The sequence below is a fragment of the Armatimonas rosea genome (assembly GCF_014202505.1).
Lineage (GTDB): Bacteria > Armatimonadota > Armatimonadia > Armatimonadales > Armatimonadaceae > Armatimonas > Armatimonas rosea.
Map to the genome: position 1 here is coordinate 1,455,536 of NZ_JACHGW010000002.1, position 82,415 is coordinate 1,537,950.

General features: G+C 64.4%; 70 protein-coding genes (1 of these 70 cut by a window edge). 37 read left to right on the forward strand and 33 right to left on the reverse strand.

Features of this window, described 5'->3' with window-relative positions; genetic code table 11:
• From HNQ39_RS14685 to HNQ39_RS14715, 7 genes are all read left to right on the forward strand, one after another.
• On the forward strand, window positions 1-198 hold the end of the coding sequence (locus tag HNQ39_RS14685) for a response regulator transcription factor (protein WP_184197460.1). It extends 498 nt beyond the left edge of the window; only the last 198 of its 696 coding nucleotides appear in the window; its start codon lies beyond the left edge, outside the window; it ends in the stop codon at window positions 196-198.
• On the forward strand, window positions 195-1,658 hold the full coding sequence (locus HNQ39_RS14690) for a sensor histidine kinase (protein ID WP_184197463.1): 1,464 nt from the start codon (window positions 195-197) through the stop codon (window positions 1,656-1,658). The genes HNQ39_RS14685 and HNQ39_RS14690 overlap by 4 nt, the downstream gene beginning before the upstream one ends.
• 157 nt (window positions 1,659-1,815) lie before the next feature.
• On the forward strand, window positions 1,816-2,151 hold the full coding sequence (locus HNQ39_RS14695; RefSeq protein ID WP_184197466.1) for a c-type cytochrome: 336 nt from the start codon (window positions 1,816-1,818) through the stop codon (window positions 2,149-2,151).
• Between the two features lie 14 nt (window positions 2,152-2,165).
• Window positions 2,166-2,777, forward strand: a complete 612-nt coding sequence (locus HNQ39_RS14700) for an EF-hand domain-containing protein (protein ID WP_184197469.1) — start codon at window positions 2,166-2,168, stop codon at window positions 2,775-2,777.
• Window positions 2,689-3,597, forward strand: a complete 909-nt coding sequence (locus HNQ39_RS14705) for an FAD:protein FMN transferase (RefSeq protein ID WP_221290013.1) — start codon at window positions 2,689-2,691, stop codon at window positions 3,595-3,597. The genes HNQ39_RS14700 and HNQ39_RS14705 overlap by 89 nt, the downstream gene beginning before the upstream one ends.
• 5 nt (window positions 3,598-3,602) lie before the next feature.
• Window positions 3,603-4,088: a DUF2271 domain-containing protein gene (locus tag HNQ39_RS14710; protein ID WP_184197472.1), complete on the forward strand. Its 486-nt coding sequence runs from the start codon at window positions 3,603-3,605 to the stop codon at window positions 4,086-4,088.
• Window positions 4,066-4,680, forward strand: a complete 615-nt coding sequence (locus tag HNQ39_RS14715; protein ID WP_221290014.1) for a PepSY-associated TM helix domain-containing protein — start codon at window positions 4,066-4,068, stop codon at window positions 4,678-4,680. The genes HNQ39_RS14710 and HNQ39_RS14715 overlap by 23 nt, the downstream gene beginning before the upstream one ends.
• On the opposite strand, the gene HNQ39_RS14720 is transcribed toward HNQ39_RS14715, so the two are convergent.
• On the reverse strand, window positions 4,677-7,133 hold the full coding sequence (locus tag HNQ39_RS14720) for a glycoside hydrolase family 3 protein (protein ID WP_184197475.1): 2,457 nt from the start codon (window positions 7,131-7,133) through the stop codon (window positions 4,677-4,679). The genes HNQ39_RS14715 and HNQ39_RS14720 overlap by 4 nt on opposite strands.
• A gap of 37 nt (window positions 7,134-7,170) precedes the next feature.
• Between HNQ39_RS14720 and HNQ39_RS14725 the strand changes: the two genes are divergently transcribed.
• Together HNQ39_RS14725 and HNQ39_RS14730 are read left to right on the forward strand one after the other, a co-directional pair.
• Entirely contained in the window at window positions 7,171-7,623 is a 453-nt protein-coding gene (locus HNQ39_RS14725) for a MarR family winged helix-turn-helix transcriptional regulator (RefSeq protein WP_184197478.1), read from the forward strand.
• A 13-nt stretch (window positions 7,624-7,636) separates the two neighbouring features.
• On the forward strand, window positions 7,637-8,815 hold the full coding sequence (locus tag HNQ39_RS14730) for an esterase (RefSeq protein WP_184197481.1): 1,179 nt from the start codon (window positions 7,637-7,639) through the stop codon (window positions 8,813-8,815).
• Here the strand turns inward: HNQ39_RS14730 and HNQ39_RS14735 are convergent.
• On the reverse strand, window positions 8,812-9,411 hold the full coding sequence (locus HNQ39_RS14735) for a hypothetical protein (protein WP_184197484.1): 600 nt from the start codon (window positions 9,409-9,411) through the stop codon (window positions 8,812-8,814). The two genes, HNQ39_RS14730 and HNQ39_RS14735, sit on opposite strands and share 4 nt — an antisense overlap.
• Window positions 9,412-9,561: 150 nt before the next feature.
• On the reverse strand, window positions 9,562-10,029 hold the full coding sequence (locus HNQ39_RS14740) for a HEAT repeat domain-containing protein (protein WP_184197487.1): 468 nt from the start codon (window positions 10,027-10,029) through the stop codon (window positions 9,562-9,564).
• Window positions 10,030-10,114: 85 nt separating this feature from the next.
• Between HNQ39_RS14740 and HNQ39_RS14745 the strand changes: the two genes are divergently transcribed.
• The gene (locus HNQ39_RS14745; protein ID WP_184197489.1) at window positions 10,115-10,723 is read left to right on the forward strand and encodes a hypothetical protein; all 609 of its coding nucleotides are present in this window, start codon (window positions 10,115-10,117) and stop codon (window positions 10,721-10,723) included.
• Here the strand turns inward: HNQ39_RS14745 and HNQ39_RS14750 are convergent.
• From HNQ39_RS14750 to HNQ39_RS14775, 6 genes are read right to left on the reverse strand one after another with little or no spacing between them, the layout of a single operon-like run.
• A complete protein-coding gene (locus HNQ39_RS14750) occupies window positions 10,647-12,383 on the reverse strand; it encodes an ABC transporter ATP-binding protein (protein ID WP_184197492.1) in 1,737 nt (578 codons plus the stop codon). The two genes, HNQ39_RS14745 and HNQ39_RS14750, sit on opposite strands and share 77 nt — an antisense overlap.
• 1 nt (window position 12,384) lies before the next feature.
• The gene (locus HNQ39_RS14755; protein WP_184197495.1) at window positions 12,385-13,065 is read right to left on the reverse strand and encodes a polyphosphate polymerase domain-containing protein; all 681 of its coding nucleotides are present in this window, start codon (window positions 13,063-13,065) and stop codon (window positions 12,385-12,387) included.
• Window positions 13,066-13,067: 2 nt separating this feature from the next.
• A complete protein-coding gene (locus HNQ39_RS30290; protein ID WP_184197498.1) occupies window positions 13,068-15,098 on the reverse strand; it encodes a CotH kinase family protein in 2,031 nt (676 codons plus the stop codon).
• A gap of 43 nt (window positions 15,099-15,141) precedes the next feature.
• Complete coding sequence (locus HNQ39_RS14765; RefSeq protein ID WP_184197501.1) at window positions 15,142-15,423, reverse strand: hypothetical protein; 282 nt, start codon at window positions 15,421-15,423, stop codon at window positions 15,142-15,144.
• Window positions 15,416-15,988: an RNA polymerase sigma factor gene (locus HNQ39_RS14770; RefSeq protein ID WP_184197504.1), complete on the reverse strand. Its 573-nt coding sequence runs from the start codon at window positions 15,986-15,988 to the stop codon at window positions 15,416-15,418. Before HNQ39_RS14770 ends, HNQ39_RS14765 begins: the two co-directional genes overlap by 8 nt.
• Complete coding sequence (locus HNQ39_RS14775; RefSeq protein WP_184197507.1) at window positions 15,978-16,364, reverse strand: hypothetical protein; 387 nt, start codon at window positions 16,362-16,364, stop codon at window positions 15,978-15,980. Before HNQ39_RS14775 ends, HNQ39_RS14770 begins: the two co-directional genes overlap by 11 nt.
• A gap of 121 nt (window positions 16,365-16,485) precedes the next feature.
• On the opposite strand from HNQ39_RS14775, the gene HNQ39_RS14780 reads away from it, so the two are divergent.
• The 5 genes from HNQ39_RS14780 (at window position 16,486) to HNQ39_RS14800 (ending at window position 24,165) form a co-directional block, all read left to right on the forward strand.
• Complete coding sequence (locus HNQ39_RS14780) at window positions 16,486-19,197, forward strand: DUF1553 domain-containing protein (RefSeq protein ID WP_221290015.1); 2,712 nt, start codon at window positions 16,486-16,488, stop codon at window positions 19,195-19,197.
• Between the two features lie 188 nt (window positions 19,198-19,385).
• On the forward strand, window positions 19,386-20,279 hold the full coding sequence (locus tag HNQ39_RS14785) for an NHL repeat-containing protein (RefSeq protein WP_184197510.1): 894 nt from the start codon (window positions 19,386-19,388) through the stop codon (window positions 20,277-20,279).
• A gap of 150 nt (window positions 20,280-20,429) precedes the next feature.
• Window positions 20,430-21,911 (forward strand): DUF1501 domain-containing protein, encoded by a 1,482-nt coding sequence (locus tag HNQ39_RS14790; protein ID WP_184197513.1) that lies wholly within the window; start codon window positions 20,430-20,432, stop codon window positions 21,909-21,911.
• 159 nt (window positions 21,912-22,070) lie between these two features.
• Window positions 22,071-23,690, forward strand: a complete 1,620-nt coding sequence (locus HNQ39_RS14795) for a M28 family peptidase (RefSeq protein ID WP_184197516.1) — start codon at window positions 22,071-22,073, stop codon at window positions 23,688-23,690.
• A 10-nt stretch (window positions 23,691-23,700) separates the two neighbouring features.
• The gene (locus HNQ39_RS14800) at window positions 23,701-24,165 is read left to right on the forward strand and encodes a dual specificity protein phosphatase family protein (protein ID WP_184197519.1); all 465 of its coding nucleotides are present in this window, start codon (window positions 23,701-23,703) and stop codon (window positions 24,163-24,165) included.
• A 23-nt stretch (window positions 24,166-24,188) separates the two neighbouring features.
• On the opposite strand, the gene HNQ39_RS14805 is transcribed toward HNQ39_RS14800, so the two are convergent.
• From HNQ39_RS14805 to HNQ39_RS14815, 3 genes are read right to left on the reverse strand one after another with little or no spacing between them, the layout of a single operon-like run.
• Window positions 24,189-24,632, reverse strand: coding sequence for an acyl-CoA carboxylase biotin carboxyl carrier protein subunit (locus HNQ39_RS14805; RefSeq protein WP_184197522.1), 444 nt, complete (start codon window positions 24,630-24,632; stop codon window positions 24,189-24,191).
• Entirely contained in the window at window positions 24,629-25,180 is a 552-nt protein-coding gene (locus HNQ39_RS14810) for an acyl-CoA thioesterase (protein ID WP_184197525.1), read from the reverse strand. The genes HNQ39_RS14805 and HNQ39_RS14810 overlap by 4 nt, the downstream gene beginning before the upstream one ends.
• Entirely contained in the window at window positions 25,181-26,653 is a 1,473-nt protein-coding gene (locus HNQ39_RS14815; RefSeq protein ID WP_184197528.1) for an acetyl-CoA carboxylase biotin carboxylase subunit, read from the reverse strand.
• 57 nt (window positions 26,654-26,710) lie between these two features.
• On the opposite strand from HNQ39_RS14815, the gene HNQ39_RS14820 reads away from it, so the two are divergent.
• Both HNQ39_RS14820 and HNQ39_RS14825 read left to right on the forward strand, forming a co-directional pair.
• A complete protein-coding gene (locus HNQ39_RS14820) occupies window positions 26,711-27,559 on the forward strand; it encodes a ChaN family lipoprotein (protein WP_184197531.1) in 849 nt (282 codons plus the stop codon).
• A gap of 69 nt (window positions 27,560-27,628) precedes the next feature.
• Window positions 27,629-28,816: an HD-GYP domain-containing protein gene (locus HNQ39_RS14825; RefSeq protein ID WP_184197534.1), complete on the forward strand. Its 1,188-nt coding sequence runs from the start codon at window positions 27,629-27,631 to the stop codon at window positions 28,814-28,816.
• Window positions 28,817-28,819: 3 nt separating this feature from the next.
• On the opposite strand, the gene HNQ39_RS14830 is transcribed toward HNQ39_RS14825, so the two are convergent.
• From HNQ39_RS14830 to HNQ39_RS14855, 6 genes are all read right to left on the reverse strand, one after another.
• Window positions 28,820-30,118, reverse strand: a complete 1,299-nt coding sequence (locus HNQ39_RS14830) for a carbohydrate ABC transporter permease (protein WP_184197537.1) — start codon at window positions 30,116-30,118, stop codon at window positions 28,820-28,822.
• Between the two features lie 139 nt (window positions 30,119-30,257).
• Window positions 30,258-32,675, reverse strand: a complete 2,418-nt coding sequence (locus tag HNQ39_RS14835; RefSeq protein WP_184197540.1) for an extracellular solute-binding protein — start codon at window positions 32,673-32,675, stop codon at window positions 30,258-30,260.
• 21 nt (window positions 32,676-32,696) lie between these two features.
• Window positions 32,697-33,251 carry an arsinothricin resistance N-acetyltransferase ArsN1 family B gene (locus HNQ39_RS14840; protein ID WP_184197543.1) on the reverse strand — a complete coding sequence of 185 codons (555 nt, stop codon included), beginning with the start codon at window positions 33,249-33,251 and terminating at the stop codon, window positions 32,697-32,699.
• Between the two features lies 1 nt (window position 33,252).
• On the reverse strand, window positions 33,253-34,128 hold the full coding sequence (locus HNQ39_RS14845; RefSeq protein ID WP_184197546.1) for an alpha/beta hydrolase family protein: 876 nt from the start codon (window positions 34,126-34,128) through the stop codon (window positions 33,253-33,255).
• Between the two features lie 8 nt (window positions 34,129-34,136).
• Window positions 34,137-34,634 carry an O-acetyl-ADP-ribose deacetylase gene (locus HNQ39_RS14850; RefSeq protein ID WP_184197549.1) on the reverse strand — a complete coding sequence of 166 codons (498 nt, stop codon included), beginning with the start codon at window positions 34,632-34,634 and terminating at the stop codon, window positions 34,137-34,139.
• 13 nt (window positions 34,635-34,647) lie between these two features.
• Window positions 34,648-36,228 carry a GH39 family glycosyl hydrolase gene (locus tag HNQ39_RS14855; RefSeq protein ID WP_184197551.1) on the reverse strand — a complete coding sequence of 527 codons (1,581 nt, stop codon included), beginning with the start codon at window positions 36,226-36,228 and terminating at the stop codon, window positions 34,648-34,650.
• A 118-nt stretch (window positions 36,229-36,346) separates the two neighbouring features.
• Here HNQ39_RS14855 and HNQ39_RS14860 point away from each other — a divergent pair, with 118 nt between their 5' ends.
• From HNQ39_RS14860 to HNQ39_RS29635, 3 genes are all read left to right on the forward strand, one after another.
• Window positions 36,347-37,555, forward strand: coding sequence for an MFS transporter (locus HNQ39_RS14860; protein WP_184197554.1), 1,209 nt, complete (start codon window positions 36,347-36,349; stop codon window positions 37,553-37,555).
• A gap of 121 nt (window positions 37,556-37,676) precedes the next feature.
• A complete protein-coding gene (locus tag HNQ39_RS14865) occupies window positions 37,677-38,378 on the forward strand; it encodes an Ig-like domain-containing protein (protein WP_184197557.1) in 702 nt (233 codons plus the stop codon).
• A gap of 1 nt (window position 38,379) precedes the next feature.
• Window positions 38,380-39,243, forward strand: coding sequence for a hypothetical protein (locus HNQ39_RS29635; RefSeq protein WP_221290016.1), 864 nt, complete (start codon window positions 38,380-38,382; stop codon window positions 39,241-39,243).
• Here HNQ39_RS29635 and HNQ39_RS14875 read toward each other — a convergent pair.
• A complete protein-coding gene (locus HNQ39_RS14875) occupies window positions 39,240-44,189 on the reverse strand; it encodes a DUF4132 domain-containing protein (protein ID WP_184197560.1) in 4,950 nt (1,649 codons plus the stop codon). The genes HNQ39_RS29635 and HNQ39_RS14875 overlap by 4 nt on opposite strands.
• Before the next feature lie 4 nt (window positions 44,190-44,193).
• Window positions 44,194-44,613 carry a hypothetical protein gene (locus HNQ39_RS14880; RefSeq protein ID WP_184197567.1) on the reverse strand — a complete coding sequence of 140 codons (420 nt, stop codon included), beginning with the start codon at window positions 44,611-44,613 and terminating at the stop codon, window positions 44,194-44,196.
• Between the two features lie 152 nt (window positions 44,614-44,765).
• Here HNQ39_RS14880 and HNQ39_RS14885 point away from each other — a divergent pair, with 152 nt between their 5' ends.
• The 5 genes from HNQ39_RS14885 to HNQ39_RS14905 are packed head-to-tail and all read left to right on the forward strand — an operon-like array spanning window position 44,766 to window position 51,473.
• Window positions 44,766-45,653: an RsmB/NOP family class I SAM-dependent RNA methyltransferase gene (locus HNQ39_RS14885; protein WP_184197570.1), complete on the forward strand. Its 888-nt coding sequence runs from the start codon at window positions 44,766-44,768 to the stop codon at window positions 45,651-45,653.
• A 38-nt stretch (window positions 45,654-45,691) separates the two neighbouring features.
• Window positions 45,692-48,244, forward strand: a complete 2,553-nt coding sequence (locus HNQ39_RS14890) for a diguanylate cyclase (RefSeq protein ID WP_184197582.1) — start codon at window positions 45,692-45,694, stop codon at window positions 48,242-48,244.
• A 16-nt stretch (window positions 48,245-48,260) separates the two neighbouring features.
• Window positions 48,261-49,100: a metallophosphoesterase family protein gene (locus HNQ39_RS14895; RefSeq protein ID WP_184197585.1), complete on the forward strand. Its 840-nt coding sequence runs from the start codon at window positions 48,261-48,263 to the stop codon at window positions 49,098-49,100.
• Window positions 49,101-49,104: 4 nt separating this feature from the next.
• A complete protein-coding gene (locus HNQ39_RS14900) occupies window positions 49,105-49,866 on the forward strand; it encodes an ABC transporter ATP-binding protein (RefSeq protein ID WP_184197588.1) in 762 nt (253 codons plus the stop codon).
• Window positions 49,857-51,473, forward strand: coding sequence for a hypothetical protein (locus tag HNQ39_RS14905; RefSeq protein ID WP_184197590.1), 1,617 nt, complete (start codon window positions 49,857-49,859; stop codon window positions 51,471-51,473). Before HNQ39_RS14900 ends, HNQ39_RS14905 begins: the two co-directional genes overlap by 10 nt.
• Here HNQ39_RS14905 and HNQ39_RS14910 read toward each other — a convergent pair.
• Window positions 51,470-54,109: an ATP-binding protein gene (locus HNQ39_RS14910; protein ID WP_184197593.1), complete on the reverse strand. Its 2,640-nt coding sequence runs from the start codon at window positions 54,107-54,109 to the stop codon at window positions 51,470-51,472. The genes HNQ39_RS14905 and HNQ39_RS14910 overlap by 4 nt on opposite strands.
• Here HNQ39_RS14910 and HNQ39_RS14915 point away from each other — a divergent pair.
• From HNQ39_RS14915 to HNQ39_RS14930, 4 genes are read left to right on the forward strand one after another with little or no spacing between them, the layout of a single operon-like run.
• Complete coding sequence (locus HNQ39_RS14915; RefSeq protein WP_184197597.1) at window positions 54,108-55,073, forward strand: C1 family peptidase; 966 nt, start codon at window positions 54,108-54,110, stop codon at window positions 55,071-55,073. The two genes, HNQ39_RS14910 and HNQ39_RS14915, sit on opposite strands and share 2 nt — an antisense overlap.
• A 17-nt stretch (window positions 55,074-55,090) precedes the next feature.
• Window positions 55,091-56,275: a PEP-CTERM sorting domain-containing protein gene (locus HNQ39_RS14920; RefSeq protein ID WP_221290017.1), complete on the forward strand. Its 1,185-nt coding sequence runs from the start codon at window positions 55,091-55,093 to the stop codon at window positions 56,273-56,275.
• A complete protein-coding gene (locus HNQ39_RS14925) occupies window positions 56,272-56,742 on the forward strand; it encodes a hypothetical protein (protein WP_184197600.1) in 471 nt (156 codons plus the stop codon). The genes HNQ39_RS14920 and HNQ39_RS14925 overlap by 4 nt, the downstream gene beginning before the upstream one ends.
• A 27-nt stretch (window positions 56,743-56,769) precedes the next feature.
• A complete protein-coding gene (locus HNQ39_RS14930) occupies window positions 56,770-58,215 on the forward strand; it encodes an MBL fold metallo-hydrolase RNA specificity domain-containing protein (RefSeq protein WP_184197603.1) in 1,446 nt (481 codons plus the stop codon).
• Window positions 58,216-58,218: 3 nt separating this feature from the next.
• On the opposite strand, the gene HNQ39_RS14935 is transcribed toward HNQ39_RS14930, so the two are convergent.
• Window positions 58,219-58,872: a DUF899 domain-containing protein gene (locus tag HNQ39_RS14935; RefSeq protein ID WP_184197605.1), complete on the reverse strand. Its 654-nt coding sequence runs from the start codon at window positions 58,870-58,872 to the stop codon at window positions 58,219-58,221.
• Window positions 58,873-58,962: 90 nt separating this feature from the next.
• Between HNQ39_RS14935 and hflX the strand changes: the two genes are divergently transcribed.
• Both hflX and HNQ39_RS14945 read left to right on the forward strand, forming a co-directional pair.
• Window positions 58,963-60,237, forward strand: a complete 1,275-nt coding sequence (hflX, locus tag HNQ39_RS14940) for a GTPase HflX (RefSeq protein ID WP_184197607.1) — start codon at window positions 58,963-58,965, stop codon at window positions 60,235-60,237.
• Between the two features lie 328 nt (window positions 60,238-60,565).
• Window positions 60,566-60,982 carry an RrF2 family transcriptional regulator gene (locus HNQ39_RS14945; protein WP_184197610.1) on the forward strand — a complete coding sequence of 139 codons (417 nt, stop codon included), beginning with the start codon at window positions 60,566-60,568 and terminating at the stop codon, window positions 60,980-60,982.
• 174 nt (window positions 60,983-61,156) lie between these two features.
• On the opposite strand, the gene HNQ39_RS14950 is transcribed toward HNQ39_RS14945, so the two are convergent.
• The gene (locus HNQ39_RS14950; protein WP_184197613.1) at window positions 61,157-62,437 is read right to left on the reverse strand and encodes a PQQ-binding-like beta-propeller repeat protein; all 1,281 of its coding nucleotides are present in this window, start codon (window positions 62,435-62,437) and stop codon (window positions 61,157-61,159) included.
• A 30-nt stretch (window positions 62,438-62,467) separates the two neighbouring features.
• On the opposite strand from HNQ39_RS14950, the gene HNQ39_RS14955 reads away from it, so the two are divergent.
• Window positions 62,468-63,352, forward strand: coding sequence for a dienelactone hydrolase family protein (locus HNQ39_RS14955; protein ID WP_184197616.1), 885 nt, complete (start codon window positions 62,468-62,470; stop codon window positions 63,350-63,352).
• A 168-nt stretch (window positions 63,353-63,520) separates the two neighbouring features.
• Here the strand turns inward: HNQ39_RS14955 and HNQ39_RS14960 are convergent, their stop codons facing one another.
• From HNQ39_RS14960 to HNQ39_RS14970, 3 genes are read right to left on the reverse strand one after another with little or no spacing between them, the layout of a single operon-like run.
• Window positions 63,521-64,186: a class I SAM-dependent methyltransferase gene (locus HNQ39_RS14960; protein ID WP_184197619.1), complete on the reverse strand. Its 666-nt coding sequence runs from the start codon at window positions 64,184-64,186 to the stop codon at window positions 63,521-63,523.
• A gap of 15 nt (window positions 64,187-64,201) precedes the next feature.
• Window positions 64,202-64,519 (reverse strand): antibiotic biosynthesis monooxygenase, encoded by a 318-nt coding sequence (locus HNQ39_RS14965; RefSeq protein WP_184197622.1) that lies wholly within the window; start codon window positions 64,517-64,519, stop codon window positions 64,202-64,204.
• Window positions 64,520-64,526: 7 nt separating this feature from the next.
• Window positions 64,527-65,489: a glycoside hydrolase family 43 protein gene (locus HNQ39_RS14970; protein WP_221290019.1), complete on the reverse strand. Its 963-nt coding sequence runs from the start codon at window positions 65,487-65,489 to the stop codon at window positions 64,527-64,529.
• 260 nt (window positions 65,490-65,749) lie between these two features.
• Between HNQ39_RS14970 and HNQ39_RS14975 the strand changes: the two genes are divergently transcribed.
• The 4 genes from HNQ39_RS14975 to HNQ39_RS14990 are packed head-to-tail and all read left to right on the forward strand — an operon-like array spanning window position 65,750 to window position 70,157.
• Window positions 65,750-67,690, forward strand: a complete 1,941-nt coding sequence (locus HNQ39_RS14975; RefSeq protein WP_184197628.1) for a discoidin domain-containing protein — start codon at window positions 65,750-65,752, stop codon at window positions 67,688-67,690.
• Window positions 67,668-69,425 carry an adenylate/guanylate cyclase domain-containing protein gene (locus tag HNQ39_RS14980; RefSeq protein ID WP_184197631.1) on the forward strand — a complete coding sequence of 586 codons (1,758 nt, stop codon included), beginning with the start codon at window positions 67,668-67,670 and terminating at the stop codon, window positions 69,423-69,425. The genes HNQ39_RS14975 and HNQ39_RS14980 overlap by 23 nt, the downstream gene beginning before the upstream one ends.
• Before the next feature lies 1 nt (window position 69,426).
• Entirely contained in the window at window positions 69,427-69,843 is a 417-nt protein-coding gene (locus HNQ39_RS14985) for a XisH family protein (protein WP_184197635.1), read from the forward strand.
• Window positions 69,831-70,157: a XisI protein gene (locus tag HNQ39_RS14990; RefSeq protein WP_184197638.1), complete on the forward strand. Its 327-nt coding sequence runs from the start codon at window positions 69,831-69,833 to the stop codon at window positions 70,155-70,157. Before HNQ39_RS14985 ends, HNQ39_RS14990 begins: the two co-directional genes overlap by 13 nt.
• Before the next feature lie 10 nt (window positions 70,158-70,167).
• Here HNQ39_RS14990 and HNQ39_RS14995 read toward each other — a convergent pair whose 3' ends face one another.
• Window positions 70,168-71,001 carry an SMP-30/gluconolactonase/LRE family protein gene (locus tag HNQ39_RS14995; protein WP_184197641.1) on the reverse strand — a complete coding sequence of 278 codons (834 nt, stop codon included), beginning with the start codon at window positions 70,999-71,001 and terminating at the stop codon, window positions 70,168-70,170.
• 48 nt (window positions 71,002-71,049) lie between these two features.
• On the opposite strand from HNQ39_RS14995, the gene HNQ39_RS15000 reads away from it, so the two are divergent.
• Window positions 71,050-74,199 carry a ligand-binding sensor domain-containing protein gene (locus HNQ39_RS15000; RefSeq protein WP_184197644.1) on the forward strand — a complete coding sequence of 1,050 codons (3,150 nt, stop codon included), beginning with the start codon at window positions 71,050-71,052 and terminating at the stop codon, window positions 74,197-74,199.
• A gap of 8 nt (window positions 74,200-74,207) precedes the next feature.
• Here HNQ39_RS15000 and HNQ39_RS15005 read toward each other — a convergent pair whose 3' ends face one another.
• From HNQ39_RS15005 to HNQ39_RS15030, 6 genes are all read right to left on the reverse strand, one after another.
• Window positions 74,208-75,644, reverse strand: a complete 1,437-nt coding sequence (locus HNQ39_RS15005) for a DUF1501 domain-containing protein (protein ID WP_184197647.1) — start codon at window positions 75,642-75,644, stop codon at window positions 74,208-74,210.
• The gene (locus tag HNQ39_RS15010) at window positions 75,641-77,761 is read right to left on the reverse strand and encodes a PSD1 and planctomycete cytochrome C domain-containing protein (protein ID WP_184197650.1); all 2,121 of its coding nucleotides are present in this window, start codon (window positions 77,759-77,761) and stop codon (window positions 75,641-75,643) included. The genes HNQ39_RS15005 and HNQ39_RS15010 overlap by 4 nt, the downstream gene beginning before the upstream one ends.
• 188 nt (window positions 77,762-77,949) lie before the next feature.
• Entirely contained in the window at window positions 77,950-79,410 is a 1,461-nt protein-coding gene (locus HNQ39_RS15015; RefSeq protein ID WP_184197653.1) for an outer membrane protein assembly factor BamB family protein, read from the reverse strand.
• A 122-nt stretch (window positions 79,411-79,532) separates the two neighbouring features.
• Entirely contained in the window at window positions 79,533-79,901 is a 369-nt protein-coding gene (locus HNQ39_RS15020) for a hypothetical protein (protein ID WP_184197656.1), read from the reverse strand.
• 3 nt (window positions 79,902-79,904) lie between these two features.
• Entirely contained in the window at window positions 79,905-81,434 is a 1,530-nt protein-coding gene (locus tag HNQ39_RS15025) for a bifunctional metallophosphatase/5'-nucleotidase (RefSeq protein WP_184197659.1), read from the reverse strand.
• 157 nt (window positions 81,435-81,591) lie between these two features.
• Complete coding sequence (locus HNQ39_RS15030) at window positions 81,592-82,194, reverse strand: GNAT family N-acetyltransferase (RefSeq protein ID WP_184197662.1); 603 nt, start codon at window positions 82,192-82,194, stop codon at window positions 81,592-81,594.
• Window positions 82,195-82,415 lie beyond the last annotated feature (221 nt).

Below are 82,415 nucleotides of genomic sequence, written 5' to 3' on the forward strand. Positions count from 1 at the left end.
GGACATGTGGTGAGTAAAGAGACCCTGCGTGGGATCTGGGGCGGCGACTCGGAGGTGGGCTCCAATACGATCGATGTCCACATGGTCTCGCTGCGCCGCAAGCTCGATAGCGACCGCTCGGAGAGTGAGCGGCTCTTTCACACGGTCTATGGGGTGGGCTATATCCTGCGCGAGCCCGCAGAGAGCGCTCCCAAATGAAGCTCTCTCTCACCTGGCGTGCGCGCCTGCTCAACGGAGCCCTGAGTGGGCTAGCGCTCGTCGCGCTGGTGGCGCTGGCCCAGAGCCGCATCCGCACGGTGCTCTACCATGCAGTCGATGAGGCGGTGACCTCGCAGGCCCAGACCATGCTGGAGATGCACCGGCGCGAGCCCGACCAAGGCCCCCCGGAGTTTCGGCGTCCTGGTGGGTTTGGCAACGGCCCCGAGGAGCACCGAGGGCCAGACGGACAGGGGCGACCGGAGGGGCACAACGGCCCGCGCCGGCGTGGGCCGGGTGGCCCGGGGTTTGTGATCCGCTTTGGGAGCACGGCGCTCCTGCCCCCGCGCTTCATTCCCCTGCAGCCCCGGACGGGAGAGCACCACGAGGCTCCCTGGGCACCGGAGGGAGTGGCCGCCGCGACCCGCCAAGGCACCGATCTGCGGGAGGTCCGTGGCCCCAATAACAAGATTCTTCATGTCTACTCCGTGCGCTCCGAGGGGATCGTCCTCCAGACCGCCGCCGACCTCGACCAGACCAACCTCGCCTTGGCGGAGATTGGCAACGCGCTCTATGGGCTGATCCTGCCGGTGGGGCTGCTCATGGCGCTTCTGGGGGCCCTGCTCACCGATATCGCCTTCTCCCCGATCCGCAAGCTCACCCGTGTCGCTGCCTCGCTCCAGCCCACCAACCTGGCAGAGCGCCTGCCTGCACCGGGAGGGGGCGACACGTTCGACCAGCTGGTGACCGTCCTCAACGCGATGCTCGGGCGGCTGGAGGGGGCGTTCGTGCGCCAGAAGCGCTTCACCGCTGATGCGAGCCACGAGCTTCGGACACCTCTGGCCGTGATCAAGGCCGCGACCAGCTTCTTGTTGGAGGGCGACGATCCCCTCACGGAGCGCCAGCGCCGCACCCTCTCCCGCGCGGACCGGACCGTGGACCGTGCCAACACGCTGGTCTCGGATCTGCTACTCCTGGCGCGCTCGGAGAACGGGACTCTGACAACCCAGCTGGAGACGGTCGAGCTCCCGGAGCTGCTCTCGGAGGCCATTCGTGCCGCGGAGGCGGGGCAGCCCTCGCCCCATGCGCCTGTCTTGCTGGATGCCGAGCCGCAGCCCATCACAACCGACCCCAAGCTGGTCCACCGCCTGATTGTGAACCTTGTCAGCAACGCGCTCCGCCACACCGGTGCCGAGGGCAGGGTAACAGTCCATGCCTCTCTCACCGACAAGCTGGTCTTAACCATCGCGGACACCGGCGAGGGAATCGCGGCGGAGCACCTAGAGCGCCTTGGGGAGCCTTTCTACCGCCCCGATGCCTCGCGTGCCCGTGAGCAAGGCGGTGTCGGCTTGGGGCTGGCGCTGTGCAAGGAGATCGCCTCCACACTGGGCGGCGAGCTGGTGATCGAGAGCACGCTGGGCGAGGGCACCATGGTCCGGGTGAGCCTGCCCGCCGGGCATTGAAATACCCGTTTATTGTTGGGAGCGTCCCGGGGACGCGGGAGACGCTTGGACTCCGCGCGTCCCCGGGACGCCCTCTCTCCCTGCCGGGTATTTCAATGCCCGGACCGATAATTTTTTCTTCATGATTGTGTGGCACACTAAGCAAGAAGGGAGAGCCATGATGAAAACATTCTTTGGGACTGTGTCCGCTCTTTTTCTCCTCACCATTGCACTCTTTGGCTGTAGTAAACCCGGCGAGGGGGGCTCTGCTGCGGCGCAGACCGCCTCTGGGAAGGCGATTTTTGAGTCGAAAGACTGTGGTAACTGTCATGGACCCGGCAAGCGGGCTCCAGAGCTCACGCATCTCGGTGCGGAGCACGATGCCGCATGGATCGTGGCGCATATAAAGAATCCAAAGACACACAATCCGGGCTCACGGATGCCTGCCTACGAAGGCAAGATGAGCGAGAGTGATCTCCAGGCGATAGGTAGCTACCTGGCAAGCCTGAAATAGAAAGGGACGGAAAGATGAAACGACAGATTTTAGCACTGACTGCCCTCGCGCTCTGTGGCGCGGTGGCATTTGCCCAGGGCGGCTTTGGGGGCCAGGGCGGTGGCCGAGGTGGGCGCGAGGGCCGCGAGGGCGGCGAGCACCGTGAAGGCGGCGAGCGCGGCGGCTTTGGCGGCCGAGGTATGATGCGGATGAACCCGCTGATGAAGGCCCTCGATAAAGACGGCAATGGCGAGCTCTCCGCGGCGGAGATCGCGGGGGCTGCGGCGGCGCTGAAGGCTCTCGATAAGAACAAAGACGGCAAGCTGACCGAAGACGAGCTACGCCCGCCGATGCCTCCGGGGGGCTTTGGCGGCGGGCCTGGCGGGATGATGGGTGGCCCCCCCGACCCAGCCCAGATGGTCAATATGATCCTGGCCAACGACAAGAACAAGGATGGCAAGCTCGCCAAGGCGGAGCTCCCCGAGCGCATGCAGGGGATGTTTAGCAAGGCCGATACCAACAAAGACGGCTTCCTCTCCAAGGACGAGCTAACCAAGTTTGTCTCCAGCATGGGGCCTGGCCCTGGTGGTCCGGGTGGCCCCGGCGGCCCTGGCGGTGGCTTCCCTGGTGGTCAGCGTCCTCGCTAGTCTGGCTTGGGCCCGCGCACGTCCCTGGAGCTTTCACTACGAGCAGGTTCTGGGGACCTCGCTGGCCCTGCGGGTTCGTGCGACCTCGCGGCAGGCGGCGGAGCGAGCGGAGCAGGCTGTCCTGGCGGAGCTCACCCGGCTCGAGAGGCTCTTCAGTAGCTTCAACCCGGAGAGTGAGCTGCGCCAGTGGCAGGGCACGCAGCGGCTCTCCCCCGAGCTGACCGAGCTCTTGGAGGCCGCGGAGTACTGGAGAGAGAAGACCGGCAGCGCGTTCCATCCCGGTGTCACGGCGGGGACTGCCCCGCTCTGGCGGCGGGAGAGTGACGGCCGTATGACGCGGCTCTCGGCGGTGCCCTTGACTCTCAATGCCATTGCGAAGGGGGAGATCGTGGACCGGGCATGTGCCGCAGCCCTTCAGCCAGAGGCCGGGGTGCGGGAGGTCGTGGTCAATATCGGAGGCGATCTGTGCGTCCGTGGGCCGCGCCTGGTGCAAGCGACCGTGAGCGCCGACTCCGAGAACGCGCCTCCGCTCTCTAAAGTGTGGCTGTGCAACCAGGCCCTGGCGACCAGCGGGACGGCGCGCCGTGGCCTGCACCTCTACGACCCGCGCACGGGCCAGCCGGTCACGCACCTGGAGAGCGCCTCGGTGATCGCCCCGAGTGCACGCCTTGCGGATGTGCTGGCGACGGTGTTTTGTGTGCTGCCTGTGGAGGAGAGTCTTACTCTGGCGGAGAACGAAGAGGGCGTCGCCTGTTTCCTCGTGACCGCAGACGGCCAGCGCATCTCCAGCCCCCGCTGGGCAACGTTTGAGAGACGATAATAGCTATGCAAAAGAAACCATGGGATAGCAGCCTGGAGCTGCTGATTAACTTTGAGCTCAGTGCTCCCACGCAGGGGTTCTACCGCCGCCCGTATGTTGCGGTGTGGATCGAGGATAAAGAGGGGAGCCCCGTACGGACCTTAGAGCTCTGGTACCAGCAGGGCCGTGGGGTGCGCTGGCTGCGGCACCTGAGCGCCTGGCTCCGCGGCGAGCAGCTGCGCAAGCTGGCCGACGGCGGCGACCTCACCGCGACCGCGTCCAGCCCGACCCGTCAGCCCGGAAAGTACAGTGTCGCCTGGGACGGCAAGGACGACATGAAGAAGCTGGCAAGCCAGGGAGAGTACTTTATCGCGATCGAGGTCGCGCAAGAGCACGGCCCCTATGAGCTCCTCCGCAAGGGCTTCCCGCTGACCAACAAGCCCCTCAAGGCCGACCTCGGGGGCAACTCCCAGATCAAGAGCGCCAGTATTGAGCTCCGAAAGAAAAGATAAGGCCGCCCGGCCCCTGAAGCTCCGCATACACTCGGGGATCCGCTGGCTCCACACCTATCTCTCACTCCTGAGCCTACTGGTGGTGCTGTTTTTCAGTGTCACGGGGCTGACCCTCAACCACCCCAGCTGGATCACGAGCGGCCTGCACCAGAGCGCGAAGACCGGCCAGCTCCCGGTGGAGTGGCTCAAGGGGGCGGAGCCCAAGAAGCTAGAGATTGTCGAGAAGCTTCGGAGTGAGTTCGGGGTGCGCGGCGCTCTGGACGAGTTTCGGGTGGACGAGCGGGAGTGTGCGATTAGCTTCAAGGCACCCGGCTACTCCGCCGACACCTTTGTGACCCGCGAGACCGGAGCGCTCACCCTGACGATCGCGGAGGAGGGGACGCTGGCGGCGCTCAACGACCTGCACAAGGGGCGCTACTCCGGCGGACTCTGGGCCAAGCTGATCGACCTCTCCGCGATCTTCTTGACCCTGATCTCCCTCACGGGCCTCGGGCTGCTCTTCTACCTCAAGCGCATCCGCACGGTCGGCCTGATCGTGGTGGCGGGCGGTGCTGTTCTCTTCTTTATCCTGGCCCGGCTCGCACTGGGCTAGGGAGTCTTGGCCTCTAGCTTTAGGTCGCGCGACGAGAACCCCACCCAGACCGAGCGTGGGCCGGTGGGAACGACCCAGGCATGCTTCTCCACCGACCAGTAGGCCAGCTCCCGTGGCCGGACACGAAAGACCAGGTTGAGCGTGTCTCCCGGCGTTATGGTGGCGTGCTGGAAGGCGATGAGCTTTCGGATGGCCTGAGGCGCGGGGCAGCTCGCGGCAGGGCCAAGATAGATCTGCGGCACCGCCACGCCCGTGCGCTTCCCCGTGTTCTTGACCCGAACGGAGATCAGTAAATCGTCTTTGACCGGTGTCACGTTCAGGTCGGAGAGCTGGAACTGGGTGTAGGAGAGGCCGTGCCCAAAGGGAAAGAGCGGGGTCAGCTTCTGGGCATCGTAGTGGCGGTAGCCCACAAAGATCCCCTCGGAGTAGGTAGCCTTTCCCTCGACCCCCGGATAGCGGTCCGCACGTGCGGTTGGGGCATCGTCGGCGCGCTGGGGAAAGGTGATCGGGAGCCGCCCACCCGGCTCGGCCTCCCCACAGAGCAGGGCGGCAGTCGCCTCCGCGCCGGCCTGGCCGGGGTACCACGTCTCTAAAACGGCGGCGGTCTTGGCGAGCCAGGGCATGGTCACACAGGAGCCCGTGCTCAGCACGACAATCGTCCGTGGGTTGGCCGCGGCGACGGCAGCGATCAGGGCGTCTTGGTCGCCCGGCAGGGCCAGAGACTCGCGATCCTTCCCCTCTGTCCCTTCATCGTAGGCGCAGACCACCGCGGTCTTGGCGCGCTTGGCAGCTGCGACCGCCTCGGCGAGGCGCTGGGCGCGGAGCTGGGGAGTCACCCAAGCGAGGCGCAGCTCTAGGTTCTCCTTGGGAGCGGGTATGCCGGGAGGGCCACCGCCTGCCTCGGCCGTGACCGAGAGCTTGTGCGCCACACCCGCGCTCAGTGTCACCACCACCGTGCCGTTTTTTAGCCCCTCGCGGGTGGGAAGCAGGCTATCGTTGCCGCCAAAGAAGCGCCCGACACTGAGCAAGGGCTTGCCGTCCAAGACAAGCTGCGCCGTGCCGCGGCGTGCCTGGAGCTTCAGTGCATAGCTCCCACTGGTTGGGGCGGTCAGGGTTCCTTCCCAGGTGTACTTCCCGGGCTTCAGGCCCTGCTTGCCCACAAAGTTTAGCGTCGTCGCGCCCTTGAGCCGTAGTGCTGTGGCCGGGACGGGGACACCGTCGAGGTCGATTCCGGGGACAAAGCGTGGCGCGGTGCCGGTGCGGCGTGCGAGCGCGGTGAGCAGGCTCTCTTTTTGGAGCGGAGCCACAGCGGCGCTTCCGCCCCCTCCGATAATCGGCACCTGGGCCGGCGGCCCGATGAGCACCAGCGAGCCCAGCTCCGACTTGCTCAGGGGGAGGGTCTGCCGCTCGTTTCGTAGCAGTACCGAGCCCGCGATCGCGATATCCTGCGCGATCCGGGCATCTTCGGGGGCGATACTCTCCAGGCTCGAGCGGCGCTTGGTGGCCCCGAGGAGCCCGACTTTATCCAGCGAGGTCAGGATGCGGCGGACGGCGCGGTCCACGCTGGCCTGTGGGACGGTGCCGTCGGTGAGGGCTTTCTTGAGCGCGGCACCGTAGAAGCTAGGCGGACCAAAGCTGCCCATCCCACTCCCCGGCATCTCCAGGTCGAGTCCCGCGGCGAGGGCGGGCGCGGTGCTGTGGGTCGCAAACCAGTCCGACATCACAAACCCCGAGAAGCCCCACTCATCGCGTAGGACCGTGGTGAGCAAGAACGGATTCTCGCAGGCAAAGGTCCCATTGAGCTTGTTGTAGGAGCCCATCACGCTCCCGGCTCCGGCCTGGACCGCCGCCTCAAAGGCAGGAAGATAGAGCTCCCGGAGCGCCTGCTCCTCGACTTGGACATCGACCGACATCCGGTCCCGCTCGAAGTTATTGGCCGCGAAGTGCTTGACGGTCGCGATCAGCCCCTCCCGCTGGATGGCGCGGATCTCGGCGGCGACCAGCTGCGCGGCCAGAAGGGGGTCCTCCCCCAGGGTCTCGAAGTTGCGGCCGCCACCGGGGACACGGACGATATTGGTCATGGGAGAGAGGAGAATATCTTGCTCTAAGGCGCGTCCCTCCTGCCCAAGGATGGTGCCGTAGCGCTGGGCATAGAGCGGGGAGAAGGTCGCGGCCAGGGCGACCGGGGCGGGGAGGGCGGTCGCGGGGCGCGCGACTCGAATCCCCGCGGGGCCATCGGTGAGGCGCAGCTCCGGGATGCCGAGGCGGGGGACACCCGGAAGGTAGCCCGCCTGTCCTAGGTTGCGCGGGTCCCGGCTCCCCGAGAGAAACGAGAGCTTCTCGTCTAGGGTGAGCTGCCCAAGGAGCTGCTCGACACGGCTCGACTGGGCACGGACACCCGAGGCACACAGCAGGAGGGTAGCGGCGAGGGAGAGGGAGAGCGCTTTCTTCATTGGCGAAACCTTCGTGGTTGGGACATAATGAGAGGGTATGTTACGTGTACGTAGTATATCACAGGGCCATGAGCTGGCACTGGCGCTCCGCTCCGCGTATCTTGAGATGCACCGGTGTGTCGATACCCAGTTTCGCCAGACAGGGGTCACGGCGGATCAGTTTGTCGTGCTGAGTGCGCTTGCGGAGGCCGGCTGCCTCACCCAGCGTCGGCTTGCGGACCAGATCACCTGTGACCAGAACACGCTCCGTGCCATGCTCCTGCTCCTGGAGAAGAAAGGCCTCGTGCTGCGCCAGCCTCATCCTACCGATGGCCGAGCCCGCCTCGTCTCGCTGACATCGGAGGGCGAGGTGCTCCAGAAGGCACTCTCGGAGCAGCTCAACCCGCTCCGCCAGAGTCTGGGGGAGAGCCTCCGTCCCGAGGAGACCGAGCTGCTCCTGGAGCTCCTGCGCCGGGTTGCTGCGACGATCTCCGCACCCGCTTCCACTTGAAAGGTTAACCACGATGAAGACACCTAAGACCCTGCTGGTCTCTCTTGCTGCTCTGGCACTGGCCAGCTCCTTTGCCTCGCCGGTGGGCGCTCAGCCACCGCAGTTTCAGCGCCCGCCGCAGTTTGAGTCGGTGGAGTACTCGCCTGAGCGCAAGCTGACGTTCCGTCTCCTCGCGCCCAAGGCCACCGACGTCCGCCTCGGCACGAGCGATCTCCCGGTCACGGGCTTTGGGGGTGTCCGGATGAAGAAGGGCGAGAGTGGGATCTGGGAGGTGACGATCGGTCCCGTCCCTGCGGGGGCGTATCGCTACAACTTCAGTGTCGATGGCATCACGGCGCTCGACCCGAAGAACCCGGCGACAAGTGAGTCCATGGGCAATAGCTGGAGCCTTGCGGTGGTTCCTGGCGCGGAGTGGATGGATACGAAGAACGTTCCCCATGGGGCGGTGGCGAGCATCACCTACCACTCGACCGCGCTGGGCAAGGCGCGCCGGATGCATGTCTACACCCCACCCGGCTACGAGAAAGGCAGCGCCAGCTACCCGGTCTTCTACCTGCTCCACGGCGCGGGCGATAGCGACGACTCCTGGACATCGGTGGGGCGTGCGGGCTTTATCCTCGACAACCTGATCGCGGCGGGGAAGGCCAAGCCCATGATCGTGGTCATGCCGGCGGGGCATACGGGGCCATTTGGCTCGGGGGGGATCACCAACCAGGATGCGTTTGTGAGTGACTTCAACAAGGACATCCAGCCCTATATCGAGAAGACCTACCGCACCAAGAACGACCGCGCCAGCCGTGCGATTGCCGGGCTCTCCATGGGCGGCTTCCAGACCCTCGCGGTCGCGATCCCGCGCCTCGCCGACTTTGGCTACATCGGGGTCTATAGCTCCGGGCTCTTTGGGATCGTCCCGATGGGGGCCCCCGGCCAGACCGCGCCCCCCGCTCCGGCCCGCTTTCCGTGGGAGGAGCAGAACAAGGCGATCTTAGACAACGCGGCGCTCAAGAAGGGGCTCAAGCTGGTCTGGTTTGGGATCGGCAAGGACGATTTTCTCCTTACCACCAGCAATGCGACGGTCGCGCTCCTCACAAAGCACGGCTTCACGGTCACCAACCACGAGACCGGCGGCGGCCATACCTGGCTCAACTGGCGCGACTATCTCATCGAGTTCGCCCCCAAGCTCTTTCGCTAGCGCCGTCGGCGCTTGAGCGCGACAATCCCCACGGGGAGCAGCGCAGGCAGGAGCTGCAGAGCGCCCGGTAGCTCCGGGGTCACGGTAGCTCCTGCCGTCACTGAGACATCGTCGATCCCCCAGAAGTCGGGTTCGTTCAGGAACGAGAACGATAGAGGAGTGCTCGCACTGCTGGCGACGACGGTAAACGAGAACTGTGTGTAGTTAAACCAGGTGGCATCGGTCAGAGCATGGACCGGAGCACCGTCCCAGCTCGCCTGGAAGGCATTGGGAGTCTTGACACTCGCCTCACGGATCAGGCCGTTCTTGAGCCAGTACGAGAAGGTGTAGCTCTGTCCGGCTGTGGTACTCACGTTCTGGGAGAGTATAAACGGGGGGCCTGCCTCTCCCGACGAGAACCCATAGAACCCCGAGTGCTGCGCGGTGCCCGAGACACTCGAATAGAACGTGAAGCCACTCCCCATCCATCCCGTGAGGTCACCGGTCTCAAAGCCGGGGTTGGTGACCAGGTTTTGTGCCTGCGCGGCGTGGGGCAGGGCGAGCACGGTGAGCATCCCGAGGGCAGCGATGCTGGTAAGAGAGAATAAACGGGTCATAGGCTCCACTATGAGCGGTCTGACTTAAATCTCCCTTAAATGGAAGGCGGGCTTGCCTTAAATTTTCCGTGCTCTGCTGGGTATGACTGCCCTCGACGGTAAACCTCGGGGCTTTGGGGCGTCGTCCCTCCGCCGTTCGCTTCGCTCAGCTTAATCTTGTACCGACGAGGCACGAGGAGGCGGCGCGAAGCGCTCTAGAGCCGGACGATCTCCGTCCTGGCGGTTGAGAGCAAACGCGGCGCGGGAGCGCAGCTTCTCATCGCTCTCGCGCTCTAGAATCCGCTCCAGCGCCGCCACCGCGCGGGGATCGTGGGGCTGAAGCCCGAGCTGGTGCACGGTGACCCGCCGCACGCGGATGCTGGAGTCGTGGAGGGCTCGGTCTACCAAGAGCCCGACGATGTCCACCTCCAGCGGTGCTACTTTGCAGTCCTGGCAGCCCAGCGAGTGCACTGCCAGCCGCCGGACGTGCGCCGACGGATCAGAGAGGGCTTGGGTAAGCGGGCCGACGCAGGCCTCCGTGGCGAGGTGGTCCAGGAGCCCAGTGGCCTGCGCTCGCACTTTTGGATCGGGATCGGCCATATCCCTTAGCGCCGCCGCAAGCGTTTCTTCGTTCGACATAGCCCATTGTGCGTGGCGGGCAGAAACACTGTCAAGGTGGGGGAGGGGGCTGAACCCTTTTGCCGTCCGTACGAACTAATCCAGCATGCAACAAGTACACGCGAGTGGTGCGAGCCCTTTGCCTGGCTCTGTTAAGCCACGGCTTGTCCAGGGGATGGTACGCTTTGTCACCCCTGTAGGGACGCCGATTCCCCAGCTGGAGGTGTTCTTGGACGGAAAACGGACCCGTACCAATGCGCAGGGGGAGGCTTTCTGGAGGGGCATCCGTAGCAACTATCTCTACGAAGGCCCTGAGATCGCGATTCGGGATCGAAACTGGGTCTGGTCGCACCAGCGAGAGCCCCTGTCCGGCGATCTGGAGCGGCGGTTTGTGGAGCAAGGGAGGATGTACCACCGAGCGATTGTGGCGCGTCGGCGCGAGGTTGCTTTTTTCTACTACACGGTGAGTGGACCAACCCGTCCCAACTTCGCCTGCTACCTGCTGGAGCTTCATCCCGTCGATCCGTCGGTTCCCAAGCCCACTCCCTATGGCAATGTCTACCTGACGATCCGACCGGGGCGCTACCGGGTACGGCTGGGAGTGGAGCGGCGGGTGGTGGCTCCGGGCGAGAGGCACGTCATCTGGAGCTGGCTCCCGGAGACACTGACATTTCGGGGGGGCGAGACACGCTCTCGGCGGTTTGTTGTTCCCTAAGTGTTTTGTTTGTTAGCGCGAAGACACGGTGCATGCCGCGCAGGGCGCTCTCGCGGTGGGTGACCAGCAAGACCGTGCGGCCCTCCATCAGGCGCTCCATCGCGCCGAGAACCTCCAGCTCGGTGGTGGCATCGAGGGCGCTGGTGGGCTCGTCGAGGAGCAGGATCGGGGCATCGCGCAGGAAGGCGCGGGCGAGACCGACCCGCTGACGCTCCCCGCCGGAGAGGGCCGCGCCGCGCTCCCCGACCTTGGTCTGGTAGCCCTCGGGGAAGCGCTGGATGGCATCGTGGAGCTGTGCGGCCTTGGCGGCGGCCTCGATCTGCGCCTGGGTCGCGCCCGGCTTTCCCACCGCGATATTTTCTGCGAGGGTTCCGGGGAGGAGCACGGTCTCTTGAAAGACCACCGCGAGCTGTGCGCGGAGCTCGGGGAGTCTGAGCTGGGTGATCGGGATGCCGTCGAGGGAGATCGTCCCTGCCGTGGGGGAGTAGAGCCGCAGGAGCAGGGAGAGGAGGGTCGATTTCCCGCTGCCCGTCTCTCCCACGATCCCGATCCGCTCACCCGGCGCGACCCGTAGCGAGACCCCTTCGACGATCGGGCGGCGGGGGTCGTAGCCAAAGGAGATGCCCTCAAAGCACAGAGCACCGCGCACGGGCTGGGGGAGCGCCGTGGGGGCAGTGGTCTCGGGGACCTCGGCGGGCTCGCTCAGAAGGGTCGTGGCGCGCTCCAGACCGACAAGCTGGTTTTGCAGGCTCGCCCACTTCTTCCCGAGGGTCCTGAGCGGGCTGTAGACCTGGTTGAGGTAGTGCAGGCCAAGCAGCACCTGGCCCACGGTAAGCGTCCCGCGCTGCGCCGCCGCCACCCCGAGATAGAGCGCCGCCGAGGTCCCGAGCGCGGTCAGGGTCTGGACTCCCATCCCAAAGAGGCCATCGAGGAGCGCGATCCGCAGGCGTGTCTTCACCGCCTTTTCCGATGCCTCCGCAAAGCGCTGTGTCTGTGCGTCCTCGATCCCAAAGGCCTTGACACTGGTGAGCGCTCCCAGGGTTGCTTGGACGATCCCCAGCGCCTCGCTCTCTTGCTGCTTGGCGGTGCGCGAGGCCGCTTTGAGGCCGGGACGGGTCGTGCGGGCGGCGAGCAGGAGGGGGGGAGCGAGCGCCACCCCGACCCAGCCGAGGCTCGTGTCTAGCCGAAAGAGCGCGGTGAGCATCAGCGCCAGGGTCGTGAGTGCCGTGAGGACCGGCAGGGCACCATCGAGCAAGAACCACTCGATCGACTGGGCATCGGATTGGATGCGGTAGAGCGCGTCGGTGGTGCCACGCTCGATATGCCGCGCCAGCGAGAGCCGCTGCGCCGCCGCAAAGAGCCGGGCACGCAGGTCACGGATCAGCCGCTGGCCGAGGCCTGTGGAGAGGAGCGTACTGGCGAGGCTCTGGCCCTGCGCCAGCAGGGTCACCAGCAAGCTTCCTGCACAGAGCGCGGGTAGGGCATTGCCCGAAAACGGGGCGAGCCACGTGGGCAGGGCTCGTTTTTGGAGCACGACATCCAGCGCGGTCTGGAGCGGAATCGGGGCGAGCACCGCCAGCCCCGCCCCGAGCAGCTCCAGCAAGAGTAGGAGTACGAGCTGCGGCCAGAACCGCCGCGCCAGCCGCAGAACCTCAGACAACCTACCCCCTAGCCCCCGTCGGGTACCCTCTGGGTGGGGGGATTTTTTCAATGGCTGTCCGGTACTTTGAGAACGACTCCGGGAGCAGGCCGAGCTCCGCCGTGAGCTGTGCCAGTGCGGCGGGGAGGGTGTGCTCGAACTTGATCTCCAGGATGCGGCCTGCGGTGAGCGGAACCCCTGTAGGCACCATGCCAGGCAGAATAAAGTCCTGGCAGGCGCTTGCCTGGATATCGTGGTCGAGGGTCAGCCGCACCTCCGCTCCCCCGAGCTCCCCGACAAAGGCATCGCGGGTGTAGGAGACCAGGCGGGTGGGCGCAAGGCTCTGCTTGTGGATGGCGCGCTGGAACCAGCTCGGCTTGCCCGCCGGGAGCGCCAGGCACGCCTCGGGCGCGAGGGCTGTGCGTCGCTTGTGGACCTTCCCCGGCTCGGGCTTGGCCTTGAACTCCGCAAAGACCGTCTCTGTCGTGCTGTAGCGCCGCAGGCGCCACTTGCCCTGCACCTCGCGCCGGTAGGAGGCCAGGTCGGGGGTGTCGAGGTAGAGGCTCGCCACGGTGTAGCGTCCCCCGTAGGGATCGGGGGGGAGTAGCGTGCGAACCACGCTGAGCAGTGTCTCCGCCGCGCCTTCTGGCACCAGATACTTGCGCTCAAATCCCGCGCGGACAATCTCACCGTCGGTGCTCATCGCTAGAATCCTCCTCCAAAGTCGGGGGGCGGCAGGACCTGCAGCAGGCCCGCTCCCACCTCCGCGACTGTCAGCTTACCGTCCTTGTTGGTGTCCCAGCTCACGCCCCACTTTGCCATCGTCGCCGTAAAGGTCGCCACAGGAACACTGTCTTTCGCCTTGAGCGCGCTCCAGAGCTGCGGCCCAAGAAACTGCGCTGGCCCAAAGCCGCCCCCGAGCACACCGCTGATCCCTGCCTGGAGCTCGTCGCGGGTGAGGGTGCTGTCGTGGTTCTTGTCGCAGAACTCCGCGCCTTTTTTCCAGGCCGCGTTGAAGGCCGTGAGGGTTGGTGCCTCGCCCGCTCCGGTGAGCTGGAGGAAGCTGGTCCCTAGCATCTGGGCCGGATCGAACCCACCGGGCCCGCCGGGGCCACCCGGGCCGCCCCCACCGGGGCCAAAGCCCCCCTGCGGGATAACGCCCTCTTCCTTGCCGTCGAGCTGTGCGAGCACCGATGCGGAGCGCTGGGCGAAGAAGGTCTTGAGGTCGTTGGTCCCGCCCATCCCGCCAGGGCCCCCCGGCCCGCCGCCGCCGCGCCGTCCACCACCCTGACCGCCCCCGTTAGGGCCGCTGCCACGGCTGGCGACAAACGCTTCCAGCTCCGCGCGGGTGACTTGCTTATCGTGGTTGCTGTCTGCTTGGTCAAACAAGGGCTGGAGGCGCTCGGGGAGCTCGGCCTTGAAGAGCTTGCCATCGCCATTCTTATCGAAGGAGAGAAGCTGATTGACTTGCTCGGCGGGATCGGGCGCGCCGCCACCAAACTCACCAGGGGGCGGGCCAAATCCACCTTCTCCGCCACGCTCGCCGCGTCCGCCACCGGGGAAGCCTCCGCCTGGCCCACCCGGTCCGCCGGGGCCGAAGCCGCCGCCAGCGTCCTTGGGATCGAAGGCCATGATGGGCTTTGCCGCCGCCGCCACGGAGTCGTGGAGGGCGTTAAGCTCGGTCATGAGCTTGGCACCCTCGCGGCAGGACTTCTCATAGGCCGCCCGAAACGCTGGGATCGCCAGAAGACGATCCGTGAGCTTGCTCTCGCCGCTGTAGGGCTTCTTGATCGAGAGGTGCACCGCATCGCCGATCGGGAAGCCGCCAAAGGCCATGTTCAGGTCCCAGGGCAGGTAGACAAACTTATTGGTCTTGGGGTTGAGCCAGATGTAGAAGTTGTGGCCCATCCCAAGGAAGTTGTCCCCGTTGCTGGTGACCGCGGTGGCGGCGAGGAACTTGGCAAAGCCCTCGGTATCCAAGAAGCTGCCGATCTCTTTCTGAAACGTGGCTTCGTCGGCTTGGTGCACGAGCTTGGCGAAGGCGATCAGGCGGGCCTGCTCGGTGGCGCTGGGCTTGCCCTTGGGGTCGTAGCCTTTTTCGTAGCGGGACCAGTCGTCGCCCAGGTAGGTGATCCCACCCCGTGCGCCCTCGGGCTTGAGGAGCATCCCCTCGCCGGTGCCGTAGTGCTCCTTGAGGAAGTTGGAGTCCACTTGCTGCACCAGGGTGTAGAGCCCCAGCGACTTCTCCTCTCCGCCGAGCGTGATCCCGACCTTTGCGAGGGTGGTGCGCGGCGACGGTAGCCCCATGCGGCGGAAGATCTCGTAGGCGAGGGTCTCGCGGATCTGGGTACGGTCGGAGAAGTTGTTGTTGAGGTTGAGCTTGGTGATTCCCTCGTGGCTCTGGCCCTTGACCTGCTTGTTGAAGTCGATCTTGAAGGGGCGCTTGAGGCCGCGGGAGCTGCTCATGTAGCTGGAGTTGCCCTTGAAGCGCAGCCCGACCACGTAGTCCTTGCCATCGACCGTGACCGTGGACTTGACCTCCGGGAACTCCAGGTCCATCGGGCCGAAGCCCTGGGGCCGCGACGGGCTCATGCTATCCCACTGCTCTTGTGTCAGGCTCAGGTGGAGCGTGTGCACCGTCGTCGGGGCAAAGAAGGTCGCCCCGGTCTGCCCCTGCGCCAGAGCAGGGGCCGCGACCAGCGCGATCAGCGAGGTAAGAGGATACAGAGTGTTCATGCCCGGCAGTCTAGCCCTGTATCCTGAAGAGATTATTAACAGATCAAGAGAAGTAGGGACGGAGCAGCGGGACAACAAGCACAAGGGGGCCAATTGTCAGGGCACAGCATAGCCGCAAATCCATGCCCGCTTCGTGCATCGCCCCGACGGAGACGGCGATCCCCAAGAGGAAGTATCCCAGGAGAATGGAGCGTGAGCGGGCGCTTAGACGCCGGGGAGCGAGCTGGCGAGCCAGTCGCTGATCGAACTCGGGCGAGAGAGTAGGGGCCACGGGTGTGGCCAGGGACTGGCGCAGGCGCTGGTCTAATTTCTCGGAGTCAGGCATCCTCATAACCTTTCTTTTCAAGGAGGGCACGCAGGGTGTGGCGTGCCCGGTGGAGATACGACTTGACGGTGTTCTGCGGGACGCCCAGAAACGTGGCGATCTCTGCGGTGCTATAGTCCATCCAGTAGTGCAGACGTAGAGCTGACTGGTAGACCTCAGGGAGGTGGACCATACACTCCGAGAGCACCTGATCCCGACCTAGGTCCTGCACCGTCTCAAGGGGGTCCCCGTCGGGTGCCGATACCTCGGTGAGGGTCTGGTAGCTAACATGCGGGGCACGGTACCGCACTCGGGCTTTGACATTGAGTGCTTGGTTGAAGGTAATCCGGTAGATCCAGGAGCTGAACTTCGCCTCGCGACGAAACGTGGGCAAGGAGTAGTGGACTCGCAAGAACACCTCTTGAGCTACCTCCTCGGCCTCTCCGATAAAGTTTGGCCCCAGGATCGAGACTGCCAGCTGAAAGACCCGTTCTCGGTAACGGTGGACGAGCTCCTGAAAGGCACGCGCGTCTTTCTGTTGACAGTAGCGGACAACAAGCTCTTCATCCGTACTATCAGTATCCATTATTGACACGAGAGCCGGCGGAGAAGGCGTAGAGAAGCCCGCCCCCGATAAAGGCCACGGGCAGGGGCGCGGGCCAGTAGGATCGCATCGAGGGGAGCAGCCAGAGGGTCAGCATCGCGCCGAGGCCGAAGCACAGAAGAACTACCCCGATGAGCAGGCCGGTGCGGTAGTCGGGTGGCCGGGCTGTCTTGACAAAGAGAGGCTCAATCGGTAGCTCAGGAAGGGGAATATCCTTCGCAATTGCGGCAAGACGCTCCTCATGCAAGATATCGATATAGCGCTGCCTCTCGCGGAACTTCAGGTAGTAGTAGCCCAGAAAAGCGGCGGCAAGTGCCAGGACGATAATACCGTCCCCGATGCTGTGAGTTTGATCCATGGTTTTTGTTTCCTTATTTTTAAGACAAGGTGTCTGGTCAAACCGGTTGCAGGCTCAGATTCTCCCCCGTCGTTTTTTGTGAGGAGAAGGAAAAAGAGCGTTCCACGCGCAAACAAGCTCTATGCGTTCACGACTCTGGATGTGGGTTGCACCGCCGTTGGTGGCGGGCTCGCTCGCGCTGGCACAGAAGCCCCAGCCTGCACCAACCCCCACGACGATCTTCAAGGCCGACTGCCTTCCCTGCCATAGCGCTGCGGAGCGTGAGGGCGGGCTGAACCTAGAGGGGACTCTCACCCCGGCGCAGGCGAAGCGTATCCTGGAGCGGGTGCGCGGCGAGGGCGGAAAGCCGCAGATGCCGCCGACGGGAAAGCCGCTTCCCGCGCAGAAGCAAGCCGCGCTGGCCCGCTGGGAGAAGGGCCTGGCAGAGACCCGGCACTGGGCCTACGAGCCGGTCAAGCGCCCGCTGGAGCCGCCGGTCGAGGTGAGCGGGATCGATAGCTTTGTGAAGGCGCGGCTGGTCAATGAGAAGCTCGGCTTTGCGCCCCAGGCCGATAAAACAACCCTGATTCGGCGCGTGACACTGGACTTGACGGGGTTGCCGCCGACGCCTGCCGAGGTCGATGCCTTTCTCGCCGACACGCGCCAGGATGCCTACGCACGGCTCGTGGACCGCTTGCTGGCCAATCCCCACTACGGCGAGCGCATGGCCCTGCCCTGGCTAGATGCCGCGCGCTACGCCGACTCCAACGGCTTCCAGCAAGACGGCGACACGTTCCAGTATGTCTGGCGGGACTGGGTGGTGAAGGCCTTTAACAAGAACATGCCCTTTGACCAGTTCACCATTGAGCAGCTCGCGGGGGACCTGCTGCCGAGGGCGACTCAGGACCAGCAGATCGCAACGGGCTTCAACCGCTGTCACCTGCTCAACGGCGAGGGCGGCGCGATCCCCGAGGAGCAACGCAATGTGATTGTCTTCGACCGGGTGGATGTGACGGCGACGACATTTCTGGGGCTGACGATGGCCTGTGCCCAGTGCCACGACCACAAGTACGATCCCCTCAGCCAGAAAGACTACTACCGGTTCTTTGCCTACTTCAACAATGTCCCCGAGAGCGGGGTGCCGTCGGGGGGCGGCCAGTACCGGATCGCCGAGCCGTTTGTCACCGTGCCGGAGAGCGACGAGCAACGTAAGAAGCTCGACCAGCTCAACAAGATGCTCGACATCAGCAAGATGGAGCTCAAGGGGCTGGAGGCGGAGGCGAAACCAACCGCGGTCCCGGTGACTCTCTCGCCCTGGAAGCTGGCCGCCAGCCTCCCCGCCGCGAGCTTCGATGCGGCGTTTGACACTCTCAAGCCGCTCGGGGAGCTCACGGGGGGCGCAGAGCATCCCGAGTGGGCCGACGGCGCAGTGCAGTCCCTCCCCGACGGCGATAACACGGCGCACTATCTGGTACGCACGGTCACGGTGCCGCAGGCGACCACGCTCTTGCTCAGCCTGGGTAGCGACGATGCCATTAAGCTCTGGGTGAACGGGAGACAGGTGCTCTCGAAGAAGATCACGCGCGGGGCGCTGCCCGATCAGGAGCAGGTGGCGGTCACGCTATTGCCCGGAGCCAACATCCTGGTGCTCAAGATTGTCAATGGTGGGGGCGCATCGGGGTTCTACTTCAAGCCCGGCGCTCCGGTCTCTCCGGCACTGGCCGCGACCCGCGAGCGTGTGGCGTCGCTGACCAAGGAGCGCGATGCCCTCCAAGCGAGCCTCCCGCGGGTGATGGTGATGTCCGATGCCCGTCCGCGCAAGACCACCGTCCTGATCCGCGGCCAGTACCTCTCGCCAGGTGAGGAGGTCACCTGCGGCACACCTACCTACTTCCCCCAGCCGGTGGGCGGCAATCGCTTGGAGCTGGCCCGCTGGCTGGTGCGTCGTGAGAACCCGCTCACGGCGCGGGTCTTTGTCAACCGGCTCTGGCAGCAGTTCTTTGGGATTGGCTTGGTCAAGACCAGCGAGAACTTCGGCCTGCTCGGGGAGAAGCCCAGCCACCCGGAGCTCCTCGACTGGCTGGCGGCGGAGTTCATGGACTCGGGCTGGGATATCAAGCACCTCGTGCGGCTGATCGTCACCAGCCAGACCTATAAACAGTCGTCCAAAGTCTCTGCCGAGCTACGCAAGCGCGACCCGGAAAACCGCCTGCTCGCCCGTGGTGCCCGTTTTCGGCTACCATCGCTGATCCTGCGCGATCTGGCCCTGGCAAGCTCTGGCCTCCTCAACGATAAGATCGGGGGCAAGCCGGTCTACCCGTACCAGCCCAAGGGCATCTGGGACAGCCTCTCGATCACCAAGGAGCGCGACTTCTCCTATCCCCAGTCCACGGGGCGCGATCTCTACCGCCGCAGCCTCTACACCTTCTGGCGGCGCACGGTGGGGCCGGGCAATATGTTCGATGCCTCTTCGCGCCAGGCCTGTAAAGTGCGCGCCTCGCTCACCAGCACCCCGCTTCACGCCCTCACCACCCTCAACGACATCACCTGGGTCGAGGCCAGCCGCGTGCTTGCGGAGAAGCTGATGCTGGAGTCGGCCAACCCCAACCAGCGCCTCACGTCCGCCTTCCGCCGCATCTGCGCCCGGCGGCCGTCGGCGCGGGAGCTGGACATCCTGCGCAGCAGCTACGAGCGCACCCGAGTCGCCTACGAGCTAGACCCCGAGCAAGCGACTGCCTTTCTGTCGATGGGGGAGAGCAAGCGCAATCCCAACCTCGCTCTCGCCGAGCACGCGGCGCTCTCTCAAGTCTGTCTGTCGATCTTTAATCTGGATGAGGCACTGACGAAAGAATGACCTCCCCCGCCTTCGCACCACTCAGGCACCCCCTCCGGCTCCGCGAAGGGGGGCGTTTTGGTGACGAAACTCACGGCGCGTTTTACCCTCTTCGCGAAGCCGGAGAGGGTCGCGCTCTAAGGCGCGGGGAGAGGCAAGCCGGAGAGGGTCGCCGTCTCAGCGGCGGGGAGAGGTTTGCTTGGCGTCTCGTGTCGGGCTGGGCCAAGCCCGCGAGCCTGCCGATCAAGAACGGGCACGGGCTGGTCTTTGATAAGAGCGGCTATCTCTACCTGCTCACGGACCATGCCGATGCCAACCTACTGGTCTTCGACCCGGCGACGGGCCGCGTGGTGCACCAGAAGAATCTCGGGCTCACCGGCGGACACGGGCTCTCGATTGTTGAGGAGAGCCAGCGCCAGGTGCTCTATTTGACCTGCCTCAACACACACCGGGTGCTCAAGACCACGCTTCAAGGCGAGGTGCTCGCCGAGTGGGGCTGGCCCAAGGAGACGGGCAAGTACAAGAGCGCCGACGAGTACAAGCCGTCGTGGACGCTTCATCTACCGGATGGCTCGTTCTGCGTCTTGGATGGCTATGGCAAGGACTACATCATCCGCTACGACGCCAATGGAAACTACGCCGGCTACTTCGGTGGCAACGAGGGCGGGATTCCACACTGGGGGCCGCACGGTGGCTATGTCGATAAAGGCACGCTTCTGATCGCCATGAGCGACCAGCGCTCCATCGCCCGCTGGAGCCGCGACGGCAAGAAGCTGGCGGAGTGGTCCCTCCCCGGCTCCGACCCGCGCATGCTGCGTCCCTGGGGGAAATTGTGGATTGTCGGGCACCTGGGCGGCAAGTGGCCGCAGGACCGCAACGTCCCCGGCTACGTCTCCGTGCTGGATAGCAACTTCAAAGTCGTCGCCAATATCGGCGGCACCAAGCCCGAGTACGATAGAAGCGGCAAGCTCACGCCCATGGAGACCCTCCCCGACACCCCGTTCCGCCGCCCCCACGATGCCATTGTCGGCCCCGACGGCAGCCTCTATGTCGGGCAGTTCGACTCTGGCGATCAGCCACTTTTGAAGTTGGAGAGGATATAGCCGCCCAATGGAATTAGGCGTCGACAGTGGCTTCGTTCCTCAGCCGCAAAGCCCGTGCCGGGCTGGGGATAATTTTGTTAGCCCGGCACGGGCTTTGCGGCACTTCGTGCCACTGCAGACGCCGGTTTTCAACCGGCGGGAGCGAACGATATGAACCCGGAATTTGAACGCGATCTCGGCATCACCCGCCGACAGTTTTTTGGTAAGAGCGCCACCGGAATCGGCATGGCCGCGCTCGCAAGCCTGCTCGGCGAAGAAACCGTCCACGCCCACTCCCCCTTCGCGAAGCCGGAGGGGGTCGGCGGTGGTGCCGCCGGGGGGAGGCTAGACGCGGGGGGCAACGCCAAAGCCAAGCGTGTGGTCGTCCTCTGGCAGGGCGGTGCACCCTCGCACGTCGATCTTTTCGACTACAAGCCAGGGCTGGAGAAGCTGCGCGGCACCGATGTGCCGGACTCGGTGCGCAAGGGGACACGCCTCTCGACCATGACCAGCGGGCTCAAGAAGTTCCCCGTCCTGCCGTCGATCAAGCCCTTCAAGGCCTACGGCAAGTCCGGGATGATGCTCTCGGAGCTGCTGCCGCATATCGGGTCGCTCGCCGACGATATCTGCCTGATCCACTCCATGCACACCGAGGCGGTGAACCATGCGCCCGGCGTGACCTTCCTGCTCACCGGCTCTCAGATTCCCGGGCGGCCCAGCATGGGCGCGTGGGCGACCTACGGCCTAGGGAGCATGAGCAAGGACCTGCCCGCCTTTGTGGTCATGACCTCCACCGACACCGGGCGCACCTGCGGCCAGCTCTTCTACGACTACTACTGGGGCAGCGGTTTTCTGCCGTCCAAGTTCCAGGGCGTCCGCTTCCGGAGCGAGGGCGAGCCGGTGCTCTACCTCAAAAACCCCGACGGCCTCCCCGACGGGCTGCGGCGCAAGCAGCTCGACGATATCGGGGCGCTCAATGCCCAGCATTTAAGCGAGTACGGCGACCCAGAGATCGAGACCCGCATCTCCCAGTACGAGCTTGCCTACAAGATGCAGGCATCGGTGCCGGACTTGCTGGCGATCGAGAAGGAGCCCGCCCATATCCTGGAGCGCTACGGGAAAGATGTCCACCGACCCGGCAGCTACGCGAGAAACTGCCTGCTGGCGCGTCGGCTCTTGGAGCGCGGGGTTCGCTTTGTCCAGCTCATGCACTCGGGCTGGGACCAGCACGGCAACCTCCCCACCCAGCTCGCCGAGCAGTGCCGCGACACCGATCAGTCATCGGCGGCACTGATCCTAGACCTGAAAGAGCGCGGCCTGCTCGACGACACCATCGTCCTCTGGGCCAGTGAGTTTGGGCGCACTCCGTTCGTGCAGGGCGACATGACCAAGGCTGCCTACGGCCGCGATCACCTCGGCTCGGTCTACAGTATGTGGGCGTGTGGCGGCGGCTTCAAAGGCGGCTATGTCCACGGTGCCAGCGATGACTTCGCCTACAACCCCGTCAAAGACCCCATGGACGGTCACGATCTCCAAGCCACTATTCTGCACCAGCTCGGAATCGACCACACCAAGCTCACCTACCGCTTCCAGGGACGCGATTTCCGCCTGACAGATGTCTTTGGCACTGTCCAGAAGAAGCTGATTGTGTAGCCGGGGGATGGCCAGGGATTGGAAATCCCCGCCTCCCAGAAAGAGCGCCCCGTGGGCGCGGGAATCTGTCGCGCTCTCTGCGTCCTCGGGACGCTCTCTCTCTTCTGCCGGGGATTTCCAACCCCCGGCCAATCCCCGGCGCAGGGTACAATTGTTTCCATGAAACGCTTCTCACTCTCCCTGGCGCTGACACTTGCGCTGGGCTCGCTTGCCTCGGCGCAGACCTTCTCGCCGGACTCTGTCAAGAACCACGTGGCTTACTTGGCCTCCGATGCGCTCGCAGGGCGTGGCTCGGGGACGCGCGGGAACGAGGCGGCGGCGAAGTATATCGCGGAGCAGTTTAAGAAAGCGGGGCTGAAGCCGGCGGGGACCAAGGGGTATCTCCAGCCGTTTGCGTTCCCAGCAGGGGTCGCGCAGGGGAGCAAGAACCGGCTCCAGGTGAGTGGCTTTGGACGCTACGCCGCCGGGCAGACCTTTGAGCCGTCGCCGCTCTCCACCACCGGCGAGGTCAGCGGCGCGCTGGTCTTTGTGGGCGAGGGGGTGGAGTACTCTCAGGACGTGAAGGGCAAGATCGCGGTCGCCTTCTCCGGGGGCGAGGGCGGGGTTCGCAAGAAGGCCGTGGTCGCACGGGACAAGGGAGCGCTGGGGCTGATTGTCGCCTCCGCCGACGATGCGGCCCTGCGCTTTGAAGAGGGCGATGGCACCGATGCCGGCCTACCCATCGCGATTGTGCGCAAGAGCGTGATCGAGGCATGGAAGGCCAAGGGCGGGACCCTCACCGCGACCCTCCAGACCGAGGTGAAGAAGCAGACCAAGACCAGCGCCAATATCCTCGGGCTCCTGGAAGGCTCGGATCCGGCGCTCAAGGGTGAGGTGCTGGTGATCGGGGCGCACATGGACCACTTAGGCATGGGCGGAACGCACTCACTGGCGGAGAGCAAGGCACCGGCGATCCACCACGGCGCCGACGATAACGCGTCGGGGACGGCGGGGGTTCTGGAGCTGGCGGCGTACTTTGCCAAGAATCCTCCCAAGCGCTCGATCCTGTTTATGTGCTTCTCCGGTGAGGAGCTAGGCCTGCTGGGGAGCGCGCACTATGTCAAGAACCCCACCGTGCCGCTCGATAAGACCGTCGCGATGGTCAACATGGACATGATCGGGCGGCTGGACCAAGATAAGCTGATCGCGGTGGGCAGTGGGACGTCGCCGGAGTGGAACCCGCTTTTGGATCGTCTCAATGCCGAGTCCAAGTTCACCCTCGCCCGCTCCGAGTCTGGGTTTGGCTCCAGCGACCAGCAGTCGTTCTACAATGCCAAGATTCCGGTCTTGTTCTTCTTCACCGGCCTGCACGGCGACTACCACCGCCCCAGCGACACCGCCGATAAGATCAACTACGCCGGTGAGGCAAAGGTGCTGGCCCTCGTCGCCCGTGCCGCCCAAGCCATCGCCGATGCCCCGACCCGTCCTGGCTTCACCCAGATCGCGGTGGTGCAGGAGCAGCCCGCCCGCTTCCGTGTCTCGCTGGGCTCGATCCCCGCCTACAGCTACGAGGGCGAGGGCGTCCAGCTGGATGGGGTCCGGCCCGGCTCACCCGCGGAGAAGGCCGGCCTGCAGAAGGGCGACATCATGATCAAGTTTGGCGAGCGGACCATCAAGAATGTCCAGGAGTACACCCTGGCCCTAGGCGAGCACAAGCCCGGCGATGTGGTGGAGATCGTCGTCAAGCGCGGCGAGCAGACCCTGACGCTAAAGGCAACCCTCGCGGCATCGAGCCGGTAGGTCACTCACAATGGATCAAGTTCGCCCGTGGCTCTATGTCGGCAAGCTCGCTGAGACCCTGGACTACACACGGCTCTTGACACACCGAATTGAGGCCATGCTCCAGCTCGCCGCGGAGGTCAAGCAACCGGGGATTGCCCAGCTCTATCTCAATGTCGACGATGGCAAGCCCCTGCCACCCGGTGCGCTAGAGAAAGGGGTGGCGTTTGTGCGGGAGCACCTGGCTCAGCACGAGACCGTCCTGATCGCTTGCGGTGCGGGTATGAGCCGCGCCCCCACGTTTGCGATCGCGGTGCTCTGTGAGGAAGAGGGGATCGGGCTCTTGGAGGCCTACGCCGCCGTCGTCGCGGTCCGGGGAATCGCCATGCCGCACCGTGCGCTCTGGAGATCGCTCTGTGAGTGGCGCGGCGAGGATGTCCCCTACGACGAAGTGCTGCGGCTCTGGAAAGAGGCGGGGGGAATCAACTATCTTTGATCCCCCCGTTCTGATCGGGGGGACTACGGAGCCAGCTCCACGAGGACCATGCCGTGCTCGACACGGTCTTTCTTGCCGACATGAACCGCGGTGACCGTCCCCGCAAACGGCGCTTCAAGTGTCGCCAGCACCTTCATTGCCTCGACAATCGCGAGTGGCTGGTAGGCCTCCACGGTATCGCCGACCTGAACCAGCACCTCGGCGACCACACCGGTCATCGGGGCGGTGAGGCTCCCGGATCTCTTCGCCGCACGCTGCCGTCGCCCTGGGGTGGCGGGCGTGAGCACAAAGCTCCGTCCCTGCCAGCTGAGCCAGACCCGGCCCTGGGTATCGCGGGCGGCGGGGACGACCGTGCTGCGCCCTGCGTGCTGCACCTCGATATCGCCACTGGGGAGCAGGCGGGCGGTGGAGTCGGGGCCAAGAGGGGGGAGAGCGAGCTCTTGGTCGTTGTAGAGCCAGGTTGTCATGCGACTGCCTCCGCGAGGAGCGTGTCCAGCTCCGTGTCGCTCAGGGCGGCGAACTGCTTGAGAAAGGCGTCGCGCTCCTTGCGGTACTCGATCCCACGCTCTCGGCGCATCTTTGCCTGAATAAAGCGCGCTTTATCGTCACGGGTGCGGCAGACCAGCCGAGGGACCGCACGCGGGCGTGGGTTCTCGACCTTGTCCAGCGCCACAAACGTGAAGTGGCAGGTATTGGTGTGGCGGGTCGCGCCGGTGGGGATGTCCTCGGCGTGGAGCGTGATCTCGATCTCCATCGAGGTCCGCCCGACATAGACCACCCGCGCCGCGATATGCAGCAGCTCGCCCACATAGACCGGCTCGTGGAAGTCGATACGGTCCACGGCGGCGGTCACCGCGACCCCGCCACAGTAGCGCGCCGCACAGACATAGGCGATCTCATCGACCAGCTTCATCACCTGGCCGCCGTGGACATTGCCGAAGTGGTTGGCATCGCTGGCGTTCATGAAGATCGCGCTCCGCACCTCGGTCTCGTCGGCGTACTTAAACTCAGTCATCTACTTTGTGTTTCTCCAGTGGTCGGTGGCGAGCCAGCCGGTTTGGCGCGGTTTCTCTGCAGCCCGCGAGGGCGGGGGCTGGCCCAGTGCGCTCAGAGCGAGCAGGATCTCGTCGGGGATAGTGGCGTTGGGTCTCCAGCCGGTGAAGCGCTCGGTGAGGAAGCCTGTGTGGAGCTCGCCCGCGACAAAGGCGGGGTCGGCGAGGACGGCGCGTAGGTACTCGAGGTTGGTGGTGACTCCCAGCACGACAAAGCTTGCCAGCGCCTGATCCAGCCGCGCGAGGGCCGTGGCGCGGTCCGGGCCGGAGGCGATCACCTTGGCGAGCATGGGGTCGTAGAAGGGGGGGACCTCCATCCCCTCGGTGTAGCCCGAGTCGACACGAATCCCCGGCCCGCTCGGCTCGCGCCAGCGCAGGAGGGTTCCCAGCGACGGCAAGAAGCCCGTGGCGGGGTCCTCGGCGTAGACCCGTGCCTCGATACAGTGGCCCCGGGAGACGAGCTCATCTTGGGTGAGCGGGAGCGGCTTGCCCTGCGCGACCGCGAGCTGCCAGGCCACCAGGTCGGTGCCGGTGATACTCTCGGTGACCGGGTGCTCGACCTGGAGGCGGGTATTGACCTCCAGAAAGTAAAACGCCTCGCCCGAGACCAGAAACTCGACCGTCCCCGCCCCGATATAGCCCGCCGCCTTCCCCGCGAGCACGGCGGCCTCGGCCATGCGTGCCCGGAGAGCGGGCGTGAGCGCGGGTGAGGGGGACTCCTCTAGGATTTTCTGGTGGCGCCGCTGGATACTGCACTCGCGCTCGAAGAGCTGGACCACATTGCCGTGGGTATCGCCAAAGATCTGAAACTCGATGTGCCGGGGGCGCAGGACATATTTTTCTAGTAGCACACGGGAGTCGCCAAAGGCTGCCTGGGCCTCGCGCCGCGCCTCGGTGAGCTGGGGGAGAAAATCGGCGAGGTGGTCCACGCGCCGCATCCCGCGCCCGCCGCCCCCCGCCGATGCCTTGATGAGCAGGGGCGTGCCGATCCGCGCCGCCTCCCGCTCTAGAACCTCGTCGCGCTGGTCGTCGCCGTTGTACCCCGGCACGCACGGCACGCCCGCGGCCTGCATCGTGTTCTTAGCCCCGATCTTATCGCCCAGCGCACGGATGACACTGCCGGGCGGCCCCACAAACGTGAGCCCCGCGGCGGCGCACGCATCGGCGAAGGCCGCGTTCTCCGAGAGAAAGCCGTAGCCGGGGTGGATCGCATCGGCCTGGAGGGTCTTGGCGGCAGCGAGAACGGCATCGGTGCGCAGGTAGCTCTCGTGGGCGGGGCCGGGCCCCAGGCACACAAAGGCATCGGCGAGGTGAACCGCCGGCGAGTCGCGGTCGGCGTCGGAGGTGACCACGACCGGGGAGATGCCCTGCTCCCGACACGCGCGGATAATCCGCACGGCGATCTCCCCGCGATTGGCAATCAGCAGTCGTTGCATGATACGGCGATTGTACCCAACTATCTCTCGCCGCCGAACTCAGGTATCATCTGGGGCATGATGCGTGATGAGACAGAGAGCTGGCGGGTTGTGGAGGCGGCGACCGGCCGCGGGCTACGCTGGCGAGACCTTGCGGGGCGACTTGCCCAGGCCAATGCAGTCTTTGTGGGGGAGCAGCACGACGACCCCGAGACCCACAAGCTAGAGGCGCGCCTCTTTGCGGAGCTGCACCGGAAAGTGGGGCCGCGGCTCGCGCTGGCGATGGAGATGATCGAGCGCGACGGCCAAGCGGGCCTTGAGGATTATCTGGCGGGCAGGCTCGACGAAGCGGCGTTTACCAAGGCCGTGACTCTCTGGAAGACCTACCCGACCGACTACCGCGCGATGGTGGAGTACGCCAAGGCCAACAAGCTCGCGGTCTATGGCTCCAACGCGCCCAATAAGTTCGTGCGAATCGTCGGCCAGAAGGGCCTCGCCGGGCTGGAGAGCCTCTCGCCCGCCGACCGTGGCCTGGTCGCCGCTGCGGTCACGGCCCCCATGGGCGATTCCTACCAGAAGAAGTTCTTCGCGACCATGACGGGGATGGGCGCAAGCCATGGGCCGGGAATGGACGACGCCATGCTACGGCGCATCTACGAGGCCCAGTGCCTGCGCGATGACACCATGGCGGAGACGATTGTAAAGGCGCTGGACAAGGGACACGTGGTCTACCATGTCAATGGCAGCTTCCACTCCGACGGTGGCATGGGAACCGCGGCGCGCACGCTCTTCAAGCGCCCGCTGGGAACCCGGCTCGCACTGGTCAAGGCCGTCCCGGTCCCCGATGTGCGCAAGGCCGATCCCAGCGAGCTCAAGACCGAGGCCGACTGGCTGGTCTTTGTGCCTGCTCCGCCGGGTAAGAAATAAGAATAAGAGCGCCGTTTCCTGGTAACACTGCAGGTAGCCTAAAACATCCTCCTGCCAACGATACCAGAAATGGTCAATCGGTTTCCGCTCAGTTCTGCATCGGGGACGTGCCCGCTGCCTGGTGTCGATGAAGACAAAGGGAGCGGGCTCTTGTCGTTGCCCTGCTTTGTGTGCCTGCCTCGGCTGACACAGCATCAGATAGGGTTCTGGATGCTCGTGGCGCAGGCAGTGGGGACTCTGGCGCTGTTCCTACTCCGCCCCGTCAGCCCTGTGCTGGCTGCGGTTCCCCTCTGGCTGGCGATCACGGCGCTGGCGGTAAATGCCCTGCTCCCGTTTGCCTACCGTAGCGGCGTAAAGCACATTCGGATGGTGGCGACCATGACCTACACGCTCCTGGTGAGTCTGGCGATCCCGGAGCCGTACGTAACCCAGCATGTCTGCGTTGCGCTTCCCTTACCTATCCTGGTGGCGATGGTGCTCCGGGGGACCTGCTGCATGACGGTCGGGGTGTTGCTGGAGTACCTGGTGCTCTTGCTCCGCTCTCATGCCAGTGGGGTCTACCTGCGTCCGGAGTCGCTGGTGATGGTCGCCATGATCAATGGGGGGCTCATTCTCGCACGAACCAGCATGGACCTGGCGCTTCGTGATGCCCAGGAGCAAAAGCGGCATGCGGAGGCACGCACCGCCGAGGTTCAGGCGGCCTACGGGGAGACGATCTCTGGCTGGTCGCGGGCGCTGGAGCTGCGCGACTCCGAGACCCAGGGACATAGCCAGAGGGTGACCGCGCTGACGCTCCAGCTCGCCAAGGAGCTACACATCCCCGAGGAGCAGTGGGAGGCGCTGCGCTGGGGTGCCCTGCTCCACGATATCGGCAAGATGGGGGTCCCCGATGAGGTCCTGCGCAAGCCGGGGGCACTCACGCCTGAGGAGCGCTTGATTATCGAGGAGCACCCCAGGATCGCCTACGAGCTCCTCAGACCTATCTCCTTCCTCAAAGACGCGCTCGTGATTCCCTACTGCCACCACGAGCGCTGGGATGGCAAGGGGTACCCACAAGGGCTTGCGGGAGAGAACATTCCTCTGGCTGCCCGCCTCTTCTCCATTGTCGATGTCTGGGATGCGCTCACCAGCGACCGGTCGTACCGGAAGGCGTGGAGTGTCGAGAAGTCCCGTGCCTACCTGGAGGAGCAGGCGGGGTGCGCCTTCGACCCCGCCCTTGTTCAGGCATTCTGTCGCATGCTCGCAGCGCAGCGCTAGCGGCTAGCGTCCCCCCAACCCTGTCAGGCTCACGCCCTCGATAAAGTAGCGCTGGGTGAAGAAGAAGAGCACAATGATCGGCATCACCACCATGGTCGAAGCGGCCATAAGCAGGCCGGGCTCGCCGCCGTGCTGCTGCTGGTAGAGCTGGAGCCCGTAGGCCAGCGGCATGTGCTCGGGGGAGCTGAGGTAGATCAGCGGCCCCTGGAAGTTGTTCCACGCGCCCATCACCGCCATGATCGCAATCGCCGCCAGGGCGGGCTTCACTTGGGGGAGCATCACGCGCCAGTAGACCCCAAACGGCCCACAGCCGTCGATCTTGGCCGCGTCTTCCAGCTCGCCGGGGATGGAGAGGAAGAACTGGCGCAGCATGAAGATATTAAATGCCGAGCCAAAGAAAGCGGGCACCCAGAGCGGCTTGAGTGTGTCGATCCAGCCCAGGCTCCGGAAGATCAGGAACTGCGGCATGAGGGTCACCGCCCCCGGCACCATCATGGTCGCGAGCAAGACCCCAAAGAGGATATTGCGTCCCGGCCACGAGAGGCGCGCAAAGGAGTAGGCCACCATCGACGATGCCAGGAGCGTCCCGAGGACACTCATCATGGTCAGGAAGAGCGTGTTGCCGAGAAACGTCAGGCCGTAGTGCGTGTCGGGGGGGAGGTAGGCGAGCGCCTCGGCGTAGTTGTCCCACTTGGGGGCGATATGCCGCACCTTGGTCAGCTCGGCGCGGGTGAGGGTGGTCTGTGTGCCGCTCGGGTCGGGGGCGGTCTCACTGAGCATGGGCTGGGTCTTGATGCGCCCATCGGGGAGCTCTTCGACCTCCGCGACCAGCGTGCCGTTCGCTAGCTTCGAGAGCTTGGCCGGCTTGCCATCGGGCTGCTTGAGCGCATCGATTGTCTTCTGCTGGGTCGGAATCCAGACCGGCGGAAAGACCGCTTGCTCGTCGTCGGCCTTGAGCGACGTCGACAGGAGCCAGGCAAAGGGCACCATGAACATAAACGAGCCGATCAGCAGTGCCAGGTGGGTTGCGGAGAGGCGCGTGAGCTCGCTGGCGTGGCTGGCGTTGCGGGTCAGCGCCCGGAGCCAGCGTGCGCTTCCCAGCGCCACCACAATCGCAAAGCCGAGCGAGAGCGGTGCAAAGCGTAGCCCGAGAGTGACTCCGAGCATCGCCACCAGCACCGCCGCGGTGACCGTCGCCGCCGCCAAGTTGCGCACACGCACCGCCGCAACAATGACGCTGATGCCGTAGATTAGCCCCACGATCAGGGCGATAATGGCCAGAAGCCAGAGAAATGCGTTCATGAAACAATGCCTCGTGCCAGGGATTGGAAATCCCCGTCTACGGAGTTAGGGAGCGTCCCGAGGACGCACAGACAAGGAGCGGCGTGCGCGTCCACGGGACGCTCTTGTCGGGGAGGCGGGTAATTCATTGCCCGGCGACTCATTTCTTATCCACCTCGTAGTGCACCCAGTACTTCTGGAGGCGCCACTGGACCAGCGTCAGGCAGAGGATAATCACAAAGATCACCCAGGCGATCGCGCTGGCGTAGCCCATCTTGAAGTAGCGGAACGCATTGTTGAAGAGGTAGAGAACCGGCACCAGAAGCGAGTCGAGCGGCCCCGTGCCGCCGTCGCCGCCCCCGATCACGTAGACCCGGTCGAACTCTTGGAGCGCGCCAATCGTGCCCATGATCAGGTTGAAGAAGATATAGGGCGAGAGCAGCGGCAGGGTGACATTGCGGAAGCGCTGCCAGACATTGGCACCGTCGATGAGTGCCGCTTCATTGAGGCTCTGCGGCACGCCTTGTAGGCCCGCGAGCCAGAGGATCATCCCCCCGCCCGCGCCCCAGAGGCCCTGGACAATCAGGCCGGGCTTGGCCCACTCCGGAACCCCGAACCAGCCGGGAGGGGCGATCCCAAACCAGGCCGTGAGGGTCTCTTTCCAGAGCGCATTGAGCAGGCCCTTGTTGGGGTCGCCCGCCAGCAGCCAGACCCAGAGCACCGCGCTTGCGATGGCGGGGACGATACTGGGGATGTAGAAGGCGGTGCGGTAGAAGTTCATCCCCTTGACTTTTTGGTTGAGCAGCAGCGCGATCGCCAGGCCCGTCACCATGCCGAGGGGAATCCCAAAGACCGAGAGGTAGGTCGCATTGCCAATCGCCTTGCCCAGCAGCTCACGGTCGTCGGTGAAGAGCTCCTTGAAGTTGCCCACCCCGACCGCGCGCGCGGGATGGAGGACATCGTAGTCCGTGAAGGCCAGCATCAGCGACGTGAGGATCGGGCCGAGGGTGAAGACCAAGAAACCCAGAATCCAGGGTGCGGCCATGAGCCAGCCGGCGAGCGCCTCTTGCTTGGCCATGCGGCTCTTGCCCACTTGCTGCTGCCCACGCCACGCGCCGTAGCCCAGCCCGAGGAGTCCTAGGATGGAGAGAACGACGACAGGCGGGGTCCAGTTAAACAGCGGCAGGCTCTCGCGGGCGAAGGACTTATCGAGCTCTTTCTGCACCAGGGATTGCTGCTCTTGGAGGGAGGCCTCGGGGGCTTGGGCACCCTGGCAAGCGCGCTCCATCGCCCGGACATGCGCGTCCCAGAGCTTCTGCCCGATAAAGGTCACCGGGCGGTAGCGGGCGTGGGGGAGCATGTCGATATAGGCCTTGAGGGCGGTCTGGAGGCGCGCGCTCTCGGGGGAGAACTCGCGGAACATCATGGCATTGACCGCTTTATTGGCCGAGAGCCGGAAGACATAGGGCCGCCCGATCTTCTCGTTGTACTCTTTCTGCGCCTGATTGTAGATGCGGTAGCCCTCGATACTGGAGAGGAATTGGATAAACTTCCAGGCCTCTTTGGGGTGCTGCGTGCCCTTGGGAATCGCCAGGGAGAAGCCACCGGTCCAGGTGATGTGGTCGTCCTTGTCGTTGGCGAAGCGGCCGGTGTGCGCGATGCGCTCTTTCGGCGAGGGCGGCGGGGCGATCGCAAAGTCTAGGTCGGGGGCGTAGCGTGCGACATTGCCCAGCATCCAGTCCCCGTTGATCACCATCGCTACCTTGCCGGTGAAGAACGGGTCGAGCTCACCGCTCTGGAAGCCGGACTGGTAGACATTGACCTTATCGTAGCCCCCGAGATCGTCGTAGAGCTGCTTCATGAAGGTCATCGCCGTGACATTCTCGGGCGCGGCCAGGGTGCAGGTCTTGCCATCGGGGCTCATGAAGCTCCCGCCGTTCATCCAGGAGTAGATATAGAACCAGGAGTTGCCGAAGTTGGGGATAAAGCCAATCGATGCGTAGGTCTTGTCCGCATTGACTTTGGTGAGCTTCTTGGCGTAGTCCCGGAGCTCGTCCCAGGTCTTGGGCGGGCGGTCCGGGTCGAGGCCGGCCTCGCGGAAGAGTTTGCGGTTGTACATCAGCATGCGGTCGTCGATCCCGGTCGGGATGGCGTAGACCTTGCCTTGGTAGAGCGCCTCGTTCCAGGCGGCGGGGTAGTAGTTCTCCGCCTTGACGGGCTCGGGGCCGGTCTCGGTGGCGAGGAACTCATCGAGGGGCATGAAGGTTCCGCGGCTCGCCCAGTCCCCGATCGTGAAGCGGTCCTGGGAGATCACATCCGGGGGGACGCCGCCGACAATGGCGGTCATGAGCTTCTGCGGGTTCATGTTTCCCGCGCCCATCGAGAGGTTCGAGACCGTAATCTCGGGGTTGCGCTTCTCAAACTCAGCGATCTGGGCATCGAGCCCGGCGGTTTCCTTGCCGGACTGCAAGCCCCAGACCACGAGCTTGATCTTCTTCTGTGCCAGCGATGGCGTCACCAGGGACAGAGCAGCCAGCAGCGCCGCACCTGTGCGGGAGAGGGAGGAGAGAGCCTTCATCGCGGGCATTGTACCGTATTTTTATAAACGAGAAGCAAGTTCCCCCCAAGCGGTTGGGGGATCAGGAGGGAGCACTGAGGGGGGCTGGAGCTGTTTTTGCCACCAGCCGGTATCGCGCCAAGCGCCTGCTTTGAAGCCGACATTGCGGTAGGTGCCGATGGGGACGAAGCCCAGAGACTCGTGGAGGCCTACACTGGGAGCGTTGGGGAGGGTGATTCCCGCGAAGGCTTGGTAGAAGCCCTGGCGGACAAGAAGGGCAAAGAGCTCGGTGTAGAGCGCACGCCCGACTCCCTGTCGCTGGTGAAACGGAGCCACATAGACACTCACGTCCACCGACCAGCGGTAGGCCAAGCGCTCACGGTGGGGGCTGGCGTAGGCATAGCCCACAATCCGCCCACTCTCCTCCGCAACGAGCCAAGGGAAAAACAGCAGCGTGGCGCTGATCCGCTGGGCGAGCTGCTCGACCGTGGGCGGCTCAAGCTCAAAGGAGATGGTCGTACCCGTGACATAGGGCGCGTAGATCGCCTGAACTTGCGCGGCATCGGCGGGGGTGGCGAGGCGTAGCGTGATTGGCATCTTAGTGGCTCTGGAAGAAGGCGATGCTCCGGGTGACCTCTTGGTCGAAGGCGCTGAAGTGGTCGCCGGGGACCGCAACTGCCTCGACATCGAGCTTCTTGGTCTTGGCGAGCTCGGCGGTGCGCTGGCTCATGCCCGCAAAGAGGCGCTCTTGCGTGCCGTAGTAGATGCGGGTGGGGCACTGGAAGCTGGTGGCGAAGGCGATAGGGGAGCGGAGCTCGAACTCGCGCTTGTTCTTGGGGTCGAAGGGGATCAGCTCCTCCTGGCCTTGTGACCAAGCAATCGCATCGCACGCCCCGGAGAAGCCCGCGGCGGCACGGAAGCGGTTGGAGCTCAGCGCCGCCAGAAGCGCGAGCGTCCCCCCGACACTGTGGCCCGCGACATAGAGATGGGTCTTGTCCACGTAGGGGAGCGCGGCCAGGGTCTCGGCGGCGGCTAGGACATCGGAGAGCTCGTCGTAGAAGAGCGAGTAGGCACCGGGCTGGCCGTTCTCGCCACGGAGCATGGGGGTCATGACGACATAGCCCGCATCCCGGTAGGCCTGGCTGGCCTCCCAGTCCGAGCCGTCCATCGCAAAGCCGCCGTGGAGAAAGAGCACTGCGGGGCGCTTCTTGCCATCGCGGGGCACCGGCCCGACCAGCGCCTTGAGCGGGAGCGCCTTGGAGTAGCCCACGAGGGTGGCATCGGCAGGGAGCGCAAAGGCCTGTGCTGGCTGGGGCGCGGGGCCTTTCTGGAGTAGGGTGGTCTTAAACTGGTTTCGGGCAGTGCGGTAGTCCTGCGCTTGAAGCTCTAGCCCCGGCGACTCGCGGCGGGAGGCACACCCCGAGAGAGCAAGAAACAAGAGAAGTCCGGCGGTAAGCGGCGAGCGAGCGTCCATGCGGCATTTTACCGCTTGAGGAGCGTATCGTACAGGGCAAGGTCCGAGGCGAGGAAGCAGCAGAAGATCACGTCGTCGAGGGTGCTCCCAAACTCCCGGACGGTGGCGATGGCGATTTGCGCGGCTTGCTCGGGCGGGTAGCCGTAGATACCGGTGCTGATGCAGGGGAAGGCAATCGTCTTGAGATTCTTCTCCGTGGCGAGCTCCAGGCTACGTCGGTAGCACGATGCCAGCTTTTCGGGCTCGCCGCTCGTGCCGCCGCGCCAGACCGGGCCGACCGTGTGAATGATGAAGCGCGCAGGCAGATTGTAGCCACGGGTGAGCTTGGCCTCGCCGGTCTTGCAGCCGCCCAGTAGTCGGCACTCGTGGAGCAGCTCGGGGCCGGCGGCGCGGTGGATCGCGCCATCGACCCCACCACCCCCCAAGAGCGACGAGTTCGCGGCATTGACGATGGCATCGATCTCTAGCTTCGTGATATCGCCCTGGAGGGTTTTTAGTGTCTTCATGACGCATATTCTATCACCGGAAGGTCACCAGCTGCACGGTGTAGGCTCCGATACTGGCGCTCAGGGACCCCACGGAGCGGCTGGTCACCGCGCTGGGTGAGCTATCGCTGGCTTCGTAGAGGGTGCCACTGCCGCTACGGCTCAGGGTCCAGGTGGTCGCTGTGGCGGTGGGGTTGACGATCAAGACAGCACACTCGCCGCTGGAGTCTTTGCCCGCAAAGACGGTGAGCCCAGTCCCCGAGGCGGCGGAGCACGCCAAGCGTGTGGTGTGGGTGGAGAGCTTCTGCCAGAGCGCGAAGGCCAGCGCGGGGACCTTGGGGGTGCCATTGGCGTAGTAGATCCCGTAGAAGCTGGGGAGGCTCATCGACGGGTCCGGGCCTTTATAGTAGGTCGAGAGGCGGACATCCGCGTTTTGCAGGGCGACCCAGCAGGCGCTCAGCAGCGCTGCCCCCTTGCCACCGGTCCGGTAGGTCGCATCGGCGTTGGCCTCGGTGTTGCTGGCGTTCCACTCGGTGATGTGCAGCTCCGTGGTGCTCATCCCATGGCTGTTGAGGGCACTGCGGTAGAAGTTCGCGGCCTGGGTGTAGAGGCTGGCGCTCGTGCCGTAGACATGGAAGGAGAGAAAGTCCGGGTTGAGGTGCTCGGCCTGGAGCCGGTCGAGAAACTGGGTGACAAAGGCCTGACCCGTGGACGAGCTGTAGCCATTGTCGGCGAAGCCGGGGCCGCCGATCTTCAGGTCGGGGAAGGCGGCGCGCAGGGCCTTGTAGGTATCCACATAGAGCTGGATAAAGGCCTCGGGGGTGTCGCTCCAGAAGACATGCTGGTTGGGCTCGTTCCATATCTCGACATAGCGCACGGGCTTGCTCCAGCGCGTGTCGCGGAAGTGTCGGACAATCTCCACAAAGGCCTTGACCACATTGGCCTCGTTGGCGATCGCCATGGAGTTCACCGAACTATTTCCCAGTCGTAGGTAGACCTCAGCGCCGCAGTCGAGGATGCTCTGGTAGCGCGAGTCGCTGAGGGTGAAGTTGTAGGAGCTGGGGAGGCTTGGGTCCTTGCTCCCATCTCCGTAGATTGCGGCCAGGTCAAAGGGGCCGCTGAAGTCGTGGGTGCGGACAAAGTTCACCCCGAGGCTGCGGTACTGGCTGCTCAGGTCCGGGTTGGTGGCATCGCCAATGTGGATCGGCCCAGCGTTCAGCCCGACCAGCGGCCGCACCGTCCCCCCATCGGCGCTACCCAGAGTCACGTTTGGGGCCGGAGTGGGCACAGGTGTTGGTGTCGGTGTCGGGGTTGGCGTCGGAGTGGGCACGGGAGTCGGGGAGGGGGTTGGTGTCGCCACGGGTGTTGGTGTTGGGCTGGGGGTAGGCGCGGGTGTCTCACCGGGCCGCGGCGTGGGTGTGGGAGCCGGTGTTGGTGTTGGTGAGGCGGTGGGGCCAGGAGCTGCCCCCGGCTCTGGGGTCGGCGTTGCCGCCACAAGTGGGGTGGGGGATGAGGTTGGGTTCGAGGTGCCTCCGCCGCCACCTCCACAGCCGACCAGCCAGACAAGCCCAGCTAGTGCCAGGGCAGAGAAATAAGAACCACATTGTCGTTTCATAGCCCCACAGACGTGCGCTTGTTTCGTGGGTTCTGTGAAATATCTGATGGTGAATCTGTGGGGAAAGGACGGAAAAAGCGAGAAGCCACACGGCGATGAGGCAAGATAGAATGACGGTGTGACAACTACGGAGCGCCCGGCGTGGCGTGCGGCGCTACTGCTGATCTTGGGCTACACGGCCTACTACTTCTGTCGGACCAACTTCTCGGTCGGGCGGCCGTCGCAGCTGGCAGAGCTGGCGCAGGGCGGGCTGAGTACCGGGGCGGCCACCGTGGCCCTGGGCCGAATTGCCACTTTGGGGGTCGTGGCGGGCATCTGTGGGAAGTTCTTTGCCGGGCGCATCGTCCACCGGCTGGGCGGGGTCTGGGCGTTTCTGCTGGGCGGGATCGGGGCCGCGCTGGCGACCGCGGCATTTGGGCGCAGTAGCGGCATTCCTCTCTTTGGGCTCTTCTGGGTAGGGAATCGCCTCTTTCAGTCGGTCGGTTGGCCCGCGACCATTCGCATTGTCGGGAGCTGGTTCACGGCGGGCAACTACGGGAAGGCCATGGGGGTTGTCTCCCTCTCCTGGCTCTTTGGCGACGCTCTGGCGCGTGCGGGCCAGGCACGCTTGCTGGCGACCGGCTGGGACTGGCGCGGTGTCTACATCGCCTCGGCGGCGGTCTTGCTGGGGGCGGTGCTCCTGTGTGGGCTCTTCCTCCGCGAGCGTCCCGTGGAGCCCCGCGCTACCGCCACACCCCACGCCCCCGTCCCCCTCCGAGAGCTCTTTGCGCGTCCCGCCTTTCTGGGGGTCTGTATCGCGGCCTTTGGCTTCACCCTGGTCAATGTCACCCTCTCGGAGTGGCTCCCGGTCTACTTCACGGGGATCGGGCTGAGCCAGGGCAAGGCCGCGCTCGCCAGTGGCCTCTACCCGCTGATGGGGGGGCTCAGCGCCGTGGCCTTTGGGGCGCTCGGGGACCGGGCGGGGAGCCAGGGGCGGCAGCGCTTGCTGATCGGGGGGATGCTCCTGACCGGGGCCACCATGGCGGGCTTCCTCCTCGCCCGGACACCCGAGATCGCCTTTGTGCTTGTCGCGCTGGCAGGTCTGGTCGCCGGGGGGCCGTATGCCTACACGGTCGGGGCGGCGGCGCTCGATCTGGTGGAGCCCAAGCAAGCCGCGGCCGTCAATGGGATTATCGATGGCATGGGCTACTTGGGTGCGATCCTGGCGGGGGAGGCTGTCGCGCGCCTCGCGGTCGCCTTGGGCTGGAACGGGGCCTTTGCGGCGCTGGCAGGAGTCTGCCTGCTGGCAAGCGGGCTCTGTGTGGTGCTCCTGCGACGCTCAGCGTGAGCGCAGCGGGGCTCAAACTTGGATTTTTCCCATTTTTTCATTGGCTAGCCTCCGTGCTATCGTTTTTAAAGAGGGTTCTCGTGTATACTGGGGCAACCAAGAACCGTTCAGGAGTTGTCGGATGAGATATCGTGTTGGAGCAGTTCTGCCCCTGGTTTTTCTCGCAGGCTGTGGTGGCGTCAGTGCCCCCCTATCAGATGCCGCTACGGGGCGTGGCAAGATTGCCTTTACCATTGTCTGGCCGCAGCCGACGGCCTCCCGCTTGATCCCTCTGGCCGCCAATAGCATCAAAGTGGAGCTCAGTGGCCCGACCCCGGATGTCAAGGTGATCGCACGGCCCCCCGCCGGCACCACGACAACCGATGTCTCGTTCCCCAGCCAAGTGGTGGGGGACTATACCATCGTCGCCTCTGCCTATCCGACCAGCGACGGAACGGGTACGGCACAAGCGCTGGGTGTGGCCAGTGTCACCGTAACCAAGGACCAGGTGGTGGATGCCCGGCTGACCATGGCGAGCACGATTGTTGCCGCGCGGATTAGCCCGACTTCGGGGACGGTTAAAGAGGGCGAGACGCTCTCCCTGACCGGCAGCGGCCAAGACGCGACCGGGGCTGCAGTCGTGACGGCCAATGAAAAGTGGACCTGGACTAGTAGCAACCCGGCGGCGGCGACCGTGAGCGCGACGGGTAACCCCGCGACGGTCACCGGGGTCCTTGCAGGGAGCACGGTGATCACGGGCCGCGAGCTAGAGTCGGGCAAGAGCAGGACGGCGACTGTGACGGTCCTCCCCGGGGTCGGTAACCTGGAACTGACGGTGAAGTAAGATGAGAGCACCTCAACGATTTCTAACGCTCTGTGTGGGACTGGTCACTCTCTCGGTGATCGCAACTGTCGAGATCGGCTGTGGCGGTGGCGGCGGTGGTGGTGGTGCGACCCCGACGCCCACCCCAACCACGACCCCGACTCCCACACCCGTGCCCACTCCGACTCCGACACCGGATCCGAACCCCACACCTACCCCAACGCCCACGCCCACCCCGACTCCGACCCCGACGCCCACGCCCACCCCGACACCGGCACCGCTGGGCAAGCTCAGCTTCACCGTGGTCTGGCCGGTGCGGACACGCGCGGTGCCCACGGCGGCCAATAGTGTCAAGATTGTCCTGAGTGGCCCCAGCAACACCGAGCGCCTCGTGGTGCGGCCCGCCTCGCTGAGCGAGACCACCGTGACTGTTACCTTCGACAACCTGCCCGCGGGGACCTACACCTACACCGCCACCGCCTATCCCGGCACCGATGGCAGTGGCACCGCACAGGCACAGGGAAGCAGTACCGCCACGGTTGTCAAGGACCAGACCACGACTGCGACGCTGGCACTCTCCAGCACGATCACCCGTGTGGCCGTGACCGGGACGACCAGCACCAACCCCGGGGGCACCCTCACCTTGACCGGAACCGCCTACAACGCTGCGGACGCGGTCGTGGTGTCCTCTGCGGAGAAGTGGAGCTGGAGCAGTAGCAACACCGCTGTGGCAACCGTGAAGGACAAGGACAACCCCACAACCCTCACTGCGGTCGCCGAGGGCACCGCCACGATCACCGGCACCGAGACCGAGACCGGAAAGTCCGCCACGCTCCTGGTGACTGTCACCCAGGACCGCGGCGGGATCAACGTCCGAATCGACTAGCGCCGGGGCAGGAGCTGCTCCAGGATCGAGGGATCGCGAATCTCTTGATCTCGGGCAAGCAGCAGGACCTTGGAGACAACCTCTGCCGTTCGTGGATCGCTGTCCACGAACGGCAGGAAGAGCCGCCCGCGCTGCTGGTTCTGCACCGGCACAATACAGACAAACCCACCCGGTAAGCGATGGACACTCGCGCTCCCCAGGTGCACCGAGTACTGCCCTAAGCTCCCGTCGATCAGGACATGGTTTGTCTCCACCCGGACATTGCTTAGCCTCAAGAGCCGTGCCGCCTCGGTCACCAGCGCGGCGCGCATCGCCACGGTCGAGAGGCTCGCCTCGGGATCGACACCCCCCACAGGGGCCACAGACACCACTAAGTCGAGATCGCGCATCGCCTCAGAGAAGAGTCGAGGCTCGACCTGATCAAGGGGGAGCGCCTGCCACTGGTTCTTTTGGGTAAAACGCACCGTGTCGATCGTCAGCCCCTCCACCTCACCCGGTGTCCCCCAGAGGTCGTCGAGCTCCACCTCCACCGAGAGATTGGCGGTGTGGAAGGTCTTGCGCGGGGCGCTCTCGCCGTCGTGGCCCGTGAGCCAGCCGCGTTTTCCGAGGAGAGCAAGGGCCTGTCGGGTCTGGACCTGGTGCCCTTGGTAGCGCACCGAGCCATCGCCGCGCTCCGTTTTCTCGGCATCGGTCAGGACATAGAGCTCCCGGAAGAGCTGCTTGAAGGGCTGGACACGCTCCTGGGCGAAGCACGCTGCCTGCCAGGTGTGCCACTCGCCTGTTTGCGCTAGGTCAACCGGGTGGGCGATCCGCCACTCTCCCGTATGGGGGAGCGCCTCTCCCCAGACAAGACGACAGTCGGTGCCCACAAAAACCAGCGAGCGAAGGAGTGGCGCAAGAAGCGGGTGCTGGAGCAGGGTCTGAAGCTCGTGGGCCGCGAATCCATCCCCACGCACCATCGCTTGCTCCAAAGAGCTTCGCATCCGCGTGAGCTGCTGCAGGAGCTTCTTGCGCCGCTCCACCAGCGCCGCGAGCTCGGGGAGCTTCTTGGCCACGGGGGGGAGCTCCTTGAGGGGCTTGCCTCGCTTGCTTGCCAGGAGCTCGGGCTCGCCCAGGGCATTGAGGGCCAGGGTCACCGAGAACTCCCCGCTCTCTACCGTAAGGGAGCCCCCCTGCAGATCTTCCAGAGATCGTGCCTCCATCGCCCACTCCAGGCGCACGGGGTCGGGGTAGCCGGCGGTGCGGGCGAGGTTCTCCAGGGCGATTGTCGTGGCGCGCTTCTCGGACTCCTGGCGCTGCGCCCCAAACGCCTTGGTGCCGCGCAGGAACTCCTGGAGCACCTCGTAGCGTGTCAGGAGGTCGCTCTGATCGAGAAGGGGCACCAGCCCGAGTGCCCGTGCGGCGTCTTGGTGGCGTTTTTGCTGGACACGATCGACGAGCTCGCTCACGGTGACCTGGCCGCGCATGGTATCGGCGAAGAGGCGGGCACGGGTGTGGCCCCCCGCCGACGAGGCCAGCTTGGCGGCGTCATCCAGCTTTCTCCAGCGTGCCTCCCCAAGCTGGGCAAAGACCCGCTGGAACCACGCCACATCGACCGCCCCGTCGGTGAGATCGTCGGCGATGAGCGGTGTGTAGCCTGCGATCTGGGCGGCCCACTCCTGACGAAGCTCCTGATCGACACTCCACTGGCGGTCTTTGGTGTGGGCATGGAGCCACCAGACCGCCTCGGCAAGACCGTCCCAGCCCAGGGCCTGCTCCACGAGCGCGGCCCACTGCGGCGCATAGACCGCCACCTCGATCAGCCGCTTCTCCCCGAGTTCCTGAAGCTGCTCAGGGCGATCGTCGGGGCCGGGATAGGTCGCGCGGCACAGGTGCGAGAACACGGCGGAGCGGTTCTGCTGGCCGCGCCAGAGGTAGCCACGCACAAAGCTCTCGCGCGGGAAGGCCTTGAGGACGCGCACGAGGACAGCGGCCCCCCCGACATAGCGCAGGCTGAGGGCGGGGAGGGTCGCCGCCGTCTCCGCCTCGCCTCGTGCGAGCTCGACCTCGAGAATACGCTCACGAAGGCGCTGGATCAGCTCCGGCTGAAACGATGCCTTCCGTCCGCTGAGCCCACCTAGCTCACGAAACTCCCCGTGGTAGGTTCGGACATTTTTCAGCGGCGCATAGCGTGCCAGAAGAACCGCGATCAGGTCGTCCTCAGTGGCGACTCCTGCCTCGAACGCCGCGCGGGTCGAGCTCCAGGCGGGGATCGCGCGGGCAAACTCCATCTCGGGCTTCTCGCTGGGCTGGAGAGCCGCCTTGAGTCGTCCCAGGAGCGAGGGGCGCTTCTCCGCGACGATGGGCTGCTCGCTCCAGCGGAGCAGGCCCCAGTAGCGCTGCCAGCGCTCGCGGGTCCACTGGTCGGCGTAGAGCTGCTGGCTTTGCGGGATGCGGTGTTGCCAGAACCACCAAAAATTCCAATCAAAACGCCACGCGGCACGCTCTCCTTCATAGGGACGGGGCGCATTGGTACGAGTGGGGCGGGTCTCCAACGACGGCGTGGCAAGCTCGGTCTCGACCGCGTCCAGGAGAAACTCCACGGTGTTTTCGCCGGTGGGGTAGAGATAGAGGAGCCAGCTAAGCAGAGTGATTAAGAGGCGGTTTTCGATTGTTTCTTCCGGCTTGATCAGCTGGGTGTAGAGCTTTTGCGGATTGGCCTCGGGGGGGAAGTGGTAGGAGCCACGCGGGGTACTACGAAAGTGGTAGACACACTCCACGGCGACCAGGGCGCGCCAGAGCTCAAAGCCATCGGGGTCGCGCTGGGCCTTGGGGCGATTTTCGTAGAAGCTTGTCCAGACCTCGGCGAGGGGGAGGCGGGCTAGGTTCTGCTCACGCGAGAGTTTGGGGTCCGGGAGGGGGAGGTTGGCCTGGCCCAGTAAGACCGTGTGCGTCCCCACAACGCGGGTCTCGACGGTTCCCAGGTCCCACTGGTTTTGCAGAACCTCGACCTCGATCTCGCGGCTCAGGTGGGGGAGGACCGTGTCGCGGAGGCCCAGCACCAGCGCCCGGGTTGCCTCGGAGACAAAGGGGCCGGGTTTGAGGGCGGGGACTCGTGGGGCAGCGCGGCCCTCGGGGCGGAGCAGGCCCAGGGCATCGTCGATCTGTGGCACCACGGCCTCGCTCTGGGCGATCTGGTGCAGGAGACTCTCTTCCTGGCTATCGAGTGCCTTGCCTTGACGCGCCTCACGGTACTCAATGGCGAGCTGCTGGCTCCCGGCCACGGCACGCTTCTGGGCGACCAGCTGCGCGGCCAGATCGAGCCCGGCGCGCCGCTGCTCGGGGGACTTGGCGCGGGTCAGGCGCTCGGCGCTGGCAAGGGCATCGGGGTCGGGGAGGGTGAGGAGGGCTTTCTGGACGCCACGACGAAGTGCCTCGGTCTTTCGGGTGAGAAGCGCCTCTAGGGGCGCAGCGTCGGCGGCGGTCAGGGCGGTCTTTTCGAGCACCGCAAGGGCACGCTCACGTACCCACTGCGAGCCGCCTCCGACCAGGCTCAGGACTGCCCCGCGTTGCTCTGGCGTGATGGTGGGCTCTTTATCGAGCAGGTCTAGGAGAACATACTGCCCATGCTGGCCCAGCGCAGGCAGGTGCGCGAGGACCCGTGCCCAGGGACGCTCACCGCGCACACGGGGGAGCATGTCGGCCAGGTCGGAGCGCTGGAGCGTGAGCCGGTGCCACTCTCCCAGTGGGGAGCTATAGACCGTCGCGTGCTCCGGGAGGCGCGGGAGATTGCGCTCCAGACGCTCAAAAAGATCAGGACACGTGGAGGCCAAGGGCTCAAAATTTTCATGGGCGGCCGCCACCACTTTCAGGGAGGGATCGTCGAGAAACGGCACCAGCGCGAGGCTTGCCTGAGGGAGCTGGAAGAGTCGCAGCAGAAAGCAGGCGACAATCCGGCGGTCCTCACGCGGATCGCTTTGGAGCGCCGCACAGAGAGCAATCGCGCGCTCGGCATCGTCGAAGCCCGCGGTCCAGAGCGCCACACACGCCGCCTGCGTGTCGCCCGTCTCCAGCGAGCGCGCCCGAAGCGTGGGATCGTCCAGGTGGTCCAGGAGTAGCCCGATCAGGCGCTTGACCTCGCGCTCTTGGTAGGACTCCAGCCCAAAGCCCAGCCAGACATCCAGGGCACGTACCAGCGACGAAAACCGCGTGAGGTCGTGCTCGATCACCAGCCGGAGCAGGCGTCGGAAGGCCTCCGGGTGGGCCTCGTCGGCGGACTCAAAGAGCACCTGCCGCAGTCCCTCTTGGCGCTGCGCGGTCAGCAAGAGCCGCTCACAGAGCTCCCAGCCCTCGGGGTGGCTCGCGCTCAGGAAGGCCTTGGTCACATGCCGACCCATCGCGCCGATTTCGTGCTCGTTGTGGAGCGAGTCCCGCAGGACGGAGAAGACCGCCGTATCGCCCCGGTTCAGGGCCGCGGCCAGCAGGAGCCCAAGGGCGTCTTGGGTGGCATAGGCCGAGAGATACGGTGCCCACGCCGCGACCCAGGCGCTGTCTTGGTGGGCATAGGGCCAGAGCGCGTCGAGCAGGAGGAGGAACTTCTCTGCACGCTGCCGCTGGCTTGCCTCTAGGTTGTTCGGCGCGCGAAAGCCCTTGCGGGCATAGCCGCTCTGGTAAGGCAGGGTCTTCAGGAGCCGCCAGAGCTCCGGTAGATGAGCCGCGACCCCTGGAAGGAGCGCCGTAAAGACCCGCAGGCGCTCTGGCTCGGTGAGGCTATCGAGGGCCAAGCCAATCTTGGGGGTAGCCTCCCAGCCGATGGTACGCGGTGTTCCGTCGGGCTCGCACCGAACGGCTAAGAACGCGACCCCTTGGAGGGGCTTGGGAAGTCCGAGAATGCGGGCCGTGCGGCTCTCCTGCGACTCCGTGGCGAAGGTCTTGAGGCGCTCTTGCGCCACTTGGGGAGCAAGCATCGCTCTAACCTCCTGCCAGCGCGACCAGGCGCAGGAACGTGATCCGGGAGTCGGGGCGCAGGGCCACGGGGGCCTCCAGCACCTCACACTGGATATCGTCGATAAAGACAAAGAAAAGGCCATCGCGAAACGCCGTGAGGGCACTCTCGATAGCGACTTCGACATCCACGTGTTGTGCCGGTGTTTCATCGGGGAGGGACGGCGCTACGCGCCCCGCCGCCAGGCCCGCGGTGATAGCCTCCGCCGAGAGCGCGGTCAGCACGGCACGGCTCTCCTGGCGCTGGTGGAAGGCATCGACTTGCTCACGAACAATGCCCTCGATCAGCGCCGCGAGGGTGGGGGAGCACTCTGACAAGACAGAGGAGGTTTCAAAAGAGGGAAAGAGCGCCCGCCCGCGCCCAAAGAGTGTGCCTTCGACGATCATGGTCAAATACTCGGCAGAAGCGGCGTAAACGGAAAGCCTTTTTCGTCGCCCGGAGAACGAGTCTCCGGGCTTGAGAGGGCGACGCGTCCCTGCGGACGCAGTAGATTCGGTTGGCTATGCTGGAATACTCTTCCCGGGGTAAACTCTACCCCATGCCCAATAAATACGCGCGCAAGCTGGCGGCAAAGCTCGCCCCGGACCCTGCGGCCTTTCTGGCGGCGCTGGAGGCGGGCAAGAGCGCTCGGCCGGCGGTGCTCTGGCTCGGCGAGTCCGTGGAGAGCCCGTTTGAGAGTCTCCCCCCCCCGCCGTGGCAGCCCGCGTTTGTGGAGGCCATGGCCGACGGCGAGCGTCCCGGACGCAACCCCCTCCACGACCAAGGCGCGTACTACTGCTTGGATCTGTCGTCGGTGTTTGAGGCCAGCGCGCTCTGTGGGCTCCCGAGTGGGGGGACGGTCGTGGATGTCTGTGCGGCACCGGGGGGCAAGACCATCTTTGCCCACCGTGCGCTCGCTCCGGAGCGCCTGATCGCTAACGAGGTGATCGGCAAGCGCCTCGGGCCTCTGACCGGAAACCTGCGGCGCTGCCAGGTCCCTGCCGAGACCCGCTGCGCGGACCCGTCGGTGCTGGCGACCGAGCTAGCAGGGCAGGCACGTGTCGTGCTGGTGGATGCGCCCTGCTCGGGGCAGTCGCTGCTGGCGCGGGGACAGGACAACCCCGGGGCGTTCCACCCGGTCAATGTCAATTCCTGCGCGAACCGCCAAAAACGCATCCTCGCCGAGTCCGTGGGGCTGCTGGCACCGGGGGGATTCCTACTCTACTCCACCTGCACCTACGCCACGGAGGAGAACGAGGAGGTTGTCGCCTGGCTCCTGAGCCGCTTCCCCGAGCTGATGGCGCAGGAGCTGCCCTCGCACGCTGCGCACCGCTCGCCGCACGCGTCGTTTCCCAGCTACCGTCTCTGGCCCGACGAGGGACGGGGATTTGGCGCGGGGGGATTTGTCGCCCTTTTGCAATTGTCTGGTATTCAGAAGTGTGTCTGACGAACCAATCATATTCGTTAGCATTGCGTGAATACGAGATGAAGACACTACCCCTCAGCGCCCAGATCTTTTTAAAGCTTGTCTATGGAATAGGCGGAGCCCTGGTGCTGCTGGCGGTCTGGCAGCTCGCACACTACCGGAGTGCCGAGGGCCGGAGCTGGACACACCTTGTGCTCTTCTTGATGCTGGCTGCCATTGTTGGCCCTAAAAAGATCAAGCTCACGGGGAAGAATATCGGCGATGATGTCGGCTCGATGTCTTTGGGCTTTACGGTAATCTACGCGACCATGCTTCACTTTGGGCCTGCGGCGGCGGTGTTTGCCGCCTGTGCCAATGTCTTTGTGGGGTGCTTCTCGCAGCCGTCGTACCAGCGCTGGTTCAATGTCGCGATCTCGACCATCGAGGCCACCCTGGCGGGGCTTGTGGTCTCTCTCCTGCGTGACCTCACCGTCCACGACTGGTTCCAGGGGAGAGTCTCGCCGTATCTTGAGGTGGGGCACCTCCCGGCGGTCCTGATTGGGGCGCTGGTCTACTACGCGGTCAACACGGGCGGGGTCTCCACCGTGATCGCGCTGGCGACCAACCAGAAGCTTGTGACGCTCTGGAAGGAGAACTTCCTCTGGACCCTGCCGAGCTATCTGGCCGGTGCGAGTGCCAGCGGGCTCGCTCTGCTGCTGGTTCACATCCTCGATCAAAGACTCCACCAGCAACAACAAAACGTGGTCTTGACCGTCCTGCTCTTTCTGGCGCCCGTGGGCTACCTCACCTACATGATCTACGAGACCTACATGGCGCGGACTCGGGAGAAGCAGCAGCATATCGAGGAGCTCCAGACCAGCCAGGCCCAGCTCGCCGATCTCTACCTGGCGACCATCAAGAGCCTCGCGCTGGCGATCGATGCCAAGGACCAGTACACCCACCAGCACATTATCCGGGTGCAGCGCTACGCGGTCGCGGTGGGCGAGCGCCTGGGGCTCTCCGAGAACGAGATGGAGGGGCTGCGTACGGGAGCGCTTCTGCATGATATCGGCAAGCTAGGGGTACCGGAGTATGTCCTGCTCAAGCCCGGCAAGCTCACCCCCGAGGAGTTCGACAAGATCAAAAAGCACCCCGAGATCGGGGCCGCGATCCTGGACCCGGTGGAGTTTCCCTGGCCCGTGCTCCCCGGCGTCAAGTACCACCATGAGAAGTGGGATGGCACGGGCTACCCGGAGGGGCTCAAGGGGGAAGACATTCCCTACACGGCCCGGATCCTGGCGGTCGCAGATGTCTACGATGCCCTGACCTCCACCCGCTCGTACCGCAATGCCTGGGACCACACCCGTGCGCTGGAGACCATTCGCAACGATGCGGGGACGCACTTTGATCCGAAGATTGCCCAAGCCTTCCTAGAGGTGATCGATGGGGTCGTGCAGGAGATGGCGCGCGAGGGGCACGGCCCGCTCGTGGCGCGGAAAGAGACCCCGGTCTATGCCACAAAGGCAGAAGAGGCCGCCCGCGATATCCAGCAGGCATCGTCGGAGCTCTGGGCACTCTACGAGGTGGCACAGACCCTCTCGGCCAGCATGGGAATCTCCGAGACACTCGAGATCCTCGCCCGCAAGCTGGAGGCGATCTTGCCGGGAACCTCGTGCCTGTTCTTACTGAAAGAGGACCGGGGTGACACGTCGGCACCCGTCTTAGTGGCGCGGGCTGCCGTGGGAACCAACCGCGAGCACTTCGTCAGCTGTCAGACACTGGGGCCGGAGAGCCTCTCACAGCGCGTGGTCGAGGAGCGCAAGACCTTTGTCGGTGCCTACGATGCCGACGATCTCCTGATCATGAGCGCTACCCAGGTGCCTTGGGTCCCCCTCAACGCCGCCTTGATCGTCCCCATTGTCCACCAGGGCGAGGCGCTGGGAACCATCAACCTCTACCACCAGCAAGTGGCCGCCTTTAGCCAGCACGACCAGCACTTGCTGGAGATGATCGCCGAGCGTGCCGCGATGGCGATCTACAACGGCCTACTCTACGACCGCACCCGAAACCATGCCTTTACCGACCCGCTCACCGAGCTCTATAACCTGCGCTTCTTGACCCAGTACCTGGACAAGCGCTGCGTCGAGGGCGTGGGCACGACCGATCGGTTCGCCGTGCTCTGTCTGGACCTAGACAACTTCAAGCCCGTCAATGATAACTTCGGCCACCTGCGCGGCGACCAGGTGCTCCGCGACCTCGCCCAGCTCCTGCGGGACTCGGTGGGGGTGCGCGATATTGTCTCCCGCTACGGCGGCGATGAGTTCTTGGTGGTGCTGGAGAACGCGGGGGCAGACGAGGCGGCCAAGGTCGCTGATACCATCCGGCGGGTGATCTCTCTCTACGACCCGGGTCTCCAGCACCCCCGCCTGGGCGCGCTGCATCTGGGCGTGAGTATCGGGGCCGCCTGCTTCCCCGAGGACGGCACCGACTGCACGTCACTTCTCTCCCACGCCGACCAGCACATGTACGAGGACAAGACCGACCGAAAGCTACGCAGCATGGCCGGCAACGAGGCGAGCGTGGTGGAGGGGCACAATCCCTTAGTGCTGGTTGAGGCACGAAAGGCCGCCTAATGCCGTAGAATACGGCATGAGCGACCCAAGACCGCTACTGACGATCGGGCTAGTTACCGATATCCACTATGCCGACAGCCGCCCTCGCGCCAACCGCTACTACCGTGAGTCTCTGACCAAGCTGGACGAGGCGGTTCGGGTCCTGCGCGAGAAGAAGGTCGATGTCGCTGTGGAGCTAGGGGACCTTATCGATGCCGGTGAGCGCGCCGATACCGCAACCGAGCTGGAGTTTCTCCGCCGCATCGATGCGGTCTTTACCCCCCTGAGCACGGACCGCCACTATGTCCTAGGGAACCACTGTGTCGCCACCCTGAAGAAATCGGAGTTTCTGGCGACCGTGGGGAAGAAGCACTCGTACTACACCGTGCACCGCAAGGGGGTCACGCTGATTTTTTTGGATGCCTGCTTCCGCTCCGATGGAGTGGCCTACGGCGAGGGCGAGTTCTCCTGGAAAGACACCGAGCTTCCCCTGGCGCAGCGCACCTGGCTGGAGAAGACCCTTGCAAAGGCCAAGGGGCCGGTCGTGGTCTTTGTGCACCAGCGGCTCGACACCCCGCCCGAGAGCCCCTACACCGTCAAGAGCGCCCCCGATGTCCGGCGGATTCTGGAGCAGAGCAAGAAGGTCAGTGCGGTGGTGATGGGGCACAGCCATAGCAACGCCCAGACCGTGATCCAGGGGATTCCCTACCTCACCTTGGCGGCGCTGGTCGAGGGAAGTGGGCTGGAGAGTAGCGGCTACAGCATCCTGAGTGTCTTCGCCGATGGCAGTGTCTCGCTCGAGGGCTTTCGCAAGCACGCCCTGCACCCCGCCCACGGCAAGCGCCTACAACCAATCCCGACCCCGGAGGCTCTCTAGCAATATGCAGCTCAGTATTCAAGCCCGTGGCCTGGTCAAAGACTACGGCAAGCAGCGCGCGGTCGATGGCATCGACCTCGATGTGGCGGAGGGGGAGTTCTTTGGGTTTCTCGGCCCCAACGGCGCGGGAAAGTCCACGACCATCAAGATGCTCACGGGGATGCTCCGTCCCACCCAGGGCCAGGTGCTGGTCGCGGGCTACGACATGGCGAGCCAGCCCCTTGATGTCAAGCGCGTGATTGGGATCTTGCCCGAGGAAACCAGCCTCTACGAGCGGCTGACGGCGCGGGAGATGCTGCTCTTTGCGGGGCAGATGTACGGCCTGAGCCGCACCGAGACCGAGGAGCGCACGCGCGATCTTCTGGGCGTGATGGAGCTTGCGAGCGACTCCGACAAGCTGATCGTGGACTTCTCGATGGGGATGAAGAAGAAAGTGGCGCTGGCGGCAGCGCTGATCCACCGACCCCGCGTTCTCTTCCTGGACGAGCCCTTCAATGGGATCGACCCCATCTCCGTCCGCGCCATCCGCGATGTCCTCAAGGCCCTCACCGAGCACGGCACGACGATCTTTTTTACCTCGCATGTCATGGAGGTAGTCGAGCGGCTCTGTACCCGGATCGCCATCATCCAGAAGGGCAAGCTCGTGGGCCAGGGGACGATCGCGGAGCTACGGGAGCAGGCGGGCGAGGACGGTGCTCTGGAGGATGTCTTCCTCAAGCTGGTCTCCGCCGAGGCGACCCACACCGAGAACCTGACGTGGCTCTAAAGCGGCTGCTCTGGCTCCGCTGGCGGCTGACACTGCGCGGCTTTACCCGCAACAAGAGCTCGCTGGTGGGCTCGATTATCGGGCTGGTGGTTCTGGGCCCCTATGCTCTGGCGCTCGCGGGGGGGCTGGGCTATGGCCTCGTCAAGCTCGACCTGACCCTGGGAGAGGACGCGCTCCGGGCGGCGTTGCTCTTGCTGGCGGGGATCTGGGTGGTGGGGCCGCTGCTAGGCTTCCAGCCCAACGAGGCACAGGACATCACGCGGCTGTTTGTCTATCCCGTGCCGGTCCGAACGCTCTTTCTCGGGGCGATCCTGGGCTGCTTCCTGGAGCTCACGACCCTCTTTCTCCTCCCAACCCTCCTGGCCACGGTGGTCGGAGCGGCATTTCACGGGGTGGGGGCGGCCCTTGTCGCGGTGACTGCCGTGTCGTTCTTTCTATTCCAGACCCTGGCGGCGAGCCAGGCGGTCACGCTGGCGCTTCAGGGCGTCCTGCGGAGCCGGAAGTGGCGCGATGTGGTCTTGTTGGTCGTGCCCCTCTTCTGGATCACCTGGCAGGTGGGGGTTCAGACCCTGAGCCGCGATGCGGTCAAGACCGACTGGCGTGCCTTTCTCGCCAGCCCCCTCTGGGACGGGCTGAATTTCTTGCCATCGGGGCTGGCGGCGCGTGCGGTGGGGGCGGGAATGAAGGGGCTCTGGCCGCTGGCAATCGCCTATCTCGGGGCGCTGGGGCTGGTGACCGTGGCGACTCTCTCCCTCTCGGGGTGGCTGGTGGGCAAGGCCTACCAGGGGGAGGCGGTCGGGGTTCCTGCACCGACAGGCACCCGGAAAAAGGCACAAGGTAGCACACGGCGGCGCCTGGGGCGTGCCCGGGGCATTCTGGGGGCGATTGTCCAGAAAGAGTGGGCGATCTTCACCCGCGATCCCTACTTCCGGCTCCTGGTGATGAACTATCTCACGATGCTGGTGATCGGGGCCTTCTCCGCCCTCAGCCGGGGACGAGGGAGCGAGGGAGTCAGCTCGACCATCGCGCTGTGGGTGGCGACATCGCTGGGGCTGGTGCAGCAGACCCGGCTCTCCTACAATATCTTCGGGGCCGAGGCAAACGCCGCGAGCCTGCTCTTTGCCTACCCTCTTCGTCGGCGCGTGCTACTTCTGGGAAAGAACCTGGCCAATCTCTCGGCGATCCTCCCGCTCAACCTGCTGGCAACGGTGGGGCTCTGCGCCGCACTCCACCGCCCCGACATGCTAATCGTGCTGGTTCCCTGGATGCTCTGCGCCTCGGTGGTGATGACCGCAGTGGGGAATGCTGTCTCGGTGATGCTCCCACAGAGGGTCAATCCCAACGGGCTCCGCACGCGTGGTGCCAGTGGCGGCGAGGGGTTCCTCCAGTTTGGGATCACCCTTGCGGCACTCGTGCTCTATGTCCCGGTCTTGGCCGCTGTTCTCGTGCCGACCCTCTGGATCGAGAGCACCTGGCTCTGGCTGACAGTGCCGCTCGCCCTGTGCTACACGGGCGGGCTCTACGCACTCTCGCTCCGCCTGACCGAGGGCTGGCTGCTGGAGCGTGAGCCGCAGATCATCGCCCGGGTCGCCCGCCCCGAGAGCTAGTGGGAGAGGGCCTCCTGGCTCCGCTGGATCCGCTCCTGCAGGTCCGCGTGCAGAGAGTTTATGGTGAGCTGGTACTCCTGGCGCAGCCAGACAAGCTCCTGGAAGAGCCGCTGTGCTTGTGCGGGCTGTCCCTGATCGAGCAGAATCTCCGTCAGGCCGACAAGCGCAGCGGCCTCACCGCGCCTGTCTCCTAGCGCGGTAAAGTGCTGGAGGGCCTCCTGGTAGGCGGCCTCGGCGCGCGGCAGATCACGGCGCCGCTGCTCCAGTGAGCCACGGTTGATGAGGACGGTCGCAATTCCTGCACTATCCCCCAGCGCTTGACGCAGAGCAAGGGCTTCGTCGATCAGGCGCTCGGCTTCCTCCAGCTCACCCTGTTGCATCGTGATAATACTCAGGTTGTTGAGGGTGACCCCAATACCGCGTGGCTGGTTGAGGGCTCGCCAGAGAGCAAGAGCCTCTTCGAGCCCCTGGCGGGCCGCCACGAGCTCTCCCCGCTCAAGCGCCATGCCTGCTTGGTTGCTGAGAATCCTCGCCTGGGTGAGGATATCGTCCGCCTCCCGAAAGTAGGTAAGCGCCTCGCGAAAGTAGCTCTGGGCGGTCTCATAGTCGGCACTCATTGCGCAGAGGACCCCGACGTTTTCCTGCAGCTCTGCGCGCTCCGCTGTGGCCGTGAGGTGGCTTAGGATGCCTTCCAGGAGAGGACGTCCCCCCGTACGGTGGTACCAGTAGAGCCGCAGTGCCCGTGCCCAGCGCAAGGCTCCCGCCGTGTCCCCGAGGGCAAGCAAGGTTTCTAGAGCCACACGCAGGTTGGCTTGTTCGGTGTCGAGCGTGGTCAGCCCTGTGGTGGTGTTGGTGTGTTGTGTCGCCAGCTCGACAAAGAACTGCGCGTGTGCACGCAGGGCATCGGCATGCTCCTGCTCGGAGAGGCTCGTGAGAGCAAGCTCACGGAGGGTCTCCAGCTGGGAGTAGCGGCCGTCGTGGGAGCGGATCAGCGAGCTGTCTTCCAGTGTCTCCAAGAGCGTGAGGGTGGCGAGCGGATCGGGGAGGCCACAGACAGCCTGTGCGGCCTCCAGGCTCCAGCCGCCCCGGAAGACACCGAGCCGCCGGAAGCCCGTGCGGTGCTGGTCGCTGAGGAGTCCCAGGCTACTCTCGACAATGCGGGTGAGGCTCTGGTGCCGAGGAGTCTCGCCTTCGGTGCGTCGTGCCAGCAGCGGTAGGCGCGTGCGCTGGACCTGCGCTAGGAGCGCCTCCGGAGTCAGGCTCCGCAGGTGCGCGGCGAGTAGCTCCAGCGCCAGCGGCAACCCCTCGGCCTGCTGGCAGAGAGCGACAACGACCTCCGCGTTCTCTTCCGTGAGGGCAAAGCGAGGGCGTAGCGCACTCGCACGCTCGACAAAGAGCTGGACACTGGCAAACTCGCTTAGCCGCTCCGGTGAGCCACGGTGCTGGGGGAGCTCCAGGGGCTCCAGTGGAAAGAGCACCTCGCCGGTGAGCCCCAGTGCCCGCCGTGAGGTGACCAGGCAGCGGACATGAGGCCGTTGCTCCAGCTCGGTGCGCAAGATGCGAGTTGCCTCTGCCCCAACCAGCTGCTCACAGTTGTCCAGGACCAGCAAGGTGTCTTCGGGGGAGTGTGGTAGGAGCCCTTCGAGTGTCTCTGGGAGCCGTGTGAGCTCCTGCCACTCCGCGAGCTCGAGAAAGCGTGCCGAGGAATGCGCCCGTGCGACCTCCAGCGCGAGGCGGGTCTTGCCGATCCCCCCCAGCCCGGTCACGGTCACGAGGCGGTGTGCCTGCAGGAGCTTGGTGAGTGTCTCCCGCTCCCGCTCGCGGCCCCGGAGTGCGGTGAGGGGAGTGGGGATTTGGGGGAGCGACTCGGCTGCGGTCGCGGTGGGAGCCGGAGTGGCGCTCTGGAGGGCTTGCCAGTGCGCCTGGGTCTGGGGGGACGGCTCCCCGAGGCGGCTCTCGAGGAGCAGGCGCCGGAACCGATGGTAGAGCTGCTGGGCCTCGGCGCGATTGCCTTGTTGGGTCAGTGTCGTGAGCTGGAGCCGGAGGAGCGACTCGCGCAGGGGATCGGTGGCGCGGAGCCGCTCTAGGAGCTCCAGAGCCTGGCTGGGGGGAAGCTGCGCCGCACGTGCCTCGCCCTGCGCCAAGAAGCTCTCTGCCAGCACGCGCCGCTCGGTCTCGACCCACTCCAGTGGGCAGCCGGGCAGCAGCTCGCCGCCGTAGCGCTCCAGAGCCCCCGCCTGGAACGCCAGCACATCGGCGTCGTCTGGGCTCAGCTGGAGCGTGATGGTCTGCGGGGTGGGGGTGGTCAGGCGCTCGGCGGCGGGGCCTAGCGCATGGCGCAGGTCCGTGAGCGTGCGGCGCAGGTTGGCCCGGCCCTGCTCCGGGCTACTCTCAGGCCAGAGGATGCCGGCGAGCCAGTCGCGCTCCAGGCTCTTGTTGGCATGGAGGGTCAGAACTCCCAGGAGCCAGAGCCCACTTTTCCCACGCAACGACGGCAGAGGGGCTCCCGCCACCGAAATCTCAACACGGCCCAACAGCTGAATCCGCAACACTGCTCCCTTATTGCCCCTTCGTCCCCGTATTTCCTGCTTTTCGTCCACACTCTCGTCCACACGGTGCCGGTAGAGTGCCTGCATGGAACGACGAACTTTCTTACTACTGACGGTGGGGACACTCTGCTCCGCAGCAGTGGCACAGCCACAGGCCCGGCGCGCTCAGCCCCCAAGCACCTACCGGTTCACGCCCACCCTCGTCACGTCCCTCAAGCTCAAGGACCCCACCACCCATAGCTCTCCGACTCGGGTACAGGAGTGGATTGTCGGAAAGCTCGATACCACTGTGACCTTCAATCCCGCGATCTTCAAGGCACTCCAGCCCGACGCCGACCTACGGCCACTGATCGCCTCCTATGGCCTGCCCATCAAGGCCCAGGGGGCGCGTGGGACCTGCTCGGTGTTTGCCATGACGTTCTTGCTAGAGTACAACTGGGCCTCTTGGGGCGAGAAAAACAAGACCGCGCTCAGCGAGGAGTACCTCAACTGGGCCACCAATAAGGCCACCAACAACCAGAACGACGGCGACTTTTTCAAGAATATCGCCGCGGGCTTCAAGAGCTACGGGGTCGGCGATGCTGCACTGGCTCCCTACCAGAGTGCCTTCAATCCGGGCTGGCAGCCCACGAAGTCCGCGATCGACGGTGGCACCTACCGCTCGCTGGAGCAGAAGTTCTGGGTTGTCTTCGACGATGGGGTGATGGGCAAGAGTCAGGAGGAGCTCGATAAGGTCTGTCACTTGCTGGATAACAAGATTCCTGTCGCCATCGGCCAGGCCTGGCCCAACACAAAGCAAGGCGCGACCTACACCTTTGGCAGTGCCCTCGGCCTGAACTTCCTGAACGACTTCACCGGTCCCAAGGGAGGACACTCGATGGTGGCCGTGGGCTACAAGCGCTCGAAAGAGTACCCTGGCGGTGGCTACCTGATCTTCCGCAACAGCTGGGGCACGGGCTCCGGCTACGAGGGCTACTGGCTCCTGAGCTTCAACTATGTCCGCAAGTACGCCTACGATGCCTATGCCGCCGCCTGGGATGGCATTAAGTAGGGAGGGGAGGTAGTAAGATGGCTAAGTTTTCGCTTGTATCGCACGCTGCGCTCACGCTTCTGAGCGTGACAACACTGGCACTTTTCCCTAGGCTTTCCCACGCACAGGTCAGCTTCACTGGCCTCGGGGACCTGCCGGGGGGAAGCACCCAGAGTGTCGGGTACAGTCTCTCGGGGGATGGGACTATCGCCTCGGGGAGGAGCCAGTCGGGCAACAACGAGGCCTTTCGCTGGACCAGCGCGACCGGAATGGTGGGACTCGGCTACTTGGCGGGAGGCGGCAATAGCTTCAGCGCCGGGTTTGCTCTCTCCCAAGACGGCACGACCCTTGTCGGGAACTCCGACAGTGCGGCGGGCTTCCAGGCCTTTCGCCACACGCTCGGTGGGGGCATGGTGGGCCTCGGGTTCCAGCCCGGCGGGACCAATAGCAGCGCCTTGGGTGTCTCCAGCGATGGGAGTGTCGTGGTCGGGGTGGGGAGCTCGTTTGAAGGGAAGCAGGCCTTTCGCTGGACTGCGGGCGGTGGAATGATCGGGCTGGGGGACCTGGCAGGGGGGCTGTTTAGTAGCCAGGCCAACGATGTCAGCGCCGATGGTAGTGTCGTGGTCGGAGCAGGCGATGGCGCAAGTGGCAAGGAGGCCTTTCGCTGGACTGCCGGGGGCGGAATGGTGGGCTTGGGCACCCTGCCGGGCGGAAGCGGCTTTGGGAGCGAGGCCAGCGGGGTCTCCAGCGATGGCAGTGTGGTCGTGGGCTACACGGACTCCGCCGCTGGCCAGCAGGCCTTTCGCTGGACCAGTGGCACGGGGATGGTGGCGCTCGGGATGCCCGTAGGCGGCGGAGTGAGCAATGCGCTCGATGTCTCCGGCGATGGGGCGCTCGTGGTGGGGGCCTACCAGACCCTAGGGGGGCAGCGTGGCTTTGTCTGGACCGCCGCCACGGGCACCCAAGATATCTTCACTCTCCTCTCCACCGCGGGGGCGAACCTGACGGGCTGGAGTGCCCTGACGGATGTCTATGGCATCTCCGCCGATGGCACGACTATCGTGGGCACGGGTGTCCACAATGGCAACGTCGAGGCCTACATCGCCCGAGATAGCAATAAGTGGGGCCTGGCAAGCGTCTCCTCCGCCCCCGAGCCCACCACGGTCGCCTTTTTGCTTCTTGGGGGGACGCTCATTCTTCTCAAACAAAGGAAACAACCATGAATACAACCACAAAGATCTTTCTCGGCCTTGGCCTTTTTCTCGTCGGCGGCCTTCTGGCGGCGGGACAGCCCCAAGCGGGAAACAAGCTCGATGTCGATACCTGCAAGGCAATCACCGGGAAGACCTACCAGGCCTATAGCTCCGGTAAGTTCGATGACTTCCCCGATGCCGCAAGCGCGATGCTTCTCAAGGTGGACGGTGCCGGGAAGGGGAAGGCACGTGCGTTTAGCGGCTACGACCCCAAGACCACGGCGGCGCTCCAGCAGGAGCTCTCCACAACCTGCGGCACGCTCCCCGAGGGCAAGAGCTACCTGAAGTTCACGGTCGGTAATGGGGTGGATGCAGGCACTGCCTATATCTGGTCATACAACAACGGCGAGCGTGTCTGGGCCGAGAGCGCCATGCCGGGCCGTCCGATGAAGGGCTGGATGCTCCAAGTGCCCGCCGCCCCTGTCGGGCGGAAATAGGTGTGCGCTGCGGGTACACTCTCTAGCATGGCACGAATTGAACATGCAAAGACGCAGAACCCGCAGGTCGCGACCCTGACCTTCTGGGGGGGCGTGGGGACGGTCACCGGCTCAAAGTACCTGATCGAGACCAAGAACAGTCGCGTTCTGATCGACTGTGGGCTCTTTCAGGGGCTCAAGGAGCTCCGTGACCGCAACTGGCAAGCACCGCCCTTCGATCCGACCACGATCGATGCGGTGGTGCTCACCCACGCCCACACCGACCACGTGGGCTACCTTCCCGCACTGGTCAAGAACGGCTTCAAGGGCGAGGTCTACTGCACCCGCGCCACCGCCGAGCTCGCGCGGATTATCTTGGAGGACTCCGCCGAGCTGCAAGAAGAGGAGGCCGACTGGCGCAACAAGAAGGGCCTCACCGACCACCATCCCGCGCTCCCGCTCTACGACCGCAACGATGTCCGCAAGACACTCAAACTCTTTCGGCCCCAGAAAGGTGGCACCGAGGGCTTCCAGGCAGCCAGCGATATTCGGGTCCAGTGGTGGCCCGCCGGCCACATGCTCGGGGCGCGCTCGCTTCGGGTGGAGGTGAGCGGCGCGGGCGCGCAGGGCCAGCAGCGGAGCATTCTCTTCTCCGGGGACGTCGGCCGCTGGGACCAGCCGGTTCTCAAGGACCCCGTGACCCCACCGCCCGCCGACTACGTGCTGGTCGAGTCCACCTACGGCGACCGGCTCCACGAGGACGAAGACCCGCGTGCGGCGCTGGCGGAGGTGATCCGCGATGCCCACGCCCGCAACGCTCCCGTGCTGATCCCCGCCTTCTCCGTGGGGCGCACCCAAGACATCCTCTACCATATCCGGGAGCTTGAAGACGCCGGTGAGATCCCGATTATCCCTGTCCGCGCCGACTCGCCGATGGCTGCAGAGGCAACTCAGGTCTACCTCAAGATGATCGAGGAGCACGACGACGACACCCGGGAGATTACGCAACGAAAGCGCAACCCGCTCCGCACCAAGTCGATGGGGTTCTCATCGAGCCGTGAGGAGTCCAAGCGCATCAATGAGGAGACCGGTGCCCGCGTGATTGTCTCGGCAGGGGGCATGATGACGGGAGGGCGCATCCTCCACCACGCACGTCTGCTGGTTCCCAACCCGGAGGCCACTCTCTGCTTTGTCGGGTTCCAGGCCGCGGGCACGACCGGACGGCGCATCCTAGACGGCGAGCCGGAGATTAAGATCTTCAAGGAGGCGATCCCAGTGCGCTGCCGCATCAAGAAGATCGGGGGCTTCTCCGGCCACGCCGACTACCGCGAGCTACTTAACTGGCTAGAGCCCCTCGCCAAGGTCGCCCCGCGCCAGGTCTATATCACCCACGGCGAGCCCGAAGCCGCCCTCGCGATGCAAGGGCATATTCAAGAGCGCTTCGGCTGGAACGTGAGTGTCCCCGCCTACGGCGACGTGATCGAGCTACGTTAGCACCTACCCGTACGTGGGCTTCTGGGGCCAGCCTTCGGGCGAGTCCTCGAAGTCCTCTTGCCGGCCGTAGGGCGTGACATCCAAGAGCGCGTAGGTGTGAACCAGGTTCTCCACACCACGGGCATAGGTGGAGTAGGTATGGTAGACCTCGTCGCCGAGCTGGAAGAAGACACTCAGCCCCGAGGCCTCGCCCTGCTCGCGGGTGACATCAAAATCGTAGTTGAACTCGCTCTCAAACGACGAGTACCAGGGGATGCTCCAGCCGCGCTCTTGCTTCCAGGTGTCGAGCTTGGCGAGCGGGGCGCGGGAGACAAGGACAAAGCGGGTATCGCGCTCGTCGAGCAGCGAGAGGTCCGCGATGGCGTCTACGAAGCCCGTGCAGCCAGGGCAGCCTCTTTCCCAGTCTGGGCCGTACATGAAGTGGTAGACAATCAGCTGGCGCTTGCCCGCAAAGAGGTCGAGGAACTGCTGCTTGCCCTCGGGGCCGTCGAAGACATACGCTTTGTCCAGCTTGACCATAGGAAGCCGCCGCCGCGCCGCTGCGAGGCGATCTCCCTCGCGGGTGTGGGCTTTCTCTTGAAGCAAGAGCGCCTCGCGCTCGGCAGCCCACTGCTCACGGGAGACAATGGGGGGATGGGGGATCTGATTCTCACTCATGGCTTGACGACTCCGTGGCGCGCCGTCAAGCCGGAAAGGGGGAGTGCGAATTTAGCAGACTTTCTCTACGGAGCGATATGATAGCAACACATGTCTAATAAATTTCATGAAAATACAAACGACGAGAGCGCGGTTCTGGTCGCGCTGGAGACCGACGAGAGCCAGGATAGCCTGGACGTTCGGCTGGAGGAGCTGGCAGAGCTAGCCAGCACCGCTGGGATCAAGGTTCTCGATACGTTTGGCCAGCGCAAGCGCAACCCCGACCCCGCGTTTCTGATCGGGCACGGCAAGGCCGATGAGCTCTACACGGTGGTGGCTGACCTAGAGCCGACCGTTGTGATCTTCGACAACGAGCTCACCCCGACCCAGCAGCGCAACCTGGAGCTGACCCTCAAGACCCGTGTCATGGACCGGACCCAGCTCATTCTCGATATCTTCGCCCAGCGCGCCCGCACCCGTGAGGGCAACCTCCAGGTCGAGCTGGCCCAGCTGACCTACTCCCTGCCGCGTGTCGGGCTGCTCTACACCAAGTTCGAGCGCCAGCAGGGCGGAATCGGGGTGCGTGGCGGTGGCGGTGAGAGCAAGGTCGAGCTGGACAAGCGCAAGATTCGCGAGCGGATCGCCGAGCTGACCAAGGAGCTGGAGGAGGTCAAGAAGACCCGCCGCCAGCAGCGCAGCGCCCGGCGCAAGCTACCGTTCCCATCGGCCGCCTTGGTAGGGTACACGTCGGCGGGCAAGTCGACCATCCTCAACCTGCTCTCGGGCTCCGAGGTGCTGGCCGATAAGATGCTCTTCTCCACCCTGGACCCCACCACCCGTCGCGTGAGCCTCCCCGATGGCCGGGGGATTCTGCTGACCGACACCGTGGGCTTTATCCGGAGCCTGCCGCATGACCTGGTCGCGGCGTTTCGAGCGACTCTGGAGGAGACGATCGAGGCGGACTTTCTGCTACACATTGTCGATGTCAGTAGCCCCGAGGCCGACCGCCACCGCGACACGGTCCTAGAGACTCTGGAGTCGCTCGGAGCGCACGATAAGCCGATCCTGACGGTCTTCAACAAGAGCGATCTGGTCGAGGACCAGGCAGTGCTCCATGAGCTGGTGGCCCAGACCCCCAACTCCTGCGCCATCTCAGCCGCCAAGGCCATCGGCCTCACCGATCTCATGGACCGCATCTCCGAGACCATGAAGGGCCTCGTGGAGACCATGCTTGTCGCGATTCCCTACAGCCGCTCCGAGCTGGTGGCCCAGTGCCATGAGTTTGGAGTCGTGCACTCGGTGGATTATGGCCCGGAGCATATCCTGGTCCGCGCCGATGTCGCCCATGCACTGGCGGGCAAGCTGGCAGAGTTTCAGATCGTTTGAAAAAAAAATATAGCGATGCCCTATAAAATGTTGGTTCCCTACCTATAATAAAATCAACGAGCGACAACGGAGCTATCACTGACAAAGAGTGACGACGTTGTTCAGCCCTCGCAGAGCAATCTGCGAGGGCTGTTTCGTTTTGGGGGTAGCGGGGCCTGAAAGGCCCCGCCTAGGCCGCGCTCCGCGCGAAGCGGGCCGAGCCCGCAGAGAAGTCGATTCTACGCGGCCGCGGGCCGCTTCGCCGAAGGCGGCCGGGTGCCCTTTGGGCGGGGTGGACTTTCAGGCCACTGCTGCTGTTTCGTTTTGGGGGAATCTGATACACTCCGTCATGTTCTCCCAGACCGCTGAGTATGCCCTTCGGGCGGTTGCCTACCTTGCCGAGCAGGGAGCGCCGCGGACGGTCGCGCAGATCGCGGCGGCGACCAAGGTTCCGCCCAGCTACCTCTCCAAGGTGATGCAGAGCCTCGCCCGCGCCGAGCTGGTGGCCTCGCAGCGCGGCCTCCACGGGGGCTTCCGGCTGGCGATTCCCACCACGCAGCTCTGTGTGTATGACATCATCCAGGCGGTCGATCCCATCGCGCGGATCCACTCGTGCCCGCTGGAGCTGCCCCAGCACGCTAAGGCGCTCTGCCCTCTGCACCAGCGCATGGACGATGCCTTGGCGCAGGTGGAGCTGGCCTTCCGCAAGACCACCTTCGCCGAGGTGCTGGAGACCCCCATCTTCGGCCCCGACCCCGCCGATTGAAATCGGCGTCTGCAATGGCCTTCGGCCACAAAGCCCGTGCCGGGCTAGCCTCCCCCTGGCTCGTTCCTCGCCGTCCCCCTCCGGCTTCGCGAAGGGGGGCAATTGCGGTGAGCCCGGCACGGGCTTCGCGGCGGAGGAACGACGCCACTGTTGACGCCTCATTTCATGGGGCGCTTACCCCGCGATTCCGACCAGGTGCCCTTGGGTGTGGAAGTACAGCGCGTTCTCCGAGATTGCCGGGGTCGCCATGCAGACCTCGCCCATGGGGTTCTGGGCAAGTAGCTTGAACTTGGGACCCGCCTGGACCACAAAGATCTCGCCCTCTTCGCTGGTGTAGTAGAGCTTGCCATCCGCTGAGACGGCGGAGGCGGTGAAGCCGGTGCGTCCCGTGCCCATGCGCTCCTGGTAGAGGCGCTGGCCGCTGGTGGCATCGTAGCAGCTGAGGATTCCCGCATCGTTGCAGACATAGAGGTGCTCGCCCACCACGAGCGGGGTCTGCATGTACGCCCCGCCGCGGAGCACGCCCCAGCCGAAGTGGAGGCTCCCCATGCCCTCGGGCGGGAGGATCAGCTCGCCCGTGGCGCTGGGACGGATGGCGTAGATCGGGGCCTGGCGACCGTGGGCATTGGTGATAAAGATCAGCCCCTGCCCGACAATGGGCGTCGGGACCGGAATATCGCCGCCCCCGGTGAGCTTCCAGAGCGACTTACCCGTCTTGAGGTCGTAGCCGCCGATATGCTTCCAGCCGTTGCAGACAATCTGGGGCTTGCCACCGACCGTGCAGAGAGTGGGGGTGGACCAGGTCGGCACATCGTTGCGGGGCGTGCGCCAGACATCTTTGCCCGTGGCCGGGTCGAGCGCCGCTAGGAACGAGCCCTTCTGGACATCGCACTGGACAATAATCTTATCGCCTGCAAAGATCGGGGAGCTGGCCCAGCCCCACTGCGCAGTGGCGACCATGTAGTAGCCCGAGTCCAATATCCCAAAGTCCCGCTTCCAGAGCAGCTTACCCGCTAGGTCGTAGCAGTAGAGCCCCTCGGAGCCAAAGAACGCCAGGACGCGCTTACCGTCAGTGGCCATGGTCGCGCTGGCCTGTGTGGACTTGGGGTGCCGCGCGATCTTAGGAACCCCCTTGCAGGCGGTCTGCTGCCAGAGAATCTTCCCCGTGCGCTTGTGGAGGCAGTGCACCTGCCACTGGTGCTCGGAGTCGTCGGCGACCGGCTCGATATCGCCGTAGAGCCCGACTTTCAGATTGTTGTTCTTCGGACTCACCGCCGTGGTCACAAAGACTTTATCCCCCCAGATAATCGGGCTGGAGTGCCCAAGCCCGGGGAGCGGTGTCTTGAAGAGGACATTTTTCTTCTCCTCGACATTCCAGACGGTGGGGAGCTTGCTTCCCTCAGCGATCCCGCTTGCGCCGGGACCACGAAACTGCGGCCAGTGGATCGTTGCCATGTTGCTATTCTACCCAGGTATACTCGATATATGGAAATCAAAGATACCGAGTGGCTCTCTGAGCCCAAAAACGATAGCGAGGCGGTCTCTCGTCGTACGGTGCTGACCTCTGCACTGACGGCGGGGTTTGCACTGGCTGTTCAGCCTGTCTCCGCGGAGACCATTATCACCGATACCGCGGGGCTCAAGGCGGGGATGATCAAGTTCAAGGGTGCCGATGGGGTCGAGGTGCCGGCCTACTACGCCGTGCCGGCGAAGGTGGACCCGAAGAAAAAGCCGGCGGTGGTGCTGGTGGTGCAGGAGATCTTTGGGGTGCACGAGCACATCAAGGATGTCTGCCGCCGCTTTGCCAAGCAGGGCTACTTCGCCATCGCGCCCGAGCTCTATGTCCGCGAGGGCAGTGTCTCCGACAAGCCCATGAACGAGATCTTCCCGATCGTCGGCAAGGTCCCCGATGCCCAGGTAATGACTGATCTGGATGCCGCTGTCGCCTACGCCGCCTCGACCGGAAAGGCCGACTCCAGCCGTGTGGCGATCACGGGCTTCTGCTGGGGCGGACGGATCGTCTGGCTCTACGCGGCGCACAACCCGAAGCTCAAGGCGGGCGCGGCCTGGTACGGTCGGCTTGTCGGGCAGAGCAACCCGCTCCAGCCCAAGAGCCCCACGGAGCTCGCCGCGAGCATCAAGGCACCGATCCTGGGCCTCTATGGTGCCAAAGACCGGGGAATCCCGCTCGATAGCATCGAGGGAATGCGCGCGGCGCTGAAGACCGCAGGCAATACCAAGTGCGAGATCCTTGTCTACCCCGACTCCGAGCACGGCTTCCACGCCGACTACCGCCCCAGCTACAACGAGAAAGACGCCAAGGACGGCTTTACCAAGCTCCTGGCTTGGTTTAAGAAGAACGGGGCGTAGTGTAGGTTGCCCTGTGTGATCGCCCCCGTTGGAGGGGGGCGTCTTGCTGTCGTCGCAGGCTCCGACACGAAGGCCTCCGGCCATACCGAATTATGGCCGAAGGCCTTTCTAGCGCGAAGCGCTCGTTGACGCCCCCCTCCAACGGGGGCGATAAAAAACGGGGGCGATCTACTTCACGCGCTCAAAGATCAGGATATGCTGGCGCGGAAGCGTCTGGTTGTTCTCCACAAACTTGAGGGGGAAGAGAGCCATCTCTTTCTTCACCTGTGCGACACTGAGCTTGTGCACCTCTTTGATCGGGACAGCGGGGTCCTCCTTGCGGTACTCCACAAAGACAATCCGCCCGCCGATCTTGAGTGCCTTGACCATCGCGGAGATCATCTCGTAGGGCTTGTCGAACTCGTGGTAGACATCCACCATGATCTGCAGGTCGCAGGACTTCTCCGGCAGCTTGGGATCGTCGGTCTTGCCTAGGACAACCTCGACATTGCCGATCCCGTTTTGCTTCTTCTTCTGCTCGATAATGGCCAGCATCTCCGGCTGGATATCCACGGCGAGCACTTTTCCGCCGGGCACGAGCTGCTTGGCCATCATAAAGCTTAGGTAGCCGCTCCCCGCACCGATATCGGCGACCACCATTCCGGGCTTGAGCTTGAGCGACTTCACGAGAAGCGTCGGGGCCTCTTCCTCCTCACGCTCTGGGCGGTCGAGCCAGTCGGCGCCTTCATGGCCCATGACCTGCGCGATCTCACGGCCTAGATAGAAGATTCCCGTCCCATTGGGATCGTGAAAGGCGCGGCGGATGTAGGGGGGCTTTTTCGGGGGTGTTTGCATAGGTTTCTCGCTCCATTAGCTCCAAGGTTCAGGGAAGACCGAGTGGTAGCGCGTGCTCTTGCGGGGCTCGAACTGGAGAGCCTCCACGGCATCGCGGAAGGCGAAGTAGTGCGGGGTCTGCTGGTGGGCCTTGAAGTCGTCCTCGGAGTGGTAGACCTCGTAGAGAAAGAAGCTCTCCGGCTCACCGTCGGGCACGGGCCCGGCCTGGCGCAGGACATCGAAGCGCGCACAGCCCGGCTCCTGCACCGAGCCCTCGTGGTTCTGGCGGATGAGGTCGATAAAGGCATCACTCATTCCCGGCTTGATTCGGATCGGGACACAGACAACGTACATGAGCGGATTATACCTTGTAGGGGCCATCGGGGACCGGCACGCCAAAGTCGGGTGTCCCTTCGGCGGTCCAGGAAAACGCCTGGGCACGGGTCGCGCGGTCGGGGTTGTGGAGCGGCTCGCCCTTGATCGTCTCGTAGGCACGGGCGTGGTAGACCAGGATATCCACCGTGCCATCGGGCGAGGTCGTGAAGCTATTGTGCCCCGGCCCAAACTGGCTGCTGGGGGCGTGGCTCCGAAACACAGGCTCGGGCGACTTCACCCACGAGGCCGGGTCGAGCAGGTCGGCGTCTTCGCTTGCCGTGAGGAGCCCCATGCAGTAGTTGGCATCGGTGGCGCTGGCGGAGTAGGTCAGGAAGAGGCGCCCGTTGCGGATCAGCACGGCGGGCCCTTCGTTGACATGGTGCCCGTGCCGCTCCCAGTCGAGCTCGGGGCGGGTGAGGACGATCTGTGGCCCAGTCAGTGTCCAGGGATTCTCCAGCTCTGCCAGGCAGAGCGCCGTGCCCGGTGCCGGGGGGAGGTTCTGCGCCCAGACCAGGTAGCGCCGCCCTCGGTGCGTGAAGGTGGTGGCATCGAGGGAGAAGGCATCCCACGCGGTTTCGATCCGACCGCGCTCCTGCCAAGGGCCGTCGAGGGGATTGGCCGCGGCGCACTCCAGGACATAGGGACGGATGTGCCAGATATCGTCGGTGTCACCCGCCGCGAAGTAGAGGTACCAGGTGCCGTCGATAACGTGGAGCTCCGGTGCCCAGATATGTGCGCCCTGTGGCCCGCTCGTGTGCTGGTGCCAGATCGTCACCGGCTCTGCCTCGGTTAGACCCGCGAGGCTACGGGCACGGCGTAGCTCGATCCGGTCGTAGGCGGGGACCGTGGCCGTGAGGTAGTAGTAGCCGTCGGTGTGGAGCACGATATGCGGGTCTGCCCGCTGCGCGACCAAGGGGTTGCACCACGCGAGAATGGTTTCGTCGTTCATGTCTAGAAGGATACAGTAGATCAGCCCGGACAACATAGTCGCCCGGACAACGAGTGTCCGGGCTTGAGAGGGCGACGGGCACCTTCGTGCCCAGCAGATTCCGTTGGCTGCGAAGGCAGCCGTAGCCCTCTCAAGCCCGAGGACTCGTTCCTAGGGCAAAACTCGTTCCTCGGGCTCTTGTGCTTCCGGTAACTCGTGGTTCCGGCAATCTGCTCGGGGCGGTATGATAGGAACACTTAGAAAATCGGAGCGAATGGGAAATGACAACGAGACTGCTGGTGGTGGCAACGGCGCTCTTGGGGGGGAGTATCGGGGGCGGTGTGCGACATCGCGACATTACACCGGCGCAGCTACGGGAGAAGCTAAGCGAGGCCGCACGCTTCTCGGAGAAGAAGTATAGCCCGGCAAGCTGGACGGAGCTACGGCTGGTGATGGCGCAGGCGCGGCAGGTCGTGGACCGGGCGGGGGCATCGCCTGCGGAGCTTGAGGCCGCCTTGGTGCGGGTGCAGAAGGGCATCGATGCTCTTAAAGAGCGAGCGAGCATCCCCGATAGCACCCCACGGCTTGGCTTGGCAGCGTCGCTGTTTGCCACGGAGCGCACGGGCCTGGTGAACAATGTCGCCCTGCGCTGGGCCGCCGCCGTCCCCTGCGAGTCCTTTGAGCTCTACCGTGCCACGGGGAGGGGCGGGAGCTTTACGAAGGTCTACAGTGGCCGCGGGATGTCGTTTCAGGACTACGGGCTCAAGCCGGGGAGCTATACCTACAAGCTGGAGGCGCACTCGCAGGGGGGGACACTGACTGCCACCGCCGTGCCGATCACGACCATGCCCCTGCCGTCCCGCCTGCTCGAGTACTCGAACCAGACTGGTGACGGAGCCTCGGCACTGGGCGAGCCGCTGAAGGTGGGCAAGACCTACTACAAGTTCGAGGGCAAGCGCGACGGCAAGACAGTCCGCTACTCGGTGCAGACCTCGCTCGATGGCAAGAGCTGGAAGGACGGTCCGGTGGTGCTCGACGAGACCAGCCACCCCGAGCTCGCCGACTTCAAGTTCGAGGCCAACAACATCTTCTACGACAAGGCCCGCGACCGGATTGTCTGGTGGTGCCACTGGGAGCGCTCGGGGGGAAGCTACGCCGACGGGCGCGCCTTTGTGGCGACCGCAAAGCCCGGTGAGCGCTTCCAGGTCCACCGGATCGAGAGCCCCTTGGGAGTCCAGGTTCGTGATATGAGTGTCTTTATCGACGACGATAAAAAAGGCTACTTGGTGGCGGCGTCGAACGTCCCCGGGCAGGGTGCGAACGCCACTCTCACGCTCTTTGCCCTCAACGACGACTACACGGCGGTGACCCGCATTGTCAATAAGGCGATGGAGGAGGAGTACCGCGAGGCACCGCATATCGTCAAGACCGGTGGCTTCTACTACCTCTTCTTCTCCCAGGCGGCGGGCTGGTACCCGAGCCGCGCGGGCTATGTCACGGCGCGGTCGCTGGAGGGGCGCTGGAGCGAGCCGCGTGCCTTGGGCAACTCCTCCACCTTCGCGGCGCAGTCCGGGGCGATCTTGGACTACGGCCGTGGAAAGTCCTTTACGCCCGTGCTCATGGCCAACCGCTGGATCCGTGGGGAGGGGACCAGCGCCAACGCCGCGATTCCGCTCCAGTGCGTCGCGGGCTTTGCCTTGGGAGACTACGCCCCGACTCTCTTGCTGGACCCGGCAAGGGGCCTGGTCATTCCCCTTGAGGCAGGGCGGCTGCTCTCGCAGGACCGGCCCGCGACGGCCTCGCTTCCAGGGAGCCCCGACCACGATGTCAGCAGGGCGTTCGATGGCGACTACAGCACGGCGTTCCAGAGCGACGAGAAAAAGTGGCCTTTTACGGTGACCACGGACCTGGGCGCGGTGTGCAAGGTGCAGAATGTCCAGATCTCCTGGCACCTGCACAAGGGCTCCGAGGCCTACTACAAGTACACCCTGGAGGGCAGCGTCGATGGCAAGGCCTGGCGCGTCCTACTGGACCGCACCGATGATAAAGACACGCGGGTTAGCAAGACCTACGGCTTTAGCAACGACCTCCTTCCCGATTCCCCCGCCGTGCGCTATGTGCGGGTGGTGGTGCAGCGAGCTGTGCTCCACAACAATCCCAACAACTGGTACCCCCCGACCCTCTATGAAGTGAAAGTCTATGGTATCCGCTCGGCGGAGTAAGACGTTTCCGGTGAGCCGTGAGGCGCTCTGGGAGCTCCTCTCGGACACGGAGCGGCTCAACCGGGAGCTCAAACTTCCCTCGGTCGCGTTCGCCTTTACGCCACGAAGGGAAGGGGGCTCGACGCTACGAGGGGCGGCCCGCTTTGGCCCACTCACGCTACGCTACACCGAGGAGCCGTACCGCTGGGTGCGGCCAAGTCTCTGGTGGGTGCAGCGCTTCCCCGAGAACGGGCCGGTCTCGGTCTACCGTGTGGGCGTGAACCTAGAGCCCGACGGCGCGGGGACACGCCTCACCGCCTGGTCTGAGGCCGAGCCACGTGGCATCGGGGGGACGCTCCTCGCCCAGCGGATTGTGGAGAGTAGCGTGGACGGCCTGCTCCGCGCCTGCACGAGCTTTGCAGCCTACTTGGAAGGCAAGCAACCGACTCCCTATCCCAAACACACCCCGCGCGCCACGGAGAGCAGCTCGCCGCATGGGCTGGCCGAGCGCCTGCGTGCCTTTCTGCTCACCGCTCCCCCCGAGGATATTATTGATTTTCGCCCCTTTGGGCTGGCGGATCGCTGGCAAGAGGATCGAATGGTCGTGCTCAAAGCCTGCCTCGATGCCGTTCGTCGAGGGGAGCTTGAGCTCCACTGGCGCCTGCTCTGTCCCGCCTGCCGTGGCGCGGGGCCGTCGGTGGAGACCTTGGATGCCCTGACATCGGACAAGGCACACTGCGCGTCGTGCAATATCTCCTTTGGCCCCGCCTTCGACCAGGATGTCGAGGTCTGTTTCTCGGTCGCACCCGCCCTCCGCAAGGCCGATGACGGCGCGGCGACCTACTGCATCGGCGGACCGCACCGGATGCGCCATGTCGTGGTGCAGTGGCAAGTCCCGCCAAAGACAACCGAGAAAATAGACGTAGACTTGCCACCAGGAATCTATCGTTTGCGCTCACCACAAACTCAGGACAAAACAGAGTTGCTCTTGCTAGACAAGGAAGGTGGTGGAGAGCTGGCCTATTACCAGGGAGGACTTGTCTCTGATGGCTATCTTGCGCAACCTGAGGGCATAGGGCAGTGTTTTGCCTATGCTCGTGGAAGTTGGCATCTTCGTAACTACGCGGATTTTCCGGTGCTGTTTCGGCTGGAGAGCTTGGGCTGGCGCGAGGATGCGGCGACGGCGGCGCAGGTGACGGCGCTGGGGGAGTTTCGGCGGCACTTTGGCTCGGAGGTGCTTGCGCCGGGGCAGGAGCTGGTGGTCCGGCAAGTCACCATCCTCTTCACCGACCTCAAGGGCTCCACCCAGATGTACGCCACCCAGGGCGATGCGCCGTCGTATGCCACCGTGCGCGCCCACTTCGAGCAGCTCACCCAGATTCTGGAGCGGCACGACGGGGCGCTTATCAAGACCATCGGGGATGCGGTGATGGCGGCGTTCCAGGACCCCGCGCAAGCAGTGCAGGCAGCGCTGGCGATCCAGAGAGAGTGCGCCCCGCTCGTGGTCAAGCTGGGATTGCACAATGGCCCCGCCCTAGCCGTCACCGCCAACGGCCAGCTCGACTACTTCGGCCAGACCGTCAACCTGGCGAGCCGTGTCCAAGGCCAGAGCCACGGCGGCGATATCGTCGTCACCGACAGCCTGATCGCCTACGTCCCTGAGGCAATGCCCCGTGCGAGCTTCACCGCCCAGCTAAAAGGCACCGATCAGCCCCTCACCCTCTGGCGTATAGTCTTGAATGATAAAATACCATGATATGCCTCGTCGGGATAAAGCGCATCTTGCTGTTCGTCATGCCCTCGAAAAAGAAGGGTGGGTTATTACACACGATCCGCTTTTATTAGAGTACGGTGGCACGAATCTCTTCGTGGATCTAGGGGCAGAGCAGCCTCTGGGGGCAGAAAAAGAGGGCCAGCAGATCGCGGTGGAGATCAAAGGCTTTCAATCCCCCTCCGACATGAACGAGTGGGAAAAAGCACTCGGGCAGTATCTATTTTATGAGTTTCTTCTGGAGGAGCAATATCCCGGCCGTGTGTTGTTTTTAGCAATGCCCGACGAGGCATACCATCGCGTTTTTCAAGATGCCCGTGGCTTGGAATTTATTCGCAGCCGGAGAATTCGCTTGCTGACCTATCTTGAAAGGGAAGAAGAGGTTAAGGAATGGATTCACTAAAAACGATAATCAAGAAAATATTGACAGAGTATGTGGAGTTTTTTGGGGTGCAACCTACTATGGAGATTGAAGCGATTTTTGACGATGAGAAAGGTCATTATGAGCTTCTACAGCATGGTTGGATAGGGAATCGGCGTGTTCATGGTGTCTTTTTGCATCTGGATATTAAGGGGGAGAAGATTTGGATCCAGCACGATGGCACCAGTGAGGGAATCGCCGTAGAGCTGATGGAAGCAGGTATCTCGCCGAAGCAGATCGTTCTCGCTTTCCGAAGTCCCCGTGAGCGTGAGGGGGGAATCTTCGCGGTTGCCTGACAGTGTTGCGTTAGCGCCAGCGCTGCCACTCTAGGCCGGGACGATCGACGCGGAACTGCACGAGGCGCATCTGTTTTGCCTCGGTGACATAGGCCGTGCGACCGTCCTTGCCCCCGAAGCAGATATTGGTGGGGTGCTCTCCCAGGACATCGATCTCTTGCAAGACCTCGGCGCGGGGGGAGAGCTTGACCACGGTGCCCTTACCATGGCGCGTCGCGTAGAGGTTGCCGTCGATATCGCAGCGCATGCCATCGAAGCCAAAGTCGTCGAACTTTTTAAAGAGCCGCTTGTTCTTGAGCGCACCATCACGGGCGATCTCGAAGGCCCAGATCGTCCGCTGGACACTCTCATTGACATAGAGCGTCTTGCCATCGGGGCTTACCTCAATCCCATTGGTCGTGCCCATGTCGCTTGCCTCGAGGATCGTTGTGCCGTCTTTGGTGACCCGCCAGAGCTGCCCGGTGCTATTGCCCCAGTTGGGATCGCTGGCGTAGAGGGTCCCGTTGGCCGCAATCGCTAGATCGTTGGGCTGGTTCATCTTGTCATTGTGTGCAAAGACACTTAAAGCTTTGGTGCGTGCATCGACTCGCAGGACATTGTGGTCGGTGTAGTCTGCGATAAACATATTCCCCGCTCGGTCGAAGCGGATCCCATTGCCTGCGCTCTTCTCGGGGACCTGGAGATAGAGCTCCGCCTTGCCATCGGGGGTAACCTTGGCGATTCCTCGCTTGTCGCGAAAGCTCACACAGTAGATATTGCCGTCGCGGTCGCACGCCGGCCCCTCGATTCCTGCGGTAAAATCTCCCTGGGTAAGCGGTGTGGCGACATAAAGTGTCTCAGACATGTTGCTATTTTACAGGAAACGTCGCTAGCGAAGGTGGAGGTAGTAGAGATGCAGCGCAAGACTTTCTTAGCACTCACCACGGGGGGGCTCCTCGCCGCGCTTCTAGGAGAGGCTCGGGCGCAGGAGGCAGTGCCCCGACGACAGAAGCGCTTCACTCCGACAAAGCCGCTGGAGGCGTTCTCGTCGCGCCCTCCATTCCCTTACGCTCTGGTGGAGGAGCGCCCCGGCTTGCAGCTCTACTCCCCCCGCTTCAATGAGATTATCGGTGTGGTTCCTGGGGAGGCTGTGGAGTGGGTGGCGACACCGGTTCAGGTCAAGCGGGTGGACCGCAAGCGAAACGACGTGCGGCTCTACGACCAAGACGATGGGCTGATGCCGGGGACGATCCTGGGGCTGGTCGGGGAGGGAGACGAGGCCTACGTGCTGGTGAAGGGCGCGGATAATGCGCTTGCTCTGTGCGCGTTTGACCCCACCAAAGACCGTTTTGAGAGCTTTCCGCTGGAGGGCACCGCAAAGCTTCGTCCAACCGGAGGCCAACGGTCGCGCCCCCAGCTGGTCCTGGGGCAAGACACGGTCGCCTTCATCCCTGAGCTCATTAGCCCGCGTCTGACCGGAGTGCCCCCGTTCTTTACCTTTGATCGACGCACGCGAAAGCTCGAGAATGGGAGCTGGTCCCAGGAGCTGCTGAGAAGCCTAGACCCCCTGATGATCGCGTTTGCCGCGGTCGTGGGCGGCACGCTCTGGCTGGGGACACAGGTGGGGGTGCTGGGGGTGCCACTCCCCGCCCAGGGGGCCGCGGCAAGCTGGCCGCGCTCAGGGCCACTGCTGTATGTTCGCTGTGGAGCCGCCCTCCCCGACGGTGCCTTTGTCTTGCTTACCTATGACCCGCTCCGCGAGAGAACTCCCACCCTGCTCCGGCTAGACCCAAAGACAGGGCAGACCAGCACAGTCTCGTGGGGGAGCTTTGCCTTGATGCCCAATGGCGAAATTCCCCTGCTGATGCCCGACGGGGCGGGAGGGGTCTGGCAGATCGGGGGGATGATCCCAGGCGACACGACTGCGTTTTCCACTGGGCCCAGTGTCCATCGCCTCAAGTCCCTCAGTGCAACCACCTGGGAGAAGGTCAGCTGGAGCGATGCGGGTCCGAACCGGCCTGTTCTGCCCGGTGTGCGCATCACCCTCGCTCAGGAAGAGACCCTCCCGACGCCCGTGGCAGCGGCACTGGTCTGCTACCTTCTGGACATACAGTATCGGATGATGGCGCTGGGCCATCGTATCGACCAGGACATGTGGCTACGTCAGCGATTCTGGCGCTGGTGTAGCCCCGAGCCCCCCGCCCAAGTGCCACCAGAGCTTGTCCAAGGCGGGATGCTCACGCTCCAGAGGCTGGGGATCACGGACACCAAGGACCCGGCAAAGACCTGGCTTGGTGAGGTGGGGGGCTTTGCACTGGCTCCAAAGCGGGAGCTCGACCCGCGTGAGGGAGCACCGCGCCTCCCCGTGGGGCTTCTCTCCGAGCAGCGGATCGAGACACCGGGGGCACAGCACTTTCCGGTGGAAGTGTCGCGGACCCGGAGCGCGATCTCCGTGGGCAAGTTCCTGCGTGGCAAGGAGGCTCTTGTCATCACCCAAACCGAGAGGAATCTCCTGCGGCTGACAAAAGAAGGGCCGGTCGCCGTGCTCCCCGCAGCCTCCCGGGTGCCCCGCATGCCCTTTCAAGGAGGCGTGAGCGCGGGGTCGAGCGGGACGTGTTTTGTCTGGTCGCAACGCGGGGATCAGCAGGTGCTTCTGCGCTGGGACGAGAGCAAGCAGGCGCTGGTGGAGACCGTCATTCCTCTGAGACAAACCACTATTTTTGAGCTGGGAGGAACCAAGCAGGGGCTCTGGATGCGGGGGGCGTCTACCGCGACCACGCAGGTTCTGAGCTTCCTCGCCATTGCTCCCGATGGCTCCGCGATGGGGACGTGGGAGACCCTTACGCTGGAGCTCCCCGCCAAAGCGCAGTGTATTGGATTTGGAGCAACCGCTGTCTGGTTCCAGAGCTTCCTACCCACAGGGAAGTTTGCGGTGCATGCCTGGGACACCGAGAAGCGGTGCTGGAGCTCTGTCGAGGGGCTGAGTGGGCTGGTGATGACCTCGGGGGCGAACTTTCAGACAGTCGAGTCGCCCGATGGTGCAAGCTGGCTCTTTCTAGGAGGTGCCGAGCCGGGGCTGCTCCGCTACGACCCTGCAAAGTCGACTCTGGAGCTTGCATCGGCAGCGAACACGGTGTTAAAGCCTCCCAAGAACGGAGTGGTGATCGCGGCCACACGCGAGGCGGTCTGGGTCGCCGGGTTTCCGGGGTACTGGCGCTACGACCAGGCAAAGCGGAGCTGGAGCAAGCCGGAACAAGCCCAAGGTGGGCTACCTTTTGATTCGGTCTCCCAGGGAATGCCCTACTCCTCCATCCCGGATAACGAAGGGGGCTGGTGGGTAGGAGCTAACCAGGCGCTCTGGCGCTTTGACCCCGTGCGCGGGAGCTGGCAGGAGCAGACCCTGGCAGTCTCCCCCGAGCTGGGAGTCGTCATGCCGTCCCTGGTCACCGACGACACGGTCTGGGGAATGGCGGGGGCGCTGGTGGCACGGCTGGACCGTAAGACCGGGAAGGCCCGGACCTATGGGAAAGAGAGTGGGGTAGTCCTCCCTCGGATGGCAATGAACTTGGCCAGCGAGTCTCTTCAGACGGCGGGGGGGCGTCTCTGGATGCTGGCGCAGCCCAGCCTGATCTACTTCGATGCGAAAGAGGATCGGTTTCTGCCGGTAGACTTTCCCGAGGAGAAAAATCCCGTCAACCCCCGTCGTTTTACGGCGATCGTGAGCGATCCCTGGCGGCCACAGGGCGTGATTGTCTTGGTGACGACTGGCCCTGCCTGCAAGCTCTACCGGGGGGAGGGGGGCAAGTTCGATCCCACCCCGCTGCCCCAGCCCCCCGAGCTCGGGATGTACTTCCACCTGGCGGTACTGGGGCGTTTTCTCTATGTCGGGGCCATGGAGGGGCTCTGGCGCATCGATGCCTCGGGCCGCTGGGAGCGGGTTGTCGCGGGGATGCGCAGTACCCGGTTTTTCCGCGACAGGGAACAGCCCGATGTCCTGTGGGCACTGGGGGCCTCGACCTTCCGCTTTGGCCCGGACCCTATCGTCCGTATTGGCCCGGGATAGCGCGCCGGCTAGCTCAGAATCCCCTTGAGCACGGTGGCACCCTCGACCCCGGTCAGCTTGGCGTCCAGGCCCTGGAACTTGTAGGTAAAGGCGCTGTGGTCGATTCCGAGCAGGTGGAGCATGGTCGCGTGGAGGTCATGGACCGTGGCCACATTCTCCTGCGCGGCGTAGCCCAGCTCATCGGTGGCACCGTAGACCAGGCCGCCTTGGACTCCCGCCCCTGCCACCCAGAGCGACATCGCCTTGTTGTGGTGGTCGCGGCCCGTGGTGCCCTTGTTGCTCTGGGACATGGGCGTCCGGCCAAACTCGCCCGACCAGACAATCAGCGTATCGTCGAAGAGCCCGCGCTGCTTGAGGTCTTTGATCAGCGCGGCGCAGGCCTGGTCCACTTCTTTGGCACGCAGGGGAAGCTCCTCGCGTAGCTGGCTGTGGTGGTCCCAGTCGCGGTGGTAGAGCTGGATAAACCGCACACCGCGCTCCGCCAGTCGCCGCGCCAGGAGGCAGTTGCTGGCGAAGCTCCCGTCCCCGAGCTGGCAGCCGTAGCTCTCCAGGGTCTCGGGCTTCTCCTGGGAGAGGTCCATCAGGCCCGGCACGGACATCTGCATCTGGTAGGCCAGCTCGTACTGCGCGATTCGGGTGGCGATCTCCGGGTCTTCGACAAAGGAGTTGTGGTGAGCGTTGAGCGACGAGATCGCGGCGATATCGGCCCCTTGTTGCTCTTGTGTCACTCCCTTGGGGCTGGCGAGGTAGAGCACGGGGTCGCCCTTACTGCGGAGCTGCACGCCCTGGAACTTGCTCGGCAGGAACCCGCTGCTCCACTGGCGCGCCGCGATGGGCTGCGGGGAGCGCCCCGGCCCGGTGGAGACTAGCACCACAAACCCCGGGAGGTCCTTAGCCGCACTTCCCAGCCCATAGGTCACCCACGCGCCCATGCTCGGCCGCCCCGCGATCTGGCTGCCCGTGTTCATGAACATGTGCGCCGGGTCGTGGTTAATCGCATCGGTGGTCATGGAGCGGATCAGGCAGATATCGTCGATCATCGCCCCGGTGTGGGGGAGAAGCGTGCTGAGCTCGGTCTGGTGCTTGCCGTACTTGGCAAACGGGAACTGCGGCCCAAAGCAGAGGAGCTTCTGCCCCTGGAGCTGCGCGAGCTGCTGGCCCTTGGTGAAGCTCTCGGGCATGGGCTGGCCATGGAGCTGGGCGAGCTTGGGCTTGGGGTCGAAGAGCTCCAGCTGCGACGGTCCCCCCGCCATGGTGAGCCAGATCACGCGCTTGGCCCCCCTAACCCCCGCCGAGCGGGGGGACAAATAGGAGTCGGATTCCTTTAATTCCCCCCGCCGGGCGGGGGTTAGGGGGGAGGCTTTCGCTTCTAGCGATGCCAGGGCGAGAGCGCCAAGCCCTTGGGAGGTCTTGCCGAGGAAGGCGCGTCGGGTGAGTTCGTTCATTCTCGTGTTATCGTCTCGTGGAGGTTGAGGAGCACGCGGCAGACCAGGGTCCAGGCCGCGAGCTCCGATTTATCGACATTGGCGGGCACCGGCACCAGCCCGACTGCTAGGACTTCGTCGGCGGCCTTGGGCTCGGCTTTGTAGCGTGCCAGGTGCTTTTTGAGGAGCTCCTGCAAGGTGCGCTGCTCGTTGGTATCGGGGGGGCGCTGGAGCGCTTGCTGCCACGCCCAGGCGAGGCGTGTCTCCTCAGGCTGCTGGAGCACGCGTGTCGCAAAGGCACGGGCGGCCTCGACATAGGTCGGGTCGTTGAGGAGCACCAGCGCTTGCTGCGGGAGGTTGGAGCGACCGCGGTCGGCGGTGCACTCCTCGCGGCTGGGGGCATCGAAGGCCAGGAGCGACGGGTGCAGGAACGTCCTCTGCCACCAGATATAGAGCCCGCGCCGGTACTGGCTCTCCCCGGAGTCGGCGGCGTACTTGCGGGTGGGGAAGTTGAGGTTGTCCCAGTAGCCATCGGGCTGGTAGGGCTTCACGCTCGGTCCCCCTATGGCTGGCGAGAGGAGCCCCGAGATCGCTAGGGCACTGTCGCGCACCAGCTCGGCATCGAGGCGGAAGCGGCTCTGGCGGTCGTAGTCGCGGTTGTCCGGGTCGGCGGCGAGGCGTGCCTTGCTGGTGGTCGAGACCTGCTTGTAGGTATTGCTGGTCACCAGGAGCCGCACCATGTGCTTCACGTCCCAGCCGCTGTCCACAAACTCGCACGCCAGCCAGTCCAGAAGCGCCGGGTTGGTGGGCGGCTCCCCCTGCGCCCCGAGATCGTCGAGGACGCGGCTTAGCCCACTCCCAAAGAGCTGCTTCCAGAGCCGGTTCATCACCGCACGCGCGGTTAGCGGGTTCTCGCGCGAGACGAGCCAGTTGGCAAGATCTAACCTCCCCCCCGGCCCCCCTCCGGCTCCGCGAAGGGGGGGGAGAAAACTGGGAGTTGCTGCCGTCACGACCTCGCCGCTCTCGTCCATCCAGTTTCCACGCGGGAGAATCCGCACAGTGCGACGCTTCTCCGTGCTCACGGAGACCAGGCAGCGGGTGAGAGTGGCTTCGTAGGCCTTCTTCTCCGCCCCTTTGAGCTGCGCGAGACGCTTTTCCTGCTCCGGTGTGGCAACCACCATTCCTGGCTCGCGCACGGCGACAATGCCCTCTTGGATATCGGCGAAGTAGGCACCCAGGCGGAAGAAATCTCTTTGCGTAATGGGGTCGAACTTATGGTCGTGGCAGTTGGCGCAGCCCGTGGTCAGGCCCAGCCATGCCGTCCCGACCGCCCGCACCCGGTCGGTGAGCATGCGCGCTTCGTAGTCCTTGGGCTGGGCACCGCCCTCTTCCGTGGTGAGGAGCAGGCGATTGAACGCGGAGCCGACTCGGGTCTCTTGGCTGGCATCGGGGAGGAGATCGCCGGCGATTTGCTCCTGCGTAAACCGATCGAAGCGCTTGTTGCTATTGAACGCATTTATGACGTAGTCCCGGTAGGGCCAGACATTGCGCGGCGTGTCGCTGTGGTAGCCGATGGTGTCCGCAAAGCGCACGACATCGAGCCAGCCCTGCGCCATGCGCTCGCCGTAGTGGGGATTGGCCAGCACCCGCTCGACCAGCTTTGCGTAGGCATCGGGCGCTCTGTCCTGCTCAAAGGCCGCCACTTCCTGCGGTGTCGGGGGAAGCCCCAGCAGGTCGGCGTAGAGGCGGCGAATGAGAATCCGGCGGCTCGCCGTGGGGGAGGGAGTGAGGCCCTTGCTCGCCAGCCGCGCCTGCACGAGGAAGTCAGTGGGCTGCTTGCCCGCGGGAATCGCGGCCTTGACCGGCGCTTCAAAGGCCCAGTGCTTCTGGTAGGCCGCGCCCTCGGCAACCCAGCGCTTGAGGGTCTCTTTCTGCGTGGGAGTGAGCTGCTTATGGCTCTCCGCTGGCGGCATGAGCCCGGCATCGGGTGCCGCGAAGATGCGCTTCACCAAGGCACCCTTGGTCGCTGCATTGGGCTGGTCCAGCCGCAGACCTGCCTGCCGCTTGCCTGCATCCGGGCCGTGGCAGTAGAAGCAGTTGTCGGAGAGGATCGGGCGGATGTCCCGGTTGAACTCCAAAGCTCCCCCTACCCCCGTCCGATGGGGGAGAGGTTTCGGGGGCTGGACAGCCGCCGCGGTCAGAGTAGCCGCGAGGAAGGCGCATGCAATCCCCGCATGCCTCGTCGGTACAGGCTGCTTCCGAGCGAAGCGAGGCGGCGGAACGCCCCATAGCCCCATGATTTCCATGAGGGAGCAATGCGTGAGTTTCATCCGAGGCAGATTAGCTCCTTCATAGTTCTATGGTAGAGCTTTCCATTGACCGCGGTCGGGGTGTTCAGGCTCCAGGTCTGCCCGAGGGGGCCGAGATCATTGACCGCCAGAATCGCGCGCTCGTCCATGGTCTTCGCCTTGCCATTGAGCACATAGGTCACCCCGTTCTGCACCGTGTAGTAGATTCTGCCATCCACGGCGATGGGGGAGCCGATAAAGACCCAGTGCCAGCCGTCGCGCTTGGAGCGGCCATCCTGGGCGATATCACGGCCCCGGGAGTTGACAGTCGAGGCGGGCACGGGCTTCTTGTAGACCCCGCCGGGCGCGGTAGGGAGCTCCAGGTACTCGACCTTGCCCGATGCTAGGTTAACGCGGCCCGCGCAGTAGAGCGGTCCCGTGGGGCCTTGGCCGTAGGCGGGCTGTGGGTTGGAGAAGCAGAGAAACCAGCAGTGGCCGTCGATGACGATATTCGTAAACCACGCCGGGAAGACCTTGATCTTGCGCTGCTTCAGATTGACTCCGCTCTCCGTGGCGTACTGAGCGCCGTCCCAGGTGCGGAGCGAGACACTCAGATCAAGCGCAATCTTCCGCAGGATCTTTCCGGTCTTGCTCTCCAGCACGGTCAGCTCGGACTTGTCCTCGTCGATCCACACCGCGATTTTCTCATCCCAGTGCATGTTGTAGAGCGCCTTGCCGGTCAGCTCCGTTCGCCAGAGGGTCTTGCCATCGGTGAGGCGGGTGAGGGAGAGACCCGTGGGCTTCTCGGGGACATCGTGGTGCCCACCGCGGCCCTGCAAGACACACGGGACGCCGTCGAGTTTCCCGTAGACCGGCGTGTTGTAGTGTGTCAGGGCGTCTTCGGCTACCCACAGAACTTTCCCTGTGGCGGCATCGAGGCCCTTGAGGTAGTTCCACGGGTCGCGCTCGCGCTGCGGGTCGCCGGGCTCGCGCGGCTCGCAGCTCAGGAGAATCCCGTTGTCGAGGATCGGCTCGAACTGCTTGTTGAACGGGCGCCCCGTGGTCGGCTTCCACTCCCGCCGCCAGAGCACTTTCCCCGTGGCCGCCTCGCAGCACGCAATCTGCCCGCTGGAGTTGGTGAACCAGACGCGCTTGCCGTCGGTGACCGGGGTGGGCGACGACGAGTCCGAGAAGCCGTAGGCATAGGGGCTGGGCTCGGCCGCGTTGAGCGCGACACTCCAGAGAATCTTGCCAGTCTTTGCATCCACGCAGTGCCCGACAATATTTCCGCCCTCTTTGGCTGTGTTGCTCTCTGCCTGCTCCGCCATCGTGGTCAGGAAAAGCCAGTCTCCCCAGACCGCGAGCCCACTCTGCCCCGTCTCCGGGAGTGTCGTCTTCCAGACAACGCCCTTGTTCTCCGCAACGCTCCAAGAAATCGGAGCCTTCCCCGATGTTTGCCAGTTTCCCTTAGGCCCGGCTGCCTGTGGCCAGTTACTCATACTCCCTTATTGGGCATCGTCTCCTATTTCCCCTTCTCTGGCAATGCGTCCTTACTCGCAGCAAAATCGGGCACGCTCGGCGACAGCTCGTCGGAGCGTTTCGGAGACGGTTCGTGCCATGGTTAGACCAGTGGTTTTGGGGTTAGCTTTAGCTCTGTCATGACCTGATCCAGGCTCTGACCGCGTAGCTCAGCGAGCTCCAGCAGAAGTGCTAGGCGAGCTGCATTTTGTTTTTCACGCTGGTGGGAGAGGGTAAGGAGCTCTGTTTGCTCCGCTGCCGTTAAATCATCTTGTCGCTCCGCTAGCCGACGAAGCTGAGCCTCTTGGTCTTTTGGGAAGCTGTTTTGCACTCGGGTCAGGAGCTCTTGCTCACGACGCGACTGCTGTCGCAGGGCACGCTGGATGATGCCCTGTTCATCCAGTCCGAGTCGAATGGCTTCCCGGCGTACCCAGTCTTCAACATCGGGCTCTAGGGTAATGGTGAGTGACATGCGCTATTTTATCTCCTCGGGGAACGGGTTTGTGCCATCGAAGCGCACGCGACCGTCTTCTTTGACCGTGAGCGGGGAGTGTTTCTTGAGGTACTCCACCAGCACGGCGCGGCGGGTGGTGCCGGTCTCCTTGCCATCTAGGGCGACCCGGCGGATGGCGCTGGCGAAGAGATACGACGAGGCCGCGCCGGAGTAGTAGGTGTCGTTGTCGATCTCCTTGCCCTTCAGAGTCGCCCCAACCAGGGTCCAGCCAAAGCGCGATGTCCCCCGCTGCTTCACCGAGTAGCGCAGGTTGGCGGAGGGAATGGGCCGCAGGGTTCCCAGGAGCTTCTTGAGGTCTCGGCCCTGGATCTTAAACGTATAGAGCGCGTTGTCAAACGGGTCCAGGGAGACGATATCCCCGAAGGTCACTTTACCCTTGAGCAAGGGGGCGCGCACCCCCGCTTGGTTCTCGATATAGAAGTCCGCGCCGGTCGCCTCCGCCATGGCGTCACAGACCAGGTAGTAGTTGGTGGGTTGGATATCGTGGTCGGGCGTGTCGGTGAGGTCGCTGGTCACCTCCCCGACCACGGTCTCGTACTTGGCCTTGATCTTGTCCCAGTAGCCCGCGACCACTCTTGCCGTCGCCGCGTCCTCAGGAAGGTCCTTGGTGATGGGGATCAGCTTCTCCGTGAACCTATCTATCTTCCACTTGCCTGCCGTGTCCCGCTTGGCCGTGAAGTCCAGCCTCCCTAGCTCCCCGACCCACTGGTGGTCTTGTAGGATAATGGTCCCGTTCTCGACAACTCCCACCGGCAGGCGCGTGTGCGAGTGCGCCCCAACAATGACATCGATACCCGGCACCTGCCGCGCCAGCTGCCGGTCTTCGTCGAGGCCGATGTGCGTGATGGCGATCACCAAGTCGGCTTGCTTGCGTAGCTCCGGCACCAGCGCAGTCGCCACGGTGACGGGATCATCCACCTTGTACGCCGCCTTCGCCGCCGTGTAGGTCTTGGTCGAGCTGGTCACCAGCCCAAAGAGCGCCACTTTTAGCCCGCCCCACTCCTTGATGATATACGGCGGCAGGATCGGCTTGTTGGCTTTCTTCTCGGTCACATTGGCGAGCACGAGCGGGAAGGTCGGGGTTTTTAGTAGCGCCTCGAACTGCGGGACGGTCATATTGAAGTCGTGGTTGCCAAAGACCCCAAAGTCATAACCGACGGCGTTCATCGCGGCGTAGTCGGCTTGGGCAAAGAACTCCACCGAGAAGGGCGAGCCGTCCATGCAGTCGCCCGCATCGATCAGCCAGCAGTTCTTTGCCTCTGCCTTGATGCGCTTCACCAGAGTCGCCCGGCGCGCGATCCCCCCGATGTCTTTCGTGACGGACATCTTTGCCACGGCATCCTTGGGCGAGATACGGCTGGGGTAGGAAAATGGCAGAAGGTGCCCGTGCTGGTCGTTGGTGTGCAGGAGCGTGAAGGACTTGGTTTCCGGTTGTGGTGCTGCGCCTCCCAGGGTTAATAGCGCCAGCAGCGCCCAGAGCGATCGGTTCATGCGGCTATTTTACCGGGGATGGTGCGGGGGTGCGGGGATTGGAAATCCCCGGCACAAGGGAGGAAGCGCCCCGTGGGCGCGGGAGATCGTGTGATTGTCCTCGTCGGTACTTTTTAGGTGGCTGTAGGGCGGGTCGCCGCAGGCGCGGCTGAAGGCCCTATAGCGGGACGTTCACCGTCCAGGCGGCTTTGGTCATTGCGAAGACAAAGTCGCCAATCGGGTCTCCTTGGGGAGTGCGCGATGCGCTGTGGAGGGTTTCCTCGTAGACAAATCCCAGGCGGCGGGGGATGCCTGCACTGCGCACATTGCGTGTGTCGCAGCGGATCTCGACCCGTCTTGCTTCGAGCCTCTGAAATGCATAGTCACAGAGGAGGCGGGCGGCTTCGGTCATGTAGCCCTTTCCCTCCGCGGATGCTCGTAGCCAGTAGCCGATCTGGAAGGAAGGCACCTCCCAGCGGATGCCATACAGCCCGACACCTCCCAGATACTGCCCCGTCTCTCTCTCCCAGATGCTCAGCGACAGATACTCTCGCTTGTTCCAGCTCTCCCGCTCGCTGCACACATACGCCTCGGTTTCGTCTTCGGTGGGGGGAACCGGGCTGTGTTCATAAGGTCTCCAGGGCTGGAGCCGCTCCCGGCTATCGTCGATGGCTTCCAAGAGAGCCTTCCCATCGCCTGCCCGGTAGGGGCGCAGGAGCACACGCTCGCTGCGGAGCTCTTCCGGTAGGTCTCGTAAAACCGGGGCCTTGTCTTTTTCCATTTGTTTCCTCTCCGTTCAGCGGGGATTGGAAATCCCCGGCACAAGGTTGGGAGCGCCCCGTGGGCGCGGAAAATGCCTATTGCCGCGCGTCCTCGGGACGCTCCCAAACTCCGAGGCGGGTAATTTATCGAAAAGGCGCGTGGAAACCCCGGCCTTCAGGCCGGGTGAGGAAACGTGATGCCAGGAGTCCCTTGGGACGGATGGCTGGACAGATACCCGTC

Excerpts from the sequence above, each read along its gene's own strand:
- HNQ39_RS14725 (WP_184197478.1), top strand. The coding sequence starts at position 7,171 with ATGTTACGTGTACGTAGTATATCACAGGGCCATGAGCTGGCACTGGCG.
- HNQ39_RS15015 (WP_184197653.1), bottom strand. The coding sequence starts at position 79,410 with ATGAGTAACTGGCCACAGGCAGCCGGGCCTAAGGGAAACTGGCAAACA.
- HNQ39_RS14965 (WP_184197622.1), bottom strand. The coding sequence starts at position 64,519 with ATGTACGTTGTCTGTGTCCCGATCCGAATCAAGCCGGGAATGAGTGAT.
- hflX (WP_184197607.1), top strand. The coding sequence starts at position 58,963 with ATGTCTAATAAATTTCATGAAAATACAAACGACGAGAGCGCGGTTCTG.
- HNQ39_RS14810 (WP_184197525.1), bottom strand. The coding sequence starts at position 25,180 with ATGACTGAGTTTAAGTACGCCGACGAGACCGAGGTGCGGAGCGCGATC.
- HNQ39_RS14935 (WP_184197605.1), bottom strand. The coding sequence starts at position 58,872 with ATGAGTGAGAATCAGATCCCCCATCCCCCCATTGTCTCCCGTGAGCAG.
- HNQ39_RS14925 (WP_184197600.1), top strand. The coding sequence starts at position 56,272 with ATGAATACAACCACAAAGATCTTTCTCGGCCTTGGCCTTTTTCTCGTC.
- HNQ39_RS14975 (WP_184197628.1), top strand. The coding sequence starts at position 65,750 with ATGACAACGAGACTGCTGGTGGTGGCAACGGCGCTCTTGGGGGGGAGT.
- HNQ39_RS14700 (WP_184197469.1), top strand. The coding sequence starts at position 2,166 with ATGAAACGACAGATTTTAGCACTGACTGCCCTCGCGCTCTGTGGCGCG.
- HNQ39_RS14770 (WP_184197504.1), bottom strand. The coding sequence starts at position 15,988 with ATGGATACTGATAGTACGGATGAAGAGCTTGTTGTCCGCTACTGTCAA.
- HNQ39_RS14910 (WP_184197593.1), bottom strand. The coding sequence starts at position 54,109 with ATGCAGGCACTCTACCGGCACCGTGTGGACGAGAGTGTGGACGAAAAG.
- HNQ39_RS14865 (WP_184197557.1), top strand. The coding sequence starts at position 37,677 with ATGAGATATCGTGTTGGAGCAGTTCTGCCCCTGGTTTTTCTCGCAGGC.
- HNQ39_RS14695 (WP_184197466.1), top strand. The coding sequence starts at position 1,816 with ATGATGAAAACATTCTTTGGGACTGTGTCCGCTCTTTTTCTCCTCACC.
- HNQ39_RS14980 (WP_184197631.1), top strand. The coding sequence starts at position 67,668 with ATGGTATCCGCTCGGCGGAGTAAGACGTTTCCGGTGAGCCGTGAGGCG.
- HNQ39_RS15030 (WP_184197662.1), bottom strand. The coding sequence starts at position 82,194 with ATGGAAAAAGACAAGGCCCCGGTTTTACGAGACCTACCGGAAGAGCTC.
- HNQ39_RS14735 (WP_184197484.1), bottom strand. The coding sequence starts at position 9,411 with ATGACCCGTTTATTCTCTCTTACCAGCATCGCTGCCCTCGGGATGCTC.
- HNQ39_RS14985 (WP_184197635.1), top strand. The coding sequence starts at position 69,427 with ATGCCTCGTCGGGATAAAGCGCATCTTGCTGTTCGTCATGCCCTCGAA.
- HNQ39_RS14765 (WP_184197501.1), bottom strand. The coding sequence starts at position 15,423 with ATGCCTGACTCCGAGAAATTAGACCAGCGCCTGCGCCAGTCCCTGGCC.
- HNQ39_RS14740 (WP_184197487.1), bottom strand. The coding sequence starts at position 10,029 with ATGTCGAACGAAGAAACGCTTGCGGCGGCGCTAAGGGATATGGCCGAT.
- HNQ39_RS14795 (WP_184197516.1), top strand. The coding sequence starts at position 22,071 with ATGAAACGCTTCTCACTCTCCCTGGCGCTGACACTTGCGCTGGGCTCG.
- HNQ39_RS14970 (WP_221290019.1), bottom strand. The coding sequence starts at position 65,489 with ATGAACGACGAAACCATTCTCGCGTGGTGCAACCCCTTGGTCGCGCAG.
- HNQ39_RS30290 (WP_184197498.1), bottom strand. The coding sequence starts at position 15,098 with ATGAACACTCTGTATCCTCTTACCTCGCTGATCGCGCTGGTCGCGGCC.
- HNQ39_RS14835 (WP_184197540.1), bottom strand. The coding sequence starts at position 32,675 with ATGAAGGCTCTCTCCTCCCTCTCCCGCACAGGTGCGGCGCTGCTGGCT.
- HNQ39_RS14840 (WP_184197543.1), bottom strand. The coding sequence starts at position 33,251 with ATGCCAATCACGCTACGCCTCGCCACCCCCGCCGATGCCGCGCAAGTT.
- HNQ39_RS14755 (WP_184197495.1), bottom strand. The coding sequence starts at position 13,065 with ATGAGCACCGACGGTGAGATTGTCCGCGCGGGATTTGAGCGCAAGTAT.
- HNQ39_RS14880 (WP_184197567.1), bottom strand. The coding sequence starts at position 44,613 with ATGATCGTCGAAGGCACACTCTTTGGGCGCGGGCGGGCGCTCTTTCCC.
- HNQ39_RS14850 (WP_184197549.1), bottom strand. The coding sequence starts at position 34,634 with ATGAAGACACTAAAAACCCTCCAGGGCGATATCACGAAGCTAGAGATC.
- HNQ39_RS14815 (WP_184197528.1), bottom strand. The coding sequence starts at position 26,653 with ATGCAACGACTGCTGATTGCCAATCGCGGGGAGATCGCCGTGCGGATT.
- HNQ39_RS15025 (WP_184197659.1), bottom strand. The coding sequence starts at position 81,434 with ATGAACCGATCGCTCTGGGCGCTGCTGGCGCTATTAACCCTGGGAGGC.
- HNQ39_RS14790 (WP_184197513.1), top strand. The coding sequence starts at position 20,430 with ATGAACCCGGAATTTGAACGCGATCTCGGCATCACCCGCCGACAGTTT.
- HNQ39_RS14745 (WP_184197489.1), top strand. The coding sequence starts at position 10,115 with ATGCAACAAGTACACGCGAGTGGTGCGAGCCCTTTGCCTGGCTCTGTT.
- HNQ39_RS14890 (WP_184197582.1), top strand. The coding sequence starts at position 45,692 with ATGAAGACACTACCCCTCAGCGCCCAGATCTTTTTAAAGCTTGTCTAT.
- HNQ39_RS15020 (WP_184197656.1), bottom strand. The coding sequence starts at position 79,901 with ATGTCACTCACCATTACCCTAGAGCCCGATGTTGAAGACTGGGTACGC.
- HNQ39_RS14775 (WP_184197507.1), bottom strand. The coding sequence starts at position 16,364 with ATGGATCAAACTCACAGCATCGGGGACGGTATTATCGTCCTGGCACTT.
- HNQ39_RS14855 (WP_184197551.1), bottom strand. The coding sequence starts at position 36,228 with ATGAAACGACAATGTGGTTCTTATTTCTCTGCCCTGGCACTAGCTGGG.
- HNQ39_RS14915 (WP_184197597.1), top strand. The coding sequence starts at position 54,108 with ATGGAACGACGAACTTTCTTACTACTGACGGTGGGGACACTCTGCTCC.
- HNQ39_RS14955 (WP_184197616.1), top strand. The coding sequence starts at position 62,468 with ATGGAAATCAAAGATACCGAGTGGCTCTCTGAGCCCAAAAACGATAGC.
- HNQ39_RS14930 (WP_184197603.1), top strand. The coding sequence starts at position 56,770 with ATGGCACGAATTGAACATGCAAAGACGCAGAACCCGCAGGTCGCGACC.
- HNQ39_RS14710 (WP_184197472.1), top strand. The coding sequence starts at position 3,603 with ATGCAAAAGAAACCATGGGATAGCAGCCTGGAGCTGCTGATTAACTTT.
- HNQ39_RS29635 (WP_221290016.1), top strand. The coding sequence starts at position 38,380 with ATGAGAGCACCTCAACGATTTCTAACGCTCTGTGTGGGACTGGTCACT.
- HNQ39_RS14895 (WP_184197585.1), top strand. The coding sequence starts at position 48,261 with ATGAGCGACCCAAGACCGCTACTGACGATCGGGCTAGTTACCGATATC.
- HNQ39_RS14900 (WP_184197588.1), top strand. The coding sequence starts at position 49,105 with ATGCAGCTCAGTATTCAAGCCCGTGGCCTGGTCAAAGACTACGGCAAG.
- HNQ39_RS15005 (WP_184197647.1), bottom strand. The coding sequence starts at position 75,644 with ATGAACGAACTCACCCGACGCGCCTTCCTCGGCAAGACCTCCCAAGGG.
- HNQ39_RS14950 (WP_184197613.1), bottom strand. The coding sequence starts at position 62,437 with ATGGCAACGATCCACTGGCCGCAGTTTCGTGGTCCCGGCGCAAGCGGG.
- HNQ39_RS14820 (WP_184197531.1), top strand. The coding sequence starts at position 26,711 with ATGATGCGTGATGAGACAGAGAGCTGGCGGGTTGTGGAGGCGGCGACC.
- HNQ39_RS15000 (WP_184197644.1), top strand. The coding sequence starts at position 71,050 with ATGCAGCGCAAGACTTTCTTAGCACTCACCACGGGGGGGCTCCTCGCC.
- HNQ39_RS14825 (WP_184197534.1), top strand. The coding sequence starts at position 27,629 with ATGGTCAATCGGTTTCCGCTCAGTTCTGCATCGGGGACGTGCCCGCTG.
- HNQ39_RS14780 (WP_221290015.1), top strand. The coding sequence starts at position 16,486 with ATGCGTTCACGACTCTGGATGTGGGTTGCACCGCCGTTGGTGGCGGGC.
- HNQ39_RS14805 (WP_184197522.1), bottom strand. The coding sequence starts at position 24,632 with ATGACAACCTGGCTCTACAACGACCAAGAGCTCGCTCTCCCCCCTCTT.
- HNQ39_RS14945 (WP_184197610.1), top strand. The coding sequence starts at position 60,566 with ATGTTCTCCCAGACCGCTGAGTATGCCCTTCGGGCGGTTGCCTACCTT.
- HNQ39_RS14995 (WP_184197641.1), bottom strand. The coding sequence starts at position 71,001 with ATGTCTGAGACACTTTATGTCGCCACACCGCTTACCCAGGGAGATTTT.
- HNQ39_RS14845 (WP_184197546.1), bottom strand. The coding sequence starts at position 34,128 with ATGGACGCTCGCTCGCCGCTTACCGCCGGACTTCTCTTGTTTCTTGCT.
- HNQ39_RS14800 (WP_184197519.1), top strand. The coding sequence starts at position 23,701 with ATGGATCAAGTTCGCCCGTGGCTCTATGTCGGCAAGCTCGCTGAGACC.
- HNQ39_RS14920 (WP_221290017.1), top strand. The coding sequence starts at position 55,091 with ATGGCTAAGTTTTCGCTTGTATCGCACGCTGCGCTCACGCTTCTGAGC.
- HNQ39_RS14875 (WP_184197560.1), bottom strand. The coding sequence starts at position 44,189 with ATGCTTGCTCCCCAAGTGGCGCAAGAGCGCCTCAAGACCTTCGCCACG.
- HNQ39_RS14885 (WP_184197570.1), top strand. The coding sequence starts at position 44,766 with ATGCCCAATAAATACGCGCGCAAGCTGGCGGCAAAGCTCGCCCCGGAC.
- HNQ39_RS14730 (WP_184197481.1), top strand. The coding sequence starts at position 7,637 with ATGAAGACACCTAAGACCCTGCTGGTCTCTCTTGCTGCTCTGGCACTG.
- HNQ39_RS14690 (WP_184197463.1), top strand. The coding sequence starts at position 195 with ATGAAGCTCTCTCTCACCTGGCGTGCGCGCCTGCTCAACGGAGCCCTG.
- HNQ39_RS14830 (WP_184197537.1), bottom strand. The coding sequence starts at position 30,118 with ATGAACGCATTTCTCTGGCTTCTGGCCATTATCGCCCTGATCGTGGGG.
- HNQ39_RS14720 (WP_184197475.1), bottom strand. The coding sequence starts at position 7,133 with ATGAAGAAAGCGCTCTCCCTCTCCCTCGCCGCTACCCTCCTGCTGTGT.
- HNQ39_RS14960 (WP_184197619.1), bottom strand. The coding sequence starts at position 64,186 with ATGCAAACACCCCCGAAAAAGCCCCCCTACATCCGCCGCGCCTTTCAC.
- HNQ39_RS14990 (WP_184197638.1), top strand. The coding sequence starts at position 69,831 with ATGGATTCACTAAAAACGATAATCAAGAAAATATTGACAGAGTATGTG.